Origin of the sequence: Agromyces salentinus, assembly GCF_009749395.1 — a bacterium.
In the GTDB taxonomy this organism is placed as follows: domain Bacteria; phylum Actinomycetota; class Actinomycetes; order Actinomycetales; family Microbacteriaceae; genus Agromyces; species Agromyces salentinus.
The window spans coordinates 224965-337353 of the sequence record NZ_WBIR01000002.1 but is presented as its reverse complement, the minus strand read 5'-3'; the positions used below and the strand labels follow the sequence as shown (position 1 = coordinate 337353).

Sequence of the window (112389 nt, the reverse complement as noted above, 5' to 3'; positions counted from 1 at the left end):
GCCGGCCCCGCCGCGCCCGCCGCGCCGGCCCCGCCGCGCCCGCCGCGCCCGCCACGCCAACGGCGATGCTTGAGGTCGCGCGTCGGATGTGGTCGGCTGGGCGCGGGGGAAAGGGGCATCTCATGAACGATCCGTCCTGGACGCAGGTGGTCAAGGCCGTCGAACCGGAGGAGCCCCAGCTGAAGCGGGTGCTCGGTCCCGGACTGCTGCTCCTGTTCATCGTCGGAGACATCCTCGGCACCGGCATCTACGCGCTCACCGGCCAGGTCGCGGCCGAGGTGGGCGGCGCGGCGTGGCTGCCGTTCCTCCTCGCGTTCGCGGTGGCCACCGTGACCGCGTTCTCCTACCTGGAGCTCGTCACGAAGTACCCGCAGGCCGCCGGTGCCGCGCTGTACACGCACAAGGCGTTCGGCATCCACTTCTTCACGTTCCTGGTGTGCTTCATCGTCATGACCTCGGGCATCACGTCGGCGTCGACGGCCTCCCGCGCCTTCGCGGCGAACCTGCTGGTCGCCTTCAAGATCCCGGATGCCGCGCTGACGACGATGTTCATCGCCCTCGCGTTCATCCTGCTCATCATGCTGGTCAACCTGCGCGGCGTCTCCGAGAGCGTGTGGCTGAACGTGTTCCTGACGCTCGTGGAACTGTCGGGGCTGCTCCTGGTCATCCTCATCGGCATGTGGGCGATCTCCGGCGGCAACGCGGACTGGTCTCGCGTCGTGGCGTTCGAGACCCCGGAGGACAAGGGCGTGCTGCTCGCGGTCAGCACCGCGACGTCGCTGGCGTTCTTCGCGATGGTCGGCTTCGAGGATTCGGTCAACATGGCCGAGGAGACGAAGGACCCGAGCCGGATCTTCCCGAAGATGATGCTGTCAGGACTCGGCATCGCCGCCGTCATCTACGTGCTGGTGTCGATCACGGTGGTGGCCCTGGTCCCGATCGGGGACCTCGTCGGCAGCGAGACGCCGCTCGTGACAGCGGTCGAGGCCGCGGCGCCCGGCTTCCCGATCAACGACCTGCTGCCGTTCATCTCGATGTTCGCGGTCGCCAACACCGCACTCATCAACATGATGATGGCGAGCCGCCTGCTCTACGGCATGAGCCGGCAGAAGGTGCTGCCGCCGTTCCTCGCGCGGGTCGCGCCGAAGCGGCAGACGCCCTGGGCGGCGATCCTGTTCACGAGCGCGCTCGCCGTGGGCCTCATCGTCTACGTCTCCCTCGACGCGGAGGGCTCCGTGGTCGCCCTGCTCGGCGGCACGACGTCGCTCCTGCTGCTCACGGTCTTCGCGGTCGTCAACGTGACCGTGCTGGTGCTGCGCCGGCAGCCCGTCGAGCACAAGCACTTCCGCACGCCGAGCTTCCTTCCCGTCATCGGCGCGATCACGTGCCTGTACCTGGTGTTCCCGTGGACCTCCGGCCGGCCGGCCGGGCAGTACACGATCGCCCTCGCGCTCCTCGCCATCGGCATCCTGCTCTGGATCGCCGAGCGCGCCTACACGGCCGCGCGGCGGCGCGGGAACGGCGACGCGGGCAGCGCAGGCACGGCGACCGGCGGTGCCGCCGATGCCGACGGCGGTGCCGAAAATCAGGCGAAGGGGTCGACCAGGGCCGAGTAGCCGCACGACAGGCAGCGCAGGGTGATCGTGAGTGCGTTGCCGCCCGGGGCCAGCACCCCGCCGTCGAGCACGCCGCCGCACTGCGGGCAGGGGTCGGGACTCGTGAAGCGCGGCTCGTCGCCCTCGTCGACCTCCATGCCGTCGGACCTCGCGCGCGCTGATCCGGCCGCGACGTACACCCACGCGTCCAGGCCGGATTCGAGCGCCACGGGCTCGCGCACGTAGTCGTCGACCTCGTACCGATCGGCGGCCGCCAGTTGCGACGGCGTGAGCTGGAGCACGGATCCCTCGACGCGGTCGTCGGGGTCGCCGGTGGGCTCGAGGATGGGATGCTCCGCCTCGCCGCTCAGGGCGAGCACGGCGGCATCCGTGATGCGCAGCACGCCGATCCGCCAGCCGACGAGCGCATCGGGGGCGGTCGGGAGCTCGGCGCCGAACGTCTCGCGCTGGACGTGGGGCAGCCGGAGCGTGCCGTAGGAGAACAGGTGCTCGATCCGGGACATGTCAGTCCACCGTATCCGTCTCGAGGCTCGCCGCCATGTGCGCCACGGTGTCGATCGCACCTGCGAGCTGCGCGCGGCTCAGTGGGCCGAGGAGCCTGCCCGCCGACAGCAGCCCGATCGTCGCGCTCGAGAGGGCGAGGCCGAGATGCTCGGCGTCGACGCTGCCCGCGAGGCGACCGCTCCGCTGCAACTCGCGCAACCATGCGACGACCTCGTCTTGGCGCCGCCGGTATCGGTCGTCGTCGACCGTGCCGACGTGCGTTCCCAGCACGCCGCGGTCGTCGAGGAACGCCGCCGTCATCAGCTCGTCGTCGAGCAGCGCGCGGATCGCGGCGCGGTACGCGGCGCCGAGCCGCGGGCGAGGCCCGATCTCGCGGTCGACGCGTGTGCGGAGCCGTCTCGTGCCGCGCCGCAGGACCGCGTCGAGAAGCTCCCGTTTGCTGGCGAACTCGAGGTAGACGGCCCCCTTGCCGATCCCGGCGGCCGAGGCGACGGACGCGATGCTCATCGCGTCGAAGCCGCGTTCGAGGACCAGCCGCTCGGCGGCGTCGAGGATACGCTCACGGCGGTCCGGAATGAGCGGGCGCGGCATCAGCGCAGCGTCCCGAGGAACGAGGTCATCGCCGGGATGACGAGGTCGGGCCGGTCGCGCTGCACCCAGTGGCCGGCACCGGGAACGCTGAGCAACTCGCCGTGGGGGAGTGCGCGCGCCGCGGCCTCCGCGCGTGAGAGCGGGACGCCCGAGTCGAGCTCTCCGTGGATGAGGAGGGTCGGCGTCGCGATGGAGCCGAGGCGTTCCGAGTAGTCCGTTCGCAGCCCGCCCCAACCGACCTGGTCACGCTGCCATTCGGCGAAGGCCGCGATGCCGTCCGTCGAGCTCGCCTCGCCGATCACGGCCTGCACGAGTTCGGGAGTGCGAGCGGACGGGCTTCGCACGATCTCGCGCAGCCCGCGCTCCATCGCGCGCGGGCTGCGCACGTAGGAGCGGGTCATCGCGGCGAGCACGCCGGTGCGCAGCAGGGCGTAGGTGAGGGCCTGGTTCGGGCCTCCGAGCCGGCCGTCGGTGAGGCGGGGCATGATGCCGAACGTGCCCAGGAGGATCGCGCCGCGTGCGCGCGACGGGCGGTCGAGCAGGTGGCCGAGCGCCAGGCCGCCGCCGAGGGAGAGCCCGCCGATCGCGTAGTCGGTGAGCTCGAGGGCGTCGGCCAGTTCGCCCACGTAGGCGACCAGGTGTTCCTGGGTCAGCTCCCAGTCGGCACGGGGACTCCGTCCGAAGCCGGGGTGGTCGGGCGCCACCACCCGGTGGCCCGCGGCGGCCAGGGCGGGGCCGACCTCGCCCCACGAGAGCTCGGCGCTGTCGGCCCCGCCTCCGTGGAGCAGGAGGACGGTCCGACCCGTCGCCCGTGCGGGCGTCCACTCCAGCACGGAGACGGTCGCCCCCGTCACCTCGGCACGTGTTCGTCGTGTCGGCATCCGTCCACCCCTCGTTCTGACCAGTCCAGTCTATTTGGTCACTACGTCGGCGTCGAGCCGGCGAGGAGCGCGTCCGGGGGTCCTGCGCGGCCCACGCAGCACATGACGGTGCCCCGGCGCAACCACGCACCGCGAGAACCGACCTTCCCCTACCGTGGCAGGGTGATCAACGAACCCGTCGCTCCCGAATCGTCCGCGCCCGATTCCACCGACCCCGAGCGCACACCTCGGCGTCGGGCGGCGCTGATCTACAACCCGGTCAAGCTCGAGGCCGACGAACTCCGACCCGTGCTCGAGGCGGCGGAGGCCGAGGCGGGCTGGGAACCGTCCCTCTGGCTGGAGACGACGGAGGAGGATCCGGGCGCCGGACAGGCGGCCGAGGCGCTCGCCGAGGGCGCCGACGTCGTGATCGCCGCAGGAGGCGACGGCACCGTGCGCGTCGTCGCCGAGGCGCTGCGCGGCTCGGGGGTGCCGTTGGCGCTCCTCCCGTCGGGAACCGGCAACCTGCTCGCGCGGAACCTCGACCTCACGCTCGACGACGCGGAGACGTCGCTGCGCACGGCGCTCAGCGGCACCGATCGGCCCATCGACATGGCGCTCATCGAGATCCGGGGCGATGACGGCAGGACCCGGCGTCACGCCTACCTGGTGATGGCCGGGCTCGGCCTGGATGCGAAGATGCTCGCGAACACCGACGACGACCTCAAGGCGAAGGCGGGTTGGCTGGCGTACGTGAAGGCGATCGGTCTCGCCCTGCGCGACAAGAACCAGCTGCGGTTGCGGTACCGCCTCGACGGCAAGGGGGTCCGCTCGATGCGCGCCCACACCCTCATGATCGGCAACTGCGGTTCCCTGCCGGCCAACATCCTGCTGCTCCCGGACGCAGCGGTCGATGACGGCGAATTCGACATCGTCGTCCTGCGGCCCGAGGGCTTCATCGGGTGGGTCCAGATCATGACGAAGATCTTCTGGGAGAACGGCGTGCTCCGCCGCACGACCGCCGGCCGCCGGCTCATGGGCCTCACGAAGGAGGTCCGCGCGCTGAACTACCTGAAGGGCAGGGAGCTCGTGGTGTCCTTGAGCCGGGCCGAGCAGATCCAGCTCGACGGCGATCCGTTCGGCGAGGCGAAGTCGTTCCGGACATGGGTCGACCCCTCCAGCCTCCTCGTCCGGGTCCCCGCCGACGACTGATCGGGTGCGCCGCCGGGTCGGCGCGTCACGGGGTGAAGAGCAGGATCCCGTAGACGCCGAAGAGCATCAGGTGCACCGCGCCGTGCACCGCCGTCGTCCGCAGTGAGAAGAACGTGATGAGCGTCATCGCGAGGGTCGTGGCGATGAGCACCATGTTCGCGGGGGACTCGCCGAGGACGACCTCCTGCCCGCTGACGAGTCCGATCACGAGGATGACCGGGATCGTCAGCCCGACGGTGGACGTGAAGGCGCCGAGGCCGAGGTTGAACGCCCGCTGGCTCTGGTTCGCGAGCGAGGCGCGGATCGCGGTCACCGCCTCGGGGGTGAACACGATGATCGCGATGAGCACGCCGCCGAGGGCCGTCGGTGCGCCGGTCGCCTCGATGCCGAGGTCGACGAGGATCCCGAGGTCGTGCGAGAGCAGCACGATCGGCAGGACCGTCACGACCAGGAGCACGGAACGCGCCACCAGGCCTCGGCGATCCGTGGACGCGTGCCCGGATGCCGCGCCGGGGGCGTTCCCCGTCGCCGATGAGGACGTCCGTCCTCGGCCCGCCGCGTGCACTGCCGCCGTCGTCCCGCTCGCGGCCGAGACCGGCTGCACGAAGAGTGCGCGGTCGCGCCCGACCTGCATGGCCAGGAAGAAGGCGTAGAGCGCCGCGGCGAGCAGGGCGATGCCGATCGACTGCACCGTCGTGAGGGTGCCGTCGGAAGCCGGGCCGGTGAAGTTCGGCAGTACGAGCGTGCAGAGCGAGAGGGCGGTGATGACGGCCAGGTAGACCGAGGTGCCGACGGTGTTGTAGCTCTGCGGACCGTGCCGGAGGCCGCCGAGGAGGATGGCCAGGCCCATGACGCCGTTGATGATGATCATCATGACGGCGAAGAGCGAGTCCCGGCCGATCGTCGACGAGCCGCCCGGCCCGAGCATCACCGACGCGATGAGCGCGACCTCGATGACCACCACGGTGAGGGTCAGGACGAGGGTCCCGAAGGGTTCGCCGAGCCGTTCGGCGAGCTGCTCGGCCTGGGTGACGACGCCGAAGGCGGCGATCATGATCGCGGCGAGGATCACGAGGAACACGAGCACCCCGGCGGCGGCGTTCGGCGGATGCGCCACCAGGTCGTGGCCGAATCCGAGCGTCCAGGCGGTGGTCGCCCACGTGATCGCGAGGATCGCGACCGTCGACCGCGTCATGAGCGCCCGCATGGCGTCTCCTTCGCCTCCGAGGGGTGCGCCGCGTTCATCGGCCGTCGGTCCAGGCCGATTCGATCGGGATGTCGCGCCCCAGGATGTCCTCGGCGGCCCGATGTCCGGAGTGCAGGGCCGCCGGAACCGTCGCGGGGTCGTCGGTCCAGGTCGCCTCGCCCGCGAGATGCAGGACCCCGCCGACCGGCGTCGCGAGCGCATCGTGGTCCGCGGTCGTCGAGCCGAGCGTCATGTACGCGTAGGACCCGAGGGTGAACGGGTCGTCCTGCCACGCCGTGACGTGCACGCGGTTCGGTCGCTCGACGCGGTCGCCGTAGAGCCGCCGGAGCTGGCCGAGCACGGCGTCGACGACCGCGGCGTCGTCCAGGCCGCGGATCGCCGTGGCGGTCGGTCCGGCCGCGAAGGTGAGCAGCGTCGGCGTCCCGTGCAGCGGCGTGAGGTCGTACCAGGAGTGCCAGGACCGGCTCTCCGGACCCTGCTGGCGGATCGCGTAGACGTCGTCGTCCCAGAACTTCGTGTCGAACCGCAGGACGACCTTCTCGAACGCGTTCATGCGCAGCCGTCCGAGGGCGCCGGCGACCGGCTCGGGCAGCGGGGGGTCGATGACGAAGGCGTCCGACCGGAGCACGCCCACCGGCACGGTGACCACCGCGGTCGCCGCCGTCATCGTGCCGCTCGGCGTACTGACCGAGACACCCTCGGCCGACCAGTGCACGCGGGAGACGACGTGCTCGAGCCGGACGTCGAGGCCGTGGGCGAGATGCTCCGGCAGGCGGTCGTACCCGTCGGGGAACACCACCTCGTCGCCCTCGATCGCATCGTCGTCGAGGCCGTGCGCCGCGAGGTCCTCGATCCAGGCCCCGTACTGCTCCTCGGCTCGGTGCTCCAGGAACTCCCGCACGCGCTGGGTCCGCTCGGTGGGCCACCCCTGGACGGCGAGGGCCACCTCGGTCGCGTCTCGGTAGGACGCATCCGGCTGCGAGGACGCCACGGCCCCGACGAGTGCGGCATCGACGGCGCGGACGTCGTCCGCGAAGCGTCGCGCGTCGGCGTCCGAGAGCCGTGACCCGTCGGGGCCGTAGTACGCGATCGGTCGGCCGTCGGGCTGGTAGCCGCCGACGGTGAACTCCATGGTCGGCATGCCGAACGCCTCGGCGGCCGCCGCGACCGGGCTGGCGTCGATCCCGTGGATCCACGACGCCCCGAGATCGGTCACGAGGCCGTCACCGCGATCGGTCCGCACCCGGCCGCCGACGCGGTCGCGGGCCTCCAGCACCACCACGCGGCGGCCTTCACGGGCGAGCAGCCGGGCGGCCGTCAGGCCCGCGACCCCCGCGCCGACCACGATCGTGTCGAAGTGCTCCATCGCAGACCGCCTCCATCCGTCGCCACCGCGGCACTCCGAACGCTACCGCCCACGGGCGGAACGACGACACTCCGCCCGCTGGCGGAACTCCGACGCCCGACGCCGCATCCGCTTCATGGGAACTGCCTGACGAGATGGCCGGGCCCCTTCCGGCGGCGCCGTTCCCGCTATATCGTCGAGTATCGTTCACGTACGGCGGAAGAGGTTGTCATGAGTGGATCATTCCCGGCAGGCGGCTTCGGCGGCATCCCCGCCGAGGGCATCTGGCAGGCCATGGAGCAGCTGCGCTCCACCTTCGAGAAGCGGGCCGGCAGCCGCATGGGCCGCGGCGACGTGCGCTCGGCGATCCTCGCCCTCCTCGCTGAGCGGCCGATGCACGGCTACCAGATCATCCGCGAGATCGAGGAGCGCAGCAACGGCTCCTGGAAGCCCAGCGCGGGCTCGGTCTACCCGACGCTGCAGATGCTCGCCGACGAGGGCGCCATCAGCGCCGAGGAGTCGAACGGCCGCAAGACGTACTCGCTCACCGAGGCGGGTCGCGCCGAGGCCGCGGAGGCCGCCGGCTCGGCGCCGTGGCAGCCGCAGGGCTCGAGCGACGCCGGCGGGCCGTCGGCCCTGCCCAAGGCGGGCTTCGAACTCGCGCAGGCGGCCGCGCAGTTGGGCCGAACCGGAACCCCCGAGCAGGTGCAGCAGGCGGTGACCGCGCTCGAGGAGGCGCGCCGGCGGCTCTACTCGATCCTCGCCCAGGACTGACGGGGGTGGCATCGGTCCACCGGGGCCGAGGCGCATCGGTGCCCGGTGCCGGGAACACGCGTGCCCGGTACCGGCGCATCCTCCGCTTCGCGGGGTGGAACCTCGCCGTCACGTGGTGGTTCGAGCTCCTCCTGCCGCGCATCGGACTCTCGGCACTCGCCGAGCGCACGCGATCCAAGCGGATGCGGCGCTTCGCCCAGCGGTTCCACGTGCTCGCCGTCGACCTCGGCGGGCTCATGATCAAGGTCGGGCAGTTCATGTCCTCCCGCCTCGACGTGCTCCCGCCCGAGATCACGGCCGAGCTCGCCGGGCTGCAGGACGAGGTGCCCCCGGTGCCGTTCCCGGCGATCCGGGCCCTCGCCGAGGCCGAACTCGGCGTGCCGCTCGAGCGCGCCTTCGCCTCCGTCGACGAGGTGCCGATCGCTGCGGCCTCCCTCGGCCAGGCGCACCGGGCCGTCCTCGGCCCCGTCGATGCCGAGGAGACGGGCCTCACGACGGTGGTCCTCAAGGTCCAGCGGCCCGGAATCGACGAGATCGTGGAGGTCGACCTCGCCGCGCTCCGCAAGGTCGCGGGCTGGCTCAGCCACGTGCGGCTGGTGTCCGATCGCGTGAACACGCACGCCCTCGTCGAGGAGTTCGCGCAGACGAGCCTCGAGGAGATCGACTACCTGCACGAGGCCGCGAGCTCCGAGCGATTCGCGGCCGAGTTCGCGGCCGACGACCGAGTGGGCGTCCCCTCCGTCGTCTGGGAGCGCACGACCCGCCGGGTGCTCACGCTCGAGGACGTCACGGCCATCAAGATCACGGATGTCGCGGCGCTAGCCGCCGCCGGCATCGATCCCGCCGAGGTCGCCCCGGTGTTCGCGGCGGTGATGTTCGACCAGTTGTTCACGAACGGCTTCTTCCATGCCGACCCGCATCCGGGCAACATCTTCGTCACGCCGGTCGGCCCGGCATCCGCGACGGGCGGCCCGGACGTCGGCGCGGGCGGCCCCGCCGCCCGGCCCTGGCGTCTCACCTTCATCGACTTCGGCATGATGGGCGAGGTGCCCGCCGGCACCCGCAGCGGCCTCCGCAAGCTGCTCATCGCGGCAGCCTCCCGCGACGGCAAGGGGCTCGTCGACGGGGTGCGCGACGTCGGGGTGCTGCTGCCCTCGGCCGACACGGGCGAGCTCGAGCGGGCGATGACCCACCTCTTCGCACGGTTCGGGGGCATGGGCTTCGCCGAGCTGCGGGAGGTCGACCCCAAGGAGTTCCGCGAGTTCGCCGAGCAGTTCGGCGACGTCGTGCGGTCGCTTCCGTTCCAGCTGCCCGAGAACTTCCTCCTCATCATCCGGGCGATGTCGCTCACCTCCGGCGTCTGCAGCGCACTCGACGCCGAATTCAACCTGTGGGACTCGATCGAGCCGTACGCGACGAAGCTCATCCGCGACGAACGCGGCAACGTGGTGCAGGACCTCGCGAAGCAGGCGGTCGAGATCGCCGGCGTCGCCATCGGCCTGCCGAAGCGGCTGGACTCGCTCGTCACCCGGTTCGAGGACGGATCGGTGGCGGTGGTGAACCCGACCCTCGAACGCCGAGTGGTGCGCCTGGAGCGCACCGCACGCCGGGTGATCTCCGCCGTCCTGTTCGCCGCGCTCCTCGTCGCGGGCGCGGTCCTGCGGACCGACGACGTCGTCTTCGGGACGGTCCTGATGGCCGCGTCGGTCGTCCCGCTCCTGCACGCGCTCTTCGCAGCCCGAGCGGGTCGCTGAGCCGCACGCCGGCCCGCCGCGCGGGACCTGGATCCCGGGTATGCGCCGGGCCCCGGCATCCGCCACACTGTGTGCATGTCAGCGTTGACCACCATCGGCCTTCCCGTGGCCCTGGGCATCATCATGTTCGGCCTCGGGCTCAGTCTCACCCTCGGCGATTTCGCCAGGGTGCTCAAGCAGCCGAAGGCGGTGATCATCGCCCTCGTGTGCCAGCTCATCGTGCTGCCGGCCATCTGCCTCGGCCTCGTGCTGGCCTTCCAGCTGCCGCCCGTGCTCGCCGTGGGCATGATGATGCTCGCGGCCTCGCCGGGCGGCACGACCGCCAACCTGTACAGCCACCTCTTCCGCGGAGACGTCGCGCTGAACATCTCGCTGACGGCGGTCAACTCGGTCGTCGCGGTGTTCACGCTGCCGATCATCACGAACGTCGCGATCGCGATCTTCGACCCGTTCGACGACCAGCTCGGGCTGCAGTGGTCCAAGGTCCTCGAGGTGTTCGCGATCGTGCTGCTGCCGGTCGCCCTCGGCATGCTGGTGCGGCGATTCGCCCCCCGGTTCGCCGACGCCATGGACCGGCCCGTGCGCATCGCCTCCGTCGTGATCCTCGTCGTCGTCATCGCCGGGGCGGTCGCGTCGAACTGGGAGCTGCTGGTCGAGAACTTCGCCCGACTCGCGCTCATCACGATCGTGTTCTGCATCATCAGCCTCGCCATCGGGTACCTGGTGCCGCGCTGGCTGCGCGTCGGCCGGCGGCAGGCCATCGCCGCGTCCTTCGAGATCGGCATCCACAACGCGACCCTCGCGATCGTGATCGCGCAGAGCGTGCTCGGCTCGACCGAGCTGAGCCTGCCCGCCGCGGTCTACGGCGTGCTCATGTTCTTCATCGCGTTCGGCTTCGGATTCCTCATCCGCGACCGCAGCGACACCGCGGCGAACGACCGGGCGGATGCCGCGGTCGAGCACCGGGCGCACGGGTAGCCCTCCGCCGGTGGGGCGCGCCGACCGAATCGGGCGCGCCTCTCCCGCGGGGCCCCGCTGCCCGATAGGTTGAGCGCCAGACGGCCTCGACGCGATCGTGGGCCACCGACTCGAAAGGGACATCGCCCATGGGCTTCTTCGCCACCGTCTGGGACTGGTTCTGGCTCAGCTTCTGGATCTTCGCCTACATCGCCTACCTCTTCACGTTGATCTACATCGCGATCGACATCTTCCGCTCGCACGACCTCAGCGGGTGGATGAAGGCGCTCTGGATCCTGCTCCTGGTCTTCCTGCCGTTCATCACCGGACTCGTGTACCTGATCGCGCGCGGGCAGGGCATGGCCGAGCGTTCCGCGTACCGCCGACCCGAGGTCGTCGAGCTCTCCGACGAGGAGGTCCGCAAGGTCTCCTTCGCCAGCCCGACCGAGGAGATCGCGAAGGCCGCCGCGCTGCGCGACCAGGGCATCATCAGCGACGGCGAGTACGAGGCGCTGAAGAACAAGGCGCTCGGCAACAAGTTCTGAGACGGATGCCGCGGCCGGAGTAGCCTCGGCACATGGACGACCTGAGCGGCGCAGGCTCGACCCCCACCATCGGGGTCGAGCCGGCGCCGTTCGACGTCCGCGACTTCGCCCGCACCGCCCACGGCAGTCACCGCGAGGGGCTCGACCTCGAGGCGATCCCGGATGCCGCGCTCACGCGGGAGGCCGTGCGGACGATCCTCACCCTCGCCGAGCTCGAGGGTGCCACGATGGCGCACTTGCGCAACGTCCTCGTCACCGCGACACACAAGGACGCCCGGGTCACGGCGTTCCTGGTCTCGTGGGCCTACGAGAAGTACTGGGTCGCCGACGCGCTCCGAGCCGTCGCCGGTGCTGCCGCTCCAGTCGGCGCGACCCGCGCGAACGACGCGAGCCGTCCGGCCGTCGCCGCGGCACCCGTGAGAGCGAGAGGCCGCGGCCCGATCCGGCGTGCGCTGGCCGGATTCGCGCAGGGCTCCGACGTGATCGGCGCCCACCTCGCGCTCGGGTGCGTCGACGACCTCGTCCTCGACCTCGCCTACGCCCGCCTCGCCGGTGACGTGCCCACGGCGGACGGGACACCCGACCCCGCGCTCGGCGACGCCATCCGTCGCATCCGCGCGATCAAGGCCCGTCACAGCGCCTTCTTCCACGAGGAGGCGACGCGCCGCCTCGAGACCTCGCCGCGGGCGGCGCGGCTCGCCCGGCGGGAGCTCTCGCGGGCGGCCTGGCCCCTCGGGGCGGCATCCGTGTCCGACGAGGACCGACGCTCGTTCGCCCGATTCGCCCTCGGGGGCGATCCCGGGTCGGCATCGGCGCTCGAGCGCGGCATCCGCTCGCTCGCCGGGATCGACGAACGCACCGCCGCGCGCGTCACGGGGCGCCTCGCCGGCTGAGCCGGCGATCCGGAGAGCAGAGGAGGATCGAGCATGGCGTTCGACATCGACCGGTACACCGCGACCTCCGTCGCCGTGGACTGGAGCGACCTCGACCTCGAGGCGTTCCGACGCGAGCCGCTGCCCGGGTCCTCGCTGCGGACGCTCCGCTACATGGCGGACGTGGAGTACCACACCGTCTGCTACACCCGAGACCTGCTCACCACCCCATCGCACCGGGAGTCCGACGTCAGCGCCTTCATGACGATGTGGAATCGCGAGGAGTTCTGGCACGGGGAGGCGCTCGCCGCCGTGCTCGCCGTGCACGGCGTCAGCATCGACTACGACGAGCTGAAGGCGAGCAGGCTGAAGCTCGGCTGGAAGGACCGGCTCGACCCCATCAAGCAGTCGGTCCTCGGCGGGCTCGTGGGGCAGGACTTCGTGGCCGTGCACATGTCCTGGGGCGCGGCGAACGAGTGGTCGGCGATCACCGCGTACCAGCGCATGGCCGAGCTCGAGGAGCACCCGGTCCTGGCCGAACTGCTCCGGCGCATCGCGAAGCAGGAGGCCAGGCACGTCGCGTTCTACACCTCGCAGGCGCGCGAGCGGCTGGCGGCGAGCACCAAGGCGCAGAAGGTGACGCGGTTCGCGCTCAGCCGGTTCTGGGCCCCCGTCGGCTCGAGCATCATGGCGCCGGAGGAGGTCCGCCACGTCATGGGGCACCTCATGAGCGGGGAGGAGGGGCGACGGGCCGCGCGCAAGGTCGACGACAGCATCAGCGGCATGCCGGGACTCGCGGGGCTCACGATCGTGCAGGACGCCCTCGACCGGCTCGGCGTCGCGTCCTGATGCCGGCGTGCGTCAGCGCGCCGTGAGCGCCGCGATGGCGGCGCCGACCGCAGTGAGCGCGATCAGGCCGGCGAGCCCCCACCGACGGAGCTGCACCGCGGCCAGCGCGTAGGAGAAGCGGCGTCGGCGACGACGTCTCCGCGGGGCGGGCTGCGACATCGGGGGAACCTCTCGGAGGACGGGCAACGGCGGGGAGCAGATGGGGGAGCGGCGCTCGCTCAGAGCTGCGGGGACTCGTCGTCGAGGGCGTGGAAGCGACGGTCCCGGTAGACGAGCGACGGCGCTCGCTCGCCAAGGCGCACGTCGAGCACCTCGGCGACCACGAGCGAGGACGCGCCGACCGGAAGCGTGTGGACGATGCGCGACCGCATGGCGACCGGGGCCGCGATGAGCCACGGTTCGCCGGTGGGCAGCGAGGACCAGCCCTGTTCCGGCGTGAAGCGCGGCGCACCCGACCTGGCGAAGGCGCGTGCGACCTCGACCTGATCGGCCGCGAGCAGGTGCACGACGATGCTGTCGGCCGAGAGCAGGCCGCCCGCCGATCCCGTGGCGCGCGTCACCGAGAACGAGAGGGCGGCCGGGTCGGCGGACACGGACGCCACGCTCGAGGCCGTGAGCCCGACCGGGCCGATGGGCGTCATCGCCGTCACGAGCGCGACACCGGCAGGATGGTCGCGGAACGCGGCCTTGAACGCCTCCATGGTCGCCGGCACGAGCGTCGGCGACGCGGCATCCGCCATCAGGCCGTCTGCCATGGAATCCGGATTCAGCACACCCATGCGCTCCAGCCTACGTTCGCCCCGCTGTGACCCGGCCCAAAGCCCCGAGACGACGGATGCCCCGCCGGATCGGGATCCGGCGGGGCATCCGCTCTCGTGCTCACCGCGCCGCGGGTCGTGCCCGGGCGATCAGGCCACGGGGGAGGCGTCGCGCTTGGGCAGCTTCCAGCCCGGGCGCACGTAATGGCACGTGTACCCGTTGGGGTACTTCTCGAGGTAGTCCTGGTGCTCGGGCTCGGCCTCCCAGAAAGGGGCGGCCTCCTCGATCGTCGTGACGACCTTGGCGGGCCAGAGGCCCGACGCGTCGACGTCGGCGATCGTGTCGAGCGCGGTCTCCTGCTGCTCGGGGCTCTGCGGGAAGATCGCCGACCGGTAGCTCGTGCCGATGTCGTTGCCCTGACGGTTCAGGGTCGACGGGTCGTGCACCTGGAAGAAGAACTCCAGCAGCTCGCGGTAGCTCGTCACGGTCGGGTCGAAGACGATCTCGATCGCCTCGGCGTGGCCCGGGTGGTTGCGGTAGGTGGGCTCGGCGTTGCTGCCGCCCGTGTAGCCCACGCGGGTGGACACGATGCCCGGGCGCTTGCGGATCAGGTCCTGCATGCCCCAGAAGCAGCCGCCGGCGAGGATCGCGGTCTCGGTCGGGTTGGTCATGATGCGTTCTCCTTCTCGGACGCCGCGCCCGCGTCATCCGTCGTCGTGAACAGGCTGCGGAAGTCGCCGTAGCCCTGCTCCTCGAGCTCGGCCACCGGCACGAAGCGCAGTGCGGCCGAGTTCATGCAGTATCGAAGTCCGCCGGCGTCGGCGGGCCCGTCGTCGAACACGTGTCCGAGGTGGCTGTCGGCACCGGACGAGCGTACCTCCACGCGCTTCATCCAGAGGGTGCGGTCGACATGCTCGGTCACGGCCGTCGCCTCGAGCGGCTTCGTGAAGCTCGGCCAGCCCGACCGGCTGTCGTACTTGTCGGTCGAGGAGAAGAGCGGCTGCCCGGAGACCACGTCGACGTAGATGCCGTCCTCGTGGTTGTCCCAGTACTCGTTGCGGAACGCGGGCTCGGTGCCCTCGTCCTGCGTGACCTTGCGCTGGAGGGGGGTGAGGCGCGCGATGGCCTCGGGAGTGCTGCGGTAGTCGTTCGACATTCGTTCCTCCTTCATGGGGCACCGCTGGCTGCGGCACCCTCGTCGGTCGCGATCGCCTGCGCGGCGCGACACTGGAGAAAACCATCGAGGGACCCCGGCTGTTCCGGATGCTGCGCCCGCACGCTGTGAGTTCGCCGTGAGGCGTTCCGTGACACCTCGCACCGCGTGCGCCAGACTTTCCCCATCGCCGCCGGTCGGATGCCGCGACGGGCCGATCTCCGAGGGGAATGCGCATGGAGTTGCTGGTCGTGGTCGTGCTCGGGCTGCTGGGCATCGCCGCGGCGACGGCGTTCGGGCCGAGGCTCGGCGTCGCCGCGCCGTTGATCCTCGTCGTCATCGGCATCGGGGCGAGCCTGCTCCCGTTCGTGCCGGAGGTCGAAGTCGATCCCGAGTGGATCCTCGCGGGCGTGCTGCCGCCGCTGCTCTACTCCGCGTCGGTGCAGATGCCCGCGATGGAGTTCCGCCGGGAGTTCAGCGCGATCGGTGGACTCTCGGTCGGCCTCGTCGTCGTGAGCTCCGTCCTGCTCGGCCTGCTCTTCTCGTGGGTGATCCCCGAGCTCGGGCTGGCGGGGGGCATCGCGCTCGGCGCGATCGTGAGCCCGACCGATGCGGTCGCCACCTCGATCGTGAAGCGCGTGGGCGTGAGCCCGCGCATCGTCACGGTGCTCGAGGGGGAGAGCCTGCTGAACGATGCGACGGCGCTCGTGCTCCTGCGATCGGCGATCGTCGCGACCGCGGCATCCATCACCTTCTGGGAGGTGATCGGCGACTTCGTGTTCGCCGTCGTCGTCGCGATCGTGATCGGCTTCGTGGTCGGCAAGGCGAACCTGTGGGTGCGCGAGCGGGTCAAGGACCCCACCGTGAACACCGTCATCTCGTTCACGGTGCCCTTCCTCGCCTCGGTCCCGAGCGAGGCGCTCGGCGCCTCGGGGCTCGTCGCGGCCGTGGTCGCCGGCCTCGTGACCGGTCGCGGGGCCGTGAAGCGCCTCTCGCCACAGCATCGCGCGTCCGACACCCAGGCGTGGCGCACGGTCGAGCTGATCCTCGAGGGCGCCATCTTCCTCGTGATGGGGCTGGAGATGTCCGCCATCATGTCCGACGTGCAGGGCGGGCGCGCGGGCATCGTGAGCGGGCTCGTCATCGCCGGGCTCGCCCTGCTCGCGGTGACGATCGTCCGCGCCGCGTTCGTCTTCCCGACGCTCGGGCTGCAGCGCCGGCGTGCGCGACGCAGCGCCGAGATGCGCGAGCAGCTGACGAGCATGCAGGACCGCCTCGACGCCGTCGACGAGGAGCATCCGCTGAAGCTCGAGCGGCGGGGCGGACCGCAGCTCGGCACCACCGGTCGGGAGGTCCCGAAGGAGCGCCTCGCCCTCTTCCGGCGGCGGGTCAACCGCAAGGTGGCCGACATCGACTACTTCACGGCCGAGCCACTCGGCTGGCGCGAGGGCGCGGTCATCGTGTGGGCGGGCATGCGGGGGGCCGTCACCCTGGCCGCGGCGCAGACGCTGCCGGCGGACACCCCCGACCGGTCGCTGCTCGTGTTCGTGGCGTTCGTGGTCGCCGCGGCCTCGCTCATCGTCCAGGGCGGCACGCTGCCGATGCTCGTGAAGTGGGTGAAGCCGGCACGGCACGACCAGGCGGCCATCGACGCCGATCGCGAGCAGCTCGACGCCATGCTGCGCGACATCGCGAGGGAGCGCATCGAGGAGGCGAAGGCCGCGGCCGAGCGCGGCGAGGCCGAGCCGGTCCCCGCCCGCGGCTATGCGTTCCGCCTCGGGGTGATCGACGCGCAGCGGAAGGCGCTGTGGGCCCAGCGCGACGAAGGACGCTTCAGCTCGGAGGCGCTCACCGAGGCGCTCGCGGCGCTCGACGCGACCCAGATCAGCCTCGAACTGCACGTGCATCTCGACGACCAGGCGGAGGGAAGGCCCGATTCCCGATCCTGAGCATTCGTCAACAGTTCGGATGAGATTCACAGGGAAAGGTGAGGGGTTGTACAGAACCTCTCGGCAGACTGGCGACTTCGCCCGGGCGCCCCCGCGTCCGTGGAACGCCGAGACCAGGTTCGACGCACTCCGGTGCGGCGTGCCGCCCGTGAAAGACATGCAGAACCAGACTCTTCAGACTCCCCCCAACGCATCCGAGCCCGAGAACCAGGAGACCTCCCGTCGCGGGAGGCGCCTGACGGACTCTGCCCACCGCTTCCGTGCCCCGCTGATCACGGCGGGCGCCATCGTCGCCGTCGGCGCACTGGTCGGCACCGGCTACGCCGTGCAGAGCGGCGCCGACGCGAAGGCGAAGAGCGTGGCCGCCACACAGGCGCTCTCCCTCGCCGCCGAGCGCGACTCCGTGCAGAACCGCGCCGTCGACCACAGCGCCGTCCTCGACGTGCGTGCCGCGAAGCAGGCTGAGGACACGCTCAGCGTGGCGAACTCCGCCATCGCCGCGGCGAAGGGCAAGGCCGACGCCAGCGCGCTCGCGACGACCGTCGCGGCCCTCGACTCCTACGAGCTGCTGAGCCCGCGCAAGGTCTTCGAGCTCGTCGACACGACCGAGGCGCAGACGGGCCAGGTCCAGAAGGCCGTCGCCGAGGCCGACCGCGTCGCCGCGGAGGCGGCCGCGAAGGCCGCCGCCGAGGCCGAGGCGGCCGCGAAGGCCGAGGCCGAAGCCGCTGCTCGCGAGGCCGAGGAGGCCTCGGCCGGCGAGTCCTCGTCCGGCGGCGGCTTCGTCGCCCCGAGCGCACCCTCCAACCCGAGCGAGGCCCAGGCCATCGCTCGCGACATGATCGCCTCCCGCTACGGCTGGGGCGACGACCAGTTCGGCTGCCTCGTGGCCCTCTGGGACCGCGAGTCCGGCTGGAACGTGTACGCCTCCAACCCGAGCGGCGCCTACGGCATCCCGCAGGCCCTGCCCGGCAGCAAGATGTCCACCGCCGGCGCCGACTGGGAGACCAACGCCGCCACGCAGATCTCGTGGGGCCTCGGCTACATCGTGGGCCGCTACGGCGACGCCTGCGGCGCCTACAACACGGCGCTGTCGCAGGGCTGGTACTGATCGGCGGCGGTTGCCCCGCCGCAGCGACGTGACGGCGCCCCGGCTTCGGCCGGGGCGCCGTCGTCGTTCCGTCGGCGCCGCATGCGGGTGCGCGGCGTCCGTGTCAAGCGCCTGCACGCGGCATCCGCCCTCGATACGCTGACGGCATGGGGGATGACGCGACCGAACCGGCCGGCAGGGCATCGGTGCCGTTCATGGAGCGCATCCGGCGCCTGACGGCGTGGGCGCTCGCGCTCAAGCCCGTCCGTGCCTACCTGCTCTACATGGAGCACCACGGCGCCGCACTGGCCGACAGCGTGACCTACCGCACCCTGTTCTCGGTGTTCGCGGGCACGTTCCTCGGATTCGCCATCGCGGGCGTCTGGCTCGCCGGGAACCCGGTCGCGCTCGAGGCGCTGGTGACGACCGTCGGGGAGGCGATCCCGGGGCTCGTCGGCAAGGGCGCGCTGATCGACCCCGACGACCTCGTGCAGCCGATCACCCTCACCATCGCGGGTGCGATCGCCCTGGTCGGCCTCGTCTTCGCCGCGATCGGCGCGATCGGCTCGCTGCGCGTCGCGATCCGGAACCTTGGCGACCGGCCCGACTCGCAGACCTTCTTCCTCTGGGTGATGCTGCGCGACCTGGCCCTGGCCATCGGCTTCGGCGGCGCCCTCCTCGTCGCGGCGGCCGTGACCTTCTTCAGCACCTCGGCCATCGGCATCCTCTTCGGCTGGTTCGGTCTCTCGACGGAGGATGAGGGCTACGAGTGGACGACGCGGCTCGTCTCGATCCTCGTGATCTTCGCGATCGACACGGTCGTCGTCGCCGCGATGTTCCGCATCCTCTCGGGCATGCGCCCCTCCGGGCGCACGCTCTGGGTCGGCGCGCTGATCGGCGGCTTCGGGCTCACCGTGCTGCAGCAGCTCTCCGGCCTGTTCGTGGGCGGCGCCACGAGCAATCCGCTGCTCGCGTCCTTCGGCTCGCTCATCGCCCTGCTGCTCTGGCTGAACCTCTCGAGCCAGGTGATCCTGCTCGCCTCCGCGTACATCATCACGGGCATCGACGAGGAACGAGACCGCGTGAGCGCGAGGCACGGCGCCCCCACGGTCGCGATTCGGCGCCTGCGACGGGCCGAGCGACGGGCAGCGGATGCCGCGGCAGAACTCACCGCCGCCCGCGAGGCGGTGGCGGCCGAACGGGGCACCGGGCCTGGCGCGTCCGACGGGGACGGGAGCCGCACATGAGGTCCGTGCTGACGGTGGTTCGCGCCGCGGTCGCGCCCCTCACCCGCACGCGGGCGTTCCGCGCGATCGGGCCGGTCCTCCTGCCCCCGATCGAACGCGTCCTGCGGTGGCTGACGCACGGCCGCGTCCAGCTGAGCGGGCTGCTCGTGCCCTCGCTCGTGCTGCACACCACGGGGGCGAAGTCCGGTGAGCCGCGCGCCACCTACCTGATGTACACGCCCGACGGACACGGGCGGGCGATCGTCGCGGGCACGACGTTCGCGCAGGCGAAGCATCCCGGGTGGACCTACAACCTGCTGCGGCATCCGGATGCCTCGATCACGGTGCGCGGGCGCGAGCTGGCCGTCCGGGCCGAGCTGATCGCCGACCCGGCGGCGCGGGAGGCCGCCTGGGCCAGGATCGAGTCGCAGTGGCCGGGGTACCGCGGGTACGAGCGCGATTCCGGCCGAACCGTCCGGCTGTTCCTGCTGCGGCCGGTGGGCGAGAGCCCTGCCGTTGCCGTTGCCGATGCCGGTGCGGCGCGCCGTCGTCCCACTACAGCCCCTGCACAGGCCCGCTCCCTACGCTGATCACATGACCCGACGACGCGCGAGCGAACCGATCTACAGCACGGCCATCGTCGCCGGGCGCGGACTCTTCGGGCTCTGGGGACTCAAGCGCAGGGTCATCGGGGTCGAGCACGTGCCCGTGGCCGGCGGGGCGGTGCTCGCCATGACCCATTTCGGCTACCTCGAGTTCGCCCTGGTGGAATGGGTCACCTGGCTCGCGAACCGCCGCCGCATCCGATTCATGGCCAAGCAGTCCGTGTTCGACTCGCCGGTCACCGGCCCGCTGATGCGCGGCATGCGCCACATCGCCGTCGACATGAAGGCGGGCGCCGCGTCCTATGCCAAGGCCGTGCAGGCGCTGCGCGACGGCGAACTGCTCGGCGTCTTCCCCGAGGCCGGCGTCAGCGCGTCCTTCACCGTGCGCGAGCTCAAGACGGGCGCGGCACGCCTCGCGGCCGAGGCCGGCGTCCCCATCATCCCCGTCGCGGTGTGGGGCGGCCAGCGACTTCTCACGAAGGGCCATCGCATCGGGTTCTTCCAGCGATTCGGGGTTCCGGTGCAGTTCGCGTTCGGCGCGCCGATCACGGTCGGCGCCGATGAGGACGCCCGCGTCGCGACCGAGCGGCTGAGGGTTCGACTGCAGGAACTCGTCGACCGACTGCAGCGCGAGTATCCCGTCGACGGCACGGGGGCCTGGTGGCAGCCGCGACACCTCGGCGGCACCGCGCCGACGCCCGAGGAGGCCGCCGCATCGGACGCCGCGCGCGACGCCGCCCGCGAGGCGCGACGCGACGCGGCCTGAACGGCGGGCTCGCGCGGCCGCCGGCCGCCCCGACGGGCGGACCGAGGCGAGACATCCTCGAGACCTCGTCGTAGGCTGTCGGCATGTGCAGGAACATCCACACCCTCCACAACTTCGAACCCGCCGCGACGAGCGCCGAGGTGCACGCCGCGGCGCTGCAGTACGTGCGCAAGGTCAGCGGCTCCACCAAGCCGTCCAAGGCGAACGCCGAGGCCTTCGAGCGCGCGGTCGCCGAGATCGCGCACATCACGCAGCACCTGCTCGACGACCTCGTCACCACGGCGCCGCCGAAGGATCGCGAGGTCGAGGCGCAGAAGGCCCGCGAGCGTTCCGCGAAGCGGTACGCGGCGGCGTGAGCCGGCCGCCCTCGCGCACCGTCGGCGGCGTGGGGTAGCGTCGCAGCCATGGCAGGCGACGCGGCACAGCTCACCGTTCCCTCTCCCGACGGCGAGCGGCAGATGCGCATCTCGTCGCCCTCGCGCGTGCTCTGGCCCGAGGTCGGCATCACCAAGCTCGAGCTCGCCGAGTACCTCGTCGCGGTGGGCCCGGCGTTCATCGAGGCCAACGGCGGCCGGCCGGTGTCGCTGCAGCGATTCCCCGAGGGCGTCGACGGCGAGCAGTTCTTCTCGAAGAACCCGCCGCGCGGGGCACCCGAATGGCTGAGGTCGGTCACCGTGACCTACCCCAGCGGCCGGCGGCATCCGCAGGTCGTGCTCGACGAACCGGCCGGCGCGGTGTGGGCGGCCCAGATGAACACGATCGTGTTCCACCCGTGGGCCTCGCGAGCCGAGAACACCGATCACCCCGACCAGTTGCGCATCGACCTCGACCCGCAGCCGGGCACCGGCTTCGCCGAGGCCGTGCCCATCGCACTCGCGCTCCGCGACCTGTTCGGCGAGGTCGGCCTCACGGCGTTCGTGAAGACCTCCGGCAGCCGCGGCATCCACGTGTTCGCCCCCATCGAGCCCGAGCACGAGTTCCTCGAGGTCCGGCATGCGGTCATCGCGCTCGGCCGGGAGCTCGAGCGCCGCATGCCCGAGCTGGTGACCACCAACTGGTGGAAGGAGGAGCGCGGCGACCGCATCTTCATCGACTACAACCAGGCCAATCGCGACCGCACCATGGCCGGCGCCTACAGCCCACGGCCGCTCCCGCACGCCTCCGTGTCGTGCCCGCTGGAGTGGAGCGAGCTCGAGACGACCGATCCCGCCCAGCACACCCTCCGCTCGGTGCCGCAGCGCCTCGCCGAGCGCGGCGACCCGTGGGCCGGCATGCACGAGCATCCCGGGCGCATCGACACGCTGCTCGAGTGGTGGCAGCGCGACCTCGACGACGGCCTCGGTGAACTCCCGTTCCCGCCCGACTTCCCCAAGATGCCCGGTGAGCCGATGCGCGTCCAGCCGAGCCGTGCGCGACACGACGCCGCCGCCGCCGACGACGACTGACGGGCTGTTCGGTCGCGTTCAGCCGCCCGAGCCCGTGATCCGCAGGACCTCGGCGTAGGTCGGCGTCCGTGGCGGCGCGACCCTCGATGCGAGGTCGCCCGAGCCGGAGCCGTCGCCGAGCACCTGGCCGAGCACCTCGTCGAGCGCACCGAGTGCCGCACGGAAGAGGAGCGACCCCGTGCTCACGCGTGCCACGCCCGCGGCGGCGAGGTCGTCGAACGTCGTGCCCGCCTGTACCAGGACGTTGAGCGGCGCGCCCACGGCCGCGGCGATCCCCGCGATGCGCGGGAGCGCGAGCACGCCCGGGACGAAGACCCCGGATGCGCCGGCGGAGACGTAACGACGGGCTCGCGCGACGGCGATCGCCTCCCGCTCCGCGTCGGACTCGCCCGCGCCGATCCAGTACGCGTCGGTGCGCGCGTTCAGGAAGAGGTCGGGCGCGGCGGCGCTCACCGCCGCCACCTTCGCCGCCGCGAGCTCGACGTCGAGGAGGCCTCCGGAGACGTCGGCGTCCTCGAGGTTCACGCCGAGGACGCCGAGTCCCGCGAGTCGGCGAGCGTAGGCGCCGACCTGGTCGGGGTCATCGGAGAAGCCCGCCTCGACGTCCACGGTGACGCCGATGCCGGCGGCGGTGAGTTCCTCAGCCAGGCGCATCGTCGCTGCGGCGGTCTCGCCGGCGCCGTCGCGAAGGCCGCTCGCGATCGCGACCCCGAGACTCGTCGTGCCGATCGCGTCGTACCCGCGGGCGGCCAGCCATCTCGCCGAAGCCGGGTCCCAGGCGTTCGGCAGCAGCAGCGGGTTCCCGGGTACGTGGCGCGCGGCGAACTCGGAGGGGCCGATCATCGGTCGCCGCCGGATCCGGCCGTCCGCGACGCGGACGATGCGTCGGTCGCGGCGAGCGGGTGGCCGTGCGCTCGAAGCACGTCGACCACCGCCGCCGCGATCGCCAGCGCGTGCGCCGGCGCCGGGCACGCACGCGGGCCCGAGCCGAACGCGAGCATCGATGCCGGATCGTCCGCCGCCGGGTGAGCCGCCGGATCGCCGAGCGGCAGCACCAGCACGGCGCCGTGCGGGTCGACGCGGCGGGTCGCGGGGACGGGCGGGCGGCGGGCGAGCGTCTGCACGAGGGCGGTGCGGGTGGAGACCGCCGGTGCGGCTGCGACGGCTGCGAGTGCGCCGTCGATGAGCGACGCGGTCGCGAGGCAGGACTGCACCAGGAGCTGCAGGTCGAGCGCCGCGTCACCGTCGACGGCGGCCTGGAGCGCAACGTCGACGGCGGCATCCGCGGCGTCGGCGGCGATCACGCCGTCGCCCTCGACCGCGGCGATGCCGGTCGGATACGCCGCGGCGATCGTCGCGACGAGTTGTGGAAGCCGCTCCGGCCGGTTGAAGCCGAGGTGCCGCGCAAGGCACGCCACCGGGATGCGCCGCGAGATCGTGAGGTCCGACAGGGTCGCGGCCGTCGATGCCGCCGTCGGCGCGGTCGGCGCGGTCGAGGCGGTGGACGCGGCTCGCGTCATCCGCGCGGCGGTCTCGGCCAGTTCCGCGGGATCGAGATCCGCGAGCCGCTGCTCGAGGCGTGCCCGGCGAACGTCGTGCGCGTCGCCGTTCACGAAGCGCGAGCTCGCCGCCCGGAAGCGTTCGATCGGGCGCGCGGATGCGGCATCCGCTTCGGGTACGCGCAGTGCGGGGTCCGCGAGGTGGCGCCGCACGGCTCCCGGATCGATGATCGTGGTGGTCATTCTTCGACGCTAGGGGCGGAAGACTTCGCCCGGCGACGAACCGTGCCCGGCGTACGCTGGCCTGGTGAACGGCGACGCAGACCTCTCGCATCCTGCCAGGCTCATGGGCGAGCCCGCGCGAGCGGCGATGCTCGTGGCCCTGCTCGACGGGGGAGCGCGGCCGGCGAGTGAACTGGCCGCCATCGCCGGCGTGCGCCCGCCGACGGCGAGTGCGCATCTCGCGCGACTCGTCGAGGGCGGGCTCCTGGTCGATCGACGGCTCGGCCGGCATCGGTACTTCCAGCTCGCGGATGCGAGCGTGGCCGATGCCGTCGAGGCGCTGCAGCGCATCTCGCCACGTCAGCGGGTGAGTTCGCTGCGGCAGTCCACCACGGCCGTCCGGCTCGGGGAGCTGCGCTCGTGCTACGACCACCTCGCCGGCCGCATCGCCCTGGCGATCGCGGACGTGCTCGTCGAGGAGGGCTCGATCGCGCCGCTCGTCGCGGGACGCGTCGGCGAGATCACCGGCGCAGGACCCCTTGCGCGGCGCCTCGGCCTCGACGGTGGCACAGGCGCGGGCCGATCGCTCCCGGGCACTCGTCGACCCGCCGTGCGCGGATGCCTCGACTGGACCGAGCGGCGGCCCCACGTCGCCGGAGCGTTCGGCGCGCAGATCCACCGGTCGTTCCTCGATCGCGGCTGGGCGGTCGGACTGCCGCGGGATCGCTCGCTGAAGCTCACCGCGGCCGGTCGCGAGGCGCTCGACGACGTCGTCGCGCTCGGCTGAGTCAGACCGCGACGGGGCGGATCGTCGGCGGCGACGTGGTGCCGGGAGTCGGACGCTCGCCGTGCAGCTCCCGGTGCAGCCGCTCCATGCGGGCATCGAGCTCGGACGCCGTGCGCGCGGCATCCGTGAGGTCCTCGAGCAGCTCGCTCGGAACCAGGCGGTCGTACTTGTAGTAGATCTTGTGCTCGAGGCTCGCCCAGAAGTCCATGGCGATCGTGCGCACCTGCACCTCGACGGGCACGTGGTGCGTGCCCGTCGAGAGGAAGACGGGCACCTCGACGATGAGGTGCAGGCTCTGGTACCCGTTGGCCTTCGGCTGCGCGATGTAGTCCTTGCGCTTCAGCACCCGGATGTCGCCCTGGGTCGTGAGGAGCTCCGCCACCCGGTACACGTCGGAGACGAAGCTGCAGGTCACGCGCACGCCGGCGATGTCGGTGATGGTCTCGCGGATGGCGTCGAAGCTCGGATCGAGGCCCTTGCGGTCCATCTTCTCGATGACGCTGTCGAGGCTCTTGAGCCGGCTCGAGATGTGCTCGATCGGGTTGTAGGCGTGGGTGTGGCCGAACTCCTCGCGGAGGATCGAGAGCTTGGTGATCACCTCGTCCATGCCGAACTTGTACCGCAGCATGAAGCGTTCGGTCTCGTCGCGGAGGCTCCGCATCTCGTCGAGGGTGCCGCCGTCGATGCCCTCCAGTGCCCGCTGGGCCCGTTCGGTCAGCGCGTGGGGCGCGTCGTCGTGGTGGGCGGCGTCATCGTTCGAACTCACGCCTGCCACCGTACGGGGGCAACCTCTGCATTCGCTTTGACGCCTGTTCAGGCGCGCGGATGCCGCGACCCGTGCCGGCTCCCGCTCCTCGCGTCGCGCGTCGGTACGCTCGTCCCATGTCGGCCTGGACTCGAATCGCACCGGGGGTGCATCAGCTGCGCGTCGGCGCCTTCGACCTGTCCGTCGTGGTCGTCGAGGGCGAGGACGGCCTGCTCGTCGTCGACTCCGGCGCGGACCCCGAGGAGGGGCGGGCGATCCTCACCGAGATCCGATCCCGGTTCGGCCGCCGCCGCATCGTGGGGCTCGTCAACACGCATGCGCATTTCGACCACACCTTCGGCAACCAGGCGTTCGGGCCGGGTTCCTCCGCGGATGCCCCGATCCACGGCCATGCCGCGATCGGGGCGCATTTCGCCGCCTACGAGGGGCCGCGCCTGGCGGCGTGGCGCGACGACCCCTCCCGCGAGCCCGATCGGCGCTGGCAGGACGTCGAACTCGTGGCGCCAACGCATCCGGTCGACCGGATGACCCGGCTCGATCTCGGCGGACGCGTCATCGAGCTGCGGCCGCAGTCCGAAGGGCACACCGACACCGACCTCGTCCTGTTCCTGCCGGCCGATCGGATCTGGATCCTCGGCGACCTCGTCGAGGAGTCGGGTCCGCCGATGTACGGATCCGGCAGCTATCCGCTCGGCTGGCCCGGCGTGCTCGAGGGCCTCGTCGCGGAGATGCGGCCCGGCGACCGCGTCATCCCGGGCCACGGAGCGGTCGTCGCGCCCGAATTCGTGACACGGCAGGCGGCAGCGCTCCGCCTCGTGGCCGATCGGCTCGCGGCCTCGCATGCCGGCGGCCTGAGCACGGTCGAGGCGCTTGCGGCGCACGAGCGGTGGCCCTTCCCGGCCGACGGACTCTCCGGTGCCGCCGAGCGCGCGTACGCGGCTCTGGACGGCCGGCCGCTCGACGAGGGAAGCATCGAGGACGCCTGAGGGCATCAGCCCGCGGCGTCGACGTAGAACCATCGCCCGCCCTCGCGGACGAACGTGCTCACCTCGTGCTGGCTGCCCCGTTCGCCGTGCCCTCGGGAGTGGGCGGTGAACTCCACGATGCCCTCCCGGTCGAGCGGACCGCCCCGGACGGTCCGGTCGATGTCGAGCCGCAGCCAGCGGGTGCCCGGGTCGAGTTCGAGGTCGGCGGGCCGGGTGGACGGATGCCACGTGGCGAGCAGGTACCCCACGTCGCCGACGGCGAACGCGGTGAACCTCGAGCGCATGAGCTGCTGGGCGGTCGGCGCCGCCTCGCCCGCCAGCCATCGGCCGCAGCACTCCCCGAACACGAGGCCGCTCGTGCACGGGCAGCGGGCGCCGGGCGCCGGCAACTCAGGGGATTCGGAGGATCGCGGCATCCCCCCAGTATTCCGGGCGTCGCGGTGCAGGCGGTCATGAACTGCACAGGAAGAAATGAGGGTCTGTACAGGATCGGCCGACAGAGTCACTGACTTGTGCCCGCGCTCGGCGGCGCCGCCCCCATCCCTGCCCCAACCCCGAGCACACAGGATTCATGCGAACCACTCCGAACACCGCGTCAGACCGCTCGAAGACCACCCCCGCATCCCACCCTCGCCGCACGCTCCGCTCGCGCCGGGTCGGACGTCGACGGCTCATCGCCGCCGGCGCCGTGCTCGCCGTCGGCGCCGTCGCCGGCTCCGGCTTCGCCGTGCAGAACGCCTTCGAGGCGGATGCGCGTGCGCAGGCCACCGCCCAGCTGACCAAGGCGACCGGGCTGAGCAGCGACTACCTCGGCGTCTACAGCGGCATCGCCGCGGCCAAGGTGCAGGCCCAGGCGGAGGACACGATCTCGCTCGCGACCGCGACCCTCGAGAAGGCGGACGGCAAGGTCGACGCCTCCGCGCTGCAGGCCTCCGTCGCCTCGCTGAGCGAGTACGAGAAGATCCCGACCGACGACGTCGTGGACCTCACGAAGCAGACGAAGGCCGTCGCCCAGGAGACCGCCGCGGCCACGACCGCGTTCGAGCAGGAGCAGGCCGCAGCGGCGGCGCAGGCCGCGGCCGAGGCCGCCCAGCAGCTCGCGAACGCCAACACGCCCGACGGCGCCCGGGCGACCGCCCGCGCGCTGGCCTCCTCAATGTACGGGTGGGGCGAGGACCAGTTCCAGTGCCTTGACAGCCTCTGGGCCAAGGAGTCCGGATGGTCGTACACCGCGTACAACGGCTCGAGCGGTGCGACCGGCATCCCGCAGTCGCTGCCCGGCAGCAAGATGGCCACCGCGGGCGCCGACTGGGCGACCAACGCCGCGACGCAGATCACGTGGGGCCTCGGCTACATCGCCGGCTCCTATGGATCGCCGTGCAGCGCCTGGTCGCACTCGCAGTCGGTCAACTGGTACTGATCGCTTCCGCGCTCGCGCGTATCGGCGACGGGCGGGCGCTCCGCTCGTCGCCGGCGGTTCAGGCCGTTCGCGGGCGAAGCAGGCCCGCACGCTCGGGGTGGTGGTCGAACCACTCGCCGACGTACCAGCAGCTCGGCACGATGTGCCGGGTCGAGTTGGCCTCCACGTCATCGACGGCGAAGGCGACGAGCTCGCCCGCGTACCCCGATCCGCGGTACGGCGGGTTCGTGAACGCCCGGGTCATCGCGATCGCGTCGCCGAGCACGCGGTAGTCGAGCACGCTCGCGATCTCGTCGTTCAGCCGGAGCACGTAGCGCCCGGCGTCCGGCTCGTGGGTGAACGCTCGCTGCATCGTCTCAGGCTACGCCGTCGCGTCCGCGGAGGCGCTCGAGGTCGCGGCGCTCGCGCTTCGTCGGACGGCCCGACCCGCGGTCGCGGACGGGCACGATCGGCACGCTCTCGCGGGGCGGGGGAGGCGGCGTCCGGTCCTCGACCGCGGTGGCCGCGACCGTCGCGGAGACCCGCTTGACGAGCGTCAGTCGCACGATGAGGTGCCGGTCGAAGCCCTCGACCCTGACGCGCACCTCGTCGCCGGGGCGAACCGTCTGCGCGGCCTTGGCCCGCTCGCCGTTCACGCGCACGTGGCCGGCCCGGCACGCAGCGGTCGCGGCCGACCTCGTCTTGAACTGGCGCACCGCCCAGAGCCAGGCGTCGATGCGCACGGGGGAGTCTCCAGGCGCGGGCATGCGCTCAGCCTACGCGCGGACGGCGGCCCACCAGATCAGCAGCATCGTCACGAAGAAGCCCACCGCGTAGTTCAACGCGATGAAGTGGCGCCATCCGCGGTTCGCCTCGCCGGAGTGCGCGTCGTCGACCGAACGATACGGCCATGCGGCGACGAGGTAGGGCAGCACGAGCACCGCGCCGAGGGGCCCCGGCCACGGGGTCGCGAGCATGAGCACGCCCGCCGCAGCCCAGAGGGCGAGGGCCACCCGCACGGTCGCACGAGCGCCGAAGGCCGTCGCGATCGAGCTGATGCCGGCCTCGCGGTCCGGCACCACGTCCTGCACGGCCCCGAACGCGTGGCTGGCCATGCCCCAGCAGAAGAACGCGACGAGCAGGGCGCCGAGCTGCGGCGTCATCGTCGCGCCCGCGACGGCGAGGCCGTACAGCGCCGGGCTCACGAAGTGGAAGCTCGAGGTGACCGAATCGAGCACCGGGCGTTCCTTGAACCTCAGGCCGGGCACCGAGTAGGCGAACACCGCGAAGAGGCTCGCGGCGAGCACGAGCCAGGACCACGGATGCTGCGTGCCGCCCGACCACACGAGTACGACCAGGCACGGGGCGGCAGTCACGATGCCGGCCCACACCACGGCCCGATGCAGCGACGGGTCGAGCACCGCGCCCTCCGCGCCGCCCTTGCGGGGATTCCGGAGGTCGGACTCGTAGTCGTAGACGTCGTTCACGCCGTACATGAGCAGGTTGTACGGGATGAGGAAGAAGAGCGTGCCGATCACGAAGGTGAGGTCGACGGCGCCCGTGGTGAGCAGGTAGGCGGCGGCGAACGGGAACGCTGTGTTGATCCAGCTGATGGGCCGGCTCGAGACGAGGATCCGGCCGAGCCGCGTCGGCGCCGAGGCACCCGCCTCCGCCGTCATCGCGCGTCCTCCCGGCCGACCGTCCGCGGACGTCCCACGAGGAGGGAGAACACGGCCGGCACCAGGAGCAGGGTCGCGAGCGGGTAGGCGAAGTCCTCCACCGGTGCCAGCCCCACGGTCGGCCCGAGCCGGGTGCCGTCGGCATAGCCGAACAGTCCGGCCGCGATCATGATCGAATCGAACACCGCCGTGAGCACCGCAAGGAGAAACGCACCCGCCCCCAGCGCGAGCCAGCGCCGTCGACGGGCGGCACGCGGCATCCGCATCGTGGCGACGATCGCGACCGCGACCGCGACCAGGACGAACGGGATGCAGATCAGCAGGTAGGTCATGCGGGCGACTCCGAGGCGACGACTGGATCGGATGATGCATTCCCGCTGCTCGACCGCCCGGCGCGACGCTCGAGGATGCGCTCGACGCCGAGCACCGCGACGAGGGAGATCTGGCACAGGAAGAGGAGGAACACGGGTTCCTCGACGGGAAGGTCGGGTGCCAGCAGCGCCCCGGTCGCCCACGGCGATTCGCCGCGGAAGAAGACGCCGAACCCGATGCCCACGAGGTCCCACACGAGCAGCAGCACGGTGCCGGTCGCGACGGCGATCGCCGAGGCGACCGGAGCCCGCCAGAACGCCAGGCGCCACCGCGCATCGATGAGGGCGATCGCCCCGATCGAGACGAGGAGCAGCGCGAGGTATGCGAACCCCGTCATGCGCCCTCCCTCGAATGCGTGGTCGACGTGTCGGCGCGGCCTCCGGCCCGGAACCCGCCGGATTCCTCCAGGGGGCCCGCGGTGCGGTCGCCGCGCACGCGCTTGAGGACATTCTCCGCGCTGATGAGGCACATCGGCAGCCCCACGCCAGGCACGCTCGATCCACCGGCGTAGAGGAGGCCGTTGACGCGGCGCGACCGGTTGGAACCGCGCAGGAAGGCGCTCTGCCTGAGGGTGTGCGCGGGGCCGAGGGCTCCGCCCTTCCACGAGTTGAGGTCCGCCGCGAAGTCCGCGGGGCCGACGGTCTTCCGGACGACGATCCGATCGGCGAGATCGGCGGTGCCGGTGGCCGCGGCGATCTTCGCGATCGCCGTGTCGGCCGTCGCCTCGACGAGTCGGTCGCCGCCGCCGTCCTCGCCGCCGTGCCCGATCCCGACGTCCGCCGGGATCGGGACGAGCACGAAGAGGTTCGTGTCGCCGGGGGGCGCGACCGAGGCATCCGTCGTGCTCGGTGCGCAGACGTAGAACGACGCCGGATCGGGGATCGAGGGTGCGGAGCCGAAGATCGTGTCGAAGTTCGCGTGCCAGTCCTCGGTGAAGAACAACGTGTGGTGGGCGAGCCCGGGCACCTCGCCCCGGACCCCGAGCATCGCGAGCACCGCACCCGGGCCGGAGGTCCGTCGCCGCCACCACGACTCCGGATACGTGCGCGCCCGCGGCGGCAGGAGCTCGGTCTCGGTGTGGTGGAGGTCGGCCGCGGAGACCACCCGGTGCGCGGGGACACGGTGCACCGCACCGCTCCCGTCGTGGAAGCGGACGCCGGTGACGGCCGGCTCCGAGTCGTCGGTGACCTCGATGGCCTCCACCGTGGCGTTGCGCACGAGGTCCACCCCGGCCGCGGCCGCGATCGCCGCGATCGCGTCGATGACCGCCGAGAACCCGCCCTGCGGGTAGAAGACGCCCTGCTCGAGGTCCATGTGGCTCATCAGGTGGTACATGGCCGGCGTGGCTGCCGGGGAGGAGCCAAGGAACACCGCGGGGTACCCGAGCACCTGGCGCAGGCGGCGGTCCCGCACCGAGCGCCCGGCGAACGTCTCGAGCGAGGTGGCGAGCAGCGTCGCGAGCCGTCCGGATCCGCGCAGCACCTCGGGCGCGAGCAGTGCCCGCGCGCTGTCGAAGTTCGTGTACAGGAATCGGCGGCGGGCGATGTCGTACGTGGTCGCGGCCGAGTCGAGGTACCGCTCGAGCGCGGCGCCGGCGCCGGGTTCGATGGACTCGAACAGGGCGACGTTCTCCCGCCGCGACGCCCGGATGTCGATCGGGTCGGCGTACCCGTCGCCGTAGACCCGGTAGCCGGGATCGAGCCGGGTGAGCTCCAGCTGCTCGCCGGCGCTCGTGCCGAAGAGCCGGAAGAAGTGGTCGAACACCTCGGGCATCAGGTACCACGACGGACCGGTGTCGAAGCGGAAGCCGCCGCGCGACCAGGACCCGGCCCGTCCGCCGAGCTCGTCCCTCGCCTCCAGCAGCGTCACGCGGTGTCCGTCGCGAGCGAGGAGCGCGGATGCCGCGAGTCCGGCGATGCCCCCGCCGATCACGACGATCCGTTCCGAACCGCCGATCATCGGGTGCGTCCGTACGAGCCGGCGACGGAGCGCACCACGATCACGAGCTTCCTGGCGTCGGGAACCCGGATCCGGGTGGTCATCAGCACCGGGGCCGGCGTCTGCCGGCAGCGCCGTGACAGCTCGGCGAACAGCCCGTGCGCGGTCTGCACCGCCGCGCGCGCGCGCCGCGGGAGTTCGCGCGACGACTGCGCCGCGAGGTCGAGGTCGTGGTCGATGTCGTCGAGGATCCGGTCCTTGTCGGCCTCGGTGAAGTGCTCGGGGTCGCACCAGGGGAAGTAGTTACGGCCGAGCGTGCGCCAGTCGGTGTCGAGGTCGCGGAGGAAGTTGATCTTCTGGAACGCTGCGCCGAGGTGCACGGCACCGCGTTCGAGCCGGCGCCGCCGGTCGTCGTCGATCGGCTCGTCGAGGAGGAACACCGCGAGGCACATGAGCCCGACGACCTCGGCGGAGCCGTGGATGTACGGCGCGACCTCGTCCTCGCGGATCGCCGCGGGATCCAGGTCGCGTCGCATGGACGCGAAGAACGGGCGCGTCAGCTCCACGCCGATGCCGGCCGATCGCGCCACGCGCGCGAAGGCGTGCACGACGAGGTTCGTCGAGTAGCCGCAGAGCATGGCCGCCTCGGTCTCGGCCTCGAGTTCGTCGAGGAGGCAGCGCTGCTCGGGCGCCGTCAGCCCGGCGGCATCCGCCGTGCCGTCCACGAGTTCGTCGGCCACGCGGACGAGGGCGTAGATCGAGCGGATACCGCGGCGGGTCGCCGGATCGAGCATGCGGGCGGCCGCTCCGAACGACGTGGAGTATCGGCCGATGACGGTCGCGGCGCTCGCGACCGCGGTCTCGTCGTAGCGCTCGAGCAGACCGGGACGCGGCCTCATCGCGCGCGCTCCACGGCTCGCCGGGCGATCGCCGCGAGCTCGCTCGCGAGCGGCTCGGGCAGGTTCCCGGCCTCGAGTTCGTACAGTGCGAGGGTCACGTGCTCATCCGCGAGGCGCATCGCGGCGTCCAGCGCCCCGCAGTCCCGGAGCGCGGTCCGCATGTCCTCGGCCTCGGCGTCCTCGAGGGCCGGGTCGCCCAGGCCCACCGCGATGCGCGGCCATTCGGCGGTCGTGGCGGCGTGCGCGATGAGTGCGGTCCGCTTGCCCTCGCGGAGGTCCGACGAGATGGACTTGCCGGTCACGGCGGGGTCGCCGAAGACGCCCAGGATGTCGTCCGTGATCTGGAAGGCCACGCCGATGAAGCGACCGAAGCGCTCGAGCGCCGCGATCGAGGCATCCGGCGCACCAGCGAGCACGGCTCCGGCCGCGAGCGGGCATTCGAAGGAGTACACCGCGGTCTTCTGCTCGAGGGTGGCCAGCACACGGGACATGCTCGTCGGCTCGACCTCCCCGGCATTGACGACGTCGGCGAGCTCGCCGGCGGCGGAGACGAAGACCGCCCGGTCGAGGATGTCCAGGAGGCGGGCCCTGCGCGTCGCCTCGACGGGCAGCAGGGCGATCTCGCGATGCGCGCGGCTGAGGGCGAGGTCCCCGGCCAGCACCGCCGCCGTCTCGCCCCAGATGTCGCTGGTACGGGCGTCGGTCCCGTAGCGGATGGCGCGCGCCGCGAACCTGGCCGCGACGTTCGGCCCGCCCCGGCGGACCGTATCGCGATCGATGACGTCGTCGTGGATCAGGAATGCGGTGTGCAGCAGTTCGAAGGCGACCGCGACACGCGTGGCGAGGTCCTCCTCGATGCCGCCGAATCCCGCGTAGGCGAGGCGCACGAGCTGGGGCCGGATGCGCTTGCCGCCGGAACTCTGCTTCGCGAGCGTGTGCCAGAGCGCGGCGTAGTGCGGATCGAGGTCTCCTGCGCGTCGGCGTGCGTCGGCGAAGATCGCGCCGAGCTCGACCTCGATGGCCGAGTCGACGAGGTCAGCCACGGTAGAGCTCCAACTGGGCCGCCTGCAGTGCGAGCCACGGGCTGAAGGCCCACGGCGCGGCGTCGATGGCGGCGCGCAGTTCGTCGGGCCGGACCCACATGTGGTCCATCACCTCGCGCGGGTTCGGGTCGGGGTCGCCCGACACGGTCGCGATGTACACGGGGCAGATCTCGTTCTCGACCGTGCCGTCGGCGTCCACCGCCCGGTAGCGGAAGGTCGGCAGGGCGAGCTCGAGCGAGTCGAGTTCCATGCCGAGCTCGAACTCCGCGCGGCGCCGCACCGCGGCGGTCAGGGGCTCCGACGGTCGCGGATGCCCGCAGAACGAGTTGGTCCACACGCCGGCCCATGCCTGCTTCGTCAGCGACCTCCGCGTGACCAGCACCTCGCCGGCAGGGTTCAGGACGTGGCACGAGAAGGCGAGGTGCAGCGCCGTGTCTGGGCCGTGGACCGCGCTCTTGCGAACGCGCCCGATCGGCTCGCCGGCCTCGTCGAGGAGCACCACGTCGTCGTCATCGACGAGTTCCCTGAGATCGATCGTGTCGGTCATGTTCGCTCCCCGAATTTCGCTTACTTGGTTAGTGAAAGGAACGCTAGCATTGCGCTGTGCCCTCCGGAACAACCGAAAGTTCGAACGAGGAGCGCTACTGGTACGAGTCCGCCGATGCCTCGACCCTGGCGCTCCTGGACGCCGTCCGCCGCCACCGCGCGGCCGAGGCCGAGATGCGCCGCCGGTTGCGGGCCGACATGGACATGGGGGACACGGATGTCGCCGCCCTCCGCTGGATCATCGGCGAGGAGCGCTCGGGGCGGGCCCCGACCAGCGCGGGCCTCGCCCGCGAGCTCGGCATCACCTCCGCCGCCACGGTGAAGGTCGTCGCCCGGCTCGTCGCGAGCGGCGACCTGACCCGCAGGCCGCACCCGACCGATCGGCGGGTCCTGCAACTGGAGACGCTCCCGATCGCGCACGAGCGCATCCGGCGCACGCTCGGTCGCATGCACGAACGACTCCAGCGCGTCGCCGAGTCCTTCGACGAGGCGCAGCGCGCGGTCATCATCCGATTCCTCGACGACCTCGCCGTCGCCATCGCACCGCCGGAGGTCGCCCCATGACGGGGCATCCGGTGCCGTGCGGCATGCTGGGAGCATGAGCGGAGCGAGCGGCGACGGCTGGGTCGAGGGTCCCGAGGGGGCGCGCTACTGGGGTCGCTTCGGTGCGGCCGGGCTGCTCGTGGTGAGCCCCGACGGCGAGGTCCTGCTGCAGCATCGCGCGACGTGGAGCCACTTCGGCGGCACGTGGGGCCTGCCTGGTGGGGCCCGCCACGAGGACGAGAGCCCGCTCGAGGCGGCCGTCCGCGAGGCGGGCGAGGAGGCCGGAGTGCCGGCCGACGTGCTCGACGTACGAGCCACGAGCGTGCTCGACCTCGGCTACTGGTCGTACACGACGGTCATCGCGGACGCCTCGCGCAGGTTCGAACCGGTCGTCAGCGACCCCGAGTCCATCGCCCTGGCGTGGGTGCCCATCGGCGAGGTCGACGCGCTCCCGCTGCATCCCCGCTTCGGTGAGGCGTGGCCGTCGCTGCGAGCCCGGCTCTGAGTCCGGGTCAACCGCTCGCAGCGGTGCGGTCGGTCGTCGCCGTGACCTCGGCCCCGCGGCGCGGGAACCACGGCACGATGGCCGAGGTGCGCGCGCGGTACGCGTCGTAGTCGGGGTACCTGCTGCGCGAGATCCACTCCGTGAAGACGGTCGACCCCATGAACAGCAGCGTGAGCAGCACCGCGCCCGCGATGCTCCAGTGCAGCCACACGCCGGTGGCCACCACGGCGAACGCGTAGAAGACCCACCACTGGGCCTGCTCGAAGAAGAAGTTCGGATGCCGCGACACCCGGAACAGGCCGGTCTGCAGGAAGCCGGGGGAGGGCGTGCGTCCGGCGGCGCGCTCGGCGGCCTTCCACTCGTGGAACCGCCACTGCTGCTCGTCGGCCACCGTCTCGCCGACGAGGAACGCGAGGAACACGATCGACACGACGAGGTCCCACGGGCCGAGCGCGGGGCGGGCGGAGTCGAACACGGTGAGGGCGGGCAGGCAGAACAGCAGGATGAGCGCGTTCTGGTAGATCGAGATGAAGAACAGGTTGAAGGCCGCGAAGGCCGGCCGCGGCATCCGCTCCCGCAGGACCGCCCAGCGGTAGTCCTCGCCGCCCGGCCGGTATCCGCCCTTGCGGGCGAAGTTGAACGTCAGCCGCGCGCCCCAGGCGCTCACCAGCACGGCCATGAGCACGAGGCGGGCGTCGTACCCGCTCGCCACGGCGAACACCCAGACGTAGGCGACCGGAGCGATGGACCAGATGCGATCGACCCAGGAGTACTCGCGGGTGACGACGGAGAGGATCCAAGTGGCGGCGGTGATCACGGCGCAGAGCACGAGACACACGGCGAGGGGAGTCATGGCTGGATTCTATGGGTCGATAGGATCGAATCGTGGCTGGGCGGAGCGCGGGGGCGGTCGGGACGGAGATCTGGACGATCCCGAACCTGCTCAGCATGCTGCGGCTCCTGCTGGTCCCACCGTTCCTCATGGCCGTCGTGGCCGGCGCCTACGTCCTCGCGCTCGTGATCCTCGTCGTCGCGAGCCTCACCGACCTGCTCGACGGATACCTCGCGCGGCGCCTCGGCCAGATCACCCGGCTCGGGCAGCTCCTCGACCCGGCCGCCGACCGCCTCTACATCTTCGCGGCGCTGGTCGGCCTGGCCGCGAACTCCCTCGTCCCGTGGTGGATCGTCATCGTCATCGTCTCCCGCGACGTCTTCCTGCTGGTGCTCGGCATCGTCCTCGCCAACCACGGCTTCGGCCCGCTGCCGGTGCACCAGCTCGGCAAGGTCGCCACGTTCGCCCTGTTCTTCGGCCTTCCGGTCATCATGCTCGGCCTCGCGTTCCCGGCAGTGCAGCCGGTGAGCGCGCCGATCGGATGGGCCATCACGATCTGGGGCGCCTTCCTCTACTGGTGGGCGGGCATCATCTATGCGATCGAGACGGCACGAGTCATCCGAATTCCGCGGGTGTCGGATGAGTCGCGATCGGATACGCTTGAACAGGGAGGCTAGCGTGGCGGAGACCGACATGACACAGGCAGGCGGCGCTGAGGGCGACCGTACGGCGGCAAGCGGCGAGTTCGGCGACAGCAACACCGCCGGCACGACCATCGGCTTCAGCCGGGAGGCTGCGGCGCAGCTCTCGCTCGTCGATGCCGACATCACGGCTGAGGAGCAGGAGGCGATCGCGGCGCTGCCGTCCGGGTCGGCGCTGCTCATCGTGCGCCGCGGCCCCAACAGCGGGGCTCGATTCCTCCTCGACACGGATGTGACCACCGTGGGGCGGCACCCCGATGCGGACATCTTCCTCGACGACGTGACGGTGTCGCGCCGTCACGCCGAGTTCCACCGCCACCGCACCGCGTTCGAGGTGAAGGACCTCGCATCGCTGAACGGCACGTACTTCGACGGGGTCCGCATCGAGACCGCCCTGCTCAGCGACGGCGCAGAGGTGCAGATCGGAAAGTTCCGGCTGACCTTCTACGCATCGCGCCGCGACCTGGCGCCGCTGGCGAGCAGCTAGTGGCGGGCCACGCCGCCCACACGCAGGCGAGCGGCCAGGCCCCATTGCTCGGCATCGGTCAGGTTCTCGCGCGGCTGCAGCCGGAGTTCCCCGACCTGACGCCGTCGAAACTCCGCTTCCTCGAGGAGCAGCGACTCGTGTTCCCGGCGCGCACGGCCGCCGGCTATCGCAAGTTCTCCAGCGCCGACGTCGAACGCATCACCCTGGTGCTCTCGATGCAGCGCGACCACTACCTCCCGCTCAAGGTGATCCGTGCCCACCTCGAGGCGATCGACGACGGCGGCACCCCGACGCTGCCGGGAGCCACCGACGCGCGAGGGTTCCTCGGCGCACGGCGATTCGCCCGCGACGAACTGATCTCGGCAGCCCGCGCGCCGCGGGGACTCCTCGACGAGGCCGTCGCCGCCTCGCTCATCTCGTCGGCCGAGCCCTACGACGACGAGGCGCTCGGCGTGTTGAAGGCCCTGGCCGCGCTCCGGGAGGTCGGCATCGAGCCGCGGCACCTCCGCAGCCTCCGGGCGGCCGCCGAGCGCGACGCCGCCCTGATCGACCGGGCGCTCGCGCCCTCCCGCCGACCCGACGCCGCGGGCAAGGCGCGCGTGTCCGAGCGAGCGGCGGAACTCGCCGCACAGCTCGACACCGTGCGCGCCGAAGCGGTGCGCACGGCCCTCGCCAAGCTCGTGCGCTGAGCGCCCGACGCATCCGACGCGCGACACGCCGTGACGTTCGGCCCGATGTGTTTGGTTCGACCCGGTCGGCTCGGTAGCGTGGACGATGCCCCGTCGGGGTGAGGGGCCGAAAGTGAGGGGATCGCATGAGTGAGCTCGACCGGAGCGCGCGCGACCGCTACGACCTCGGACTCCTCTTCACCGACGGCATGCCCGAGCACGAGGACGGCACCGGATACCGCGGGGCCGTCGCTGCCCGCGCGGCCGGCATCAGCTATCGCCAACTCGACTACTGGGCGCGCACGCAACTCGTCGAACCCACCGTGCGCGGGGCCGCGGGCTCCGGTTCCCAGCGGCTCTACGGGTTCCGGGACATCCTCGTCCTGAAGCTCGTCAAGCGCCTGCTCGACACGGGCATCTCCCTGCAGCAGATCCGCACGGCGGTGACCCAGCTTCGGGAGTCGGGCATTCGCGACCTCGCGCAGACCACGCTCATGAGCGACGGCGCGAGCGTGTACCTCTGCACCTCCGATGACGAGGTCATCGACCTCGTCAACCGCGGCCAGGGCGTCTTCGGCATCGCGGTCGGCAAGGTCCTCCGCGAGGTCGAGAACTCACTCGTCGAGCTCGACACGCATCCGGCCGACCCCATGGACGAGCTCGCCGCGCGACGCGGTGAGAAGAGCCGCCGCATCTCCTGACGCGCGCGAGGTTCGCACGCTGCCGGTGCCCTTGCGCCGTCGTCGGCGCGAACAGGCGCATCCCGGTTCACGGTGACGCGTTCACCCGTGCCGAGGCGAGGCCGTCGGGTCGATCGACGGGTTCGCGTCAGCGCGTCGGCGTCTCGATCTCGAGCGGAGCGTTGGAGAACTCGCCGATGCGAGCGGTGCGCAGCACGCGCTCGAGGAGCTGGTCGAAGTTGGCCGACATCTCCTCGGCACTCTCGCCGGGCCACATGTGCAACGGCTTCGCGGCGCCCTGCGCCTGCTGGAGCGACGTGCGCTCGGGCAGCTGGGGCGAGAGCACGAGGGGGCCGAACATGTCGCGGAGCTCCTTGATGCGGAACTGGTGCTCCAACGACTGGACCCGCGCACGGTTCACGATGATGCCGAGCGGCTGGAGACGGGGGGAGAGACCCCGACGGATCTCCTCGATCGCCCGCAGGGCGCGGTCGGCCGCGGCGACCGAGAACAGGCCGGGCTCCGTGACGACGGCGACGCGGTCGCTCGCCGCCCACGCGGTGCGCGTCAGGGCATTCAGCGACGGGGCGCAGTCGATGAGGACGAGCTCGTAGTCGGCCTCGACGTTCGCGAGCGCCTCCTCGAGCTTCCAGATGTCGCGGATCGACGGGTGCGGTCCGTCGAAGTTGATCGCGGACGGGCTGCCGATCATCACGTCGATCGTCGACTGCGGGTTGGAACGGGCCCACCCGCTCGGGGCGATCGCCGAACGGACGATCTTCTCCTTGGGAGAGGCGAGGACGTCGGCGACGTTGAGGTGGCCGGCGACCTGGATGTCCATGCCGGTCGACACGTCGGACTGCGGATCGAGGTCGACGACGAGGGTCCGGACGCCGCGGGCGAACGCCGCCGACGCCAGTCCGAGGGTGACGGTCGTCTTGCCGACACCGCCCTTGAGGGAACTGACGCTGAGTACGTGCACGAACAGATACGCTACCTCTATTGCTTGGGCGAAACCTAAACGTTCGCTGTGCGGAACCCCTCTCACGAAAGGCCTGCATGTTCTCGAAGATTCTGGTTGCCAATCGCGGTGAGATCGCCATTCGAGCGTTCCGCGCGGCCGTCGAACTCGGTGCGAAGACGGTTGCGGTCTATCCCTTCGAGGACCGCAACTCGCTCCACCGGCTGAAGGCGGACGAGGCCTACCAGATCGGCGAACCGGGCCACCCGGTGCGCGCCTACCTCGACGTCTCCGAGATCATCAGGGTCGCCCGCGAGTCCGGCGCCGACGCCATCTACCCGGGCTACGGATTCCTCTCCGAGAACCCCGAACTCGCCGAGGCGGCCGAGGCCGCGGGCATCACGTTCATCGGCCCGAAGAAGGACGTGCTCGAGATGGCGGGCAACAAGGTCACCGCCAAGGAGCACGCGATCGCGGCCGGCGTGCCGGTCCTCAAGTCCACGCCGCCCTCGCGCGACATCGAGGCCCTGGTCGCCCAGGCCGACGAGATCGGCTTCCCGATCTTCGCGAAGGCGGTCGCCGGCGGCGGCGGTCGCGGCATGCGCCGGGTGAACACGAAGGACGAGCTCCGCGGGTCGCTCGAGGAGGCGATGCGCGAGGCCGACAGCGCCTTCGGGGACCCGACCATGTTCCTCGAGCAGGCGGTGCTGCGGCCGCGCCACATCGAGGTCCAGATCCTCGCGGATGCCACGGGCGAGACGGTGCACCTGTTCGAGCGCGACTGCTCGGTGCAGCGGCGCCACCAGAAGGTCATCGAGATCGCGCCCGCCCCGAACCTCTCCGACGACGTGCGGCAGGCGCTGTACCGCGATGCGATCGCCTTCGCCCGGTCGATCGGCTACGTGAACGCCGGCACGGTCGAGTTCCTGCTCGACACGGCGGGCGAGCGAGCCGGTGAGCACGTCTTCATCGAGATGAACCCGCGCATCCAGGTCGAGCACACGGTCACCGAGGAGGTCACCGACGTCGACCTCGTCGTGTCGCAGATGCGCATCGCCGCCGGTGAGACGCTCGCCGAGCTCGGGCTCCAGCAGGGCGACATCCGCCTGCGCGGTGCCGCACTGCAGACCCGTATCACGACGGAGGACCCGACGGCGGGCTTCCGGCCCGACACCGGCAAGATCACGACCTACCGCTCGCCGGGCGGCGCCGGCATCCGCCTCGACGGCGGCACCGTGAACCCGGGTGCGCAGATCAGCCCGCACTTCGACTCCATGCTCGCCAAGCTGACGTGTCGCGCCCGCGACTACCCGTCGGCCGTGGCGAGGTCCAGGCGCGCCCTCGCCGAGTTCCGCATCCGCGGCGTCTCGACGAACATCTCTTTCCTGCAGGCCGTGCTCGACGACCCGGCCTTCGTCGCGGGCGACCTCAGCACCTCCTTCATCGACGAACGTCCCCAGCTGGTGCGCGGTCGCGTGTCCAAGGACCGCGGAACCAAGATCCTCAACTGGCTGGCCGACGTCACGGTCAACCAGCCGAACGGGGCGGCGCCCACCAAGGTGAGTCCCACGGAGAAGCTTCCCAAGCTCGATCTCGCCGCGCCGGCGCCCGCCAAATCCAGGCAGCGCCTCCTCGAGCTCGGCCCCGCCGGCTTCGCCGCGGAGCTCCGCTCGCAGACGCCGCTCGCCGTCACCGACACGACCTTCCGCGATGCGCACCAGTCGCTGCTCGCGACGCGCGTGCGCACGAAGGACCTGGTCGCGGTCGCGCCGTACGTGGCGCGGCTGACGCCCGAGCTGCTCTCGGTGGAGGCGTGGGGCGGCGCGACGTACGACGTCGCGCTCCGCTTCCTCGGCGAGGACCCGTGGGAGCGGCTTGCGTCGCTCCGTGCGGCGCTGCCGAACGTGGCGATCCAGATGCTCCTTCGCGGCCGCAACACGGTGGGATACACGCCCTACCCGACCGAGGTCACCGATGCGTTCGTCCGCGAGGCGGCAGCGACCGGTGTCGACATCTTCCGCATCTTCGACGCCCTGAACGACGTGAACCAGATGCGGCCCGCCATCGACGCCGTGCTGGCGACCGGCACCGCCGTCGCCGAGGTCGCGCTCTGCTACACGGGGGACCTCCTCGATCCCGCCGAGGACCTCTACACGCTCGACTACTACCTCGGCCTCGCCGACCAGATCGTCGACGCGGGCGCGCACATCCTCGCCATCAAGGACATGGCCGGCCTCCTCCGCCCGGCGGCCGCCGAGAAGCTGGTCGCCGCGCTCCGGGAGCGGTTCGACCTGCCGGTGCACCTGCACACGCACGACACCGCGGGCGGCCAGCTCGCGACCCTCCTCGCGGCGAGCCGTGCCGGAGTCGACGCGGTCGACGTCGCGAGCGCGCCCATGGCGGGCACGACGAGTCAGCCGTCGGCGTCCTCGCTGGTCGCGGCCCTCGCACACACCGAACGCGACACCGGGATCTCCCTGCAGGCCGTCGCCGACCTCGAGCCCTACTGGGAGGCCGTGCGCCGCATCTACAAGCCGTTCGAGTCGGGTCTCCCGGGCCCCACGGGCCGCGTGTACCACCACGAGATCCCCGGCGGCCAGCTCTCGAACCTGCGCCAGCAGGCGATCGCCCTCGGACTCGCCGACGACTTCGAGCTCATCGAGGACATGTACGCCGCGGCGAACGAGATCCTCGGGCGCGTGCCGAAGGTGACGCCATCCTCGAAGGTCGTCGGCGATCTCGCCCTGCACCTCGCCGCGGTCAAAGCGGATCCGGCCGACTTCGCCGCGAACCCCGAGAAGTACGACGTCCCCGATTCGGTCGTCGGCTTCATGGCCGGCGAGCTCGGCGACCTGCCGGGCGGTTGGCCCGAGCCGTTCCGCACCAAGGTGCTCGCCGGGCGCGACATCCGCATCGGGGTCACCGAGCTGACCCCTGAGCAGCGCAGCGCGCTCGACGGCGAGAGCCTCGAGCGACGTGCGATGCTCAACAACCTCCTGTTCCCGGCGCCGACCAGGCAGTTCGAGCAGATCAGGGAGCTCTTCGGCGATCTCTCCGCGGTCGACACCCTCGACTACCTCTACGGGCTGCGACAGGGTTCCGAGCATGTCGTCGAGATCGATCGAGGGGTTCGCCTCTACGCCGGACTCGAGGCGATCGGCGAGGCCGATGACAAGGGCATGCGCACCGTCATGACGATCCTCAACGGCCAGCTCCGTCCCGTCTTCGTCCGCGATCGGAGCATCGAGGTCGACTCGCGCGCAGCCGAGAAGGCCGACGCCTCCCAGCCAGGGCACGTCGCGGCGCCGTTCTCCGGCGTCGTCACGCTGCAGGTCGAGCCCGGCACCGAGATCGCCGTCGGCCAGAGCGTCGCGAGCATCGAGGCCATGAAGATGGAGGCCGCGATCACCTCGCCGATCGCGGGCGTGATCGAGCGCGTCGCGATCCCGAAGACCCAGCAGGTGGAGGCAGGGGACCTCCTCGTGGTCGTCCGTCCGCTGTAGGCTGGGCGAGAGCCCGCGGTGACGCGCGCTCATGTTCGCACTGAGGAGGGGATTCGGTGGCTGACAATTCAGGAGCAGATCGCACGGGTATTCGACGCACCGGTCGGAGCGCGTCGGCGGAGCGGCCCGACGCGGGCGGCGCCCACACCGCGGGCGCCATTCCCGACAGCTTGAACATCCGGGTCGACCTGCCCCCGGCACCACGCCCGGTCATGCCCGACGACGAGGTGGCCGTGGCCATCGATGACGTCGCGGTCGACCCGGGCGGCCTCGCCGGCGGGCCGAGCACGACCTCCGTCGACGTGATGACGCCCGCGCTCTCGGGCGCGTATCGCGGGGGAGCGCACTCCGACGCATCGCCCTACGGCGCTCTCCTCGCGGCGGATGCGTCGAAGACGCGTCGGGAGCGCGTGAGCACCGACACCGGGAGCCACGTCGCGATCGTGGACGTCCCGTCGGATGATGCCACGCCACCGGAGGTGCCCGAGACGTCGGAGTCCCTGACGGCCGATCGCTTGATCGACCTGAACCGCACGACGAGGCCGGCCCCGCATGGCGGCTTCAACCGCTTCATCTACGAGGCGTCGCTGCACTTGGTGAACCTCGGCGACTCCGCGAAGGCGAAGGCGTACAAGGAGCTCAGCGCTCGCATCCAGCGCCGCTTCGACGGTGGCGCGCGCTTCGTCCCGGTCCTGACCCGGAAGGGCGGCGTCGGCAAGACCACCATCACGGCGCTGCTGGGCATGGCGCTCGCGAACGCGCGTGACGATCGCATCATCGCGATCGACGCCAACCCCGATCGCGGAACGCTCGCCGAGCGCGTCGATCGCCAGACGCGCGAGACCGTTCGCGACGTCGTCACGAAGGCCCCGTCCATCGGCGGCTACACCGACTTCTCGGCCTTCGTCTCGCGCGACGAGACCAGGCTCGACATCCTCGCTTCCGACACCGACCCGACCCTCTCCGAGGCGTTCGACGACGACGACTACAACGTGGTCGCCGGCCTGGCAGCCAGGTACTACTCGCTCGTCCTCACCGACTGCGGCACCGGGATCGTCCACTCCGTCATGCGCGCGACCCTGCAGCGCGCCGACTCGATCGTGATCGTCTCCGGCGGCAGTGTCGACGAGGCCCGACTCGCATCCGAGACGCTCACCTGGCTCGAGGCGAACGGCTACGGCGACCTCGTCCGCAACGCCGTCGTGGCGATCAACCTGGCGACGCAGGGCACGCACCTGGTCAAGGTCGACGAGATCGAGGCCCATTTCCAGTCCCGGGTCCGCGAGATCGTACGCATCCCCTACGACCCCCAACTGGCCGCCGGTTCCGTGGTGCACTGGGACGAACTCCGTCCCATCACGCGCCACGCCGCACGCGAGCTCGCCGCGCTCGTCGTGGAGGGGCTGCCGGTCGACCGTGGCGGCCACTGAAACGGAGCGGCATTGCCGGAACGTCCCATTCGCCTGTTCGGCGACCCTGTCCTGAAGACCATCTCAGCCCCTGTCGAACAGGTCGATGACGGTGTCCGTGCGCTCGTCGCCGACCTCGTCGACAGCGTGCGCGTGCCCGGCCGGGCCGGCGTCGCCGCCTCGCAGATCGGGGTGAACCTCCGCGCGTTCAGCTACAACGTCGACGGCGAGGTCGGCTACATCCTGAACCCGGTGCTCGTGGAGACCTCCGGCGAGCTCGAGCTGCTCGACGAGGGGTGCCTCTCGGTTCCCGGACTCTGGCAGAAGACCCCCCGGTACCCCTTCGCCCGCGTGCGGGGCATCGACCTCGACGGCAACGAGATCGAGGTCTCCGGCTCCGGGCTGATGGCCCAGGCGCTCCAGCACGAGACCGACCACCTCGACGGCCTCCTCTACCTCGACCGCCTCGAGAAGGACGAGCGCCGGGCGGCGATGCGTGCCGTGCGCGAGTCGGACTGGTTCTGAGTCGATCGGCCGAACGGTCGGCTCGACGAACGACGGGCCCCGCAGCAGCAGCTGCGGGGCCCGTCGTGTCGAGCTCGATCAGCGGATGATCGAGTGGCCCTCCGTCGCGGGGGCACCGGTGTACATCGCCTCGATCTGCGGCGCGAAGTCCGAGAGGATGACGTTCCGCTTGATGCTGAGCTTCGGCGTGAGGTGTCCGCTCGCCTCTGTGAGGTCGATCGGCAGGATCGCGAACTTCCGGATCGACTCGGCGCGCGAGACGGTCTCGTTCGCGGTGTCGATCGCGCGCTGCACCTCGGCGAGCACCGCCGGGTTCACCGCCGCCTCCTCGACGCTCATGCCGGCGTCTTCGCCGTTGTTGTTGAGCCAGACGGGGAGCATCTCGGGGTCGAGCGTGACGAGCGCCGAGATGAACGGCTTCTGGTCGCCGACCACGACGACCTGACCGACCAGCGGGTTCGCGCGGATGGGGTCCTCGAGCGCGGCGGGGGCGACGTTCTTGCCGCCGGCCGTCACGATGATCTCCTTCTTGCGTCCCGTGATGGTGAGGAAGCCCTCGTCGTCGAACGACCCGAGGTCGCCGGTCTTGAACCACTCGCCGTCGAACGCCTCTGCCGTGGCCTCAGGGTTGTTCCAGTACTCCTTGAAGACGTCGACGCCCTTCACCTGGATCTCGCCGTCGTCGGCGATGCGCACGGAGACGCCGGGCAGTGCCGGCCCGACGGTGCCGATCTTCGAACGGGTCGTGAGGTTCACCGTCGCGGGGGCAGTCGTCTCGGTGAGGCCGTAGCCCTCGAGGATCGTGATGCCGAGCGCGTGGTAGAAGTGACCGAGTCGCGGACCGAGGGGAGCCGAACCCGACACGGCGTACTTCACGTTGCCGCCCATGGCGGTGCGGAGCTTGGAGAAGACGAGCGTGTCGTACAGCTTGAACTTGAGTTTCATGCCGAGCGAGATCGGCGTGCCGGCCTCCTTCGCCGTGGAGTACGCCACGGCGGTCTCGGCGGCGGCCCGGAAGATCTTGCCCTTGCCACCGGCCTCGGCCTTCTGCTCCGAGACGTTGTAGACCTTCTCGAACACGCGGGGCACGGCCAGGAGGAAGGTCGGCTTGAAGCTCGCGAGCGAGGGCAGCAGCTGACGGGTGTCGGCCTGGTGGCCGACGCGGACCCCGGCGTGCACCGAGAGCACGGCGATGAAGCGGGCGAACACGTGCGCGGTCGTGATGAACAGCAGCGTGGACGCGCCGTTCGGGTCGAGCACGACGTCCTTCAGCGCCACCGCGGCGTTGCGGGAGAGCTCGACGAAGTTCGAGTGGGTCAGCACGCAGCCCTTGGGCTTGCCGGTCGATCCCGACGTGTAGATGAGGGTCGCGATGTCGGAGCCCGATGCCAGGTTGCGGCGACGCTCGATCTCCTCATCGGGCACGGATGCGCCGGCCGCGGCCAGCTTGTCGAGGTCGCCGAGGTCGATCTGCCAGACGTTGCCGATGGCGGGCAGGTCGGGGTGCACCTCGTCGAAGCGGGTGAAGTGGTCGGCGGTCTCGAGGATGACGCCGACGGCCCCGGAGTCACTGAGGCTCCAGCGCACCTGCGCCGGGGAGTTGGTCTCGTACACGGGCACGAGGATGCCGCCGGCGAACCACATCGCGAAGTCGATGAGGGTCCACTCGTAGCGGACCTTGCTCATGAGGCCGATCTTGTCGCCCGGCTGGACGCCGGCCGCGACGAAGCCCTTCGCGAGGGCGACCACCTGTCGGTGGAACTCGCGGGTGGTCACGGGGGACCAGCCGCCGTCGGCCGTCGGCAGGGAGAACAGGACGGAGTCGGGAGTCGCCGCGACGCGCTGGACCAGGAGGTCCGTCACGTTCGCTTCGGGATCGGCTGGGACCACGACGGGGGTATCGAACTGGATCACGGTAGCTCCTTCGGCACCGGTAAGTCGTACAAGGGGGTAACGGTCGGCGTAGGGGGTGACCGGTCTACTACACTCTAGTGGTTGCCCTGCGCCCCCGCCCGTGCGGCCGGCCGGCGGGTGATCCGCAAGCTCCCACCCCACGGAAAGGCGATCCACCGTGCACGCGATCGGCATCGACATCGGCGGAACCAAGATCGCTGGGGCGGTCGTCGACGAGGCGGGTGCGATCGTCAGGCACGAGCGGGTGCCCACCCCCGCCGGTGATGCCGCGCTGCTCGAGGACGCGGTCGTCGAGATGATCCAGACCCTCTCCGAGGGCGTGGACGCGTCGGATGTCGCGGTCGGCGTCGCCGCCGCCGGGTTCATCGACGCGGCGCAGTCGACGGTCTACTACGCACCGAACATCGACTGGCGCAACGAGCCGTTCCGCGCGAAGCTCGAGGCGCGCGTCGGCGGCACCGTCGTGGTCGACAACGACGCGAACGCCGCCGGCTGGGCCGAGTTCCGGTTCGGTGCGGGCCGGCTCGTGAGCGACATGGTCATGCTGACCATCGGCACCGGCGTCGGCGGCGCGATCGTCTCGGGCGACCGCCTGTTCCGGGGCGGGTTCGGTGCGGGCGCCGAGCTCGGGCACCTCCGCGTCGTGCCCGGCGGGCTTCCGTGCGGGTGCGGCCAGCGCGGCTGCCTCGAGATGTACGGCTCGGGTCGCGCGCTGCTGAGGCTGGCGAACGAGATCGCGGATGCCGGTGGCATCGGCCTGCAGCTCTCGCGAGCCCGTGATGCGAACGGCGCCCTCGACGGCGGCATCGTCGGCGCCATGATCGAGTCCGAGGACCCCGGGGCGATCGCCGCCCTGCGCCAGCTCGGGCACTGGCTCGGCGAGGCGGCGGCGTCGCTGTCGGCCGTGCTCGACCCCCAGCTCTTCGTCTTCGGCGGCGGCGTCGCCTCCGCGGGGGAACTCCTGCTCGGGCCGGTCCGCGAGGCCTTCGTCGAGCACCTCCCGGCCCGTGGGTACCACCCGGAGCCCGACTTCGTCATCGCCGAACTCGTCAACGACGCCGGCGTGGTCGGCGCGGCCGACCTCGCCCGGGTCTGGGTGTCCGAGCACGCCTGACCGCGTCGGCGGTAGGGTTTGAGCGGCGGGAAGGACGGCCGATGTTCTACTGGATCATGAAGCACATCGTGGTGGGGCCGATCCTGCTCGCGATCTTCCGTCCCTGGATCGTCGGGCTCGAGAACGTGCCGAAGACCGGTCCCGTCGTGCTCGCGAGCAACCATCTCTCCTTCATCGACTCGATCTTCCTCCCGCTCGTCGTCGATCGTCAGGTCGTGTTCCTCGCGAAGAGCGAGTACTTCACCGGCAAGGGCCTCAAGGGCTGGGCGACGAAGATGTTCTTCCAGGCCGCGGGCCAGCTGCCCATCGACCGGTCAGGGGGCAAGGCCTCCGAGGCATCCCTCGAGACCGGACTCCGCGTGCTCGGCGGCGGCGGCATCCTCGGCATCTACCCGGAAGGCACGCGCAGCCCCGACGCCCGCCTCTACCGTGGCCGCACGGGCGTCGCGCGCATGGTGCTCGAGGCCGGCGTGCCAGTCATCCCCGTCGCGATGATCGGCACGGAGACGGTCATGCCCATCGGCACGAGGCTGCCCAAGGTGCGGCGCATCGGCATCATCATCGGCGAGCCGATCGACTTCACCAGGTTCGACGGACTCGAGGGCGATCGCTTCGTGTTGCGTTCCGTGACCGATGAGCTCGTGCACTCCCTCCGCTCCCTGAGCGGGCAGGAGTACATCGACGTGTACGCCAGTTCGGTGCGGGAGCAGCGCGCCACGCAATCGCGGTAGGCTCGAATTCGCGGTGGCACGACTCGTGCCACCGATCTCGTTTCCCCCGGCCATCGCGCCCCGAACCCTCAGGACATACCCGTGGTACAGCTCGTCGAGCCCGTCGTCAATGCAGATCCCTCCGTGATCGACGGCCTCGACTATTGGCGGACCCTGCCGATCAAGCAGCAGCCGGTCTGGCCCGACTCCGTGGCCGCGGCCGCGGCATCCGCCGAGCTGGCGTCGCTTCCCCCGCTGGTGTTCGCCGGTGAGGTCGACAACCTCCGCGACCGCCTGGCTGCGGCATCCCGGGGCGAGGCGTTCCTCCTCCAGGGCGGCGACTGCGCCGAGACCTTCGCCGGAGCGACGGCGGACCAGATCCGCAACCGGGTCAAGACGGTGCTGCAGATGGCCGTCGTCCTCACCTACGGCGCCTCGATGCCCGTGGTGAAGATGGGCCGCATGGCGGGGCAGTTCGCCAAGCCCCGATCGAGCGACACCGAGACCCGCGGCGACGTCACGCTTCCGGCGTACCGGGGCGACATCGTGAACGGCTACGACTTCACGCCGGAATCGCGCCAGGCCGACCCCGCTCGACTGGTGCGCGGCTACCACATGGCCGCGTCGACCCTGAACCTGATCCGCGCGTTCACGCAGGGCGGCTTCGCGGACCTCCGCCAGGTGCACTCCTGGAACCAGGGCTTCGCGGCGAATCCGGCGAACGCCCGGTACGAGATCATGGCGCGCGACATCGATCGGGCCGTGAAGTTCATGGACGCGTGCGGCGCGGACTTCGAGGCGCTGCGGCACACCGAGTTCTTCACCGGCCACGAGGGCCTGCTCATGGATTACGAGCGGCCCATGACGCGCATCGACTCCCGCACCGGCACGCCGTACGACACTTCGGCGCACTTCATCTGGATCGGTGAGCGCACGCGGGACCTCGACGGCGCGCACGTCGACTTCCTGTCGCGGGTGCGCAACCCCATCGGCGTGAAGCTCGGCCCGACCACCTCGCCCGAGACGATGTTCGAACTCATCGACAAGCTCGACCCGAACCGCGAGCCGGGCCGGCTCACGTTCATCACGCGCATGGGTGCCGGCAAGATCCGCGACGGACTGCCGCCCCTGCTCGACGCCGTCAAGGCGAGCGACGCGATGCCGCTCTGGGTCACCGACCCGATGCACGGCAACGGCATCACCACGCCGAACGGCTACAAGACGCGTCGTTTCGACGACGTGGTCGACGAGGTCAAGGGGTTCTTCGAAGCGCATCGCGCCGCCGGGACGAACCCCGGCGGCATCCACGTCGAGCTCACCGGGGACGACGTCACGGAGTGCCTCGGCGGCTCGGAGCACATCGACGAAGAGGCGCTCGCGACGCGCTACGAGTCGCTCTGCGATCCTCGCCTGAACCACATGCAGTCCCTGGAGCTCGCGTTCCTCGTGGCCGAGGAGCTCTCGGCCCGCTGATCGCCGGCGCAGCATCCGGTCATGATCGATCGGATGCTGCGTTCGGCGCGCCCGGTTCCGCAGCACGTGCGGCGTGCACGATCGCCGCCGGTGAGCAGGGGATCGCGTCATCCATCGATGGCGACGTGGACCGGAAGGCCGGTCGCGCCGTCAGAATCCGGCGAAGTTCACCGAGACGCTCGAGCCGCGCAGCGCCGTCTCGCCCGCGGCCGGGGTCGTCTTCGAGACGACGAACAGCGACGGCGCGATGTCGACCGCGGCGTTGTAGTCGACCACGAACCCGGCATCGCGGAGTTCGGCGCCCGCGTCCTCCCAGTTCTTGCCGACGACGTCGGGGATCGCGACGAGGTCCGGTCCCTTCGAGACGGTCAGCACCACGGTCGATCCGGGGACCATCGGGTCTTCGGTCCAGTCGGCGGTCTTCACGTGGTCGGCCGGCACCTCGGCGTCGAACACCGGGTCGTTGTACGTCACCGTGAGTCCGGCATCGACGAGCCGCGTCTCCGCCTCGCCGGCGGGGAGGCCCTCGACCGGCGGGACCCGCCCGACGGAGACGACGAGCGTGAGCTCGCCCTGCTCGGCGTACTGCTCGGGTGCGGGGGCGCCGTCGGCGTCGAGCACGGCGATGACCGAGCCGGACTCGACGTCACCCGAGAACTGCTCGACCGGAGCCTCGGCCACGGCGAAGGCGGCGAGCTGGGCGCGCGCGTCGGCCTCTGGAAGGCCGGTCACCTGCGGCACGGGGATGATCGCCGGCCCGGTCGAGACGTAGAGCGTGACCTCGGATCCGCGATTGACCTGCTCGCCCTCGGCCGGATCGGTTCCTGACACGGATCCTGCGGGGACGACCGGATCGTTGCGTTCGGCCTGCGCGACCGTGAGCCCGGCACCTTCGAGCTCGGCGCGGGCCTCCTCCACGGACATCCCGCTCGTCGCGGGGACCTGCGCGTACGAACCGGGTCCGCTGCCGAAGTACCATCCCGTCCCGGCTGCGAGTCCGGTGAGCAGGAGCACGAGGGCGAGGATCCAGTACCCACGGCGACGACGCCGCGCCGCGGCCGTCGTCAGCGCCGCGGCGTCAGGTCCGCCGCCATCGGCATCGGACAACGGGGGAGTCTCGGGCGCGGTCGCGACGCCGCGGGTGCCCGCCACGCCGAGCACGGTCGTCGCCGCCGTCGGGGTCGCCTGTGCGGGCATGCTGGAGAGCACCATGGTCGCGTTCACCGGGCCGGCGAAGCCGCCACGGATCGCGGGCTCGACCTCCCGCAGGCGGTCGAGCATCTCCTTGGCGTCGCGCGGGCGCCCTTCGGGGTCGCGCGTCGTCGCCCAGAGGACGAGTTCATCGAGCTCGGCCGGCACGGTGGGGTTCTTGCTGCTCGGCATCGGGACCTGGTCGTTCGCGTGCTGGTACGCGATGGCCATGGGGGCCTCGCCGACGTACGGCTGCTCGCCGGTGAGCATCTCGTACATCATGATGCCGACCGCGTAGATGTCGCTCCTGGCATCTGCGACGCCGCGGGTCACCAATTCCGGCGACAGGTACGCGATCGTGCCGAGCAGGGCCTGCCCGGTCGCCGTGTTCGCGCTGGCGGCCCGCGCGAGGCCGAAGTCGCCCAGCTTGATGCGCCCGTCGTCGGCGAGGAGCACGTTCTCGGGCTTCAGGTCGCGGTGCACGATGCCGGCTTTGTGGGCCGCCGCGAGGCCGGCGAGCACCGCGTCCATGATGTCGGTCGTCTGCTCGGGGGTGAGCCGCTTGTAGTCCTTCAGCAGGTCTCTGAGGGTGATGCCGGGGAGGTACTCCATGACGAGGTACGCCATGTCGGAGTCCTGCCCCTGGTCGAACACGTTCACGACGTTCGGGTGCGCCAGGCGTGCGGCGGAGCGCGCCTCCTGGACGAACCGGGTCTTGAAGGTGTTGTCGTCGGCGAGGTGGCCGTGCATGATCTTGATCGCGACCCGGCGCTCGAGCCTGAGGTCGGTCGCGAGGTAGACGGTGGCCATGCCTCCGCGCGCGATGCGCGAGCGCACCTGGTACCGGCCGTCGATGAGACGGCCGATCATCGGGTCGACGGGCGCGGTGGTCACCAGACGAGTGTACGAACTCGCGCATGCCTCGGGCCGACTACACACCGATGGCGGCACGATCGAAACGGGTTCGTGATCCGGCGGATGCCGCGAGGCCGGCCTTCCCGCCCCCGGAAGGACTCCCGGCGCGGGCTGCGGGTCAGCCGAGCTCGGCGAGCCATGCGCGAGCGGCCGTCACCCACTTGGCGTAGTGGGCCGGGTGCGCCGACTTCTGGACGGCCTGGGCCGCGGCATCCGCAGGCATGGCCTCCCACCCGTCGATATCCAGCAGGCCGGGGGCCACGCCGACGTTGGGGCCGTCGGGTCCGCCGTAGAACGCACGCGCCGCGCGCACGGGGTCCATGACCTGCTCGGGCGTGCCCCATCCCTGGCTCGGGCGTTGCTGGAAGAGGCCGAGCGAGTCGCGATCGCCGGAGGCCACGTTGCGCAGACCCGATTCCTGCGCCGCGGCGACCAGCGCCGCGAGGATGCCGGCGTCGGACACGCCGGTCTGCCGGCCCACCTCGATGACGACCCGCGCATTCTGGCGCATCTCCTCGGTGAGGGTCGCCGGTCGATCCGGTTCCGGGGCGGGGGGCTTCGGCGGTGCGGCGGGGGCGGCCGGAGCAGTCTCCGCGACGGGCGTCGCCACCACGGGCTCGGATACCGGAAGCGGTTGCGCCGTGGAGGAGGCGACGCCTCCCGAAGGGGGAAGCACGATCGACTCGCCGGGGAAGATCAGGCTCGACCGGCCGAGGCCGTTCGCGCTGAGGACCTGAGCCACCTCGAGGCCGTAGCGCTCGGCGATGCCGCTGACGGTGTCGCCGGCGACGACGGTGTGGCGCGCGAGGTCGGGTGCAGGGGGCGGTGCGTCGACGGCGGGCGGGGCTCCGCCGGGAAGTGCGAGCCGCTGACCCGGGAAGATGAGGCTCGACCAGCCGAGGCCATTGGCGGCGAGGATCTCCGCCGTCGCCAGGCCGTAGCGTTCCGCGATGCCGCTGATCGTGTCGCCCTCGGCGACGGTCACCTCCGCGGGCGCGGCGAGGGCGGCGACGGATGCGGCGGCCTTCGCCCCGGGCGCGATCGCCTTGGCCTTGGCCTGCCTCTTGGAGGTCTGCGGGGCGGCCTCCGCCGGCTGGACGATGCCGAGCGTCACGGCGAGTGCCCCGACGAACGCCACCGGGAGCGTGATCACGCGCCGGATGCCGCCGCGCCGCCGTCGTGCCCGGCCGCGCTCGCGCCGCGTGGTGGCGGGTTCCTGCTCGGCGGGCGTTTCGGTTTCGCGCGGTCGGTCCACTCCGGTCCGGTCGGCTCGGTTCGCCATGCTGCCCCCTCCGCCGACCCCCATCGGCTTCGGCGCCAACGTTTCACAGCAGGTGTGGCGTGTCAACGTCATCTGCGCGTGTCCTGCGGATGGCGGTTCCGGCGGAGCCCCCGCGCTGGCTAGGCTGGAAGGGTGACCGATGCGACTGCGCCCGATGCGAACGCCACGGAGTGGCTGACCGTGCCCGACCTCGTCGAACTGTTCGATTCGACGCCGAGCCGCGTCCGTCGGTTGATCGACGACCGCCACCTGCTCGCGGCACGCATCGACGGCGTGCTCAAGGTTCCGGCCGATTTCATCCGCGACGGCGCGCCGCTGCCCGAACTCCACGGCACGGCGATCGTGCTCGGCGACGGCGGTTTCAGCGACACCGAGGCCCTCGACTGGCTGCTGAGCGTCGACGACAGCCTCGGCACGACGCCGATCGCGGCGCTGCGCGCCGGACGCAAGGCCGAGGTCCGACGGGTGGCGCAGGCGCTCGCCTGACCTCGGCGCTCGACGTCCGAGCATCCGCCGCCCGACCGGCTCCCGCCGGATCAGCTCGTGCGCCGGCTCACCGTCGTCGCGAGCGCGTCGAGTTCGGTCCGCGCAACGTCACTGACCGGCGCATCGGCGAGTGCGGCGCGCGCCCGGCCGACCTCGTTCGCGATGAGCTGCTCGATCTCGTCGGCGGCGCCGCAGTCGAGGATCGTCCGTTGCAGCATCCGGATCTGGGCCTCGTCGAGTTCGGGGTCGCCGAGGAGTTCGTCGAGCAGTCCTCGCGGCCCAGGTGCCAATCGCTCGCGTGCCGCGGCGATGAGCATGGTGCGCTTGCCCTCGCGGAGATCGTCGCCGCTGGGCTTGCCGGTGACCTCCGGGTCCCCGAACACGCCCAGGAGGTCGTCGCGCAGCTGGTACGCGATGCCGAGCGGAAGGCCGAAGGCGCGGAGCGCCTCGATCTGCGATGGCGTCCCGCCGGCGATGAGCCCGCCGAGCGCGAGCGGCGCCTCGACCGAGTACTTCGCGGCCTTGAACGTGATGACGCGTTCGGCGATCACGCGCTGCTCGTCGTCGCGACGCTGGTGCCAGGACTGCTCGGCCAAGATGTCGAGGTACTGGCCCGCGGTCACCTCGGTGCGCATGCGCACGTACTCGGCTCGCGCGGCCGCCGCCGCGTTGCGGTCGGGCATCGGGTCGAGGCCCTCGTCGAGCAGTTCGTCGCTCCAGCCCAGGAGGAGGTCGCCGAGGAGGATGGCGGAGGCGGTGCCGAAGTCGTCGCTGCGTCGCAGCCAGCCCGCCTCGGCATGCGTCCGCTCGAAGAGCCGGTGCGCCGAAGGGGCTCCGCGCCGCGTGTCGGACCGGTCGATGATGTCGTCGTGGATGAGCGCCGCGGCGTGGAAGAGTTCGAGTGCCGCGGCCGCCGAGACGATGGGCGCGAGGTCCCGGGGCTCGTCGTCGGCGAACGGGTCGAACCCGGCGCCGCTCACGGCCTCCCAGCCCCAGTAGCAGAACAGCGCGCGGAATCGCTTGCCGCCGCTGAGAAAGCGCCTTGAGAACTCGTCGAGCGGCTCCAGGTCGGGGCTGATCGAGCGGAGAATGGACGTGCGCTCGTCGAGGAACGAGTCGATGCGCGTTTGAACAAGATCGACAAGTCGAGAACCATGAGCCACCCGCCTAGCCTAGCGAGGCCGCGCGGCGCTAGAATGTCCCCGGATGCGTCGGTCCCGAGCCTGAGGGGAAAGAGATGCCGCTTTCAGAGCAGGAGCAACGTCTTCTCGAGGAGATGGAGCGGAACCTCTACCGCAATGATGCGGACTTCGTCCATGCGGTCGGAGGGGTACGCGGGCGACGCCCGAACTATCGCGCGATCGTGCTCGGCGTGCTGCTCGCCGTCGCGGGCGCCGGTGCGCTCATCGCCGGAGTCGCGTTGCAGGCCCTCATCATCGGGGTCGTCGGGTTCGCGCTGATGTTCGCGGGGGTGCTCGTCGCCATCACGCCGTCCAAGCGCGGCGCCGCCACTCCGGCCCCCGCCGAGAGCGGGCCGTCCGCCAGTAAGCCCAAGGGCCAGCAGTCGGCGGGCTTCATGGACCGGCTGAACGACCGCTGGGACCGCCGCCAGGAGCGCGGCGACTAGCCCTCCACCTTCCTCCACGCCTGAACGGGTCGATCTGCGGATCGGCCCGTTTCGTCGTTTCCGGACGCCGTTTTCGGCCGTGTCGAACGGCCGGTGCCCGGACCGGCGTGCTCCCGCCGGCGTTCCCGACAGGAGCGCAGCGTCGAGACCGGCCGTGGCACGGCCGGAATCTCCCGGACACTCCCGGGTCAGGCGCGTTTGCTTCACCTTCCTCCACCCACGGGATCCGCTTGTTCTCGGCGATCTCAAGCGGCCATGCCGCTCCGCGCCGCCATCAGTCGTTGATCGGTGGATGAGAGTGGAGTAAAGTGGGGACACCTGGATCCTGGTCGGAGGAAAGGGGGTGGTGCGGTGTTCCTCGGGACCTACGAGCCGAAGCTCGATGAGAAGGGCCGCGTCATTCTTCCGGCCAAGTTCCGAGAGGAGCTCTCGACCGGACTCGTGCTCACGCGCGGTCAGGAGCGCTGCATCTACGTGTTCAGCGCGCGCGAGTTCGAGCAGATCAACGAGAAGATCCGCCAAGCCCCGGTGACGAGCAAGCAAGCGCGCGACTACATGCGCGTCTTCCTGTCGGGTGCATCTGCGGAGACCCCCGACAAGCAGCACCGGATCACCGTCCCCGCGACGCTTCGCAGCTACGCGGGCCTCGGCCGAGACCTCACGGTCATCGGTGCTGGCAGCCGGGTGGAGATCTGGGATGCCACGGCGTGGCAGACGTACCTCGCTGAACAGGAGGCGGCCTTCGCAGACACGGCGGAGGAGGTGATTCCCGGGCTCTTCTAGCCCGGCGGGTTGCGACTCCCAGCCGTGCGCGCCTGCTGCACTTCCCCGCAACAGGACGAACGGATGGGCATCGGAATCCGTCGGACACGAACCCGAAGGCATCATGGACATCGAACACATCCACACCCCGGTCATGCTCGAGCGGACGCTCGAGCTCCTCGAACCCGCCCTGGCGCGCGATGGCGCGGTCGCGGTCGACGCGACGCTCGGCATGGGCGGCCACACCGCGGCCATGCTGGAGCGGTTCCCCGGCCTCACGGTCGTCGGACTCGATCGCGACACCGACGCCCTGGCGATCGCGCGAGAGCGCCTCGCGAGGTTCGGCGATCGCGCGCGCTTCGTCCACACCGTGTACGACGGCATCGCCGAGGCGGTCCGCTCGGAGGGGTTCGACGAGGTCGACGCCGTGCTCTTCGACCTCGGCGTCTCCTCGCTGCAGCTCGACCGGGCCGAGCGCGGATTCGCCTATTCGAAGGATGCGCCGCTGGACATGCGCATGGACGGCACCACGGGGCGCACCGCGGCCGACATCGTGGCGACGTACTCCGAGGTGGAACTGCGCCACATCTTCCAGGACTTCGGTGAGGAGAAGCTCTCCGGGCGCTACGCCAAGGCCATCGTGCAGGCGAGGGAGTCCCAGCCCATCACACGGTCGTCCGAGCTCGTGGCGATCATCACCGCGGCGACGCCGGTCGCGGTCCAGCGCCAGGGCCACCCCGCCAAGCGGGTGTTCCAGGCGCTCCGCATCGAGGTCAACGAGGAGCTCTCCGTGCTCCAGCGCGCCATGCCGGCCGCGCTCGAAACGCTGAACGTCGGCGGACGCATCGTCGTCTTGGCCTACCAGTCGCTCGAGGATCGCATCGTCAAGCGCGTGCTCCAGGCGGCGACCTCCTCGTCCGCCCCTGCGGGACTCCCGATGGAACTGCCCGAGCATCGACCGCTGTTCAAGCTCCTCGTGCGGGGCGCGGAACTGGCCGGTGAAGCGGAGCAGGCGGAGAACCCCAGGGCCAAGCCCGTGCGACTCCGCGCGGCCGAGCGCGTCAGGAGGGCGTCATGACCGCACTTCCGATCCACGGTGCGCCGGCTCCGGCCCGGCGCCGCGCCTGGGTCCCCGAGGTCCTCCGGCCCGTGCCCGACGGCGCGACCCGGCCGAAGCCACGACTCGCCTATGCGGTGATCGCGATCAGCGGCGTCGTCGTGATCGCGCTCGCCCAGCTCCTCCTCTCGATCGCCGTCACGCAGGGCGCCTACGAGATCGACGGGTACGAGACGAGCCGCGCGACGCTCTCGCGAGAGCAGCAGAAGCTGTCCGAAGACCTCGACCGCGTGCAGTCGCCCCAGTACCTGGCGAAGAACGCCGAGGCGCTCGGCATGGTGCCGAACACGAACCCGGTGTTCCTGCGCCTCAGCGACGGAGCCGTGCTCGGACAGCCCGCGAGTGCGGGCGCCGCCGCCGCGGCATCCGCCGCACTCGTCCCGAATGCGCTGATCGACGGCGTGCCGCTCGTGACCGAGCAGCAGGCGGGGGAGACTGCACCCGGAGGGGGACAGGGTGCCGCGGTCGGTGCGCCGGCCGCGGAGGCCGCGGTCCCGCCGCCGCCCCCGGCGAGCGAGTCGCTCCCGACGCCGACCACGCACTGATCCACCGCACCACCTGAAAGGCCGCAGATGAATCGCGTGAGCAGACATCCGATGCGGCGAATCCTCGCGGCGGGCGTGCTCCTCGTGCTGCTCGTGGGCGTGTTCGTCGTCCGGCTCGTCGACATCCAGGTCGTGCGGGCGGCGGCGCTCAACGAGCAAGCCGATGAGGTGCGCTCGACCGAACCGATCCCGGTGTTCGGCACCCGAGGCGACATCGTCGACCGCAACGGCACGGTGCTCGCCGACAGCGTGATGCGCTACGACGTCGCCCTCTCGCCGAAGAACGCGAAGAAGGGCCCCGTCGCCCGCGAGGAGCCGGATCCCGCCGACCCGTCCAAGAAGATCCGGGTCGAGGTGCCGCTCGAGCAGACCGCGGCCGAACTCGGCGAGGTCGTCGGCCTCACCGGAGACCAGGTGCTCGGCATCATCACCGCGGCGCTCGCGGAGAACCCGGACTCCGACTTCGAGTACGTCGCGAAGACCATCGACGTCGACACGTACGAGAAGGTCCGAGCACTCGACATCCCGTGGGTCGTGCAGTATCCGCACCCCAGCCGCAGCTACCCGAACGGGGCCGTCGCCGGCAACCTCCTCGGCTTCGTCGATTTCGACGGCGCACCGGGGGCCGGGCTCGAGCTCGGCGAGGACGAATGCCTGGCGAGCGAGAACGGCGAGGTGACGTTCATCCCGAGCCTCGAGGACTGGGTCGAGATCCCGGGCACCGAGGTCGTCCACAAGCAGGCGAAGGACGGCGGCACGCTGAAGCTCACCATCGACTCCGACCTGCAGTGGGAGGTGCAGCGCATCGCGGAGGCGCAGCGCCTCGCGCTCGGGGCCGAGTGGGCCACGGTGACCGTCATGGAGGCGAAGACGGGCAAGCTCCTCGCGGTGGCGGACGTTCCGACGGTCGACCCGAACGCTCCCTCCGAGACCGCCGAGGCCGATCGCGGTTCGCGGACCTTCACCGCGCCGTTCGAGCCTGGCTCGACGTTCAAGGCGGTGACCGCGGCATCCGTCATCGACGACGGCAAGGCGAACCCGCTCAGCCAGGTGATGGCCGGATACTCCTACGACGCTCCGAACGGTGCGAACTTCCGGGACAGCTTCTACCACGACGACATGCCGTACACGCTCACGGGTGCGCTGATCGACTCCTCGAACACCGCGACGGCCATGTTCGGCGAGCAGATGTCCGATCAGGTGCGGTTCGAGTACATGCAGAAGTTCGGCTTCGGCGCCGTGAGCGAGGTCGGGTTCCCGGCCGAGGAATCCGGAGACCTCAACGGCGGACCCGAGGAATGGGACAACCAGACCAAGTACACGACCATGTTCGGCCAGGGCCTGACCACGACGGCCATCCAGATCGCCAGCGCATACCAGACCATCGCGAACGGCGGCGTCCGGATGCCGGTGCAGCTCGTCGAGAGCTGCACCGACGCCGAGGGCGAGGTGACCGAGACGAAGCAGGAGGGCTCGCGGGTCATCAGCGAGAAGGCGGCCGACGAGACCAGCCAGATGCTCGAGCAGGTCTATACCAAGGGTTGGCTCAAGGACCAGTGGAACATCCCCGGGTACCGCGTCGCCGCGAAGACTGGCACCGCGCAGGTTCCCGACGGCAACGGCGGCTACCGCAAGGAGTACCTCGTCTCGGTCTCCGGCTTCGCACCGGCGGACGACCCCGAGTTCGTCGTTTCGGTGAGCTACATGAATGCCGTTAAGATGAATTCGTCCGCCGCATCCGCTCCCGTGTTCCAACAGGTCATGAGCCAGGTGCTGAAGAAGTATCGGACCATTCCATCCGGCGCCCCGGCGCCTGACCTGCCAGCAACCTGGTGAGAAAGTTGGGTTCGTGACCGGATCGCCTCCCACGGCCCTCCGGCCGCAGCACCCCGCGCCGCGGTCGCTCCGCGGCCTGGCCGAGCAGTTCGGGCTCGAGGTGCGCGGCGATCTCGCCGACCTCGAGACCACGGGGGTCGTGCTGTCATCGAGCACCGTACGTCCGGGCGACCTCTACGTCGGCGTGCCCGGCCGCAACGCGCACGGGGCGAGGTACGCCGGCGCCGCGCGCGACGCCGGTGCCGTCGCGGTGCTGACGGATGCCGCGGGCGCGGAGCTCGCCGCCGAGTCCGGCCTGCCCGTGCTCGTCGCCGACGACGCGCGTGCGACGCTCGGCCGCGTCGCCGCATGGATCCACCGCACCGACGAGAATCCGGCGACGACGTTCGCGGTCACGGGCACCAACGGCAAGACCAGCGTCGTCTACCTCCTCTACGGCATCCTCCGCCAGCTCGGCGTCACCGCGGGGCTCACTTCCACCGCGGAGCGCCGCATCGGCGATGAGGCGGTCACGAGCTCGCTGACCACCCCCGAGGCGAGCGAACTCCACGCGCTCCTCGCGCGCATGCGCGAGGTCGACGTGCGCGCGGTGGGCATCGAGGTGTCGGCGCAGGCGCTGTCCCGCCACCGGGTCGACGGCCTCGTCTTCGACGTCGCCGGGTTCACGAACCTCACGCACGACCACCTCGACGACTACGCGTCGATGGAGGTCTACTACGAGGCCAAGCACGAGCTCTTCCGACCCGAGCGGTCGCGGCACGCGGTCATCACCGTCGACTCCGAATGGGGTCGCCGCCTCGCGGAGGAGGCCGGCGTCCCCGTCACGACGCTGACGACGAAGCCCGGCATCGCGGCCGACTGGCGCATCACGGTGCTCGACGAGCAGCCCGCCCACACGTCGTTCCTGCTCGAGGGTCCCGATGGGGCGCGACTCGAGACCAGGGTCCCGCTCCTCGGCTGGTACATGGCGGCCAACGCCGCCCTCGCCATCGTGATGCTGGTGCGCGCGGGCCACGACCTCGCGGAGATCGGCGCGGTGCTCGAGCGCGACGGCGGCATCGACGCGTACATCCCCGGACGCGCGGAGCGCATCTCCGGCGATCGCGGCCCCATCGTGTACATCGACTACGGGCACAGCCCCGACGCGTTCCTGCAGACGCTCGACGCCATCCGGCGCACGACCACGGGCAAGCTCATCATGGTGTTCGGCGCCGACGGCGACCGCGACACCACGAAGCGGGCCGACATGGGGGCCATCGCCGCCCGCGGCGCCGACGTCGTCGTCGTCACCGACTTCCACCCGCGATGGGAGGATCCCGCCGACATCCGCTCGGCCCTCCTCGAGGGTGCGCGCGCGGCGGTGCCCGACCGCGAGCTCCACGAGATCGCCGATCCGCGCGCCGCGTTCCGCGCCGCGCTCGCCCTCGCGGGCGACGGCGATGCGATCCTCTACGCCGGCCCGGGCCACGAGGACTACCACGAAGTGAAAGGCGTCAAGATCCCCTACTCAGCCCGAGACGACGCTCGGACCGCGCTCCGCGAGGCCGGGTGGCCGGCATGATCGCACTGACCCTTCGAGAGATCGCCGAGGCGGTCGGCGGAGAACTCCGCCTGGGCGCGTCCGGCGGCTCGCCGGACACTCGCGTCGACGGGACCGTCACCACGGACTCGCGTGAGGTCGGACCCGGCGACGTGTTCTTCGCCAAGCGCGGCGAGTTCGACGACGGCCACCGCTTCGCTCCCGCCGCGGCTCGGCAGGGCGCGGCGCTGCTCGTCGTCGAGCACGGGCTCGACCTCCCGGTGCCGCAGATCGTGGTGGCCGATTCGGTGCTCGCGCTCGGCGAGCTCGCGACCTCGGTCGTCGCCCGGGTGCGCGCGGCCGGCGACCTGAAGATCGTCGGGGTCACGGGATCGAACGGCAAGACGACGACCAAGAACCTCCTCCGCGCCGTGCTCGAACGGGTCGGCCCGACCGTCGCCGCGCGCGCCTCCTACAACAACGAGGTCGGTGCGCCGATCACGATGCTCTCGCTCGAGCAGGACACGAGGTTCCTCGTCGCCGAGATGGGGGCCTCGGGCGTGGGCGAGATCGCGCGCCTCGTGCGCATGGCGCGCCCCGACATCGGCATCGTCCTCAAGGTCGGCCTCGCCCACGCGGGCGAGTTCGGCGGCATCGAGCAGACGGTGCTCGCGAAGTCCGAGATGGTCACCGACCTGCTGCCGACGGATGTCGCGGTGCTGAACCTCGACGACCCGCGTGTGGCGCCGATGGCGGAGCTCACGACGGCGAAGGTCGTCACCTTCGGGCTCGGAGCCGGCGCCGACGTGCGCGCGACCGAGGTCGTCGTGCACGCGCGCGGCACCGAGTTCACCGTGCATGTTCCCGGCGGCGAGTCCGCGCGGGTGCGGTTCGGCGTGCTCGGCGAGCACCACGTGATGAACGCGCTCGCGACCGTCGCGGCATCCGTCGAACTCGGCGTGCCGCTGACCGAGGTCGTGGCCGCGCTCGAGACGGTGACGCTCGCGGAGCGCTGGCGCATGCAGGTCATGGGCGGCCGCGACGGCATCACCGTCATCAACGACGCGTACAACGCGAGCCCCGACTCGATGAGCGCGGCGCTCAAGACGCTCGCGCAGGTCCAGGCCCCCGGGACCCGCACGATCGCCGTCCTCGGCGAGATGAGCGAGCTGGGGGAGTTCTCGGGCGAGGAGCACGACCGCATCGGCCTGCTCGCCGTGCGGCTCGGCGTGTCGCAGCTCGTGGTCGTCGGGCAGGGCGCGCGCCGCCTGCACATCACGACCATCAACGAAGGATCGTGGGACGGCGAGTCCGCCTACGTCGAGACGGCCGACGAGGCCTACGACCTCGTCGTGGCCGCCGCCCGGCCCGGTGACACCGTGCTGGTGAAATCGTCCAACTCGGCGGGCCTCCGCCACCTGGGCGACCGACTGGGAGAATGGTTCTCGTGAGAGCACTGCTGAGCGCCGGGGCGTTGTCGCTCGCCTTCACGCTGTTCCTGACCCCCCTGTTCATCCGGCTGTTCGTCCGGCTGGGCTGGGGTCAGTTCATCCGCGACGACGGGCCGCAGAGCCACCACGTCAAGCGCGGCACGCCCACGATGGGCGGCATCGTCTTCATCCTCGGCACGCTGTTCGGGTACTTCGCGGCAACGCTGCTCATCAGCAACGAGATGCCGACGGCCAGCGGACTGCTCGTGCTCTTCATGATGGTCGGGCTCGGGCTCGTCGGATTCCTCGACGACTTCCTGAAGACGCGCAAGAAGCAGAGCCTCGGACTCGGCGGGTGGGCGAAGATCGCGGGCCAGACCGCCGTGGCCGCGGTGTTCGCACTGCTCGCGATCAACTTCCCGAACGACCAGAACATCACCCCCGCTGATACGCAGATCTCATTCATCCGCGATCTCCCGCTCGACTTCATGGTGTTCGGGACCGTCGCCGGAACGATCATCTACGTCATCTGGATCTGCCTCATCGCGGCGGCGACCTCGAACGGCGTCAACGTCACCGACGGGCTCGACGGCCTGGCCGGCGGTGCGTCGGTACTCGCGATCGGGTCGTTCATCTTCATCGGGTTCTGGCAGTTCAACCAGTCGCTGTTCAGTCCCACGCTGAACCAGGCCGACGCCTATCGCGCCTACGACGTCCGCGATCCGCTCGACATCGCCATCGTCGCATCGGCCATCGTGGGAGGCCTCATCGGCTTCCTCTGGTGGAACACCAACCCGGCGAAGATCTACATGGGCGACACCGGCTCCCTGGCCCTGGGCGGCGCGCTGGCTGCGCTGGCCATCCTCAGCCACACCGAGCTGCTCCTCGTGCTCATCGGCGGCATCTTCGTCATCGAGGCGGGCTCGGTGATCGTGCAGCGCGCGTACTTCAAGATGACCGGCGGCAAACGCATCTTCCTCATGAGTCCCATCCACCATCACTTCGAGTTGAAGGGGTGGGCCGAGGTCACGATCGTCGTCCGCTTCTGGCTCATCGCCGGCATGTTCGTCGCGGCCGGCGTCGGCAGCTTCTACTTCGAGTGGCTGCAGCGATGACCGCTGCGGATGCCGCAGGCTCGCGCCTCGACGCGCTCACGAGCTGGCGCGCCGACTGGAAGGGCCTGCGGGTCGTCGTGCTCGGCGCCGGCGTGACGGGGTTCGCCGTCGCGGACACGCTGTCCGAGCTCGGCGCGGAGGTGCTCCTCGTCGCGTCCGAGGTCGATGACGATCGCGCGAGGATCCTCGACGTGATCGGCGTCGGGGTGCTGCGGCATCCGCTCGACGCCGTTCCCGAGGAGGTCGTGACCTTCGCGCCCGAGCTCGTCGTGACCTCGCCGGGATTCCATCCCGATCACGTCGTGCTGGAGTGGGCCGCCCGTGCCCAGGTCGCCGTCTGGGGTGACGTGGAGTTGGCCTGGCGCGTGCGCGACAAGGTGAACGCGGCGGAGTGGATCCTCGTCACCGGCACGAACGGCAAGACCACGACGACGCAGCTCGCCGCGACCCTGCTCGCGGCGAACGGCCTCCGGGCGGCACCCTGCGGCAACATCGGCATTCCGGTGCTCGACGCGATCCGGGACCCGAGCGGGTTCGACGTGCTCGTGGTCGAGCTCTCGAGCTACCAGCTCCACGCCCTGCCCACCGAGGGCCCGGGTGCGCTGCACCCGGCCGCGAGCGTCTGCCTCAACGTCGCCGATGACCACCTCGACTGGCACGGGGGCGCCGAGGCGTACCGCGCGGCCAAGGGCAAGGTCTACGCCAACACGCGCATCGCCTGCGTCTACAACCGGGCCGACGAGGCCACCCGGCGGATGGTCGAGGACGCCGACGTCGAAGCCGGCGCCCGGGCCATCGGATTCGGCCTCGACGTGCCGGGGCCGAGCGACTTCGGCGTCGTCGAGGGGATCCTCTGCGATCGTGCGTTCCTCGAGGAGCGCCACTCGTCCGCCCTCGAGATCATCACCGTCGACGAATTGGAGCCGCACGGCCTGGCGGTGCCGCACGTCGTGGCCAACATCCTCGCCGCATCCGCTCTCGTCCGAGCCGTCGGAGTGCCCGTGGGCGTCATCCACGACGCGCTCGGGGACTTCCGCCTCGACCACCACCGTATCGAAACGGTCGAGCTGGCCGGCGGCATCCGCTGGGTCGACGACTCCAAGGCCACCAACCCGCACGCGGCCGAGGCGTCGCTCCGCGCGTACCCGAGCGTGGTGTGGATCGTCGGAGGTCTCCTCAAGGGCGTCGACGTCGACGCGCTCGTGGCCGCGCATGCGTCGCGACTCCGCGCGGCCGTGGTGATCGGGGTCGACCGATCGGCGCTCGTCGCCGCGTTCGCCCGACACGCGCCCGACGTGCCGCTGTTCGAGGTCGACGACGCCGACACTGGAACGGTGATGGCGCGGGCGGTGGCATTCGCCGAGTCGAAGGCGAGGGCCGGGGACACGGTCCTGCTGGCGCCGGCCGCGGCATCCATGGACCAGTTCGCCGACTACGCCGATCGCGGGCGGTCCTTCCAACGGGCGGTCCGGGAGCGAGCAGGAGGTGGTGCGGATGGCGACCCCGCCGCGAACACCCCCGGCACCGGAGTCTGAGCGCCGCGGCGTCGCCGCCCGCATCCGACTCGGCCGCGTGTTCCGCGTTGAGTCCAAGGACTACGTGCTCCTGCTCAGCACGACGGTCTTCCTCGTGCTCTTCGGGCTGGTCATGGTGCTCTCCTCCTCGACGGTCGAGTCGCGCCTCGAAGACGGCGACTTCTTCTTCCAGGCGGCCCGCCAGGGCATGTTCGCCGTCATCGGCCTGCCGCTCATGCTCATCGCGAGCCGGTTCCCCGAACGGTTCTGGCTCCGCATCGCCTGGCCGCTGCTGATCGTCTCCTGCGCACTCCAGCTGCTCGTCGTGGCCACGCCGCTCGGCATCGAGGTCGGCGGGAACACGAACTGGCTGGCGGTCGGGCCCGTGCAGTTCCAGCCCTCGGAGCTCATCAAGGTCGCACTGGTGCTCTGGCTCGGCCTGATCGTGACGAAGAAGCAGGCGTACCTCGGCGATTTCCGGAAGGGCATCATCCCGATCCTGCTGGTGGGCGGCGGGTCCATCGGCCTCGTGCTGCTCGGCGGCGACCTGGGCACGGTCATGATCATGGGCGCCATGCTCCTCGGTGCCCTGTTCCTGGTCGGGGTGCGGTTCCGCCTGCTGCTGCCGCCGGTACTGCTGAGCGCGGCGGTGTTCGTGATCGTCGCGGTCTCCAGCGACAGCCGGATGCGACGCATCAGTGCCTTCCTCGAGGAGAACTGCGCACAGGGCGACAGCGACGACTGCTGGCAGATCCAGCACGGTCGGTTCGCCCTCGCCAACGGGGGCGTCTTCGGCGTCGGCCTCGGCAACTCGACGGCGAAGTGGTCATGGCTGCCCGCGGCCGACAACGACTTCATCTTCGCGATCATCGGCGAGGAGCTCGGTCTCATCGGGGCGGTCATCGTCATCGCCCTCTTCGTGCTGCTGGCCGTCGCGTTCGCTCGCGTGCTGCGCTCGGCGCAGACGCCGTTCGCGAAGACGGTCACCGCGTCCGTCATGGTGTGGGTGATCGGCCAGGCGTGTGTCAACATCGGAGTCGTGCTCGGTGTCTTCCCTGTCCTCGGTGTCCCCCTCCCGCTCGTCTCGGCCGGTGGTACCGCGCTCGTGACCACGCTCTTCGCGATCGGCGTCGTGCTCTCCGTCGCTCGAGACCCCGAGGCGACGGCGCGTGCCGCGGCTCGGGCCACGGCGCGGGTCGCCGCGCGTGCGGCGGCTGGTCGCACGCGATGACGACGTACCTCCTCGCCGGCGGCGGTACCGCCGGCCATGTCAATCCGCTGCTCGCGGTCGCCGATCACCTGCGTGCGCGCGACGCGGACGCCGAGGTCCTGGTGCTGGGCACCGCGGAGGGCCTCGAGGCCCGGCTCGTGCCCGCCAAGGGGTACGAACTCCTCACGATCGCGAAGGTTCCGTTCCCGCGTCGGCCGAACGGCGCCGCGGCCCGGTTCCCGAGGCGGTTCTCCCAGTCGATCGCCGACGTGCGGGCGATCATCGAGGAGCGTGAGGTCGAGGTCGTCGTCGGCTTCGGCGGGTACGTGTCGACGCCGGCGTACATCGCTGCGCGCCGCCTCGGCATCCCGATCGCCATTCACGAGGCGAACGCGAAGCCTGGGCTCGCGAACCGTCTCGGTGCGAGGTGGGCCGAGACCGTCGGTGTTGCATTCTCAGGCACGCCGCTCAGGCACGCCGAGGTCGTCGGCATGCCCCTCCGGCGCGAGATCGCGGACCTCGATCGCGCCGCAGGGCGCCGCGCCGCAGCCGAGTCGTTCGACCTGGATCCCGATCGCCCCATCCTCCTGGCGACGGGCGGCTCGCTCGGCGCCCGCCGCATCAACCGGACGATGGTCGCGTCGGCAGAGGCGATCACGCGGGCAGGGTGGCAGGTGCTGCACGTCACCGGTGCGGGTTCGGACGTCTCCGACCCCGGGGTGGACGGGTACCGCATGCTCGAGTACGCCGACCGCATGGACCTCGCGCTCACGGTCGCCGACGCCGCCGTGTCCCGCGCCGGCGCGGCCACCGTGTGCGAGCTCGCCGCCCTCGGCATCCCCTCGATCCTCGTGCCGTACCCCGTCGGCAACGGCGAGCAGCGCCACAACGCCGCGGAGGTGGTCGAGGCCGGGGGCGCGATGCTCGTCGACGACGCCGCCTTCACCCCCGACCTGGTCGGCTCGACGCTCCTGCCCCTGCTCGCCTCGCCGCAGCGCGTGTCAGAGATGGCGGCGGCAGCCGCCTCCGTCGGTCGGCGCGACGGCACGCAACGAATGGTCGCGCTGGTCGACGCGGCGCTCGGCGCGGGTGCCGACGGTGCCCCGTCCGGCGCGTAGCCTTGAACGTGCGGATGCCGCGGCATCCGTCCTCGAGACCCTGATCCGCCGCACCTCCGACGCCGCTCCAGCCACCCGAAGAAAGCAACCTCGTGACCATCAAGCCCGATCTCTCCACTCCGATCCCGTCCAGCCTCGGAGCCGTGCACTTCGTGGGCATCGGCGGTTCGGGCATGAGCGGCATCGCCCGACTCCTGATCGGCGAGGGGCACCGCGTGACGGGCTCCGACGTCCGTGACTCCGCGAACATCGCGGCCCTGCGCGAGCTCGGCGCCGAGATCGCCATCGGCCATGCGGCGGAGAACCTCGCTGACGACGTCGACACGGTCGTGGTGACGGGCGCCCTGTGGCAGGACAACCCGGAGTACCAGCTCGCGCTCTCGCGCGGGCTGCCGGTGCTGCACCGCTCGCATGCCCTCGCCGCCCTGATCGCCGGGCGCCGGCTCGTCTCCGTGGCGGGGGCCCACGGCAAGACGACCTCGACCGGCATGATCGTGACCGCGCTGCGAGCGCTGGGCGCCGACCCGAGCTTCGTGAACGGCGGGGTCCTGGCCGATCTCGGGGTGAGCTCCGCGGCCGGGGCGGGGGAGTTGTTCGTCGTCGAGGCCGACGAGTCCGACGGATCGTTCCTGCTCTACGACACCGCCGTGGCGCTCATCACGAACGTCGACCCCGACCACCTCGACCACTACGGCTCCCGCGACGCGTTCGAGCAGGCGTTCGTCGACTTCGCCGACAGGGCGGGCGAGCTCGTCGTGATCTCCAGCGACGACGCGGGTGCGGTGCGGGTCGCTGAGCGGCTTGCGAACGAGCGCGTGATCACGTTCGGCGAAGCGCCGGAGGCCACCGTTCGCCTGCACTCGGTCGTCACCGACGGTCCCGTCGCGTTCAGCGTCTCCTACGAGGGAGTCGACTACCGGGCGCGCCTCCGGGTGCCCGGGCGGCACAACGCGGTCAACGCGGCGGGTGCCTTCGCGGTGCTCGTCGGACTCGGGTTCGACCCCGCCGCCTCCCTCGCGGGCATCGAGGGCTTCTCCGGCACCGGCCGGCGGTTCGAGCTGCACGGCACCGTCGACGGCGTGAGCGTGTACGACGATTACGCCCATCACCCCACTGAGGTCGCCGCCGCCCTGTCGGCCGCGCGCACCGTCGTGGGCGAGGGTCGCATCATCGCCGTGCACCAGCCGCACACCTACAGTCGTACGCAGGCCTTCGCGAAGGAGTTCGCGGAGGTGCTGGAGGAGTACGCCGACGAGACGGTCGTCCTCGACGTGTACGGTGCGCGCGAGGACCCGGTGCCCGGCGTGACCGGCGCGCTCGTGAGCGAGCGGTTCGCGGATGCCGCGCACGTGGCGTTCCTCGCCGACTGGCAGGAGGCCGCGGACCACACCGCCCGCATCGCCCGACCCGGCGACTACGTGATCACCCTCGGCTGCGGAGACGTGTACCGCATCGTGCCCCAACTGCTCGGCGCGCTCGAGCGGGAGCACGGGTGAGGATGCGCGCCGCGTGAAGCGGCCGCAGGGATTCGACCGGCCGACGGAGCCTCGCCCGGGCCCGAGGTCGAGCGCGGCCGGCGCGAAGTCGGGCGCGAAGCCGGCGGCGCCGACGCGCGCACCTGGTCCGCAGCCGGGAGCAGCGGCGAGCTCGGCCCCGCCCTCGCGTCCTCCGCGCGAGCCCGCCGTGGACGCCACGGCGACCGAAGCGGTCCGGGTGGGCGGCTCGCGTGGCGAGGAGTCCGGCGCGGTCGGGAACGCTCGAGGGGTCGAGCGTCCTGCTGCTGACCCGGCAGCCGCATCCGGCTCCGGGCCGACGGGGCGCAGCGCACGGGCGGCGCGGCGTGCGGTCGCCGCCGCAGCGCGGGAACGTCGGAGGTACGAACGGGCCGAGGTCCGTCGTTTCACCGTCCGCTCCCGACGGCGACGTTGGGCCTGGGGCATCTCGCTCGGCACGCTGGTTGCGCTCGTGGCCGTCGTCGTCATCGGGGCCTACTCGCCGCTCATGGCCCTGCGCGAGGTTCGGGTCGAGGGCGCCTCGAGGGTGCCGGCGGCCGACGTCGTGGACGCCTTCGACCCGATGCTGGGCACGCCGCTGACCCTGATCGCGCGCGATGACGTGCAGGGTGCGCTCTCGGAGTTCCCCCTCATCGAGACCTATCAGGTCGAGGCCGTGCCGCCGGGCACGCTCGTCGTCAGGCTGGTCGAGCGCACGCCGGTCGGGGTGATCGAGACCGGTGACGGGCTGGCCCTCGTGGATGCCGCGGGCGTGGTCATCGACCGGCCGGCGGAGCGTCCCGAGGGCCAGCCCCTCATCAGCGTGGAGGACGGCGTGGCCGGCGACGGCTTCCGGGCGATCGCCGCGGTCGTCCGGAGCCTCCCGGCGGACGTGCGCGGGCTCCTGACCGGTGCGAGCGCCGAGACGGCCGACGACGTGCTGCTCGAACTCGGTGACGCGCGAGTGGTGTGGGGGAGCGCCGAGCAGTCGTCCTTGAAGGCCGTCGTGCTCGCCGGGCTCATGCGCGCGGCGCCGCCCGGCACGGTCTCGCAGTACGACGTGTCGGCACCGATGAGCCCGGTCACGCGCTGACGGATGCGTCGTGCCGGCCGGCTGGGCCTCCCCTGCCGGCCGTCGATGAAGGGCGTTCGCGACACGCCCGCGTGCCGTGCCGTACGAGCGGCGGAGTCCGCCTATCTTCGAACACAGGAATTGCATACTCGGCAAGACTTTAACCCTCGACTTGAGGTTCAAAGTTCAGAGTTCGCACGAAGGGCCGGAGATGTCGACTAACCAGAACTACCTCGCCGTCATCAAGGTCGTCGGTATCGGCGGCGGCGGCGTCAACGCCGTCAACCGCATGATCGAACTCGGCCTTCGGGGCGTCGAGTTCATCGCGATCAACACCGACGCCCAGGCGCTGCTCATGAGCGACGCCGACGTCAAGCTCGATGTCGGCCGCGACCTCACCCGGGGACTCGGCGCCGGCGCCGACCCCGAGGTCGGCCGTCGAGCAGCCGAAGACCATGCGGAAGAGATCGAAGAGGCCCTCGCGGGCGCTGACATGGTCTTCGTCACGGCCGGCGAAGGCGGTGGAACAGGCACGGGCGGCGCGCCGGTGGTCGCGCGCATCGCGAAGTCGATCGGCGCGCTCACCATCGGTGTGGTCACCAAGCCGTTCGGCTTCGAGGGCAAGCGTCGCCAGACCCAGGCCGAGCAGGGCGTCGCGCGCCTGAAGGAAGAGGTCGACACCCTCATCGTGGTGCCGAACGACCGACTGCTCGAGATCAGCGATCGCGGCATCTCGATGCTCGAGGCGTTCGCCACGGCCGACCAGGTCCTCCTCGCCGGTGTGCAGGGCATCACCGATCTCATCACGACGCCCGGCCTCATCAACCTCGACTTCGCCGACGTCAAGTCGGTCATGCAGGGAGCCGGCTCGGCGCTCATGGGCATCGGCTCCTCCAGGGGAGCGGACCGTGCCATCAAGGCCGCCGAGCTCGCGGTCGCGAGTCCGCTGCTCGAGGCGTCCATCGACGGCGCGCACGGCGTGCTGCTCTCGATCCAGGGTGGTTCGAACCTCGGAATCTTCGAGATCAACGATGCGGCGCGCCTCGTGCAGGAGGCCGTGCACCCCGAGGCGAACATCATCTTCGGCGCGGTCATCGACGACACCCTCGGCGACGAGGTCCGCGTGACCGTCATCGCCGCGGGCTTCGACGGGGGCGAGCCCGGTGCCAAGCCCGTCGAGGTCCGCCGCGAGCACCTCGTCCCCGCGGCCGTCGGCGCCGCCGCGATCGGCGGTGCAGCCTCCTCCGGTGCGGACTCGGCCGACGTGATCGGCGAGATCGACATCGACGAACTCGTCGAGACGGCGAACTGGGGCGGCGCCGAGACCTCGACGGCGGACCAGATCGTGAGCGATCCCGCCTTCGACGCGGCCGACGACGACCTCGACATCCCAGACTTCCTGAAGTGAGCTCCGAGCACGCCGGCCAGGACCTCGATCGCCTCCGAGAGCGCCTGCTCGCGGTCCGCGACCGGGTCGGGTCGGCTGCGAGGCGCGCGGGGCGGGATGCGAGCGGGATCACGACCATCGTCGTGACCAAGTTCCATCCGGCATCGCTCGTGCGCGACCTCGCGACGCTCGGCGTCTCGGACATCGGTGAGAACCGCCACCAGGAGGCGCAGGCGAAGGCCCGCGAACTCGCGGACCTGGACCTGACCTGGCACTTCATCGGCCAACTGCAGAGCAAGAAGGCAAGGCAGGTCCGTGCATATGCGCGGGCGATCCACTCGGTCGACCGGCCGGCCCTCGTCGACGCGCTCCGGTCGGACGAGACATCCGTGGACGCATTCGTGCAGGTCAACCTCACCGACGACCCAGGGCGCGGAGGCGTCGCCGAGGCGGAGCTCCCCGCGCTCGTGGAGCACGTGCTGGCGACGCCGGGGCTGCGGCTTCGAGGACTCATGGCGGTGGCCCCGCTCGAGCAGCCCGCCGGGCCCGCGTTCGCGCGCGTCCGCGAGCTCTCCGAGACGGTCGTCCGTCCGCGTGAGCCGACGGCGACCGACCTCTCGATGGGCATGAGCCACGACCTTGAGGATGCTGTCGCCGAAGGCGCGACACACCTTCGGATCGGCACCGCAATCACCGGCAATCGTCCGGTCGCCGGTTAGCCTCGAAGAGACGGAACATAGACGGAGGCAGCGATGTCAAACCCGCTCAAGAAGACCATGGTCTACCTCGGCCTCGCGGACGAGGAGTTCGAGACCGAGACCCGAGAAGCGTCGGCACCAGCGCCGGCGGCACCGGTCGTGCACGCTGCGCCGGCACCGAAGACCGGGGCGGCTGTCACGCCGCTCCGCAAGAACACTGTCCAACCGAGCACACCGCAGGCGGAGATGAACGAGATCCTCACCGTGCACCCGCGTCAGTACCGCGACGCGCAGGTCATCGCCGAGTCCTTCCGCGAGGGAGTCCCGGTCATCATCAACCTCTCGCAGATGTCCGACGCCGACGCGCGCCGGCTCATCGACTTCGCCAGCGGGCTGTCTCAGGGCCTGCACGGCAAGATCGAACGAGTCACGAGCAAGGTCTTCCTGCTGTCTCCGTCGCATGTCGTGGTCTCGGGGGAGACCGGTGAAGCCGAAGGCGACGTCGACGCGTCGTTCTTCACGCACGCGTAGCGGCGGTGGCTGCGCTGTCCGTCGTCTGGAGCATCCTCTACACGCTGCTCGTCATCTACTTCTTCGTGATGTGGGCGCGCTTCGTGCTCGACCTGATCCGAACCTTCAACCGATCCTGGCGTCCGCAGGGCGCCTGGCTCGTGGTGGTCGAGGTGGTGTATTCCGTCACGGACCCGCTCGTCCGATTCTTCCGACGGCTGATCCCGCCGATCCGCATCGGGCAGGTGGCGCTCGATCTCGGCTGGTCGCTCGCGATGCTCGTCGTGATCATCGCCATGACCGTCGTATCGTGGCTCGCAGCGGTCGCCTGACGATCTCCTGCGAACCCGAGGCACAGCATGACCCCGATACTGGGGGAACCGAGTGGACTTTGCTACCGTTTAGCAGAACGCAACGAACAGTTCGAAGATGTGAGGGTGAGAAGCCATGGCGCTAACTCCGGAAGATGTGGTCAACAAGCGCTTCCAGGCGACGAAGTTCCGCGAGGGGTACGACCAGGATGAGGTCGACGACTTCCTCGACGAGGTCGTCGTCGAGCTTCGTCGACTGAATCAGGAGAACGAAGAGCTGCGCCAGCGCGTGTCGGCCGCCGAGGCCCGGGCCGCAGAGGCCGCCAAGTCGGCCGCGTCCGCGCCCGCCGCACAGGCTCCTGCGCCCGTCTACGCCGAGCCCACGCCCCAGCCGGCGACGGTCGCGGTCACGGTGCCCGCACCGGCGCCGCAGTCGGAGCTCGACGAGCAGACCAGCACGACGAACCTGCTCCAGCTCGCACGCCGCCTCCACGAGGAGCATGTCCGCGAGGGCATCGAGAAGCGCGATGCGCTCATCGCCGAGGGCCACGCCACGGCCGCACGCGTCGTCGCCGAGGCCGAGGCCAAGCAGCGCGCCCAGATCGGCGTGCTCGACCAGGAGCGCCAGGCGCTCGAGAAGCGCGTCGACGGCCTCCGCCTGTTCGAGCGCGAGTACCGCCAGAAGCTGAAGAGCTACATCGAGGGCCAGCTGCGCGACCTCGACACCGCCGCGCCGGTGTCGATGCCCGACAACCAGGGCTACCACGCTCCGGTTTCGAACGAGCAGGCGCCCGCGCCCACCTTCCAGGGCTTTGGAGTCTGAGCGGCGCACGAAGGCCGGAGCAACAACCGCCCTCGTCGTCCTCGTTCTCGCTGCCCTCACGGTCTACGGGTTCGACCAACTGAGCAAGTTCCTCGTCGTCTCCAACCTCACTGAGGGGGAGACGGTCCCGGTGCTGGGCGAGGTGCTGCAATGGCACTTCGTCCGCAACCCGGGAGCGGCGTTCTCGCTGGCGAGCGGCATGACGTGGATCTTCACGATCCTCGCAGCCGGCGTCATCACCTTCATCATCTGGTTCGCACGGCGCATCAGGTCCGTCGCGTGGGGGCTCGTCTTCGGGCTCCTGCTCGGCGGCGTCCTGGGCAACCTCACCGATCGTCTCTTCCGCGAACCCGGCTTCGGCTTGGGGCATGTCGTCGACTTCGTGTCCACGCCCTGGCTGATCCCCGCCATCTACAACGTCGCCGACATGGCGATCGTCTCGAGCATGGTGCTCTTCATGGTCCTCACCATCCGCGGCGTCGGCCTCGACGGGTCGCGGGAATCCAAGCGGGCGGCCGACGAGCGGCCGAGCGATGCGGTCGAGGCTGACGGTGAGCCGGGCGGCGTCGCGCCGGTCGTCCGCGAGGCCTGACGCGAACATGGAGTACCGTTCCCTCCCGGTACCGGATGGCCTCGAAGGCATCCGCGTCGACCAGGGCCTCGCGAAGCTGCTCGGCTTCTCGCGGACGCAGGCGGCCGAGGTCGCGGCGTCCGGCGGCGTCACGCTCGACGGCCGCACCGCCGACAAGTCCGACCGGCTCCACGCCGGCAGCTGGCTCGAGGTGAGCTGGGAGCCGCCGCGCAGCGTCGAGGTCGTGCCGATCGCGGTTCCCGACCTCGGCATCATCCACGATGACGACGACCTCGTCGTCGTCGACAAGCCGGCGGGCGTCGCCGCGCACCCGTCGCTCGGCTGGGAGGGCCCGACCGTGGTCGGCGCCCTCGCGGCCGCGGGCTTCCGGATCTCGACATCCGGCGCCCCCGAGCGCCAGGGCATCGTCCACCGGCTCGACGCCGGCACCAGCGGGCTCATGGTCGTGGCGAAGTCGGAGCGGGCCTACACCGAGCTCAAGCGGCAGTTCCACGACCGCGAGGTCGAGAAGGTCTACCACACGGTCGTGCAGGGACACCCCGATCCGCTCGCGGGCACGATCGACGCCCCGGTCGGGCGGCATCCGCGTTCCGAGTGGAAGTTCGCGGTCGTCGCGGGTGGCAAGCACGCCGTGACCCACTACGAGACGCTCGAGGCGTTCCCCTATGCCTCCCTGCTCGAGGTCCACCTCGAGACCGGCCGCACCCACCAGATCCGCGTGCACATGGCCGCCCAGCGGCATCCGTGCGTGGGCGACGCCATGTACGGGGCCGACCCCACCATCTCGGCGCGCCTCGGCCTCGCACGGCAGTGGCTGCACGCGCACCGGCTCTCGCTCACGCATCCCGCGACGGGCGACTGGGTCACCTTCGAGTCCGAGTACCCGGCCGACCTCGCGGCGGCCCTCGAATCGCTCCGCGCCGAGTGATTCGGCGGCACTGACGCCCGGTCGCCGTAGACTCGAACGCGCCCCCGAGAACCACCCCGCAGCATCCGAAGAGGAGCCCAGTGGCCACCGATTCCTTCGTCCACCTGCACGTGCACAGCGAGTACTCCATGCTCGACGGTGCGGCCCGGGTCGGTGAACTCGTCTCCGCCGCGGCCGAGCAGGGCATGCCCGCCGTCGCCGTCACTGACCATGGCAACGTGTTCGGCGCCTACGACTTCTGGAAGCAGGCGACCGACGCCGGCATCAAGCCCATCATCGGCACCGAGGCGTACGTCACGCCGGGCACGCATCGCGGCGACAAGACCCGGATCCGCTGGGGTTCCGGCGGCGGCGACGACGTCTCCGGCTCCGGTGCCTATACGCACATGACGCTGCTCTCGCAGAGCACCGAGGGCATGCACAACCTCTTCCGGCTCTCGAGCCGTGCCTCGCTCGAGGGCTACTACTTCAAGCCCCGCATGGACCGGGAACTCCTCTCGACCTACGCCTCCGGGCTCATCGCGACCACCGGATGCCCCTCCGGCGAGGTGCAGACCCGGCTGCGGCTCGGGCAGTACGACGAGGCGCTGAAGGCGGCATCCGACTTCCGCGACATCTTCGGCAAGGAGAACTACTTCGCCGAGATCATGGACCACGGTCTCGGCATCGAGCGCCGCATCATGTCCGACCTGCACCGCTTGGCGAAGCAGCTCGACCTCCCGCTCGTGGCGACGAACGACCTGCACTACACGCATGCGCACGACGCGAAGAGCCATGCCGCCCTGCTCTGCGTCCAGTCGGGCTCCACCCTCGACGACCCCAACCGGTTCAAGTTCGACGCCGACGAGTTCTACCTGAAGACCGCGGCGGAGATGCGGCAGGTCTTCCGCGACTATCCCGAGGCGTGCGACAACACGCTGCTCATCGCCGAGCGCTGCGACGTGAAGTTCAACACGAGCGCCAACTACATGCCCCGCTTCCCGGTGCCCGAGGGCGAAGACGAGCAGAGCTGGTTCGTGAAGGAGGTCGAGCGGGGACTGCACGTGCGCTACCCCGACGGGATCCCCGACGCCGTGCGCAAGCAGGCCGACTACGAGGTCGGCGTCATCTCGCAGATGGGGTTCCCCGGCTACTTCCTCGTGGTCGCGGACTTCATCAACTGGTCCAAGAACAACGGCATCCGGGTGGGTCCCGGCCGCGGTTCCGGCGCCGGCTCGATGGCCGCGTACGCGATGCGCATCACCGACCTCGACCCGCTGCAGCACGGCCTCATCTTCGAGCGGTTCCTGAACCCCGACCGCGTCTCCATGCCCGACTTCGACGTCGACTTCGACGAGCGTCGCCGCGGCGAGGTCATCAAGTACGTCACCGAGAAGTACGGCGACGAGCGCGTCGCGCAGATCGTGACCTACGGCACGATCAAGGCGAAGCAGGCCCTGAAGGACTCCGGTCGCGTGCTCGGGTTCCCGTTCTCGATGGGCGAGAAGCTCACGAAGGCGATGCCCCCGGCCGTCATGGGCAAGGACATCCCGCTGACCGGCATCTTCGACACGAAGCATCCGCGCTACAAGGAAGCCGCCGACATCCGGGCGATCGTCGAGACCGACCCCGAGGCGAAGACGGTCTTCGAGACGGCGCTCGGGCTCGAGAACCTCAAGCGCCAGTGGGGCGTGCACGCCGCGGGCGTGATCATGTCGAGCGACCCGCTGATCGACATCATCCCGATCATGAAGCGCGAGCAGGACGGCCAGATCGTCACGCAGTTCGACTACCCCGCGTGCGAGTCGCTCGGCCTGATCAAGATGGACTTCCTCGGGTTGCGCAACCTGACGATCATCGATGACGCGCTCGACAACATCGAGGCGAACCGGGGCTTCCGCCCGGTGCTCGAAGACCTCGCGCTCGACGACCCGGGTGCGTACGAGCTGCTCGGCAAGGGCGACACCCTCGGCGTGTTCCAGCTCGACGGCGGGCCGATGCGCTCGCTGCTGCGCCAGATGAAGCCCGACAACTTCGAGGACATCTCGGCCGTCATCGCGCTGTACCGCCCGGGCCCCATGGGTGCCAACTCGCACATCAACTATGCGCTCCGCAAGAACGGGTTGCAGGAGATCACCCCGATCCACCCCGAGTTCGAAGAGTCCCTGCGGGAGATCCTCGACACGAGCTACGGCCTGATCATCTACCAGGAGCAGGTCATGGCGATCGCGCAGAAGGTCGCCGGCTTCTCGCTCGGCCAGGCCGACATCCTGCGGCGCGCCATGGGCAAGAAGAAGAAGTCCGAGCTCGACAAGCAGTACGAGGGCTTCTCCGGCGGCATGAAGGCCAACGGCTACTCGGATGCCGCGATCCAGAAGCTCTGGGAGATCCTGCTCCCGTTCTCCGACTACGCCTTCAACAAGGCGCACTCGGCCGCGTACGGGGTGCTGAGCTACTGGACGGCGTACCTCAAGGCGCACTACCCGGCCGAGTACATGGCGGCCCTGCTCACGAGCGTCGGCGACGCCCGCGACAAGCTCGCGCTGTACCTCAACGAATGCCGGCGCATGGGCATCAAGGTGCTGCCGCCCGACGTGAACGAGTCCATCGGCTACTTCGCGGCCGTCGGCGAGGACATCCGGTTCGGCATGGGCGCCGTGCGCAACGTCGGATTCAACGTCGTCGATGCGATCCGTGGGGCCCGCGACGCGAAGGGCCGGTTCGAGTCGTTCCACGACTTCCTGAAGAAGTGCCCGCTGCCGGTCGCGAACAAGCGCACGGTCGAATCCCTGGTCAAGGCCGGGGCGTTCGACTCGCTCGGTCACACGCGACGCTCGCTCGTCGAGATCCACGAGGGCGCGGTCGAGTCCGTCGTCAAGGAGAAGCGCGCCGAAGAGGTGGGCGACATCGGATTCGACTTCGACAGCCTCTTCGACGACCACGAACGCGACGCCGTGCCCTCCCTCGTCCCCGATCGGCCCGAATGGCCGAAGAAGCAGAAGCTCGCCTTCGAGCGCGAGATGCTCGGGCTGTACGTGTCGGAGCATCCCCTCGACGGGCTGGAGGTGCCGCTCGCGAAGCACGCGTCGTCCTCGATCCTCGACCTCACCACGTCCGACTCGACGCAGGACGGCGAGACGGTCGTGGTCGCCGGGCTCGTCACGAGCGTGCAGCACCGCATCGCGAAGTCGTCGGGCAACCAGTACGGCATGATCACGGTCGAGGACTTCTCGGGCGAGATCACCGTCATGTTCATGGGCAAGGCGTACCAGGAGTTCGCGCCGGGGCTGCAGGCCGACTCGATCGCCGTCGTCCGGGGTCGCGTCAGCATGCGCGATGACGGCATGAACCTGCACGCGTTCAGCGTGTTCACCCCCGAACTCGGTCAGAACGATGAATCCGGGATCGTGAGAATCACGATTCCCGACCACCGGGCGACGCATGAGACCACCCACGCGCTCCGTGAGGTGCTCGTGCGCCATCGCGGGGAGACGGAGGTCCGGATCACCCTGACGAAGGGCCGGGCCGGCCGGGTCTTCGAGGTGCCCCAGTACCCGGTCAAGGTGACCGCCGACTTCTACGGCGAACTGAAGAGCCTGCTCGGGCCCAACTGCCTCGTGTGACGGGGGATGCCTCGGGCCCGTGCCGACGCGGCCGGTACGATTGGTGATCATGCTCCGCACACTCGACCTCCGCGGCACGCGTCCGACCGCGTCCGAACTCCTGGCCCTCGTTCCGCGCGCCGAGACCGATGTCACGGCGGCCCTCGCGCCCGCCGGGCGCATCATCGACGAGGTCCGCGAGCACGGGGAGCAGGCTTTGCTCGACCAGGCGGAGCGGTTCGACGGGGTGCGTCCCGCGACGGTCCGCGTTCCGGCCGAGCAGCTGCGCGACGCGCTCGTGGCGCTCGACCCCGAGGTGCGCGCGGCCGTCGAGTCCACGATCGCCCGCGTCCGCGAGGCGAGCATGGCACAGGTCCCCGTGCCCGTCGTCACCGTGCTCGCGCCGGGGGCCGTGGTCGAGCAGCGCTGGCAGCCGGTCGACCGCGTGGGGCTCTACGTTCCCGGCGGCAAGGCGGTCTACCCCTCGAGCGTGGTCATGAACGTCGTTCCCGCGCAGGCGGCGGGCGTGCGTTCGATCGCCCTGGCGTCCCCGCCGCAGTCCGACCACGACGGGCGCATCCACCCCACCATCGCGGCGGTCGCGGCGCTCCTGGGCGTCGACGAGGTGTACGCCATGGGCGGCGCGGGCGCGATCGGCGCCTTCGCCTACGGCGTGCCGGACCTCGGGCTCGAACCGGTGCAACGCGTGACCGGGCCGGGCAACGTCTTCGTCGCTGCCGCGAAGCGCCTCGTCGCCGGGGTCACGGGCATCGACGCGGAGGCCGGTCCCACCGACATCCTGGTCATCGCGGATGCCGGCGCCGACCCCGACTTCGTCGCCGCCGACCTCGTCAGCCAGGCCGAGCACGACGAGCTCGCGGCATCCGTGCTCGTCACCGACTCGGTCGAACTGGCCGAGGCCGTCATGGCGAGGCTCGAGGTGCGTGTGGCGGCGACGAAGCACGGCGAGCGCGTGCGGCAGGCGATCACGGGTCCGCAGTCCGCCCTGGTCCTCGTCGACGACCTCGAGCAGGCCGCGGCCTTCACGAATGCGTTCGGTCCAGAGCACCTCGAGATCCAGGTCGTCGACGCCGATGCCGTGCTCGCCGGCATCGATAACGCAGGGGCGATCTTCATCGGCCCGCACTCGCCCGTGAGCCTCGGCGACTACGCGGCCGGCTCGAATCACGTCCTGCCCACGGGGGGCACCGCCCGTCACGTCGCCGGACTGTCCGCGGCCACGTTCCTGCGACCGCAGCAGGTCGTGCGCTACGACGAGTCGGCCTTGCGCGAGGTGGCCCCGGTCGTGGCGGCGCTCTCCGCCGAGGAGGACCTGCCGGCGCACGGCGAGGCGGTCACCGCTCGATTCGAGCGGTGACGGCGGGGAGGCCGGTCGGGTGTGATCCGGCCGTGAGGCCGACGCACCGCATCCGAGGGGTTCGGACGGGCCGCTAGGCTTGGCTCACCATGTACTGTCCGTTCTGCCGTCACTCGGATTCCCGCGTCATCGATTCCCGCACGAGCGACGACGGGCTCTCGATCCGTCGCCGCAGGCAGTGCCCAGAGTGCGGCGGGCGGTTCTCCACCACCGAGACCGCGAGCCTCTCGGTCATCAAGCGCAGCGGCGTCACCGAGCCGTTCAGCCGCGAGAAGGTCGTCCTCGGCGTCAAGAAGGCCTGCCAGGGCCGACCCGTGACCGACTCCGATCTCGCGATGCTCGCGCAGACCGTCGAGGAGACCATCCGCTCGACCGGCGCCTCGCAGATCGAGGCGAACGACATCGGCCTCGCCATCCTGCCGCCGCTCCGCGATCTCGACGAGGTCGCCTACCTGCGCTTCGCGAGCGTCTACCAGGCGTTCGAGTCCCTCGACGACTTCGAGACCGCGATCGGGCAACTGCGCGAGGTGCACGGCCGGCTTCCCGCTCGTCCCGTCGAATGACCGGGCCGCAGGCCGCCCGGCACGCTCCGCTACCCTGAAAGCCGCATGTATCCTCTCCTCTTCTCCCTCGTCTTCTCGCGCATGGACCCCGAGGACGCGCATCACCTCGCGTTCCGGGTCATCCGCATGCTCCCCACCCTCGGCCTCGGCCGGGTGGTCGAGTCGTTCACGAGGCCGAGCGAGTCATTGGCGGTCGAGGCGCTCGGCCTCCGCTTCGCGTCGCCCTTCGGTGTCGCCGCCGGGTTCGACAAGGACGGCTTCGCGGTCCGAGGCCTCGGCAACCTGGGCTTCGGCCACGTCGAGGTCGGCACCATCACCGCCGTGCCGCAGCCGGGCAACGACCGCCCCCGCCTGTTCCGCCTCGTGCGCGATCGCGCCCTCATCAATCGCATGGGCTTCAACAACGGCGGTGCGGATGCCGCGGTCGGGCGCCTCTCGCGCCTGGCGCGTCGTCGCCACCGACCCGTGCTCGGCGTCAACATCGGCAAGAGCCGGATCACCGCCGTCGAGGACGCCGTCTCCGACTACGAGCGCAGCACCAAGGTGCTGGCGCCGTACGCCGACTACCTCGTGGTGAACGTGAGCTCGCCCAACACCCCGGGGCTCCGCGGCCTGCAGGAGTTGGACGCCCTCGCGCCGCTGCTCGAGGCCGTCCGCGCGGCAGCGGGGCGGACGCCGCTCCTCGTGAAGATCGCACCCGACCTCGCCGACGACGAGGTGGTCCGCATCTGCGAGCTCGCCACCAGGCTCGGCCTCGACGGCATCATCGCGACGAACACCACCATCGCGCGCACGGGACTGACCGCGTCGTCGGCGGAGGTCGAGCGCATCGGGGCCGGCGGGCTCTCCGGAGCGCCATTGGCCGCGAGGTCGCTCGAGGTGCTGAGGCTCGTCCGCGAGCACGTTCCCGCCGGGCTGTGCGTCATCTCGGTGGGCGGAGTGGAGACCGCTGAGGACGTGCAGGAGCGCCTGGACGCCGGCGCCACCCTCGTGCAGGGCTACTCCGCGTTCATCTATCGCGGCCCGGCGTGGGCCAGGCAGGTCAACCGCGGCCTCGTCGAGCTGCGCCGGCGTCGCGACCGCGACGCGGCACCCGTCGCCGCCTGAACCGAGCCCGGCCCGCACGCCGAGGCGCGGTACGAGCCGTCGCGCCCCGTTGCAGAGGCAATCGCCTCGCGAGGGAACAGCGGGCTCAGAGGATGCCGGCGCCGGTCAGGCGATCGGCGAGGGTCGACCCGTCGCTCGCGGAGACCCATGGGGCCTGCACGCCCTCGAGGTCGGCCTTGGCCCGACCGCCGGCGAGCACCGCCTCGCCCGTCGACAGGGTCCGGATGGCGATGGCCGCGACGTTCTCGGGGTGCTCGGCGGCGAACTCGGCGTAGATCGCCTCGTCGTGCTGGCCGTCGTCGCCGATCAGCAGCCACCGGATGTCGGGGAACTCCCCGGCGAGACGACGCAGGTTCTCCTCCTTGTGCGCCCGACCGCTCCGGAACCACCGATCATGCGTCGGCCCCCAATCGGTCAGGAGCAGCGGACCCGGGGGATAGAGGTTGCGCGAGAGGAAGCGGGTGAGCGTGGGAGCCACGTTCCAGGCGCCCGTAGAGAGGTAGATGATCGGGACCCCTGGGTGCGCCCGGACGAGGCGGTCGTAGAGCACCGCCATGCCCTGCGTCGGGATGCGCGCGTGCTCGTCGAGCACGAACGTGTTCCAGAATGCCACGAACGGCCGCGGCAGCGCCGTGACCATGACGGTGTCGTCGACGTCGGAGATGATGCCGAAGGAGGCGTCGGGCGGCAGCACCTGGATCGGCGCCTCGACCGGTTGCGCGCCGGCCGTCGTGAGCGTGGCTTGATGCCATCCCGGCACCAGCGAGACCGGGATGCGGGTGTCGACGACGCCGCCGCGGTCGGCGAGGACCTCGATGCGCTGGCCGGCGATGTCGATCATGACCGGGACGTCCCCGACGGGCGCGCTGGTGAAGCTGCGCCAGCCGCGGATGCCCTGCTCGCCCCGACGTCGACGTCGGGGGGAGGGCTCGTCCTCGGCGATCGGGCGGCTGAGCAGCACCCGGCAGAGCACGCGGACCCATTCGGTCGAGCCGTAGCCCGTGTACGGGACGACCGTGGGCACCTGCCCGCGCCACCGCGCCCAGCGCACGTGCAGGTCGTGGATCCAGTCCTCGACGCGCGCGGCACGATGCCGGACCTCGCGCTCTCGGGATCCGGCCGGATCAGGGGGGCTCGCCGGCATCCACTCAGTCTGTCATGGCCGGATGCCCCGGACGAAACGGGCCCGCACCGTGGTCTTCGAAGCAGCTCCCGACAGGTAGAGTGGAGCCCGCAATCTGAGGAGGTTCCGTGCCGAATGTCGACCTGATCCTCGGGGCCGATTCGAGCAGGAAGCGCTCAGTCCGCACCGAGCCGACCCAACGTCGGAGTTCGCAGCGTCTCGACGCGCTGCTGGACGCCGCCGCCGACATCGTCGACGAGTCCGGCTTCGAACGGCTCACGACGCAGATGGTGGCCGAGCGCGCCGGAGCCTCCATCGGCACCGTCTACCGGTACTTCCCCGACCGCGTCGCCGTCGTGGACGCGCTCCGCGAACGTGCCATCCGCCGCTATCGCGAGCGCGTCGTCGACGACATGGAGCGCACCGCGCCCGCCACCTGGTGGGACACCATCGACCTGGCGCTCGACGCCTGCGTCGCGATGTACCGGGACGAGCCCGGCTTCGCCGTCGTGCACGCCGGACGCCGCGACCGTGCCGACGACGACGAGCCCGAATTCGCCACCCGGATGGCGCAGTTGATCGCGAGCGAGTTCGACGTCGAACTCGAGGCGGCAGAGCTCCGGTTCCGCCTCGGCATCGCGCTCGAGGTCGGTCACTCGCTGATCAACCGGGCCTTCGAGCGGAGCATCGACGGCGACCCCGGGTACCTCGAGGAGGCTCGCAGCCTCGTGCGCACGTACCTCTTCGAGCACGTCGGAACGCCGCACGCCGCGAGCAACGCCGCCTGACGCGGCATCCGCCCGCCCTCCGCGGTTCGCGAACCTTACCCCACTCGACCGGCCGGACGGTCGCCGTTGCCTCCGCGCCGGAATGGTGTTTGGCTGGAGAACTGCGATCGGGCGCCCGCCCGCCGCATCGGGTGAGGGGCAGCGATGATCGAGTTCCGAGGCGTCAGCAAGCAGTATCCCGACGGCACGGTCGCCGTCGAGGGCGTCGACATCGTGATCGAGCCGCACACCACGACGGTGCTGGTCGGTTCGTCGGGCTCGGGCAAGACGACGCTGCTGCGCATGATCAACCGGATGGTCGATCCGACCGGCGGCCAGGTCCTCATCGACGGCACGGATGTCGCGACCGTCGATCCCGTGCGCCTGCGCCGCGGCATCGGATACGTGATGCAGAACTCCGGGCTCCTGCCGCACCGCACGGTCGTCGACAACGTGGCCACGGTGCCCGTGCTCACGGGCGTGAGTCGGAAGCAGGCCAGGGCCCGCGCGCTGGAGCTGCTCGACACGGTCGGCCTCGAGCGGTCGCTCGCCGACAAGTACCCATCGCAGCTGTCCGGCGGCCAGCAGCAGCGCGTCGGCGTGGCCCGCGGGCTCGCGGTCGACCCGAACATCCTGCTCATGGACGAGCCCTTCGGCGCGGTCGACCCGATCGTCCGCTCGGAGCTGCAGCAGGAGCTGCTGCGGCTGCAGGGCGAGCTGGGCAAGACGGTCGTCTTCGTCACGCATGACATCGACGAGGCCTTCCTCCTCGGCGACCAGATCGTCATCATGCAGCAGGGCGGTCGCATCTCGCAGGCCGCCTCGCCCGCGGAGATCCTCGCCGCACCGGCCGACGCCTTCGTCGCCGACTTCGTGGGGGCCGAACGCGGCAAGCGCTCGCTGCACCTGACCGAGGTCGACGGCCGCACCGTCGTGGTCGACGGCGACGGCCGCCCGGCCGGGGTGCTCGCCCCGTGACCTGGCTGTGGTCGAACCTCGACGAGGTCGGCGAGCTGATGCTGGTGCACCTGGCATTGTCGGTGCCCGCTGTCATCCTGAGTCTCGTGTTCTCGATTCCGCTCGGCTGGACGGCGCATCGCTACGCCTGGTCACGTGGCGTCCTGCTCTCGATCGCCGCGCTGCTCTACGCGATCCCGTCGCTCGCGCTCTTCGTCTCGCTCCCGCCCCTGACCGGGTTCGGGCTGCGTTCGCCGATGAATCTCGTCATCGCCCTGACGATCTACGGAGTCGCGGTCATGGTGCGCACGGCGGCCGACGCCTTCGACTCCGTCTCCCGCGAGGTGCGGCAGTCGGCGACGGCGCTCGGCTACTCGGCGTCCGGGCGCTTCTGGGGCGTCGAACTCCCGCTGGCCGGTCCGGTGCTGCTCTCCGGCCTGCGCGTCGTCATCGTGAGCACGGTGAGCCTCGCGACGGTCGGCGCGGTGATCGGCGTCCCGAGCCTCGGCAGCCTCTTCACCGACGGCTTCCAGCGCGGCATCCAGGCCGAGATCGTCACCGGCATCGTCGCGACCATCCTGCTCGCCCTCGTGCTCGACCTCGTCGCGGTGCTCCTCGGGCGCCTGCTGCTGCCGTGGACGCGCACGCCGAGCGGACGCCGAGCGTCGCAGGAACGCGCGATGGAGACGACCGAACGGGTGGCGGGAGCAGCATGAACCTCTTCGTCGAGGGCTTCGCGTGGATCCTCGACCCGGCCAACTGGTCGGGTCCGGGCAGCATCCCCGAGCGCCTCGGTCAGCACCTGGCCGTCTCGGCGACGGTGCTGCTCATCGCGATGGTCATCGCCCTGCCGGTCGGCGCCCTCATCGGCCACACTGGCCGCGGTCGCGAAGCCGCGGTGATGGTCTCGGGCGGTCTGCGCGCACTGCCCACGCTCGGCGTGCTGACCCTGTTCGGCCTGTGGATCGGCATCGGCCTCACCGCACCGATCCTCGCGCTCGTGATCCTCGCGATCCCGCCGCTGCTCGCCGGTGCGTACGCGGGGTTCGAATCCGTCGACCGGCGCACCGTCGACGCCGCGAGGGCCATGGGCATGCGCGAACTGCAGATCGTCGGCGGGGTGGAGCTGCCCTTGGGGCTGCCGATCCTCGTCGGCGGCATCCGCTCGGCCTCGGTGCAGATCATCGCGACCGCGACGCTGGCCGCGTACCTCGCCGACGAGGGACTCGGGCGGTACATCTTTCAGGGCTTGAAGACACGGGATTACGCGGAGATGCTCGGCGGTTCCATCCTGGTGATCGCCCTCGCTCTCGTGGTGGACGGGTGCTTCGCACTCGTGCAGCGCATCGTCGTCCCCGCCGGCGTGCGGGCGACGCGAACCAGGGAACTCCGCTCGAGACCGGCCCGGTCGCGAGCGGCCACGGGGTGACCCGAATCGAAGGAGAAGCAGGAATGTTCACAGCAGGAAGAGGCCGGCTCGGTGCACTTGCAGCGGTCGCGGTCGGGGCGACAGTGGCCCTGGCAGGGTGTTCGTCCGGTGATCCGCTCGACAGCGGATCGGGTGGCGGCGACGAGTCATCCGAGACCATCGTCGTCGGCTCCCAGGACTACTACTCGAACGAGATCATCGCCGAGATCTACGCGCAGGCGCTCGAGGCGAACGGCGTGACCGTCGAGCGGGACCTCCGTATCGGCCAGCGCGAGGTCTACATCCCCGAGATCGAGGACGGGGCGATCGACCTCTTCCCCGAGTACACGGGAAACCTCCTCCAGTACTACGTGCCCGACACCGAGTCGAAGACGAGCGACGACGTCTACGCCGAGCTCGCCGACGCGCTTCCCGAGGGCGTCTCGGTCCTCGAGCAGTCCTCCGCCACCGATCAGGACTCCTACAACGTGACGAAGGCGTTCTCCGACGAGAACGGCGTCACGAGCCTCGCGGACCTGGCCGGCGTCTCCACGCCGATCACGCTCGGCGGCAACTCGGAACTCGAATCCCGTCCCTACGGGCCCGAGGGGCTGAAGTCGGTCTACGGCGTCGACGTCGCCTTCACACCGATCGAGGACAGCGGCGGACCTCTGACGCTCAAGGCGCTCGTCGACGACCAGGTGCAGATGGTGAACATCTACAGCGCCGACCCCAACATCGCCGCGAACGACCTCGTCACGCTCGAGGACCCAGATGGCCTGTTCCTCGCGTCCAACGTGGTGCCCGTCGTGAGCGAGAAGATCACGGACGAGATGGCGGAGGTCATCAACACCGTGAGCGCGGCCCTCACGCCCCAGGAGCTCGTGGCGCTGAATGCGCTGAGCGTGAACGAGCAGCAGTCCGCGGAGCAGATCGCCGAGGACTGGCTGGCGGAGCAGGACCTCTTCTAGAAGCCGGTCGAAGGACGCGAGGGGTCGGATGCTGCGGCATCCGGCCCTTCGCCGTCGGAGGGGGAGGCCGAGGTGTCGGCGGGCGCGGTCTCCTCGTCGGCCCGGTGCTCCATGTGCGCCGACTCCGACCGGAAGATCAGGCGCTTGGCGAGCCAGGCCGCGACGAGGAACACGACGATCACGGCGACGAACAGGTAGCCTGCCCAGTGCAGGTCGCGGCTCAGTTCGCGGTAGCTCCCGGCGGCGAGGCTGCCGACGCTCACGTAGGCGAAGGTCCAGATCACGCAGGCGGGCAGGGTCCAGGAGATGAAGCGGCGGTACCGCATCGTGCTCATGCCCACGGTGAGCGGGATGAGGGAGTGCAGCACCGGGAGGAACCGCGAGATGAAGATCGCGGGGCCGCCGCGGCGATCGAGGTACCGCTGCGCCTTCGCCCAGTTCTCCTCACCGAGGCGACGGCCCAGCCGTGAACGCTTGATGTGCGGGCCGAACCAGCGGCCCAGCGCGAAGCCGATGCTCTCGCCGATGAGCGCTCCGGCGATGACCGCGATGACGAGGGCGAAGTACTCCACGACGCCGTCGACCGCGGTCGAGGCGACGAGCACGATCGTGTCACCCGGCACGATGAGTCCGATGAGCACCGAGGTCTCGAGCATGATGCCGAGCGCGGCGAGCAGGGTCCGGGCAACGGGGTCGACACTCTGAACGGTGTTCAGGATCCAGTCGAGGATCTCGTTCATCGTTCGAGCGTAACGGCGGCGCCTCGGCGGGGCGTCACCCTAGAGGCTGATTCCGAGCCGTGCGAGCCGGGCGTCCAGCATGCCGCGATCGGGGGAGACCCCGCCCGACTCCGCGTAGGCCCCCGGCTCGCCCGAGCTGCCGACGAGGAGGATCGCCGAGCCGAGTGCACGATCGCCGACCTCGTGCCTCGCGGTGTCGTCGGCGAGCATCTCGGTCAGGAGGGCGACCGCCCGTTCGGCCCGATTCGCGATCGGGAACCAGGGCAGTGCGCTGTGCCAGGCCCGGAACGAGAGCAGGACGAGGTGGTGGAACTGGTCGAGGTGCGCGCGCTCGTGGGCGATGACGGCCGCGAGTTCGTCCGGGCCGAGGGCCTGGACGAGCCCGTCGGTGAGTACGGTGGCCGTGCGGAACCCGGGTACGCAGTAGGCCAGCGGCTCGGGGTGCGCGAGGACCAGGGTGCGCGGCATGCCGGGCATGGGATCGCCGAGGATCGCGATGAGCTCGTGCTGGCGCCGTCGCTCCCGTTCGGCGCGGACTGCCGTGAGCGCCACGTTCAGCATCAGGTGCACCGCGAGGCCGACGGCCAGCGTGAGGGCGGCGAGGTGGATGACCGCGTACTGGGGCGGGATCGCCCCGTGCAGCAGGGCCGGCGCCAACTGCTCCGCGGCAGCCGCGAAGGATCCCGCCGGGATGGCGGCGAAGGCGAGCAGGCCGCCGATCATCGAGGCCGCACCCGCGAGGGCGATGCCCTGCCACAGCGCGAGGGCCATGGCGGGCGCGCGAGCCGGCCATTCGGCCCTGGACAGCGCCATCGGCACGGGCCACGCGAGTGCCACGGCGATCACGCCGAGGACGATGGCCGTGGCGAGCATGCTCAGCGCGGCGCGAGGTCGTCGAGGAGCTTGCGGAGGGTCGCGGCCTCGGTGGCGCTCACCGTGCCGACGAATCGGGCGAGCGCCGCGTCGCGGTCGCTCGAGCGGTCGAGCACCTCGTGCATGAGCTCGGCCGTGTGCTCCTCGCGGGAGAGGAGCGCCCGGTACCGGTGCGGCCGCTGGTCGCGGGACCTGGAGACGAATCCCTTGCGTTCGAGACGGGACAGCACGGTGAGCACCGTGGTGGTCGCCACCGTGCGTCCGGACGCCTCATCGCGCAGCGCGAGGGCATCGCGGAGTTCGTTCGCCGTGAGGGAGGCGTCGTTCGTCCAGAGCACCTCCATCACGGAGCGTTCCAGTTCTCCGAGACTCGCCATGCATCCAGATTACCGCTCACCGCCTGAATGTTCTACGCTGTGTAGAAGAACGTCACCGCGACGCGACCGCGCGAGAGGGGCACCTGTGAACGACCTGCTGGATCCGCTGCTGCTGGCCAGATGGCAGTTCGGCCTCACGACCGTCTACCACTTCCTCTTCGTGCCCATCACCATCGGACTCGCGACGAGCACGGCCGTCTTCCAGACGGCCTGGTACCGCACGGGCAAGGCCGAGTACCTGCGCATCACCCGGTTCTTCGGCAACATCTTCCTCATCAACTTCGCCATGGGCGTCGTCACGGGCATCGTCCAGGAGTTCCAGTTCGGCATGAACTGGTCGGAGTACTCGCGCTTCGTGGGCGACGTGTTCGGCGCGCCGCTCGCGATGGAGGGCCTCCTGGCGTTCTTCTTCGAGGCGACGATGATCGGCCTCTGGATCTTCGGCTGGGACAAGCTGCCCCGCCGCATCCACCTGGCCACGATCTGGGCCACCGCGGTCGGCACGATCCTCTCGGCGTACTTCATCCTCGCCGCGAACGCGTTCATGCAGAACCCCGTCGGCTACGAGATGAACGCGGAGAGCGGCCGCGCCGAGCTCGTCGACATCGGGGCCCTGCTCACCAACCGGGTCGCCCTCGCCGCCTTCCCGCACACCATCGCCGCGAGCTTCATGGTGGCCGCCGGCCTCATCATCAGCGCGGCGGCCTGGCATCTCGCGCGCAACCGCAACCTCGAGACCATGCGGCCGGCGCTGAAGTACGGCCTGTGGCTCATGGTCGGCTCCGGCATCCTCACCACGATCTTCGGCGACCAGCTGAGCCTCGCCATGGTGGCGACCCAGCCGATGAAGATGGCGGCGGCCGAGGCCACGTTCGACACGGTCTGCGGTGCCGACGCCTCATTCTCGATCTTCACGCTCGGCACGCCCGACGGCTCGAGCGAGCTGTTCTCGATCCGCATCCCGTACCTGCTCTCGTTCCTCTCGACGCATACGTTCGACGGATGCGTCGAGGGCATCAACGACCTCCAGGCGCAGTACACCGAGCAGTTCGGACCCGGCGACTACGCGCCCATCCTCTGGGTCACGTACTGGGCGTTCCGCTGGATGATCGGCCTCGGCATGGCGCACGTGCTCATCGCGGTCGTCGGCCTGTGGGTCACGCGCAAGGGGCGCACGCCGAAGCAGGCGTGGATCTGGAAGGTCGCGATCTGGAGCTTCCCGCTGTCGCTGCTCGCGATGAGCGTCGGCTGGGTGTTCACGGAGATGGGGCGCCAGCCCTGGATCGTCTTCAGCCTCATGAAGACCGAGTCGGGCGTCTCGCCGTACGTCACCGGGCTCGAGGTGCTGATCTCCCTCGTCGCGTTCACGCTCATCTACGGGATCCTCCTGGTGGTGGAGGTGCGCCTGATCATCCAGGCGATCCGCAAGGGCCCACCGGAGGTCGGGGACCCGGACCCCGAGACCGGCAGGATCGAACCCGCCACGACGGTGTACTAGGAGGCGATGGAGATGGATCTCGCAACACTCTGGTTCTGGATCGTCGCGTTCCTCTTCGTGGGGTACTTCGTGCTCGACGGGTTCGACTTCGGCGTCGGCATGTCGTTGCCGTTCCTCGGCAGGGACGACACCGACCGGCGCGTGCTCATCAACACGATCGGCCCCGTGTGGGACCTCAACGAGACCTGGGTCATCGTCGCCGGTGCCGCGCTGTTCGCGGCGTTCCCGGAGTGGTACGCGACGCTCTTCTCGGGGTTCTACCTGGCGCTGCTGCTCATCCTGCTCGCCCTCATCGCCCGTGGCGTCTCCTTCGAGTACCGTCACAAGCGGCCCGACTCGAAGTGGAAGGCGTGGTTCGACGGCATGATCGTCGTCGGCTCTGCCGTGCCGGCCCTGCTCTGGGGCGTCGCGTTCGCGAACATCGTGGCGGGCGTGCCCCTGGATGCGGACCACAACTTCACGGGCAGCCTTCTCACGCTGCTGAACCCGTACGCCCTGCTTGGCGGGGTCACGACGCTGCTGCTCTTCTTCACGCACGGCGTGGTCTTCGCGTCGCTGAAGACCGATGGGGACCTGCGTGAGCGCGCCCAGCGCCTCGCCACGCGGTCGGGGTTCGTCACCATCGTCGTCGCGGCGGCGTTCCTGCTCTGGACGGGCCTGGCCTTCGGCACGTTCTGGTTCTGGGTCTTCGCGGCCATCGCGGCCTTCGCGCTCATCGGCGGTTGGCTCATGAACCTCCGCGGATCCGAGGGCGTCGCGTTCACGCTGCTCGCGGTAACGGTCGCCACCGCGGTGCTCGCGCTCTTCTCCGCGCTCTTCCCCGACGTCATGCCCGCATCCAACGACCCCGCGAACAGCCTCACGATCGAGAACGCCTCGAGCACCGACTACACGCTGACGGTCATGACGTGGGTCGCCGTGTTCACCCTCCCCATCGTGCTGCTCTACCAGGGATGGACGTACTGGGTCTTCCGCAGGCGCGTCACGCGGGCCTCGGTCGAGGCATCCGCGCACTGACGTGAAGCCACTCGATCCGAGGCTCGTCCGGCGATCCCGCGCCGCCCGCCGCTTCCTGGTGACGGGTGGGGCACTCGCCCTGCTGCAGGCGGCCGCGACCGTCGGCTTCGCGCTCTCCCTGGCCACGCTCGTCGTCCGCCTGATCGATGGCGGCCGCCTGGACGCCGAGTGGCCGTGGCTCGTCGGGCTCGTCGCCGCGGCATCCGTCCGGGCCGCCGCCGCGTGGCTCTGGGACGTCGTGGGGTCCTCGGGCGCGATGCGCGTGAAGCGAGAGCTCCGCGGCGACGTGCTGGACGCCCTCGAGACGGTGCCCGACGGCGTGCCCGGTTTTCCGAGCGGCCGCACGGCGACGCTGCTCGGACCCGGCCTGGAAGCGCTCGACGCCTACTTCGGCACGTACCTCCCGCAGCTGGTCCTCACCGCGATCGCGACGCCGATCCTGGTCGTGGTCGTCTGGCTCGCCGACCCGCTGTCCGGGCTCGTGCTCGTCATCGTGCTGCCGCTCATCCCGGTGTTCATGGCGCTCATCGGCATGGCGACGGCCGGCGTGCAGCGCCGCCAGTACGACACGCTCACCACGTTGTCGCGCGGGTTCCTCGAGGTCGTCGGCGGTCTCTCGACGCTCGTGGCATTCGGCCGGGCCGGACGTCAGGCCGGCCGCATCCGCGCGGTCACCGAGGACTACCGCAGGCGCACGATGAGCGTGCTGCGCGTCACGTTCCTGTCGGGATTCACGCTCGAGTTCGCGGCGAGCCTGTCGGTCGCGATCGTCGCCGTGTCGATCGGGTTCCGCCTCGTGTGGGGCGAGATCGGACTGCTTCCGGGCCTGTTCGTGCTGCTGCTCGCCCCCGAGGTGTTCCTGCCGGTGCGGAACGTCGGGGCCGCCTTCCACGCCTCATCGGCCGGCATGACGGCGTCGACCGACGCGTTCGAGCTGTTCGATGCGGCCGCGGCGGCGTCCTCCGCACACGTCGACGTCGTATCGAGGGCCGGCCGGCCGGATGCCGCGGACGGCGTCCTCCTCGAGGGTGTCAACGTCCGTCGAGGCGGTCGCCCGGTCGTCGACGAGGTCGACCTGCTGGCCCGTGCGGGAGAGGTCGTCGCGATCACGGGGCCGAGCGGCGCCGGGAAGTCGAGCCTCTTCGCGGCCATCCTCGGATTCGTGCCGTTCGAGGGCGGGATCCGGGTGCGGGGCCTGCCACCGGGTCCGGCGGCGCGCTCGGGCCTGTCCTGGTCGCCGCAGGGCGCGACCCTGTTCGCAGGTTCGATCGAGTCGAACGTCCGGCTCGGCCTCGAGGACGCCGAACCCCGGCACGCGGAGCGCGCGATGCGTCTCGCCGGGGTCGAGCTTGACCCGCGGACGCTCGTCGGACCGGGTGGCCTCGGCCTCTCGGGAGGCCAGGCGCAGCGCGTCGCGACCGCGAGGGCGATCCATCGTCTGCTCGCCGGGGAGGCGACCGTGCTCCTGCTCGACGAGCCGACCTCGGCCCAGGACCCCGCTCGCGAGGCGATCCTCGCCCGCGGGGTGCGGGAACTCGCGGACGAGGGTGCGACGGTGATCGTCGCGACCCACCGCGCGGCGTTGGCGGCGGCATCCGATCGCGTCCTCGACCTGGAGGGCGCCCGTGTCTGAGCGTCGACCCGGCGCGTTGCGCGCCGCCCTTCCGTCACCCGCGCGGCTCGCGCCGTCGATCCTCGCGGGCATCGGCTGGGGCGCCTCCGCCATCGCCCTGCTCGCCTGTTCCGCGTGGCTCATCACGCGGGCGGCGGAGCAGCCGCCCGTGCTCTACCTCTCGGTCGCCGTGGTCGGCGTGCGCGCCTTCGCGCTGGGCCGCGCGGTGTTCCGCTACCTCGAGCGGCTCACGGGCCACGACGCGTCGTTCCGCCAGCTCGCCGCCATCCGCGCCGGGGTGTTCGAGCGGATGCTGCCCCTCGCCCCCGACGGACTCGTGGGCGTTCGCCGGGGCGACCTGCTCGCGCGGTTCGTCGACGACGTCGACGACCTGCAGAACGTGGCCCTGCGGGTGGTGCAGCCGGTCGTCAGCGCGCTCGTGGTGCTCGCGGCCGCGATCATCGGGGTGGCCGTGCTGGCCCCCGGCTCCGCGCTCTCGATCCTCGCGTGCCTTGCGGGCGGCATCGGCCTGACCCTGCTCGCCCAGCGACGGGCGGCGGCCCGTGCCGACCGCGACCTGGCGCCGCTCAGGGGCGACCTCCAGGCCGCCGTGCTCGAGCACGTGCAGTCGGTCGACGTGCTCGTCGCGTTCGACGCGGCCGACGCGAGCCGGGCCCGCATCGAACGGCTCGGCGAGCGACTGGCCCGGGCGAGCCGAGCCCGTGTCGCCGTCGCCGGCCTGGCATCCGCCGCGACGACGGCGATCGGCGGTCTCGCGGTGGCCGCGAGCCTCGCGGCGTCGTCACCGCTGCTCGCCGACGGCCGCATCGACGGGCCGACGTTCGCGGTCCTCTGCCTCGTGCCGCTCGCCATCGCCGAGGTCGCGGGCGCCATCCCGCTCGCGGCGACGTCGTGGCGGATCGCCCGCGCCGGGGCGGCCCGCATTGACGAGGCGGTGCCGGAGGACGTGCCGGCGGGAGTTCCGGTGCCGCCGGCAGCGCCGGTCGCGCTGCCCACCGGCGACGGGCCGCCCCTCGTCGGCCTGCGCGGCATCCGGGCCGTGTGGCCGCAGCACGCAGGCCGGCCCGCGGACGGGGCGGCATCGAGCGCCCCGCTCGCGGACGTCGACCTCGACCTGTTGCCGGGGGAGTGCGTCCTGCTTCGCGGGCCCTCCGGCGCGGGCAAGACGACGCTCGCCCACGTGCTCGTGCGCTTCCTCGACTACGAGGGCTCGTACCGCCTCGACGGCATCGAGGCCTCACTGCTCGATCCCGGCGACCTGCGCAGCGCGGTCGGGCTGGTGGAGCAGCGGCCGTGGCTGTTCGACGAGTCCGTGCGCCAGAACCTCCTGTTCGCCCGCGAGGATGCGAGCGATGACGACCTGCTCGACGCGCTCGAACTGGTGGGCCTTCGCACGTGGGTGCTCGAGCGCGGGGGCCTGGACGCGCCCGTCGGCGAGCGCGGCTCGCTCGTCTCCGGTGGCCAGGCCCAGCGCATCGCGCTCGCGCGCGCGAGCCTCAGGGGGTTCCCGGTGCTCGTGCTCGACGAGCCCACGGCGAACGTCGACGCGGCGCAGGCCGACGCGCTCATGCGGGACCTCGTGACCGCAGCACGGCGTGACGGCCGGACGGTGCTGGTCATCTCGCACGCACCGCTCGACGACCGGCTCGTCGACCGGGAGGTCGTCATGGCCGACGGGCGACTCGCGGGCCGCGCGACGACATAGGGTGAGGGGATGCCGCGCCGAGTCCGACGCCGCCGCCTCGACGGGTGGTCCGATCCGCACCTGCTCTTCCGGGCACGGTTCACCGACGCAGCACACGTCGTGTGGCTCGATGCGGGCCCGGCAGCCGTGGCCGGACTCAGCATCCTCGCGGCGGCGCACGCCGGCAGCGAGCTCATCACGGCGGATGTCGCGACGGGCGCGATCTCGAGGCATCGCCCCGCGGCATCCGGTCAGGCGGCCGTGGCCGATCGCGGCACCGTCGACGACGTGCTCGCGGTGCTCGGGGCAGCACTCGCCGTGCCGCTCGAGCGTCCTGGAGCGGGCTCCGATGCGGTGAGCCCGGACGCCCCGCTCGGCTGGTTCGGCTGGTTCGGCTACGAGTTCGGTGCGCGGATCGTCGGCGTCCCCGCGGAGCCGACCGATGCACCGGATGCCGCGTTCCTGTGGGTCGACCGCGCCGTCGTGTTCGACCACGCCGCGCGCTCGGCCGACCTGGTCTGGCTCGAGGACGACGACGATGACGACGACGCCGTCGCCGATCGCGGCATCGAGTCCATCGCCGCGTGGCAGCAGGGCCTGATCGACGCGTGGGCGGGACTCCCGAGCGCCTCGGAGGACGGTGCGCACCCCGACGCGGAGGAGGGCGCGAGGTCCGCCGTCGATCCCGCGCCGGTGCCCGAGGCCGCGCCCGAGCATCGTTGGCGCCACCCGCCCGAGTCCTACGCCACGCTCATCGGCGCATGCCAGGACGCCATCCGCCGCGGCGACGCGTACCAGCTGTGCCTCACCAACCGCATCGACCTCGACGTGACGCCCGACCCGGCCACGACCTACCTCGCCCTGCGGGCGTCGAGCCCGAGCCACCATGGCGGCTACCTCCGCTTCGGCGAGCACGCGCTGCTCAGCGCGTCGCCCGAGCTCTTCCTCCACGTGACCCCCGGCGGCATCGTGTCGACGAAGCCGATGAAGGGCACCCGGCCGCGGCATCCGGATGGCGAGGAGGACCGCCGACTGCGCCGCGAGCTCCTCGAGAGCGAGAAGGAGCGCGCGGAGAACCTCATGATCGTCGACCTCATGCGCAACGACCTTGGTCGCATCGCCGAACTCGGCACCGTCGAGGTGCCGAGCCTGCTCGCGGTCGAGGAGTACCCCCACGTGCACCAGTTGGTCTCGACGGTCCGCGCCAGGCTGCGGCATCCGCTCACGTCCCTGGACGCCGTGAAGGCCGCCTTCCCGGCCGGGTCGATGACCGGCGCACCGAAGCACAGCGCGATGACGATCCTGCACGGGCTCGAGGGCGGTCCGCGGGGCGTCTACTCCGGCGCGTTCGGCTACCTCGCGGTCGACGGCGGCGTCGACCTCGCGATGGTGATCCGCTCGATCGTGCTGGGACCGGGGGGCGCCTCGATCGGCACCGGCGGAGGCATCACGGCCCTCTCGGTCGCCTCCGAGGAGATCGAGGAGACGCGGGTCAAGGCCAGGGCGCTGCTGGCGGTCCTGGACGCGGCGAGCGCACAGCGCGAGTGAGTAGGCTTGACTCTCGGTGCGTCGACGTCTGGCGTGCCCAGACGCAGTGCGGGCAACCGCATCGACACGATTGAGAGTCACGTGGCACACGATCAGCACGAGGTCGACCCCGGCGCATACGACTTCGCCGCCATCCAGGCGAAGTGGCTTCCGGTGTGGGACGAGGCGAAGCCGTTCACGGCTGGCCGCCCCGGTGACACGAAGCCGCGCAAGTACATCCTCGACATGTTCCCGTACCCGTCAGGCGACCTCCACATGGGCCACGCCGAGGCGTTCGGCTACGGCGACACGGTCGCGCGCTACTGGCGCCACCAGGGCTTCGACGTGCTGCATCCGATCGGCTGGGACTCCTTCGGCCTCCCGGCCGAGAACGCCGCCATCAAGCGCGGCGTCGACCCGCGCGGCTGGACCTACGAGAACATCGAGCAGCAGAAGCGCTCGTTCCGCCAGTACGCGCCGTCGTTCGACTGGTCCCGCGAACTGCACACGAGCGACCCCGAGTACTACCGCTGGAACCAGTGGCTCTTCCTGAAGCTCTACGAGAAGGGCATCGCCTACCGCAAGGCCGGCCAGGTGAACTGGTGCCCCAACGACCAGACCGTGCTCGCGAACGAGCAGGTCATCGACGGCCACTGCGAGCGCTGCGGCGCGGTCGTCACGAAGAAGGCCCTGACCCAGTGGTACTTCCGGGTCACCGATTACGCCGACCGCCTCATCGACGACCTCAACCAGCTCGAGGGCGCCTGGCCCTCGAAGGTGCTGTCCATGCAGCGCAACTGGATCGGGCGTTCGGCCGGAGCCGACGTCGAGTTCGAGATCGAGGGCCGCGAGGAGCGCATCCCGGTCTTCACCACGCGACCCGACACCCTGTTCGGTGCGACCTTCATGGTCGTCGCGCCCGACTCCGAGCTCGCGGCGGAGCTCGCCGCGGGGGCCTCCGACGAGGTCAAGGCCCGCTTCGAGGGCTACCTCGACTCGGTGCGCACCGAGAGCGACATCGACCGCCTCTCGACCGACCGCCCCAAGTCGGGCGTGTTCCTCGAGCGACACGCGATCAACCCGGTGAACGGCGAGCGCCTGCCGATCTGGGCGGCCGACTACGTGCTGGCCGACTACGGCCACGGCGCGATCATGGCCGTGCCCGCGCACGACCAGCGCGACCTCGACTTCGCGCGCGCCTTCGACCTGCCGGTCCGCGTCGTCGTCGACACGAACCAGCCGGTCACCGGCGTCATCCCCGTGATCCCGCTCGACGAGAACGGCGTTCCCTACCTGCCCGACGACCTGCCGCCGCTGAACCCGGCCGAGACCGGCGAGGCGCTGACCGGCGAGGGCCGGCTGATCAACTCCGGGCCGCTCGACGGGCTCTCCAAGTCGAACGCGATCCGCCGGGTCATCGACCTGCTCGAGCATCGGGGCCTCGGACGGGCTGCGAAGAACTACCGCCTGCGCGACTGGCTCATCTCGCGTCAGCGGTACTGGGGCACCCCGATCCCGATCATCCACTGCCCCGACTGCGGCGAGGTCCCCGTTCCCGACAGCGAGCTCCCGGTGCGGCTGCCGGACGCCGCGGGGCTCGACCTCAAGCCGAAGGGCTCGAGCCCGCTCGGCGCGGCCGAGGACTGGGTCAACGTCTCCTGCCCGAACTGCGGGGGAGCGGCACGCCGCGACTCGGACACCATGGACACGTTCGTCGACAGCTCCTGGTACTACCTGCGCTACCTCAACCCGACCGACGCGGGCATGGCCTTCGACCCGGCCGAGGCAGAGAAGTGGGCGCCCGTCGACCAGTACGTCGGCGGAGTCGAGCACGCCATCCTGCACCTGCTCTACTCGCGGTTCATCACGAAGGTGCTGTTCGACGAGGGATACCTGAGCTTCACCGAGCCGTTCACCTCGCTCCTGAACCAGGGCATGGTCATCATGGACGGCACGAAGATGAGCAAGTCGAAGGGCAACCTCGTCGAGTTCGCGAGCGAGCTCGGCGCGCACGGCGCGGACGCGCTGCGCGTGACGCTCGCCTTCGCCGGTCCGCCGGAGGACGACATCGACTGGGCGGATGTCTCGCCCGTCGGTGCGGCCAAGTTCCTCGCCCGGGCGTGGCGCATCTCGGGAGAGGTGGCCTCGAGCCCCGACGTCGAGTGGAAGACGGGCGACGCGGCACTGCGCCGCATCACCCATCGCCTGCTGGCCGATGCGCCCGGTCTCGTCGAGGCCTTCAAGTTCAACGTGGTGGTGGCCCGGCTCATGGAGCTCGTCAACGCCACGCGCAAGACGATCGACTCGGGCCCGGGTGCGGGCGATGCGGCGGTCCGCGAGGCGGCCGAGGTCACGGCGATGATCCTCGACCTGTTCGCCCCCTATACCGCCGAGGACATGTGGGAGCGCCTCGGCTACCAGCCGACCATCGCCCTCGTGCCGTGGCGCAAGGCCGATCCGGCGCTGCTGATCGAGGAATCGGTGACGGCCGTCGTGCAGGTCGACGGCAAGGTGCGCGACCGGCTCGAGGTCTCGCCGAAGATCTCCGGCGACGAGCTCGAGTCGCTCGCCAGGGCATCCGCCGCGGTGACGCGGTCGATCGGCGACCGCGAGATCGTGAACGTCATCGTGCGCGCGCCGCGCCTGGTGAACATCGCCACGAGGGGCTGAGCGCTCCTCCACAGCGCATCGTCGGCGACGGCCGTCCGGGTTCAGGCCCGGGCGGCCGTTCCGCATGCTGCCGGTCGATAGCGTGCGGGCATGCCCGCCTCCGCCCGTCCCGAACCGCTCGCGGCGACCCCGCCCGACCTCGCCGATCCGATCGATGCCCTCGACCCGGCCTCGCGGCGGTCGACGCCGAGGGTGCGCATCGCCGTCGGCGCGGCGGTCGTGCTCTTCGTCGGCGCCGTCGCGGTCGCCGCGGTGCTGTCGTTCATCGGGGGAGGCGGCGGGGAGCAGCCGGTGATCGGGGGCTCGACGGTCGCGCACGGCGAGGCTCCGAGCGGCGATGCCGCCGCCGAGGTGCAGACCACGCCGCTCCTGGTGCACGTGCTCGGGGCCGTGGCCGAGCCCGGCCTCGTCGAGCTCGCACCCGGGGCACGCGTCGTCGATGCGGTCTCGGCCGCCGGCGGCTTCACCGCCGAGGCGGATCCCGCCGGGGTCAACCTGGCGCGCCCGGTCGTCGACGGCGAGCAGCTCGTGGTCTTCGCCGTCGGGGAGCAGCCGGCGGCCGCCTCCGGTGGTGCGGTGACGGGCGGCGGCCCGGGCGGACCCGCCGCGGCATCCGACGGGCTGGTGCACCTGAACACGGCGGATGCCGCGGCGCTCGACACGCTCCCTCGTATCGGGCCGGCCCTGGCCCAGCGGATCCTCGACCATCGCGAGGCGAACGGCCCGTTCACGAGCGTGGACCAACTGCTCGACGTGGCGGGCATCGGCGACGCGGTCTTCTCCGGGCTCGCCGAACTCGTGGCGCTCTGAGGTGCGCGACCTCCGGCTCCTCGGACCGGCGTGCGCGGCATGGGCGGCGGCGTGGCTCGCGGTGACCGTGCCCGATCTCGGAATCGGCACGACGGTCGTCGCGACCTGGGCATGGGGCGCGGCGACCGTGCTCCTCCTCCTCTCGGCTTGGCTCGCCGTCGCTCGTGGTCCGCGCCTCGCGACGTCTCGTCGCCGGTGGGTCGTGCGTGCGCGGCATCCACGCCACGCGCGGACGGCGGCCGTCGCGGCGACCCTGCTCGTCGCGTTCGCGTGCGCGGCCCTCGTCTCGACGGCCGCCGCGGTGGGGCTCGGAGCCCGCGAGCGGTCGGCACTGGCCGAGCCGGCGGAGTCGCGTCGCACGGTGGAGGTCGTGGTGGAGGTGACACGACCGCCCCAGCCCATGAAGGCGGCCGTGTGGGCCAGTGCGGAGCCGCTCATGCGGGTCGACGGCACGCTCGTCGCCGTCGATGGCGACCCCGTCCGAGGCGTGCCGGTCACGGTCGGGCTGGGCGGCGCCGAGGCGGAGTGGGGCGCCCACGTCAGCTTCAGCGCCCGCGCCAGCTCATTGCCGGCGGCGGAACCGAACGCGTTCCGGATGGTGGCACCCGGGGAGGTCTCGACCGTGTCTCCCGCCCCGGCCTGGCTCGCATGGGCGGGCGGCCTCCGCGACCGGTTCGCCGACGCGGCCACCGAGCTCGGTGGCGATGGCGGCGCCCTCGTGCCCGGGCTCGCGATCGGCGACACTTCCGCCGTCGGCACCGAGCTGGACACCGCCATGAAGACGAGTTCGCTGAGCCATCTCACCGCCGTGTCGGGCGCGAACTGCGCCATCGTGACGGCGGCCGCCTTCGGCCTGGCGGCCCTGTGCGGACTCGGTCGTGGTGCCCGCGTCGCGGTCGCACTCGTCGCACTGTCGGGCTTCGTCGTGCTGGTGACGCCGCAACCCAGCGTGATCCGGGCCGCTGCGATGGCGGTGGTGATCCTCGTCGGCATGGCCCTGGCCCGGTCGGCCGGCGGCGTCTCGGCGCTCTCGCTCGCGGTGGTGATCCTGCTCACGGTCGACCCGTGGCTCGCCCGGGACTACGGCTTCGCGCTCTCGGCCGCGGCGACGGCCGGGCTGCTGCTCCTGGCCGCGCCGCTCGCGCGGCGGCTGGCCGACGTGATGCCCACGCCGCTCGCCGTGGTGCTCGCCGTGCCGGTCGCCGCCCAGCTGGCATGCCAGCCCGTCCTCGTCCTCCTCGATCCGTCGATCGCCCTCTACGGCGTCCCGGCGAACCTCCTGGCAGCGCCTGCCGCCCCGGTGGGCACCATCGTGGGCATGGTCGGCTGCCTCGTCCTGCCGCTGCTGCCCTCGGTCGGATACGCGCTCATGCAGGTCGCCTGGGTGCCGGCCAGTTGGATCGCCCTCGTCGCGCATGGGGCCGCGGCGCTGCCGGGGGCGCGGCTGCCATGGCCGGCGGACGCGATCGGAGCGCTCCTGCTCGTCGCCGTCACGGCAGCGTCCCTCTGGCTCGCCATGTCGAGGCCGCGGCCCGGGCCTGCCCGACGCGTCATCGCGGTCGCCGTGCTGCTCCTCGTCGCGGTGCCGACGGGCATCTCCGTCGGTCCGATCGTCGTGGCCCGCGCGCAGCATCCGGCCGACTGGGACGTGGCCAACTGCGACGTCGGCCAGGGCGACGCGGTGCTCGTGCGTTCCGAGGGTGCGACCGCGCTCATCGACACCGGACCGGATCCAGCCGCCCTCGAGCGGTGCCTCTCGCTCCTCGGGGTCGCGACCATCGACCTGCTGGTGCTGACGCACTGGGACGCCGACCACGTCGCTGGGGTGCCGGCGGTGGTCGGCCGCGTCGGCGTGGTGATCCACGGGCCGCTCGACGGCACGCGGTCCTCGAGCGCGCTCGAACCGCTCGAGGAGGCAGGAGCCGAGGCGATCGAGGTCGAGGCCGGACGCAGCGGCACGCTGGGGGATTCGCGGTGGCGCGTGCTCTGGCCGCGGCCGAAGGCGCAGCCGGGGAACGACGCGAGCGTCGTGCTGGAGGTGAACGGCCGACTCGGCCGGGCGATCTTCCTCGGCGACCTCGGCGAGGAGGCGCAGGCCCGGCTCGTCGCCTCGGCCGACCTCGCACGCGTCGACCTCGTCAAGGTCGCCCACCACGGGTCGGCCGACCAGAGCGAACGCCTGTACGAGCTCCTGCGCGGCACCGTCGGCATCGTCGGGGTCGGGGCCGACAACGGCTACGGGCATCCCACCGACCGCCTGCTCGACCTGCTCGAAGGCGTCGGCACCACCGCCGTGCGGAGCGACCGGAGCGGGACCTCGCTGCTCACCGCCGTCGACGGCGGCGGCTACCGGCTCTGGGTCGAGCGCGACTCCGGGGATGTCGCACCTCGACCGTAGACTTGGGGCGAGACAGGAGGTGCCGTGGCGGCTCGAACCGGTGCACGTGGCAACGCCCGCGCGAGTGCGGCGATCCCGCAACTTCCCTACAGTCAGGTCCGCCCGGCGCCCATCGTGCTCATCTCGGGCCCCGAAGACGTGCTCGCGGACCGCGCGTCGAGCCTGCTGCGCGATCAACTCCGCGCCGAGGACCCCGACCTCGAGGTCAGCGAGATCTCCGGCGACGCCTATCAACGTGGCGAGCTCATCACGCTCGCGAGCCCTTCGCTCTTCGGTGAGGCCCGGCTCATCCGCATCGACGGAGCCGAGAAGGCCACCGACGACCTGATCCTCGACGTGGTCGACTACCTGGCGCAGACCGCCGAGTCGACGACGGTGGTCATCCGTCATCGCAGCGGCGTGCGGGGCAAGCGCATGCTCGACGCGATCCGTTCCGGTCAGGGCGGCGCGATCGAGATCGTCTGCGCCGAGCTGAAACGCGAGTCCGACAAGCAGGAGTTCGTCCAGGCCGAGATGCGGACGGCCGGTCGCAAGATCGCGCCGAAGGCGCTGCGGTCGCTCGTCGCCGCCTTCAGCGACGACCTCGGCGAGCTCTCGGCGGCGTGCCGTCAGCTGCTCGCCGACACCCCCGGCGACATCACCGAGGCCGTCGTCGCCAAGTACTACGGCGGCCGGGTCGAGACCAACGCGTTCGAAGTCGCCGACGCGGCCATCGCCGGTCGCCACGGCGACGCGCTCGTCGCCCTGCGCCACGCACTCGACAGCGGTGCCGACCCGGTGCCCATGGTGGCCGCGTTCGCCATGAAGATCCGTACGATGGCCAAGGTCTCGGGGGTGCGCGGCGGCGGCCAGGCGGCCGCGTCGCTGGGCCTGGCGCCATGGCAGGTCGATCGCGCCAGGCGAGACCTCGCCGGTTGGAGCGACGAGGGCCTGCAACGGGCGATCGTGGCGCTGGCGCGCACCGACGCCGCGGTCAAGGGCGCCGAGCGCGACCCGGTGTTCGCGCTCGAGCGACTCATCGGCGTCATCGCCGCGCGAGGCCGCGACCTCGCGTCGTAGCCCGCTCGCCCTGCTGGCGCGGCAGGGACGAGCGCGCCGCCTCGCCCGCCGCACCGGGTTCGCGCTTCCGGCCTCCGGAGCAACTGGAACGCCGGCCTGGATTCCCGCATGGCCGCCGCGGGTCGCACGCGAGGATCGCTCCCGCGACGGTTTCCCGGCGTGCGGGAGGTCGGCGGGCGTCCTCCACGCCGCACACCGTCGCGGGAAGGCGCGTCGCGGAACCACGGCTCCACGGCGGCAGCGGCGCGGGCGCTGACGCCAAGGCACGAGCGCCGTGAGCGCCGCGCACGCCGCGAACGCCGGGAATGCCGCGAACGCGGCGAATGCCGCACACGCCGCGAATGCCGCGCACGCCGCGAATGCCTGCCGCCAACCCGGTGCGGGCCCCGAGCGGGGATCGCAGCCCGGAAACGACGAACGCCCCGCACGCTGGTGCGGGGCGTTCGATCAGGGGCTGTGCGTCAGAGCGCAGCGACCTGCTTCGCGATGGCCGACTTGCGGTTCGCGGCCTGGTTCTTGTGGATGACGCCCTTGCTGGCGGCCTTGTCGAGCTTGCGACCCGCGACGCGGACGGCGGCGGTGGCCTTGTCCTTGTCACCGGTGGCGATGGCCTCGCGAGCGGCGCGGACGGCGCTCTTGACCTCGCTCTTGACGGCCTTGTTGCGCTCCTGCGCCTTGAGGTTGGTCTTGATGCGCTTGATCTGCGACTTGATGTTTGCCACGTGGTTCGTCTTTCGTTCTTGTGCGGGTACCGGATGTGCCGAGCGAAGGTAGAGGGGCCTCGCGCGGCGAATCGTGCGGGGTGGGACCCACACGCAAGCCAACAGGCAACGATACCAGCAACGCGGACACGGCACCAATGCGAGGGCTGGGAGTCGCCGCAGAGTCCACGGCGGCGGCATCCGTCAATTGGAGCGGATGACGCCGAGGTCGCGGGCCCGGGCCACGGCTGCGGTGCGCGAGCCCACCTCGAGCTTGGCGAAGATGTGCACGAGGTGCGACTTCACGGTCGCCTCGCTGAGGAAGAGCGCCTTGCCGACCTCGCGGTTTGAGTTGCCGTTCGCGACGAGCTGGAGCACCTCCACCTCGCGCCCGGTGAGGCGTTCGATGCCGGTGTTCGCCTCGAGTCGGGAGGACACGCCGGGGGCGAACGCGGGCTCGCCGCCGGCCGCCGTGCGGATCGCGTCGACGAGTTCGGCGGGCGGGGCGTCCTTCAGCAGGTATCCGCTCGCACCGGCCTCGATCGCGCCGAGGATGTCCGCATCGGTGTCGTAGTTGGTCAGCACGAGTACCCGGGGGGCGCCGGGCGCGGACCTGATGTGCCGTGTCGCCTCCGCGCCCTGCATCCGCGTCGGGAACTGCAGGTCCATGAGGACCACGTCGACGTCGCCGTCGAGCGCGCGCTGCACCGCGGCATCCGCGGAGTCGACGTCGTCGACGACCTCGAGGTCGGGCACGGACTCGAGCATCGCCCGCACTCCGGCGCGGACGACCGGATGATCGTCCGCGAGCACCAGCCTGATCCTCCGGGCCGCCGGGTACGCCTCCTGCGCGAGGCCGGCACCGCTCATGCCGCCACCACCGGGATGCGCACCGAGATCGCCGTGCCCTCGCCGGGCGAGGACTCGAGCTCCATGGTGCCGCTCTCGCGTTCGGCCCGCTCGCGCATGGCGCGCAGCCCGAAGCGGAGGCCGGAGCCGTCGGCGGCGACCTCGGCGGGATCGAAGCCGATGCCGTCGTCGACGATGTCGAGCGCGACCTCGTCGCCGAGGTAGCTGAGCGTCAGCTCGGCACGGGTGGCGCGGGCGTGTCTCAGCACGTTCGCCAAGGCGCCCTGCGCGATGCGGAGGAGCGTCGCGTCGATGGCCATGGGCAGCGTGACGGGGGTCCCGCTCCTCGAGTACGAGACCCGGGTCGCGGCGCCGGCCTGCGCGGCCTGCTCGTCGACGGTCGCCGCGAGGCGGCGGAGCGCCGCGGGCAGCGTCTGCTCGTCGAGCGACGGGGGGCTCAGCTCGCGGATGAACCGCCGCGTCTCCGCGAGGTTCTCCGAGGCGGTGGCGCGTGCGAGCTCGAGCTTGCCGAGGATCGCCTCGTCGGCGATGTCGCGCTCGGCCGCGTGCAGGAGCATCTGGATGCTCGAGAGGCCCTGCGCCACCGTGTCGTGGATCTCGCGGGCGATGCGCTGGCGCTCGGCGAGCGTGCCGGCCTCGCGGCTCGCGGCCGCGAGCTCCTCGCGCGTGGCGATGAGGTCGAGGATCAGCGCCTGGCGGTCCTTGGTCTCCTGCGCCATGGCCCGGTAGCCGAGGCCGATCACGATCGCGACCCCTGCGCTGATGAGCGGCCCGAGGATGGTGCCGACGGCGAATCCCTGGTGCGTGGCCGTGCCCCACACCGAGAGCCCGAAGGTGAGGACGACGAGCGGCACGGCGAGCGGCGCGGCCAGCACGTGCAGCTCGAGGAAGAAGAGGGGGAACGCGAGGAACGCGGCATCCGGGGTGATCGCCGACATGCCGACCCAGAGGGCGAGCAGTGCGGTGAGCCAGAGGACGCGGGCCCACTGGGGGAGGTTCCGCCGAGAGGCAGCGATGCCGACGCCGTAGCAGCCGAGGAACGCGAAGGTGAGCACGGTGAGCGCCACCTCGGAGTCGTCGTCGGCGAGCAGGGCGCGGACCAGCACGAACAGGGCGAGCCCGACGACGAGCACGTGCAGGCCGAAGCGGAGCGTCACGAAGACCGGGCGCAGGGCCGATGGCGATACCCGCGCGAAGTCGAATGCGGGCGTGGGCGACGGGGCTGCGGACACGGTCATGGTGCGGCCAGCGTAGCCCTCGCCCCCTGCACGCGGCATCCGTCGAAAGTGCGAACCCAAACTCGTGGGAGAATCGACGGGATGTCTCCGAGAGCCCACACCCCGCCGGTGCCTGCTGCCACCGACCCCGCGCTGATCCGCAACTTCTGCATCATCGCGCACATCGACCACGGCAAGTCGACCCTGGCCGACCGGATGCTCGGCATCACCGGCGTGGTGAGCGACCGTGACATGCGTGCGCAGTACCTCGACCGCATGGACATCGAGCGCGAACGCGGCATCACGATCAAGAGCCAGGCCGTGCGCATGCCGTGGCAGGTCGGCGACACCGCGTACGCCCTCAACATGATCGACACCCCCGGGCACGTCGACTTCAGCTACGAGGTGTCCCGCTCGCTGGCCGCCTGCGAGGGCGCGATCCTCCTGGTCGACGCCGCGCAGGGCATCGAGGCGCAGACGCTCGCGAACCTCTACCTGGCGCTCGAGAACGACCTCGAGATCATCCCGGTGCTGAACAAGATCGACCTGCCGGCTGCCGAGCCCGAGAAGTACGCGCGCGAGCTCGCCGAGCTCATCGGCGGCGACCCCGCCGACGTCATGAAGGTCTCGGGCAAGACCGGCCTCGGCGTCGAGGACCTGCTCGACCGCGTCGTCGAGCGCATCCCGGCACCGGTCGGCGACGCCGACGCCCCGCCGCGCGCGATGATCTTCGACTCGGTCTACGACAGCTACCGCGGCGTGGTCACCTACGTCCGCATGGTCGACGGCAAGCTGAACCCGCGCGAGCGCATCCAGATGATGTCGACGAGGGCGACGCACGAGATCCTCGAGATCGGCGTGAGCGCGCCCGAGCCGACGCCCACCAAGGGGCTCGGCGTCGGCGAGGTCGGGTACCTCATCACCGGCGTGAAGGACGTGCGGCAGTCCAAGGTCGGCGACACCGTGACGACGGCCGCGAAGTCGGCCACCGAGGCGCTCGCGGGCTACACCGAGCCGCTGCCCATGGTCTTCTCGGGCCTGTACCCGATCGACGGCAGTGACTACCCGGAGCTTCGCGAGGCGCTCGACAAGCTCAAGCTGTCGGATGCCGCGCTCGTGTACGAGCCCGAGACCTCCGTCGCCCTCGGCTTCGGCTTCCGTGCCGGCTTCCTCGGCCTGCTGCACCTCGAGATCATCACCGAGCGCCTGCAGCGCGAGTTCGGCCTGGACATCATCGCGACGGCGCCGAGCGTGGTCTACGAGGTGACGACCGAAGACAAGAAGACGGTCACGGTCACCAACCCGAGCGAGTTCCCCACCGGTGCGAAGATCTCCGAGGTGCGCGAGCCCATGGTCCGCGCCGCGATCCTCGCGCCGAAGGACTACGTCGGCACCATCATGGAGCTCTGCCAGTCGCGCCGCGGGGCGCTGCTCGGCATGGACTACCTCGGCGAGGACCGGGTGGAGATCCGCTACACCATCCCGCTCGGCGAGATCGTGTTCGACTTCTTCGACCAGCTGAAGTCCAAGACCGCCGGGTACGCCTCGCTCGACTACGAGCCCGTGGGCGACCAGGCCGCGGACCTCGTCAAGGTCGACATCCTCCTCCAGGGCGAGCAGGTCGATGCCTTCAGCGCCATCGTGCACCGCGACAAGGCGTACGCCTACGGCGTGCTCATGACGGGGCGGCTCCGCGAGCTCATCCCGCGTCAGCAGTTCGAGGTCCCGATCCAGGCGGCCATCGGCGCTCGCATCATCGCCCGCGAGTCCATCCGCGCCATGCGCAAGGACGTCCTCGCCAAGTGCTACGGCGGTGACATCAGCCGCAAGCGCAAGCTCCTCGAGAAGCAGAAGGAGGGCAAGAAGCGCATGAAGATGGTGGGCCGCGTCGAGGTTCCGCAGGAGGCGTTCATCGCCGCCCTGAGCGGTGACGTCGAGAAGAAGGACTCGAAGAAGTAGGCCCGAGATGACCCGTCGCAGCACCTTCACCGACCAGTCCGTGACCTACGGCTCCATCGGGGCGACGCTCGACCCCGACCTGCTCCGCTACCCGCCGGCCGGGTACCTGCCCGCAGAGGACAGCGTGCGCATCGGCAGCGGTGTCGAGCGATTCGACCGCACCGCCGAGGCGCTCATGACCTGGGGTATCCAGCGCGGTGCCGGGTACGAGGTGACGGATGTCTCCGCCGGCACTGGCGCGCAGTACCCCGGCATCGTCTACGACGTCGACGGCTCGCCGCTGACCGAGCAACCGGGGCCGCGCACGGAGGACCGTTTCGGCGCCGACGGCACGCCGTACATCGCCGCGGGCATGCAGGCGACCCTCGTGCGGCACGACCGCCTGGGCTCCAAGCGAACGCCGGTGCTCGTGGTCTACGTCATCGACGAGCCCGGCCGCGTCGGGTACGCGTACGGCACGACCGGCGAGGGTCACGAGGGCGGCGAGGAGTCCTTCGTGCTCGAGCACCGCGACGACGACACGGTGTGGTTGACGATCCGCTCGTTCCGCGAGATCCCGACCGGGTTCGCCCGGCTCATCGGGCCCACGATCCGGCGTCGGCGCCGCGAGCTGACGCGTCGGCAGTTGCGCGCCCTGCATCCCGCCGGCGGCGTGTAGGCGTGGGTTCGGCGCTCCCGCTCGGCGAGCCCGCACCGCTCGACGGGCTGCTGCCCGCATCGGCAGCCGAAGGCGCCGATGGGCGTGCCCTCGGCGTGTATGTGCACGTCCCGTTCTGCCGGGTGCGCTGCGGCTACTGCGACTTCAACACGTACACCGCGAGCGAGCTCCGCGGCGCCCGCCAGGTCGACTACGCCGACCAGGCGATCGAGGAGATCCGGATGTCGCGGCGTGTGCTCGCGGCATCCGGTGTCGCCTCGCGCGAGGCCGAGACCGTCTTCTTCGGCGGCGGCACCCCGACGTTGCTGCCGGCCGATGACCTCGTGCGGATGCTGGGTGCGGTGCGTGAGGAGTTCGGCTTCGCCGACGGCGCCGAGGTCACCACCGAGGCCAACCCCGACTCGGTCGGACCCGAGGACCTCCTCTGCCTCGCCGAGGGCGGCTTCACGCGCGTGTCCTTCGGCATGCAGTCGGCGGTGCCGCACGTCCTGGCCGCGCTCGATCGCACGCACGACCCGGCGCGGGTGCCGCTCGTCGTGCGCTGGGCGCGCGACGCGGGCCTCGACGTCAGCCTCGACCTCATCTACGGCACCCCGGGGGAGTCTCTGGATGACTGGCGTCGCAGCGTCGACGCGGTCGTGTCCGAGCGGCCCGATCACGTGAGCGCGTACGCGCTCATCGTCGAGGACGGCACCAAGCTCGCGCGGCAGATCCGCCGGGGCGAACTCGCGCAGCCCGACGACGACCTCGAGGCCGACATGTACGAGCTCGCCGACGAGGCGTTCGCCGACGCGGGCTTCGAGTGGTACGAGGTCAGCAACTGGGCCACCGACGCCGCGCACCGTTCGCGGCACAACCTCGGCTACTGGCGCGGCGACGACTGGTGGGGCGTCGGGCCCGGGGCCCACAGCCACGTCGGCGGCGTGCGCTGGTGGAACGCGAAGCACCCGGCGGCCTATGCGGAGCGGCTCGCGGCCGGGCACTCGCCGGCCGTCGGGCGGGAGGTGCTCGACGCCCCGACGAGGGAGACCGAGCGCGTGCTGCTGCTCACCCGCATCCGCGAGGGCATCGACATCGCCTCGCTGCACGCCGGCGGTCGCCATGCGGTGGCCGGGCTGATCGCCGACGGCCTCGTCGACGCGAGAGCCGCCCTCGCCGGCGGGCTGACGCTCACCCGGCGAGGACGGCTACTCGCGGACGCCGTGGTCAGGCGCCTGCTCGAGGACTGACCTCGATCAGCTCACGAACTTGATCGAGAGCGGGTACGTGTAGGGCTGGCCCTGGTTGGCCTTGACCGCGGCGATGATCGAGAAGACGACCACGACGACCACGATGGCGATGCTCAGGAAGAACCCGATGATCACGAGCCACAGCAGCGCGGCGATGATCGACGCGATCGTCATGGTGATCTGGAAGTTCAGCGCGGTGGCGGTGTGCGCGCGCACGAACGGTCCACGGTCCTTCAGCACGAGGTAGCCGATGAGCGCCGGGATGAACCCGAAGAAGATCCCGCCGATGTGCACCAGGGTCGCCCAGAGCTTCTCGTCGTTCGGGCTGAGCTGGGGGCTCTGCCCGTACGGGTTCTGCGGCGGGGGAGGAGGGGGAAGGTCGGACATCGTGGACTCCTGGTTCTGTGCGCTGGCGCGCGGGACTGCGGACGCCACCATGGTGGCACAGCGACGCCCGCCGCGGGAGGGGACGCTCCTGCGACGGGCGAATCGCGAGTCGACTACTTGATGAGGCGGATGGCGAACGGGTACCGGTAGTGGTTGCCGTCCTTCGCCCGGAGGAAGGCGATGATCGAGAAGACCACGCCCACAATCCAGACGGCCCAGGAGAGCAGCCCGAGCACGCTGCCGAGGCCGAACGTCACGATCGTGATGATCGAGGTCAGGATGAAGAGGGCGATCTGCGCGAGGACGAGCGTGATCTGGAAGTTGAGCGCTTCCTTCGCCTCGGTGTTCGTGAACTGGCCGCGGTCCTTGAACACGAGCCAGATGATCAGCGACGGCAGGAAGCCGAGGATGCCGCCGAGGTGGGCGAACGAACCCCACTGCACGTCCTGGTCCCGGGAGAGCGGGGCGGCCGGTGCCACGGGCTGCCCGGCGGCCGGCTGCTGGGGCGGCGTCGGGGGCAGGTTGGGGTCTGACGGACCTGCGTTGGGATCTGACATGTGCGTGCCTTTCGAGGGTTCGGGGTGTGAACCGCTGCTGCGGAGGATGGGCGGCGCAGCCTTGGTGACTCGCGGATCACGCCCACGGTAGCGGTGGGCCGGAGTGTCGGCAATGGGGATTACCCTGAGTTCCGCGGTATGATTGGCACTCGCAGTGAACGAGTGCTAAATGGGTCGGCGAAAGCGAGGAACATGGTCTCCGAACGCAGTCTCGCCGTCCTCAGGGCGATCGTGCAGGACTACGTCGCGTCGCGTGAGCCGGTCGGCTCCAAGGCCATCGTCGAACGGCACGCCTTCGGGGTTTCGGCGGCGACGATCCGCAACGACATGGCCCTCCTCGAGGAGGAGGAGCTCATCGCGGCGCCGCACACGTCGTCGGGCCGGATCCCGACCGACAAGGGGTACCGCGTCTTCGTCGACCAGCTCACCGAGGTGCGACCGATGACGCGCGCGCAGCGGCACGCCATCGAGACGTTCCTCGGCGAATCCGCCGACCTCGACGAGCTGCTCGCGCGCACCGTCCGGCTCGTCTCGCAGTTGACCCGCCAGCTCGCCGTGGTGCAGTACCCGAGCTTCGGCAGCGCGCGCGTGCGTCACGTCGAGCTCGTCTCGCTCGCGCCCGACCGCGTGCTCTGCATCCTCATCACCGATTCCGGCCAGGTCGAGCAGCGCGTCACCGAGCTGCCGCACGCCATCGAGGACGACAAGCTCGCCGAGCTCCGTGCTCGGCTCAACGAGGTCGTCGGCGGCCGGTCCATGGCGGATGCCGCGGTCGCGCTGTCGGGCACCTTCGACGAGGTCGCCCCCGCCGACGCCGAGGTGCTCCGCACCCTCGCGGCGACGCTCGCCGACCAGGCCCGCGCCCAGCGTCAGGACCGGCTCGTCGTGGCCGGCGCGGCGAACCTCGTCCGCACCGAGCAGGACTTCGCGGGCTCGATCCTCGGCGTGATCG

The 112389-nt window shown here is 71.0% G+C and carries 110 protein-coding genes (1 of these 110 only partly in view); 73 read left to right on the top strand and 37 right to left on the bottom strand.

Features of this window, described 5'->3' with window-relative positions; translation table 11 throughout:
• Positions 1–122 precede the first annotated feature (122 nt).
• A complete protein-coding gene (locus GQQ95_RS04510; RefSeq protein WP_157426444.1) occupies positions 123–1616 on the top strand; it encodes an APC family permease in 1494 nt (497 codons plus the stop codon).
• Here the strand turns inward: GQQ95_RS04510 and GQQ95_RS04505 are convergent.
• The 3 genes from GQQ95_RS04505 to GQQ95_RS04495 are packed head-to-tail and all read right to left on the bottom strand — an operon-like array spanning position 1586 to position 3592.
• Positions 1586–2119 carry a gamma-glutamylcyclotransferase family protein gene (locus GQQ95_RS04505; protein ID WP_157426443.1) on the bottom strand — a complete coding sequence of 178 codons (534 nt, stop codon included), beginning with the start codon at positions 2117–2119 and terminating at the stop codon, positions 1586–1588. The two genes, GQQ95_RS04510 and GQQ95_RS04505, sit on opposite strands and share 31 nt — an antisense overlap.
• A gap of 1 nt (position 2120) precedes the next feature.
• On the bottom strand, positions 2121–2711 hold the full coding sequence (locus GQQ95_RS04500) for a TetR/AcrR family transcriptional regulator (RefSeq protein ID WP_157426442.1): 591 nt from the start codon (positions 2709–2711) through the stop codon (positions 2121–2123).
• Entirely contained in the window at positions 2711–3592 is an 882-nt protein-coding gene (locus GQQ95_RS04495) for an alpha/beta fold hydrolase (RefSeq protein ID WP_157426441.1), read from the bottom strand. The genes GQQ95_RS04500 and GQQ95_RS04495 overlap by 1 nt, the downstream gene beginning before the upstream one ends.
• A 162-nt stretch (positions 3593–3754) precedes the next feature.
• Between GQQ95_RS04495 and GQQ95_RS04490 the strand changes: the two genes are divergently transcribed.
• Positions 3755–4783 (top strand): diacylglycerol/lipid kinase family protein, encoded by a 1029-nt coding sequence (locus tag GQQ95_RS04490; protein ID WP_425482553.1) that lies wholly within the window; start codon positions 3755–3757, stop codon positions 4781–4783.
• Positions 4784–4808: 25 nt separating this feature from the next.
• Here GQQ95_RS04490 and GQQ95_RS04485 read toward each other — a convergent pair whose 3' ends face one another.
• On the bottom strand, positions 4809–5990 hold the full coding sequence (locus GQQ95_RS04485) for a calcium:cation antiporter (protein WP_157426439.1): 1182 nt from the start codon (positions 5988–5990) through the stop codon (positions 4809–4811).
• A gap of 34 nt (positions 5991–6024) precedes the next feature.
• Positions 6025–7356 carry a flavin monoamine oxidase family protein gene (locus GQQ95_RS04480; RefSeq protein WP_157426438.1) on the bottom strand — a complete coding sequence of 444 codons (1332 nt, stop codon included), beginning with the start codon at positions 7354–7356 and terminating at the stop codon, positions 6025–6027.
• 210 nt (positions 7357–7566) lie between these two features.
• Between GQQ95_RS04480 and GQQ95_RS04475 the strand changes: the two genes are divergently transcribed.
• The 6 genes from GQQ95_RS04475 to GQQ95_RS04450 all read left to right on the top strand — a co-directional run bounded on the left by GQQ95_RS04475 (position 7567) and on the right by GQQ95_RS04450 (position 13086).
• Positions 7567–8109, top strand: a complete 543-nt coding sequence (locus GQQ95_RS04475) for a PadR family transcriptional regulator (RefSeq protein WP_157426437.1) — start codon at positions 7567–7569, stop codon at positions 8107–8109.
• A gap of 5 nt (positions 8110–8114) precedes the next feature.
• Positions 8115–9863, top strand: coding sequence for an ABC1 kinase family protein (locus GQQ95_RS04470; RefSeq protein ID WP_157426436.1), 1749 nt, complete (start codon positions 8115–8117; stop codon positions 9861–9863).
• 75 nt (positions 9864–9938) lie between these two features.
• Positions 9939–10841, top strand: coding sequence for a bile acid:sodium symporter family protein (locus tag GQQ95_RS04465; protein ID WP_157426435.1), 903 nt, complete (start codon positions 9939–9941; stop codon positions 10839–10841).
• 128 nt (positions 10842–10969) lie between these two features.
• Positions 10970–11365: an SHOCT domain-containing protein gene (locus GQQ95_RS04460; protein WP_157426434.1), complete on the top strand. Its 396-nt coding sequence runs from the start codon at positions 10970–10972 to the stop codon at positions 11363–11365.
• A gap of 32 nt (positions 11366–11397) precedes the next feature.
• Positions 11398–12258, top strand: coding sequence for a hypothetical protein (locus GQQ95_RS04455; protein ID WP_157426433.1), 861 nt, complete (start codon positions 11398–11400; stop codon positions 12256–12258).
• Positions 12259–12291: 33 nt separating this feature from the next.
• Positions 12292–13086, top strand: a complete 795-nt coding sequence (locus tag GQQ95_RS04450) for a ferritin family protein (protein WP_157426432.1) — start codon at positions 12292–12294, stop codon at positions 13084–13086.
• Between the two features lie 12 nt (positions 13087–13098).
• On the opposite strand, the gene GQQ95_RS04445 is transcribed toward GQQ95_RS04450, so the two are convergent.
• The 4 genes from GQQ95_RS04445 to msrB form a co-directional block, all read right to left on the bottom strand.
• Positions 13099–13245, bottom strand: coding sequence for a hypothetical protein (locus tag GQQ95_RS04445; RefSeq protein ID WP_157426431.1), 147 nt, complete (start codon positions 13243–13245; stop codon positions 13099–13101).
• A gap of 59 nt (positions 13246–13304) precedes the next feature.
• Positions 13305–13841, bottom strand: a complete 537-nt coding sequence (locus GQQ95_RS04440; protein ID WP_246205174.1) for a flavin reductase family protein — start codon at positions 13839–13841, stop codon at positions 13305–13307.
• A 153-nt stretch (positions 13842–13994) separates the two neighbouring features.
• The gene (gene msrA, locus GQQ95_RS04435; RefSeq protein WP_157426430.1) at positions 13995–14516 is read right to left on the bottom strand and encodes a peptide-methionine (S)-S-oxide reductase MsrA; all 522 of its coding nucleotides are present in this window, start codon (positions 14514–14516) and stop codon (positions 13995–13997) included.
• Positions 14513–15001 carry a peptide-methionine (R)-S-oxide reductase MsrB gene (gene msrB, locus GQQ95_RS04430; protein WP_157426429.1) on the bottom strand — a complete coding sequence of 163 codons (489 nt, stop codon included), beginning with the start codon at positions 14999–15001 and terminating at the stop codon, positions 14513–14515. The genes msrA and msrB overlap by 4 nt, the downstream gene beginning before the upstream one ends.
• 233 nt (positions 15002–15234) lie before the next feature.
• On the opposite strand from msrB, the gene GQQ95_RS04425 reads away from it, so the two are divergent.
• From GQQ95_RS04425 to ligD, 7 genes are all read left to right on the top strand, one after another.
• Positions 15235–16947, top strand: a complete 1713-nt coding sequence (locus tag GQQ95_RS04425; protein WP_157426428.1) for a cation:proton antiporter — start codon at positions 15235–15237, stop codon at positions 16945–16947.
• Positions 16948–17104: 157 nt separating this feature from the next.
• Positions 17105–18055 (top strand): aggregation-promoting factor C-terminal-like domain-containing protein, encoded by a 951-nt coding sequence (locus GQQ95_RS04420; protein WP_157426427.1) that lies wholly within the window; start codon positions 17105–17107, stop codon positions 18053–18055.
• A gap of 146 nt (positions 18056–18201) precedes the next feature.
• Positions 18202–19281 (top strand): YihY/virulence factor BrkB family protein, encoded by a 1080-nt coding sequence (locus GQQ95_RS04415; RefSeq protein ID WP_246205173.1) that lies wholly within the window; start codon positions 18202–18204, stop codon positions 19279–19281.
• Entirely contained in the window at positions 19278–19850 is a 573-nt protein-coding gene (locus tag GQQ95_RS04410; RefSeq protein ID WP_157426426.1) for a nitroreductase family deazaflavin-dependent oxidoreductase, read from the top strand. Before GQQ95_RS04415 ends, GQQ95_RS04410 begins: the two co-directional genes overlap by 4 nt.
• A 4-nt stretch (positions 19851–19854) precedes the next feature.
• The gene (locus GQQ95_RS04405) at positions 19855–20631 is read left to right on the top strand and encodes a lysophospholipid acyltransferase family protein (RefSeq protein WP_157426425.1); all 777 of its coding nucleotides are present in this window, start codon (positions 19855–19857) and stop codon (positions 20629–20631) included.
• An 83-nt stretch (positions 20632–20714) separates the two neighbouring features.
• Positions 20715–20987, top strand: a complete 273-nt coding sequence (locus GQQ95_RS04400; protein WP_157426424.1) for a DUF2277 domain-containing protein — start codon at positions 20715–20717, stop codon at positions 20985–20987.
• 48 nt (positions 20988–21035) lie between these two features.
• Positions 21036–22076 carry a non-homologous end-joining DNA ligase gene (gene ligD, locus GQQ95_RS04395; protein WP_157426423.1) on the top strand — a complete coding sequence of 347 codons (1041 nt, stop codon included), beginning with the start codon at positions 21036–21038 and terminating at the stop codon, positions 22074–22076.
• Between the two features lie 18 nt (positions 22077–22094).
• Here the strand turns inward: ligD and GQQ95_RS04390 are convergent, their stop codons facing one another.
• Both GQQ95_RS04390 and GQQ95_RS04385 read right to left on the bottom strand, forming a co-directional pair.
• Positions 22095–22919 carry an isocitrate lyase/PEP mutase family protein gene (locus GQQ95_RS04390; protein ID WP_157426422.1) on the bottom strand — a complete coding sequence of 275 codons (825 nt, stop codon included), beginning with the start codon at positions 22917–22919 and terminating at the stop codon, positions 22095–22097.
• Positions 22916–23818, bottom strand: a complete 903-nt coding sequence (locus GQQ95_RS04385) for a hypothetical protein (RefSeq protein ID WP_157426421.1) — start codon at positions 23816–23818, stop codon at positions 22916–22918. The genes GQQ95_RS04390 and GQQ95_RS04385 overlap by 4 nt, the downstream gene beginning before the upstream one ends.
• Positions 23819–23882: 64 nt before the next feature.
• On the opposite strand from GQQ95_RS04385, the gene GQQ95_RS04380 reads away from it, so the two are divergent.
• Positions 23883–24584 carry an ArsR/SmtB family transcription factor gene (locus tag GQQ95_RS04380; RefSeq protein ID WP_157426420.1) on the top strand — a complete coding sequence of 234 codons (702 nt, stop codon included), beginning with the start codon at positions 23883–23885 and terminating at the stop codon, positions 24582–24584.
• A 1-nt stretch (position 24585) separates the two neighbouring features.
• Here the strand turns inward: GQQ95_RS04380 and GQQ95_RS04375 are convergent, their stop codons facing one another.
• Entirely contained in the window at positions 24586–25245 is a 660-nt protein-coding gene (locus GQQ95_RS04375; protein WP_157426473.1) for a GTP pyrophosphokinase, read from the bottom strand.
• 221 nt (positions 25246–25466) lie between these two features.
• Between GQQ95_RS04375 and GQQ95_RS04370 the strand changes: the two genes are divergently transcribed.
• A complete protein-coding gene (locus tag GQQ95_RS04370) occupies positions 25467–26336 on the top strand; it encodes an MBL fold metallo-hydrolase (RefSeq protein WP_170296955.1) in 870 nt (289 codons plus the stop codon).
• 5 nt (positions 26337–26341) lie between these two features.
• Here the strand turns inward: GQQ95_RS04370 and GQQ95_RS04365 are convergent, their stop codons facing one another.
• Positions 26342–26752: a YchJ family protein gene (locus tag GQQ95_RS04365; RefSeq protein WP_157426418.1), complete on the bottom strand. Its 411-nt coding sequence runs from the start codon at positions 26750–26752 to the stop codon at positions 26342–26344.
• A 155-nt stretch (positions 26753–26907) separates the two neighbouring features.
• Between GQQ95_RS04365 and GQQ95_RS04360 the strand changes: the two genes are divergently transcribed.
• Positions 26908–27756 carry an aggregation-promoting factor C-terminal-like domain-containing protein gene (locus GQQ95_RS04360; protein ID WP_157426417.1) on the top strand — a complete coding sequence of 283 codons (849 nt, stop codon included), beginning with the start codon at positions 26908–26910 and terminating at the stop codon, positions 27754–27756.
• A 58-nt stretch (positions 27757–27814) separates the two neighbouring features.
• Here the strand turns inward: GQQ95_RS04360 and GQQ95_RS04355 are convergent, their stop codons facing one another.
• Genes GQQ95_RS04355 through idi form a run of 9 tightly spaced genes read right to left on the bottom strand, consistent with a single transcriptional unit; the run spans position 27815 to position 34213 of the window.
• On the bottom strand, positions 27815–28108 hold the full coding sequence (locus GQQ95_RS04355; RefSeq protein WP_157426416.1) for a GNAT family N-acetyltransferase: 294 nt from the start codon (positions 28106–28108) through the stop codon (positions 27815–27817).
• A gap of 4 nt (positions 28109–28112) precedes the next feature.
• The gene (locus tag GQQ95_RS04350) at positions 28113–28502 is read right to left on the bottom strand and encodes an RNA-binding S4 domain-containing protein (RefSeq protein ID WP_157426415.1); all 390 of its coding nucleotides are present in this window, start codon (positions 28500–28502) and stop codon (positions 28113–28115) included.
• 9 nt (positions 28503–28511) lie between these two features.
• The gene (locus GQQ95_RS04345) at positions 28512–29414 is read right to left on the bottom strand and encodes a prenyltransferase (protein ID WP_157426414.1); all 903 of its coding nucleotides are present in this window, start codon (positions 29412–29414) and stop codon (positions 28512–28514) included.
• A complete protein-coding gene (locus GQQ95_RS04340; protein ID WP_157426413.1) occupies positions 29411–29746 on the bottom strand; it encodes a lycopene cyclase domain-containing protein in 336 nt (111 codons plus the stop codon). Before GQQ95_RS04340 ends, GQQ95_RS04345 begins: the two co-directional genes overlap by 4 nt.
• Positions 29743–30123, bottom strand: coding sequence for a lycopene cyclase domain-containing protein (locus GQQ95_RS04335; protein WP_157426412.1), 381 nt, complete (start codon positions 30121–30123; stop codon positions 29743–29745). The genes GQQ95_RS04340 and GQQ95_RS04335 overlap by 4 nt, the downstream gene beginning before the upstream one ends.
• Positions 30120–31745 carry a phytoene desaturase family protein gene (gene crtI, locus GQQ95_RS04330; protein WP_157426411.1) on the bottom strand — a complete coding sequence of 542 codons (1626 nt, stop codon included), beginning with the start codon at positions 31743–31745 and terminating at the stop codon, positions 30120–30122. The genes GQQ95_RS04335 and crtI overlap by 4 nt, the downstream gene beginning before the upstream one ends.
• Positions 31742–32623 carry a phytoene/squalene synthase family protein gene (locus GQQ95_RS04325; protein WP_157426410.1) on the bottom strand — a complete coding sequence of 294 codons (882 nt, stop codon included), beginning with the start codon at positions 32621–32623 and terminating at the stop codon, positions 31742–31744. The genes crtI and GQQ95_RS04325 overlap by 4 nt, the downstream gene beginning before the upstream one ends.
• Positions 32620–33666 carry a polyprenyl synthetase family protein gene (locus GQQ95_RS04320; RefSeq protein ID WP_157426409.1) on the bottom strand — a complete coding sequence of 349 codons (1047 nt, stop codon included), beginning with the start codon at positions 33664–33666 and terminating at the stop codon, positions 32620–32622. Before GQQ95_RS04320 ends, GQQ95_RS04325 begins: the two co-directional genes overlap by 4 nt.
• Positions 33659–34213: an isopentenyl-diphosphate Delta-isomerase gene (idi, locus tag GQQ95_RS04315; protein WP_157426408.1), complete on the bottom strand. Its 555-nt coding sequence runs from the start codon at positions 34211–34213 to the stop codon at positions 33659–33661. Before idi ends, GQQ95_RS04320 begins: the two co-directional genes overlap by 8 nt.
• 56 nt (positions 34214–34269) lie before the next feature.
• Between idi and GQQ95_RS04310 the strand changes: the two genes are divergently transcribed.
• Positions 34270–34776: a MarR family winged helix-turn-helix transcriptional regulator gene (locus GQQ95_RS04310; protein WP_157426407.1), complete on the top strand. Its 507-nt coding sequence runs from the start codon at positions 34270–34272 to the stop codon at positions 34774–34776.
• A gap of 34 nt (positions 34777–34810) precedes the next feature.
• Complete coding sequence (locus tag GQQ95_RS04305) at positions 34811–35260, top strand: NUDIX domain-containing protein (RefSeq protein ID WP_157426406.1); 450 nt, start codon at positions 34811–34813, stop codon at positions 35258–35260.
• A 7-nt stretch (positions 35261–35267) separates the two neighbouring features.
• Here GQQ95_RS04305 and GQQ95_RS04300 read toward each other — a convergent pair whose 3' ends face one another.
• Entirely contained in the window at positions 35268–36113 is an 846-nt protein-coding gene (locus GQQ95_RS04300) for a DUF1295 domain-containing protein (protein WP_157426405.1), read from the bottom strand.
• A gap of 32 nt (positions 36114–36145) precedes the next feature.
• Between GQQ95_RS04300 and GQQ95_RS04295 the strand changes: the two genes are divergently transcribed.
• From GQQ95_RS04295 to GQQ95_RS04280, 4 genes are all read left to right on the top strand, one after another.
• Positions 36146–36769 carry a CDP-alcohol phosphatidyltransferase family protein gene (locus tag GQQ95_RS04295; RefSeq protein ID WP_212275276.1) on the top strand — a complete coding sequence of 208 codons (624 nt, stop codon included), beginning with the start codon at positions 36146–36148 and terminating at the stop codon, positions 36767–36769.
• A 16-nt stretch (positions 36770–36785) separates the two neighbouring features.
• A complete protein-coding gene (locus GQQ95_RS04290) occupies positions 36786–37280 on the top strand; it encodes an FHA domain-containing protein (RefSeq protein WP_157426404.1) in 495 nt (164 codons plus the stop codon).
• Positions 37280–37969 carry a transcriptional regulator FtsR gene (gene ftsR / locus GQQ95_RS04285; protein ID WP_157426403.1) on the top strand — a complete coding sequence of 230 codons (690 nt, stop codon included), beginning with the start codon at positions 37280–37282 and terminating at the stop codon, positions 37967–37969. The genes GQQ95_RS04290 and ftsR overlap by 1 nt, the downstream gene beginning before the upstream one ends.
• Positions 37970–38094: 125 nt before the next feature.
• A complete protein-coding gene (locus GQQ95_RS04280; protein ID WP_157426402.1) occupies positions 38095–38649 on the top strand; it encodes a MerR family transcriptional regulator in 555 nt (184 codons plus the stop codon).
• Between the two features lie 127 nt (positions 38650–38776).
• Here GQQ95_RS04280 and GQQ95_RS04275 read toward each other — a convergent pair whose 3' ends face one another.
• Positions 38777–39610, bottom strand: coding sequence for a ParA family protein (locus GQQ95_RS04275; protein WP_157426401.1), 834 nt, complete (start codon positions 39608–39610; stop codon positions 38777–38779).
• Between the two features lie 77 nt (positions 39611–39687).
• On the opposite strand from GQQ95_RS04275, the gene GQQ95_RS04270 reads away from it, so the two are divergent.
• The 3 genes from GQQ95_RS04270 to def are packed head-to-tail and all read left to right on the top strand — an operon-like array spanning position 39688 to position 45026.
• A complete protein-coding gene (locus GQQ95_RS04270; RefSeq protein WP_157426400.1) occupies positions 39688–43092 on the top strand; it encodes a pyruvate carboxylase in 3405 nt (1134 codons plus the stop codon).
• A 56-nt stretch (positions 43093–43148) separates the two neighbouring features.
• Entirely contained in the window at positions 43149–44522 is a 1374-nt protein-coding gene (locus tag GQQ95_RS04265) for a MinD/ParA family ATP-binding protein (RefSeq protein WP_246205172.1), read from the top strand.
• A 12-nt stretch (positions 44523–44534) separates the two neighbouring features.
• Entirely contained in the window at positions 44535–45026 is a 492-nt protein-coding gene (def, locus tag GQQ95_RS04260) for a peptide deformylase (RefSeq protein ID WP_157426399.1), read from the top strand.
• Between the two features lie 78 nt (positions 45027–45104).
• Here def and GQQ95_RS04255 read toward each other — a convergent pair whose 3' ends face one another.
• Positions 45105–46940 (bottom strand): AMP-dependent synthetase/ligase, encoded by a 1836-nt coding sequence (locus tag GQQ95_RS04255; RefSeq protein WP_157426398.1) that lies wholly within the window; start codon positions 46938–46940, stop codon positions 45105–45107.
• Positions 46941–47097: 157 nt separating this feature from the next.
• Here GQQ95_RS04255 and GQQ95_RS04250 point away from each other — a divergent pair, with 157 nt between their 5' ends.
• The 3 genes from GQQ95_RS04250 (at position 47098) to GQQ95_RS04240 (ending at position 50237) form a co-directional block, all read left to right on the top strand.
• Positions 47098–48054 (top strand): ROK family glucokinase, encoded by a 957-nt coding sequence (locus GQQ95_RS04250; protein ID WP_157426397.1) that lies wholly within the window; start codon positions 47098–47100, stop codon positions 48052–48054.
• A gap of 41 nt (positions 48055–48095) precedes the next feature.
• Positions 48096–48785 (top strand): lysophospholipid acyltransferase family protein, encoded by a 690-nt coding sequence (locus GQQ95_RS04245; RefSeq protein ID WP_157426396.1) that lies wholly within the window; start codon positions 48096–48098, stop codon positions 48783–48785.
• An 81-nt stretch (positions 48786–48866) separates the two neighbouring features.
• Positions 48867–50237, top strand: a complete 1371-nt coding sequence (locus GQQ95_RS04240) for a class II 3-deoxy-7-phosphoheptulonate synthase (protein WP_425482552.1) — start codon at positions 48867–48869, stop codon at positions 50235–50237.
• 150 nt (positions 50238–50387) lie between these two features.
• Here the strand turns inward: GQQ95_RS04240 and pknB are convergent, their stop codons facing one another.
• Together pknB and GQQ95_RS04230 are read right to left on the bottom strand one after the other, a co-directional pair.
• Positions 50388–52322: a Stk1 family PASTA domain-containing Ser/Thr kinase gene (pknB, locus tag GQQ95_RS04235; protein ID WP_157426395.1), complete on the bottom strand. Its 1935-nt coding sequence runs from the start codon at positions 52320–52322 to the stop codon at positions 50388–50390.
• Between the two features lie 139 nt (positions 52323–52461).
• Positions 52462–53496, bottom strand: a complete 1035-nt coding sequence (locus GQQ95_RS04230; RefSeq protein WP_246205171.1) for a LysM peptidoglycan-binding domain-containing protein — start codon at positions 53494–53496, stop codon at positions 52462–52464.
• A 261-nt stretch (positions 53497–53757) separates the two neighbouring features.
• Between GQQ95_RS04230 and GQQ95_RS04225 the strand changes: the two genes are divergently transcribed.
• Positions 53758–54111: an Rv2175c family DNA-binding protein gene (locus GQQ95_RS04225; RefSeq protein WP_157426393.1), complete on the top strand. Its 354-nt coding sequence runs from the start codon at positions 53758–53760 to the stop codon at positions 54109–54111.
• A 50-nt stretch (positions 54112–54161) separates the two neighbouring features.
• On the opposite strand, the gene GQQ95_RS04220 is transcribed toward GQQ95_RS04225, so the two are convergent.
• Positions 54162–55274 (bottom strand): polyprenyl synthetase family protein, encoded by a 1113-nt coding sequence (locus GQQ95_RS04220; RefSeq protein WP_157426392.1) that lies wholly within the window; start codon positions 55272–55274, stop codon positions 54162–54164.
• A 74-nt stretch (positions 55275–55348) separates the two neighbouring features.
• On the opposite strand from GQQ95_RS04220, the gene GQQ95_RS04215 reads away from it, so the two are divergent.
• From GQQ95_RS04215 to GQQ95_RS04100, 24 genes are all read left to right on the top strand, one after another.
• On the top strand, positions 55349–55738 hold the full coding sequence (locus tag GQQ95_RS04215; protein ID WP_157426391.1) for a DUF3040 domain-containing protein: 390 nt from the start codon (positions 55349–55351) through the stop codon (positions 55736–55738).
• A gap of 351 nt (positions 55739–56089) precedes the next feature.
• Positions 56090–56521, top strand: coding sequence for a division/cell wall cluster transcriptional repressor MraZ (gene mraZ, locus GQQ95_RS04210; RefSeq protein WP_157426390.1), 432 nt, complete (start codon positions 56090–56092; stop codon positions 56519–56521).
• A 103-nt stretch (positions 56522–56624) separates the two neighbouring features.
• A complete protein-coding gene (gene rsmH, locus GQQ95_RS04205; protein WP_157426389.1) occupies positions 56625–57578 on the top strand; it encodes a 16S rRNA (cytosine(1402)-N(4))-methyltransferase RsmH in 954 nt (317 codons plus the stop codon).
• The gene (gene ftsL, locus GQQ95_RS04200; RefSeq protein WP_157426388.1) at positions 57575–58162 is read left to right on the top strand and encodes a cell division protein FtsL; all 588 of its coding nucleotides are present in this window, start codon (positions 57575–57577) and stop codon (positions 58160–58162) included. The genes rsmH and ftsL overlap by 4 nt, the downstream gene beginning before the upstream one ends.
• A gap of 51 nt (positions 58163–58213) precedes the next feature.
• On the top strand, positions 58214–59998 hold the full coding sequence (locus GQQ95_RS04195) for a peptidoglycan D,D-transpeptidase FtsI family protein (RefSeq protein ID WP_170296954.1): 1785 nt from the start codon (positions 58214–58216) through the stop codon (positions 59996–59998).
• A 13-nt stretch (positions 59999–60011) separates the two neighbouring features.
• Positions 60012–61559 (top strand): Mur ligase family protein, encoded by a 1548-nt coding sequence (locus GQQ95_RS04190; protein ID WP_157426386.1) that lies wholly within the window; start codon positions 60012–60014, stop codon positions 61557–61559.
• On the top strand, positions 61556–62968 hold the full coding sequence (locus GQQ95_RS04185) for a UDP-N-acetylmuramoyl-tripeptide--D-alanyl-D-alanine ligase (protein WP_157426385.1): 1413 nt from the start codon (positions 61556–61558) through the stop codon (positions 62966–62968). The genes GQQ95_RS04190 and GQQ95_RS04185 overlap by 4 nt, the downstream gene beginning before the upstream one ends.
• Complete coding sequence (mraY, locus tag GQQ95_RS04180; protein WP_157426384.1) at positions 62965–64062, top strand: phospho-N-acetylmuramoyl-pentapeptide-transferase; 1098 nt, start codon at positions 62965–62967, stop codon at positions 64060–64062. Before GQQ95_RS04185 ends, mraY begins: the two co-directional genes overlap by 4 nt.
• Entirely contained in the window at positions 64059–65597 is a 1539-nt protein-coding gene (gene murD / locus GQQ95_RS04175) for a UDP-N-acetylmuramoyl-L-alanine--D-glutamate ligase (protein ID WP_157426383.1), read from the top strand. Before mraY ends, murD begins: the two co-directional genes overlap by 4 nt.
• Positions 65598–65634: 37 nt before the next feature.
• Positions 65635–66807 (top strand): putative lipid II flippase FtsW, encoded by a 1173-nt coding sequence (gene ftsW, locus GQQ95_RS04170; protein WP_246205170.1) that lies wholly within the window; start codon positions 65635–65637, stop codon positions 66805–66807.
• On the top strand, positions 66804–67904 hold the full coding sequence (gene murG / locus GQQ95_RS04165; RefSeq protein ID WP_157426381.1) for an undecaprenyldiphospho-muramoylpentapeptide beta-N-acetylglucosaminyltransferase: 1101 nt from the start codon (positions 66804–66806) through the stop codon (positions 67902–67904). Before ftsW ends, murG begins: the two co-directional genes overlap by 4 nt.
• A 92-nt stretch (positions 67905–67996) precedes the next feature.
• Complete coding sequence (gene murC / locus GQQ95_RS04160) at positions 67997–69400, top strand: UDP-N-acetylmuramate--L-alanine ligase (protein ID WP_157426380.1); 1404 nt, start codon at positions 67997–67999, stop codon at positions 69398–69400.
• A gap of 187 nt (positions 69401–69587) precedes the next feature.
• Entirely contained in the window at positions 69588–70490 is a 903-nt protein-coding gene (locus GQQ95_RS04155) for a cell division protein FtsQ/DivIB (protein WP_157426379.1), read from the top strand.
• A gap of 190 nt (positions 70491–70680) precedes the next feature.
• Positions 70681–71877, top strand: a complete 1197-nt coding sequence (gene ftsZ, locus GQQ95_RS04150) for a cell division protein FtsZ (protein WP_157426378.1) — start codon at positions 70681–70683, stop codon at positions 71875–71877.
• Positions 71874–72575: a YggS family pyridoxal phosphate-dependent enzyme gene (locus GQQ95_RS04145; RefSeq protein WP_157426377.1), complete on the top strand. Its 702-nt coding sequence runs from the start codon at positions 71874–71876 to the stop codon at positions 72573–72575. The genes ftsZ and GQQ95_RS04145 overlap by 4 nt, the downstream gene beginning before the upstream one ends.
• Before the next feature lie 33 nt (positions 72576–72608).
• Positions 72609–73085: a cell division protein SepF gene (locus GQQ95_RS04140; RefSeq protein WP_157426376.1), complete on the top strand. Its 477-nt coding sequence runs from the start codon at positions 72609–72611 to the stop codon at positions 73083–73085.
• A 5-nt stretch (positions 73086–73090) separates the two neighbouring features.
• Entirely contained in the window at positions 73091–73396 is a 306-nt protein-coding gene (locus GQQ95_RS04135; RefSeq protein WP_157426375.1) for a YggT family protein, read from the top strand.
• A 115-nt stretch (positions 73397–73511) separates the two neighbouring features.
• The gene (locus tag GQQ95_RS04130; protein ID WP_157426374.1) at positions 73512–74198 is read left to right on the top strand and encodes a DivIVA domain-containing protein; all 687 of its coding nucleotides are present in this window, start codon (positions 73512–73514) and stop codon (positions 74196–74198) included.
• Positions 74188–74790, top strand: a complete 603-nt coding sequence (lspA, locus tag GQQ95_RS04125) for a signal peptidase II (protein WP_157426373.1) — start codon at positions 74188–74190, stop codon at positions 74788–74790. Before GQQ95_RS04130 ends, lspA begins: the two co-directional genes overlap by 11 nt.
• 7 nt (positions 74791–74797) lie before the next feature.
• On the top strand, positions 74798–75718 hold the full coding sequence (locus GQQ95_RS04120) for an RluA family pseudouridine synthase (protein WP_157426372.1): 921 nt from the start codon (positions 74798–74800) through the stop codon (positions 75716–75718).
• A gap of 128 nt (positions 75719–75846) precedes the next feature.
• Complete coding sequence (dnaE, locus tag GQQ95_RS04115; RefSeq protein ID WP_246205179.1) at positions 75847–79320, top strand: DNA polymerase III subunit alpha; 3474 nt, start codon at positions 75847–75849, stop codon at positions 79318–79320.
• A 49-nt stretch (positions 79321–79369) separates the two neighbouring features.
• Positions 79370–80677, top strand: coding sequence for a histidinol dehydrogenase (gene hisD / locus GQQ95_RS04110; protein ID WP_157426370.1), 1308 nt, complete (start codon positions 79370–79372; stop codon positions 80675–80677).
• 89 nt (positions 80678–80766) lie between these two features.
• Positions 80767–81240 (top strand): transcriptional regulator NrdR, encoded by a 474-nt coding sequence (nrdR, locus tag GQQ95_RS04105; protein WP_157426369.1) that lies wholly within the window; start codon positions 80767–80769, stop codon positions 81238–81240.
• Positions 81241–81285: 45 nt separating this feature from the next.
• A complete protein-coding gene (locus GQQ95_RS04100) occupies positions 81286–82347 on the top strand; it encodes a quinone-dependent dihydroorotate dehydrogenase (protein WP_157426368.1) in 1062 nt (353 codons plus the stop codon).
• Positions 82348–82432: 85 nt separating this feature from the next.
• On the opposite strand, the gene GQQ95_RS04095 is transcribed toward GQQ95_RS04100, so the two are convergent.
• Positions 82433–83491, bottom strand: coding sequence for an App1 family protein phosphatidate phosphatase (locus tag GQQ95_RS04095; RefSeq protein WP_157426367.1), 1059 nt, complete (start codon positions 83489–83491; stop codon positions 82433–82435).
• Positions 83492–83598: 107 nt separating this feature from the next.
• Between GQQ95_RS04095 and GQQ95_RS04090 the strand changes: the two genes are divergently transcribed.
• From GQQ95_RS04090 to GQQ95_RS04070, 5 genes are all read left to right on the top strand, one after another.
• Positions 83599–84258, top strand: a complete 660-nt coding sequence (locus tag GQQ95_RS04090; protein ID WP_157426366.1) for a TetR/AcrR family transcriptional regulator — start codon at positions 83599–83601, stop codon at positions 84256–84258.
• A gap of 144 nt (positions 84259–84402) precedes the next feature.
• The gene (locus tag GQQ95_RS04085; RefSeq protein WP_157426365.1) at positions 84403–85215 is read left to right on the top strand and encodes an ABC transporter ATP-binding protein; all 813 of its coding nucleotides are present in this window, start codon (positions 84403–84405) and stop codon (positions 85213–85215) included.
• Entirely contained in the window at positions 85212–85910 is a 699-nt protein-coding gene (locus GQQ95_RS04080) for an ABC transporter permease (RefSeq protein WP_212275274.1), read from the top strand. The genes GQQ95_RS04085 and GQQ95_RS04080 overlap by 4 nt, the downstream gene beginning before the upstream one ends.
• Positions 85907–86623 carry an ABC transporter permease gene (locus tag GQQ95_RS04075; protein WP_157426364.1) on the top strand — a complete coding sequence of 239 codons (717 nt, stop codon included), beginning with the start codon at positions 85907–85909 and terminating at the stop codon, positions 86621–86623. Before GQQ95_RS04080 ends, GQQ95_RS04075 begins: the two co-directional genes overlap by 4 nt.
• A 23-nt stretch (positions 86624–86646) precedes the next feature.
• On the top strand, positions 86647–87573 hold the full coding sequence (locus tag GQQ95_RS04070) for an ABC transporter substrate-binding protein (protein ID WP_157426363.1): 927 nt from the start codon (positions 86647–86649) through the stop codon (positions 87571–87573).
• On the opposite strand, the gene GQQ95_RS04065 is transcribed toward GQQ95_RS04070, so the two are convergent.
• Genes GQQ95_RS04065 through GQQ95_RS04055 form a run of 3 tightly spaced genes read right to left on the bottom strand, consistent with a single transcriptional unit; the run spans position 87570 to position 89563 of the window.
• Positions 87570–88313 carry a DedA family protein gene (locus GQQ95_RS04065; protein WP_157426362.1) on the bottom strand — a complete coding sequence of 248 codons (744 nt, stop codon included), beginning with the start codon at positions 88311–88313 and terminating at the stop codon, positions 87570–87572. The genes GQQ95_RS04070 and GQQ95_RS04065 overlap by 4 nt on opposite strands.
• Before the next feature lie 39 nt (positions 88314–88352).
• Positions 88353–89186, bottom strand: coding sequence for a M56 family metallopeptidase (locus GQQ95_RS04060; RefSeq protein ID WP_157426361.1), 834 nt, complete (start codon positions 89184–89186; stop codon positions 88353–88355).
• 2 nt (positions 89187–89188) lie between these two features.
• Positions 89189–89563, bottom strand: coding sequence for a BlaI/MecI/CopY family transcriptional regulator (locus GQQ95_RS04055; RefSeq protein ID WP_157426360.1), 375 nt, complete (start codon positions 89561–89563; stop codon positions 89189–89191).
• 85 nt (positions 89564–89648) lie between these two features.
• Here GQQ95_RS04055 and GQQ95_RS04050 point away from each other — a divergent pair, with 85 nt between their 5' ends.
• The 9 genes from GQQ95_RS04050 (at position 89649) to holA (ending at position 103859) form a co-directional block, all read left to right on the top strand.
• Positions 89649–91061: a cytochrome ubiquinol oxidase subunit I gene (locus GQQ95_RS04050; protein WP_157426359.1), complete on the top strand. Its 1413-nt coding sequence runs from the start codon at positions 89649–89651 to the stop codon at positions 91059–91061.
• Positions 91062–91073: 12 nt separating this feature from the next.
• On the top strand, positions 91074–92078 hold the full coding sequence (gene cydB, locus GQQ95_RS04045; protein WP_157426358.1) for a cytochrome d ubiquinol oxidase subunit II: 1005 nt from the start codon (positions 91074–91076) through the stop codon (positions 92076–92078).
• 1 nt (position 92079) lies between these two features.
• Positions 92080–93711, top strand: coding sequence for a thiol reductant ABC exporter subunit CydD (gene cydD / locus GQQ95_RS04040; protein WP_157426357.1), 1632 nt, complete (start codon positions 92080–92082; stop codon positions 93709–93711).
• On the top strand, positions 93704–95416 hold the full coding sequence (gene cydC, locus GQQ95_RS04035; RefSeq protein WP_157426356.1) for a thiol reductant ABC exporter subunit CydC: 1713 nt from the start codon (positions 93704–93706) through the stop codon (positions 95414–95416). The genes cydD and cydC overlap by 8 nt, the downstream gene beginning before the upstream one ends.
• A 9-nt stretch (positions 95417–95425) precedes the next feature.
• On the top strand, positions 95426–96943 hold the full coding sequence (locus tag GQQ95_RS04030; RefSeq protein ID WP_157426355.1) for an anthranilate synthase component I family protein: 1518 nt from the start codon (positions 95426–95428) through the stop codon (positions 96941–96943).
• A gap of 81 nt (positions 96944–97024) precedes the next feature.
• A complete protein-coding gene (gene leuS / locus GQQ95_RS04025; protein WP_212275272.1) occupies positions 97025–99592 on the top strand; it encodes a leucine--tRNA ligase in 2568 nt (855 codons plus the stop codon).
• Between the two features lie 90 nt (positions 99593–99682).
• Positions 99683–100402 (top strand): ComEA family DNA-binding protein, encoded by a 720-nt coding sequence (locus GQQ95_RS04020; protein ID WP_157426354.1) that lies wholly within the window; start codon positions 99683–99685, stop codon positions 100400–100402.
• A gap of 1 nt (position 100403) precedes the next feature.
• Positions 100404–102800 (top strand): ComEC/Rec2 family competence protein, encoded by a 2397-nt coding sequence (locus tag GQQ95_RS04015; protein WP_157426353.1) that lies wholly within the window; start codon positions 100404–100406, stop codon positions 102798–102800.
• A 24-nt stretch (positions 102801–102824) separates the two neighbouring features.
• The gene (holA, locus tag GQQ95_RS04010; RefSeq protein ID WP_157426352.1) at positions 102825–103859 is read left to right on the top strand and encodes a DNA polymerase III subunit delta; all 1035 of its coding nucleotides are present in this window, start codon (positions 102825–102827) and stop codon (positions 103857–103859) included.
• A gap of 461 nt (positions 103860–104320) precedes the next feature.
• Here the strand turns inward: holA and rpsT are convergent, their stop codons facing one another.
• The 3 genes from rpsT to GQQ95_RS03995 form a co-directional block, all read right to left on the bottom strand.
• On the bottom strand, positions 104321–104581 hold the full coding sequence (gene rpsT / locus GQQ95_RS04005) for a 30S ribosomal protein S20 (RefSeq protein WP_092966030.1): 261 nt from the start codon (positions 104579–104581) through the stop codon (positions 104321–104323).
• Between the two features lie 183 nt (positions 104582–104764).
• Positions 104765–105430: a response regulator transcription factor gene (locus GQQ95_RS04000; protein ID WP_157426351.1), complete on the bottom strand. Its 666-nt coding sequence runs from the start codon at positions 105428–105430 to the stop codon at positions 104765–104767.
• The gene (locus GQQ95_RS03995) at positions 105427–106668 is read right to left on the bottom strand and encodes a sensor histidine kinase (RefSeq protein WP_157426350.1); all 1242 of its coding nucleotides are present in this window, start codon (positions 106666–106668) and stop codon (positions 105427–105429) included. Before GQQ95_RS03995 ends, GQQ95_RS04000 begins: the two co-directional genes overlap by 4 nt.
• 81 nt (positions 106669–106749) lie before the next feature.
• Here GQQ95_RS03995 and lepA point away from each other — a divergent pair, with 81 nt between their 5' ends.
• Genes lepA through hemW form a run of 3 tightly spaced genes read left to right on the top strand, consistent with a single transcriptional unit; the run spans position 106750 to position 110493 of the window.
• A complete protein-coding gene (gene lepA / locus GQQ95_RS03990; RefSeq protein ID WP_157426349.1) occupies positions 106750–108606 on the top strand; it encodes a translation elongation factor 4 in 1857 nt (618 codons plus the stop codon).
• Positions 108607–108613: 7 nt separating this feature from the next.
• Positions 108614–109264: a DUF1990 domain-containing protein gene (locus GQQ95_RS03985; RefSeq protein WP_157426348.1), complete on the top strand. Its 651-nt coding sequence runs from the start codon at positions 108614–108616 to the stop codon at positions 109262–109264.
• Between the two features lie 2 nt (positions 109265–109266).
• A complete protein-coding gene (gene hemW, locus GQQ95_RS03980; protein WP_157426347.1) occupies positions 109267–110493 on the top strand; it encodes a radical SAM family heme chaperone HemW in 1227 nt (408 codons plus the stop codon).
• A gap of 6 nt (positions 110494–110499) precedes the next feature.
• Here the strand turns inward: hemW and GQQ95_RS03975 are convergent, their stop codons facing one another.
• Positions 110500–110880 carry a DUF4870 domain-containing protein gene (locus tag GQQ95_RS03975; RefSeq protein ID WP_157426346.1) on the bottom strand — a complete coding sequence of 127 codons (381 nt, stop codon included), beginning with the start codon at positions 110878–110880 and terminating at the stop codon, positions 110500–110502.
• Positions 110881–110993: 113 nt separating this feature from the next.
• Positions 110994–111437 carry a DUF4870 domain-containing protein gene (locus GQQ95_RS03970; protein ID WP_157426345.1) on the bottom strand — a complete coding sequence of 148 codons (444 nt, stop codon included), beginning with the start codon at positions 111435–111437 and terminating at the stop codon, positions 110994–110996.
• A gap of 192 nt (positions 111438–111629) precedes the next feature.
• On the opposite strand from GQQ95_RS03970, the gene hrcA reads away from it, so the two are divergent.
• Positions 111630–112389 carry the 5' portion of a heat-inducible transcriptional repressor HrcA gene (gene hrcA / locus GQQ95_RS03965; protein ID WP_157426344.1) on the top strand. It continues 263 nt past the right edge of the window, so the window shows 760 of its 1023 coding nt (coding positions 1–760); the start codon lies at positions 111630–111632; its stop codon lies off the right edge, out of view.

Excerpts from the sequence above, each read along its gene's own strand:
- GQQ95_RS04510 (WP_157426444.1), top strand. The coding sequence starts at position 123 with ATGAACGATCCGTCCTGGACGCAGGTGGTCAAGGCCGTCGAACCGGAG.
- GQQ95_RS04505 (WP_157426443.1), bottom strand. The coding sequence starts at position 2,119 with ATGTCCCGGATCGAGCACCTGTTCTCCTACGGCACGCTCCGGCTGCCC.
- GQQ95_RS04500 (WP_157426442.1), bottom strand. The coding sequence starts at position 2,711 with ATGCCGCGCCCGCTCATTCCGGACCGCCGTGAGCGTATCCTCGACGCC.
- GQQ95_RS04495 (WP_157426441.1), bottom strand. The coding sequence starts at position 3,592 with ATGCCGACACGACGAACACGTGCCGAGGTGACGGGGGCGACCGTCTCC.
- GQQ95_RS04485 (WP_157426439.1), bottom strand. The coding sequence starts at position 5,990 with ATGCGGGCGCTCATGACGCGGTCGACGGTCGCGATCCTCGCGATCACG.
- GQQ95_RS04480 (WP_157426438.1), bottom strand. The coding sequence starts at position 7,356 with ATGGAGCACTTCGACACGATCGTGGTCGGCGCGGGGGTCGCGGGCCTG.
- GQQ95_RS04475 (WP_157426437.1), top strand. The coding sequence starts at position 7,567 with ATGAGTGGATCATTCCCGGCAGGCGGCTTCGGCGGCATCCCCGCCGAG.
- GQQ95_RS04465 (WP_157426435.1), top strand. The coding sequence starts at position 9,939 with ATGTCAGCGTTGACCACCATCGGCCTTCCCGTGGCCCTGGGCATCATC.
- GQQ95_RS04460 (WP_157426434.1), top strand. The coding sequence starts at position 10,970 with ATGGGCTTCTTCGCCACCGTCTGGGACTGGTTCTGGCTCAGCTTCTGG.
- GQQ95_RS04455 (WP_157426433.1), top strand. The coding sequence starts at position 11,398 with ATGGACGACCTGAGCGGCGCAGGCTCGACCCCCACCATCGGGGTCGAG.
- GQQ95_RS04450 (WP_157426432.1), top strand. The coding sequence starts at position 12,292 with ATGGCGTTCGACATCGACCGGTACACCGCGACCTCCGTCGCCGTGGAC.
- GQQ95_RS04445 (WP_157426431.1), bottom strand. The coding sequence starts at position 13,245 with ATGTCGCAGCCCGCCCCGCGGAGACGTCGTCGCCGACGCCGCTTCTCC.
- GQQ95_RS04440 (WP_246205174.1), bottom strand. The coding sequence starts at position 13,841 with ATGGCAGACGGCCTGATGGCGGATGCCGCGTCGCCGACGCTCGTGCCG.
- msrA (WP_157426430.1), bottom strand. The coding sequence starts at position 14,516 with ATGACCAACCCGACCGAGACCGCGATCCTCGCCGGCGGCTGCTTCTGG.
- msrB (WP_157426429.1), bottom strand. The coding sequence starts at position 15,001 with ATGTCGAACGACTACCGCAGCACTCCCGAGGCCATCGCGCGCCTCACC.
- GQQ95_RS04425 (WP_157426428.1), top strand. The coding sequence starts at position 15,235 with ATGGAGTTGCTGGTCGTGGTCGTGCTCGGGCTGCTGGGCATCGCCGCG.
- GQQ95_RS04420 (WP_157426427.1), top strand. The coding sequence starts at position 17,105 with ATGCAGAACCAGACTCTTCAGACTCCCCCCAACGCATCCGAGCCCGAG.
- GQQ95_RS04415 (WP_246205173.1), top strand. The coding sequence starts at position 18,202 with ATGGGGGATGACGCGACCGAACCGGCCGGCAGGGCATCGGTGCCGTTC.
- GQQ95_RS04410 (WP_157426426.1), top strand. The coding sequence starts at position 19,278 with ATGAGGTCCGTGCTGACGGTGGTTCGCGCCGCGGTCGCGCCCCTCACC.
- GQQ95_RS04405 (WP_157426425.1), top strand. The coding sequence starts at position 19,855 with ATGACCCGACGACGCGCGAGCGAACCGATCTACAGCACGGCCATCGTC.
- GQQ95_RS04400 (WP_157426424.1), top strand. The coding sequence starts at position 20,715 with ATGTGCAGGAACATCCACACCCTCCACAACTTCGAACCCGCCGCGACG.
- ligD (WP_157426423.1), top strand. The coding sequence starts at position 21,036 with ATGGCAGGCGACGCGGCACAGCTCACCGTTCCCTCTCCCGACGGCGAG.
- GQQ95_RS04390 (WP_157426422.1), bottom strand. The coding sequence starts at position 22,919 with ATGATCGGCCCCTCCGAGTTCGCCGCGCGCCACGTACCCGGGAACCCG.
- GQQ95_RS04385 (WP_157426421.1), bottom strand. The coding sequence starts at position 23,818 with ATGACCACCACGATCATCGATCCGGGAGCCGTGCGGCGCCACCTCGCG.
- GQQ95_RS04375 (WP_157426473.1), bottom strand. The coding sequence starts at position 25,245 with ATGCGGAGCCTCCGCGACGAGACCGAACGCTTCATGCTGCGGTACAAG.
- GQQ95_RS04370 (WP_170296955.1), top strand. The coding sequence starts at position 25,467 with ATGTCGGCCTGGACTCGAATCGCACCGGGGGTGCATCAGCTGCGCGTC.
- GQQ95_RS04365 (WP_157426418.1), bottom strand. The coding sequence starts at position 26,752 with ATGCCGCGATCCTCCGAATCCCCTGAGTTGCCGGCGCCCGGCGCCCGC.
- GQQ95_RS04360 (WP_157426417.1), top strand. The coding sequence starts at position 26,908 with ATGCGAACCACTCCGAACACCGCGTCAGACCGCTCGAAGACCACCCCC.
- GQQ95_RS04355 (WP_157426416.1), bottom strand. The coding sequence starts at position 28,108 with ATGCAGCGAGCGTTCACCCACGAGCCGGACGCCGGGCGCTACGTGCTC.
- GQQ95_RS04350 (WP_157426415.1), bottom strand. The coding sequence starts at position 28,502 with ATGCCCGCGCCTGGAGACTCCCCCGTGCGCATCGACGCCTGGCTCTGG.
- GQQ95_RS04345 (WP_157426414.1), bottom strand. The coding sequence starts at position 29,414 with ATGACGGCGGAGGCGGGTGCCTCGGCGCCGACGCGGCTCGGCCGGATC.
- GQQ95_RS04340 (WP_157426413.1), bottom strand. The coding sequence starts at position 29,746 with ATGACCTACCTGCTGATCTGCATCCCGTTCGTCCTGGTCGCGGTCGCG.
- GQQ95_RS04335 (WP_157426412.1), bottom strand. The coding sequence starts at position 30,123 with ATGACGGGGTTCGCATACCTCGCGCTGCTCCTCGTCTCGATCGGGGCG.
- crtI (WP_157426411.1), bottom strand. The coding sequence starts at position 31,745 with ATGATCGGCGGTTCGGAACGGATCGTCGTGATCGGCGGGGGCATCGCC.
- GQQ95_RS04325 (WP_157426410.1), bottom strand. The coding sequence starts at position 32,623 with ATGAGGCCGCGTCCCGGTCTGCTCGAGCGCTACGACGAGACCGCGGTC.
- idi (WP_157426408.1), bottom strand. The coding sequence starts at position 34,213 with ATGACCGACACGATCGATCTCAGGGAACTCGTCGATGACGACGACGTG.
- GQQ95_RS04305 (WP_157426406.1), top strand. The coding sequence starts at position 34,811 with ATGAGCGGAGCGAGCGGCGACGGCTGGGTCGAGGGTCCCGAGGGGGCG.
- GQQ95_RS04300 (WP_157426405.1), bottom strand. The coding sequence starts at position 36,113 with ATGACTCCCCTCGCCGTGTGTCTCGTGCTCTGCGCCGTGATCACCGCC.
- GQQ95_RS04290 (WP_157426404.1), top strand. The coding sequence starts at position 36,786 with ATGACACAGGCAGGCGGCGCTGAGGGCGACCGTACGGCGGCAAGCGGC.
- GQQ95_RS04280 (WP_157426402.1), top strand. The coding sequence starts at position 38,095 with ATGAGTGAGCTCGACCGGAGCGCGCGCGACCGCTACGACCTCGGACTC.
- GQQ95_RS04270 (WP_157426400.1), top strand. The coding sequence starts at position 39,688 with ATGTTCTCGAAGATTCTGGTTGCCAATCGCGGTGAGATCGCCATTCGA.
- GQQ95_RS04245 (WP_157426396.1), top strand. The coding sequence starts at position 48,096 with ATGTTCTACTGGATCATGAAGCACATCGTGGTGGGGCCGATCCTGCTC.
- GQQ95_RS04215 (WP_157426391.1), top strand. The coding sequence starts at position 55,349 with ATGCCGCTTTCAGAGCAGGAGCAACGTCTTCTCGAGGAGATGGAGCGG.
- rsmH (WP_157426389.1), top strand. The coding sequence starts at position 56,625 with ATGGACATCGAACACATCCACACCCCGGTCATGCTCGAGCGGACGCTC.
- ftsL (WP_157426388.1), top strand. The coding sequence starts at position 57,575 with ATGACCGCACTTCCGATCCACGGTGCGCCGGCTCCGGCCCGGCGCCGC.
- GQQ95_RS04195 (WP_170296954.1), top strand. The coding sequence starts at position 58,214 with ATGCGGCGAATCCTCGCGGCGGGCGTGCTCCTCGTGCTGCTCGTGGGC.
- GQQ95_RS04185 (WP_157426385.1), top strand. The coding sequence starts at position 61,556 with ATGATCGCACTGACCCTTCGAGAGATCGCCGAGGCGGTCGGCGGAGAA.
- murD (WP_157426383.1), top strand. The coding sequence starts at position 64,059 with ATGACCGCTGCGGATGCCGCAGGCTCGCGCCTCGACGCGCTCACGAGC.
- murG (WP_157426381.1), top strand. The coding sequence starts at position 66,804 with ATGACGACGTACCTCCTCGCCGGCGGCGGTACCGCCGGCCATGTCAAT.
- ftsZ (WP_157426378.1), top strand. The coding sequence starts at position 70,681 with ATGTCGACTAACCAGAACTACCTCGCCGTCATCAAGGTCGTCGGTATC.
- GQQ95_RS04140 (WP_157426376.1), top strand. The coding sequence starts at position 72,609 with ATGTCAAACCCGCTCAAGAAGACCATGGTCTACCTCGGCCTCGCGGAC.
- GQQ95_RS04130 (WP_157426374.1), top strand. The coding sequence starts at position 73,512 with ATGGCGCTAACTCCGGAAGATGTGGTCAACAAGCGCTTCCAGGCGACG.
- GQQ95_RS04120 (WP_157426372.1), top strand. The coding sequence starts at position 74,798 with ATGGAGTACCGTTCCCTCCCGGTACCGGATGGCCTCGAAGGCATCCGC.
- dnaE (WP_246205179.1), top strand. The coding sequence starts at position 75,847 with ATGCTCGACGGTGCGGCCCGGGTCGGTGAACTCGTCTCCGCCGCGGCC.
- hisD (WP_157426370.1), top strand. The coding sequence starts at position 79,370 with ATGCTCCGCACACTCGACCTCCGCGGCACGCGTCCGACCGCGTCCGAA.
- nrdR (WP_157426369.1), top strand. The coding sequence starts at position 80,767 with ATGTACTGTCCGTTCTGCCGTCACTCGGATTCCCGCGTCATCGATTCC.
- GQQ95_RS04100 (WP_157426368.1), top strand. The coding sequence starts at position 81,286 with ATGTATCCTCTCCTCTTCTCCCTCGTCTTCTCGCGCATGGACCCCGAG.
- GQQ95_RS04095 (WP_157426367.1), bottom strand. The coding sequence starts at position 83,491 with ATGCCGGCGAGCCCCCCTGATCCGGCCGGATCCCGAGAGCGCGAGGTC.
- GQQ95_RS04085 (WP_157426365.1), top strand. The coding sequence starts at position 84,403 with ATGATCGAGTTCCGAGGCGTCAGCAAGCAGTATCCCGACGGCACGGTC.
- GQQ95_RS04075 (WP_157426364.1), top strand. The coding sequence starts at position 85,907 with ATGAACCTCTTCGTCGAGGGCTTCGCGTGGATCCTCGACCCGGCCAAC.
- GQQ95_RS04070 (WP_157426363.1), top strand. The coding sequence starts at position 86,647 with ATGTTCACAGCAGGAAGAGGCCGGCTCGGTGCACTTGCAGCGGTCGCG.
- GQQ95_RS04065 (WP_157426362.1), bottom strand. The coding sequence starts at position 88,313 with ATGAACGAGATCCTCGACTGGATCCTGAACACCGTTCAGAGTGTCGAC.
- GQQ95_RS04060 (WP_157426361.1), bottom strand. The coding sequence starts at position 89,186 with ATGCTCGCCACGGCCATCGTCCTCGGCGTGATCGCCGTGGCACTCGCG.
- GQQ95_RS04055 (WP_157426360.1), bottom strand. The coding sequence starts at position 89,563 with ATGGCGAGTCTCGGAGAACTGGAACGCTCCGTGATGGAGGTGCTCTGG.
- cydB (WP_157426358.1), top strand. The coding sequence starts at position 91,074 with ATGGATCTCGCAACACTCTGGTTCTGGATCGTCGCGTTCCTCTTCGTG.
- GQQ95_RS04030 (WP_157426355.1), top strand. The coding sequence starts at position 95,426 with ATGCCGCGCCGAGTCCGACGCCGCCGCCTCGACGGGTGGTCCGATCCG.
- GQQ95_RS04020 (WP_157426354.1), top strand. The coding sequence starts at position 99,683 with ATGCCCGCCTCCGCCCGTCCCGAACCGCTCGCGGCGACCCCGCCCGAC.
- GQQ95_RS04000 (WP_157426351.1), bottom strand. The coding sequence starts at position 105,430 with ATGAGCGGTGCCGGCCTCGCGCAGGAGGCGTACCCGGCGGCCCGGAGG.
- GQQ95_RS03995 (WP_157426350.1), bottom strand. The coding sequence starts at position 106,668 with ATGACCGTGTCCGCAGCCCCGTCGCCCACGCCCGCATTCGACTTCGCG.
- lepA (WP_157426349.1), top strand. The coding sequence starts at position 106,750 with ATGTCTCCGAGAGCCCACACCCCGCCGGTGCCTGCTGCCACCGACCCC.
- GQQ95_RS03985 (WP_157426348.1), top strand. The coding sequence starts at position 108,614 with ATGACCCGTCGCAGCACCTTCACCGACCAGTCCGTGACCTACGGCTCC.
- GQQ95_RS03975 (WP_157426346.1), bottom strand. The coding sequence starts at position 110,880 with ATGTCCGACCTTCCCCCTCCTCCCCCGCCGCAGAACCCGTACGGGCAG.
- GQQ95_RS03970 (WP_157426345.1), bottom strand. The coding sequence starts at position 111,437 with ATGTCAGATCCCAACGCAGGTCCGTCAGACCCCAACCTGCCCCCGACG.